Annotated in this window: 93 protein-coding genes, 1 tRNA gene and 3 pseudogenes (2 of these 97 running past the window's edge); 52 read left to right on the forward strand and 45 right to left on the reverse strand. The window is 39.7% G+C overall.

Annotated elements, in window-relative coordinates; genetic code table 11:
- Positions 1–293, forward strand: the final stretch of a protein-coding gene (locus AAC852_RS07345; RefSeq protein ID WP_340620471.1) for a YciC family protein. The gene continues 448 nt to the left of window position 1, outside the view; the window shows 293 of its 741 coding nt (coding positions 449–741); the start codon falls outside the window, past its left edge; its stop codon occupies positions 291–293.
- Between the two features lie 44 nt (positions 294–337).
- Here AAC852_RS07345 and AAC852_RS07350 read toward each other — a convergent pair whose 3' ends face one another.
- Positions 338–2,044, reverse strand: a complete 1,707-nt coding sequence (locus tag AAC852_RS07350) for a SulP family inorganic anion transporter (RefSeq protein ID WP_340620625.1) — start codon at positions 2,042–2,044, stop codon at positions 338–340.
- Between the two features lie 201 nt (positions 2,045–2,245).
- On the opposite strand from AAC852_RS07350, the gene AAC852_RS07355 reads away from it, so the two are divergent.
- Positions 2,246–2,782: a septation protein A gene (locus AAC852_RS07355; protein WP_340620472.1), complete on the forward strand. Its 537-nt coding sequence runs from the start codon at positions 2,246–2,248 to the stop codon at positions 2,780–2,782.
- 75 nt (positions 2,783–2,857) lie between these two features.
- On the forward strand, positions 2,858–3,292 hold the full coding sequence (yciA, locus tag AAC852_RS07360; protein WP_038270132.1) for an acyl-CoA thioester hydrolase YciA: 435 nt from the start codon (positions 2,858–2,860) through the stop codon (positions 3,290–3,292).
- A gap of 175 nt (positions 3,293–3,467) precedes the next feature.
- Here the strand turns inward: yciA and AAC852_RS07365 are convergent, their stop codons facing one another.
- The 3 genes from AAC852_RS07365 to AAC852_RS07375 form a co-directional block, all read right to left on the reverse strand.
- Positions 3,468–4,208, reverse strand: a complete 741-nt coding sequence (locus AAC852_RS07365) for a hypothetical protein (RefSeq protein WP_340620473.1) — start codon at positions 4,206–4,208, stop codon at positions 3,468–3,470.
- 246 nt (positions 4,209–4,454) lie between these two features.
- Positions 4,455–5,147: a TonB system transport protein TonB gene (gene tonB / locus AAC852_RS07370; RefSeq protein WP_422824266.1), complete on the reverse strand. Its 693-nt coding sequence runs from the start codon at positions 5,145–5,147 to the stop codon at positions 4,455–4,457.
- 134 nt (positions 5,148–5,281) lie between these two features.
- Positions 5,282–5,458: a YciY family protein gene (locus AAC852_RS07375; protein ID WP_156115410.1), complete on the reverse strand. Its 177-nt coding sequence runs from the start codon at positions 5,456–5,458 to the stop codon at positions 5,282–5,284.
- A gap of 329 nt (positions 5,459–5,787) precedes the next feature.
- Between AAC852_RS07375 and cls the strand changes: the two genes are divergently transcribed.
- Together cls and AAC852_RS07385 are read left to right on the forward strand one after the other, a co-directional pair.
- Positions 5,788–7,248: a cardiolipin synthase gene (cls, locus tag AAC852_RS07380; RefSeq protein WP_340620475.1), complete on the forward strand. Its 1,461-nt coding sequence runs from the start codon at positions 5,788–5,790 to the stop codon at positions 7,246–7,248.
- 188 nt (positions 7,249–7,436) lie between these two features.
- Positions 7,437–7,766: an HI1450 family dsDNA-mimic protein gene (locus AAC852_RS07385; protein WP_340620626.1), complete on the forward strand. Its 330-nt coding sequence runs from the start codon at positions 7,437–7,439 to the stop codon at positions 7,764–7,766.
- Positions 7,767–7,985: 219 nt separating this feature from the next.
- On the opposite strand, the gene AAC852_RS07390 is transcribed toward AAC852_RS07385, so the two are convergent.
- From AAC852_RS07390 to AAC852_RS07480, 19 genes and pseudogenes are all read right to left on the reverse strand, one after another.
- Positions 7,986–8,291 (reverse strand): hypothetical protein, encoded by a 306-nt coding sequence (locus AAC852_RS07390; protein ID WP_340620476.1) that lies wholly within the window; start codon positions 8,289–8,291, stop codon positions 7,986–7,988.
- Positions 8,291–9,601 (reverse strand): sulfatase-like hydrolase/transferase, encoded by a 1,311-nt coding sequence (locus tag AAC852_RS07395; protein WP_340620477.1) that lies wholly within the window; start codon positions 9,599–9,601, stop codon positions 8,291–8,293. Before AAC852_RS07395 ends, AAC852_RS07390 begins: the two co-directional genes overlap by 1 nt.
- A 689-nt stretch (positions 9,602–10,290) precedes the next feature.
- On the reverse strand, positions 10,291–10,686 hold the full coding sequence (locus tag AAC852_RS07400; protein WP_340620478.1) for a glycosyltransferase: 396 nt from the start codon (positions 10,684–10,686) through the stop codon (positions 10,291–10,293).
- Positions 10,687–10,721: 35 nt separating this feature from the next.
- Positions 10,722–11,021: a glycosyltransferase family protein gene (locus AAC852_RS07405; RefSeq protein WP_340620479.1), complete on the reverse strand. Its 300-nt coding sequence runs from the start codon at positions 11,019–11,021 to the stop codon at positions 10,722–10,724.
- Between the two features lie 7 nt (positions 11,022–11,028).
- Positions 11,029–11,721 (reverse strand): EpsG family protein, encoded by a 693-nt coding sequence (locus tag AAC852_RS07410; protein WP_340620480.1) that lies wholly within the window; start codon positions 11,719–11,721, stop codon positions 11,029–11,031.
- A 546-nt stretch (positions 11,722–12,267) separates the two neighbouring features.
- Entirely contained in the window at positions 12,268–13,395 is a 1,128-nt protein-coding gene (locus tag AAC852_RS07415) for a glycosyltransferase (RefSeq protein ID WP_340620481.1), read from the reverse strand.
- A gap of 10 nt (positions 13,396–13,405) precedes the next feature.
- Positions 13,406–15,169 carry an asparagine synthase (glutamine-hydrolyzing) gene (gene asnB / locus AAC852_RS07420; RefSeq protein WP_340620482.1) on the reverse strand — a complete coding sequence of 588 codons (1,764 nt, stop codon included), beginning with the start codon at positions 15,167–15,169 and terminating at the stop codon, positions 13,406–13,408.
- A gap of 174 nt (positions 15,170–15,343) precedes the next feature.
- Positions 15,344–15,901, reverse strand: a complete 558-nt coding sequence (locus tag AAC852_RS07425; RefSeq protein WP_340620483.1) for a hypothetical protein — start codon at positions 15,899–15,901, stop codon at positions 15,344–15,346.
- Positions 15,902–15,974: 73 nt separating this feature from the next.
- Entirely contained in the window at positions 15,975–16,211 is a 237-nt protein-coding gene (locus AAC852_RS07430) for a glycosyltransferase (RefSeq protein WP_340620484.1), read from the reverse strand.
- A 239-nt stretch (positions 16,212–16,450) separates the two neighbouring features.
- Positions 16,451–17,541: pseudogene (gene vioA, locus AAC852_RS07435) on the reverse strand (dTDP-4-amino-4,6-dideoxy-D-glucose aminotransferase VioA).
- Positions 17,538–17,969: a glycosyltransferase gene (locus tag AAC852_RS07440; protein ID WP_340620485.1), complete on the reverse strand. Its 432-nt coding sequence runs from the start codon at positions 17,967–17,969 to the stop codon at positions 17,538–17,540. The pseudogene vioA and the gene AAC852_RS07440 overlap by 4 nt, the downstream one beginning before the upstream one ends.
- A gap of 1 nt (position 17,970) precedes the next feature.
- On the reverse strand, positions 17,971–18,666 hold the full coding sequence (locus AAC852_RS07445) for a glycosyltransferase (RefSeq protein WP_340620486.1): 696 nt from the start codon (positions 18,664–18,666) through the stop codon (positions 17,971–17,973).
- A gap of 288 nt (positions 18,667–18,954) precedes the next feature.
- A complete protein-coding gene (locus AAC852_RS07450; protein ID WP_340620487.1) occupies positions 18,955–19,788 on the reverse strand; it encodes an oligosaccharide flippase family protein in 834 nt (277 codons plus the stop codon).
- A 764-nt stretch (positions 19,789–20,552) separates the two neighbouring features.
- Positions 20,553–21,569 carry a murein tripeptide/oligopeptide ABC transporter ATP binding protein OppF gene (gene oppF / locus AAC852_RS07455; RefSeq protein ID WP_340620488.1) on the reverse strand — a complete coding sequence of 339 codons (1,017 nt, stop codon included), beginning with the start codon at positions 21,567–21,569 and terminating at the stop codon, positions 20,553–20,555.
- Positions 21,566–22,573, reverse strand: a complete 1,008-nt coding sequence (oppD, locus tag AAC852_RS07460) for an ABC transporter ATP-binding protein (RefSeq protein WP_340620489.1) — start codon at positions 22,571–22,573, stop codon at positions 21,566–21,568. Before oppD ends, oppF begins: the two co-directional genes overlap by 4 nt.
- Positions 22,574–22,582: 9 nt before the next feature.
- Positions 22,583–23,491: an oligopeptide ABC transporter permease OppC gene (gene oppC, locus AAC852_RS07465; protein WP_047684711.1), complete on the reverse strand. Its 909-nt coding sequence runs from the start codon at positions 23,489–23,491 to the stop codon at positions 22,583–22,585.
- 14 nt (positions 23,492–23,505) lie between these two features.
- A complete protein-coding gene (gene oppB, locus AAC852_RS07470) occupies positions 23,506–24,426 on the reverse strand; it encodes an oligopeptide ABC transporter permease OppB (RefSeq protein ID WP_340620490.1) in 921 nt (306 codons plus the stop codon).
- Positions 24,427–24,509: 83 nt separating this feature from the next.
- Positions 24,510–26,150 carry an oligopeptide ABC transporter substrate-binding protein OppA gene (gene oppA, locus AAC852_RS07475; protein ID WP_340620491.1) on the reverse strand — a complete coding sequence of 547 codons (1,641 nt, stop codon included), beginning with the start codon at positions 26,148–26,150 and terminating at the stop codon, positions 24,510–24,512.
- Positions 26,151–26,279: 129 nt separating this feature from the next.
- Positions 26,280–27,920, reverse strand: a complete 1,641-nt coding sequence (locus tag AAC852_RS07480) for an ABC transporter substrate-binding protein (protein ID WP_340620492.1) — start codon at positions 27,918–27,920, stop codon at positions 26,280–26,282.
- A 1,089-nt stretch (positions 27,921–29,009) separates the two neighbouring features.
- On the opposite strand from AAC852_RS07480, the pseudogene AAC852_RS07485 reads away from it, so the two are divergent.
- Positions 29,010–29,949 (forward strand): annotated as a pseudogene (locus AAC852_RS07485) (iron-containing alcohol dehydrogenase); the annotation flags it as partial.
- Positions 29,950–30,063: 114 nt separating this feature from the next.
- Here AAC852_RS07485 and AAC852_RS07490 read toward each other — a convergent pair.
- A complete protein-coding gene (locus AAC852_RS07490; protein ID WP_340620493.1) occupies positions 30,064–30,669 on the reverse strand; it encodes a thymidine kinase in 606 nt (201 codons plus the stop codon).
- Between the two features lie 646 nt (positions 30,670–31,315).
- On the opposite strand from AAC852_RS07490, the gene hns reads away from it, so the two are divergent.
- Positions 31,316–31,717: a histone-like nucleoid-structuring protein H-NS gene (gene hns, locus AAC852_RS07495; RefSeq protein ID WP_340620494.1), complete on the forward strand. Its 402-nt coding sequence runs from the start codon at positions 31,316–31,318 to the stop codon at positions 31,715–31,717.
- 253 nt (positions 31,718–31,970) lie between these two features.
- Here the strand turns inward: hns and AAC852_RS07500 are convergent, their stop codons facing one another.
- From AAC852_RS07500 to galU, 3 genes are read right to left on the reverse strand one after another with little or no spacing between them, the layout of a single operon-like run.
- The gene (locus AAC852_RS07500) at positions 31,971–32,981 is read right to left on the reverse strand and encodes an NAD-dependent epimerase (RefSeq protein WP_340620495.1); all 1,011 of its coding nucleotides are present in this window, start codon (positions 32,979–32,981) and stop codon (positions 31,971–31,973) included.
- Positions 32,982–32,989: 8 nt separating this feature from the next.
- On the reverse strand, positions 32,990–34,333 hold the full coding sequence (locus AAC852_RS07505; RefSeq protein WP_340620496.1) for a UDP-glucose dehydrogenase family protein: 1,344 nt from the start codon (positions 34,331–34,333) through the stop codon (positions 32,990–32,992).
- A 24-nt stretch (positions 34,334–34,357) separates the two neighbouring features.
- Complete coding sequence (gene galU / locus AAC852_RS07510; protein ID WP_340620497.1) at positions 34,358–35,275, reverse strand: UTP--glucose-1-phosphate uridylyltransferase GalU; 918 nt, start codon at positions 35,273–35,275, stop codon at positions 34,358–34,360.
- 472 nt (positions 35,276–35,747) lie between these two features.
- Here galU and AAC852_RS07515 point away from each other — a divergent pair, with 472 nt between their 5' ends.
- The 3 genes from AAC852_RS07515 to AAC852_RS07525 all read left to right on the forward strand — a co-directional run bounded on the left by AAC852_RS07515 (position 35,748) and on the right by AAC852_RS07525 (position 37,405).
- On the forward strand, positions 35,748–36,209 hold the full coding sequence (locus tag AAC852_RS07515) for a YchJ family protein (RefSeq protein ID WP_340620498.1): 462 nt from the start codon (positions 35,748–35,750) through the stop codon (positions 36,207–36,209).
- A 69-nt stretch (positions 36,210–36,278) separates the two neighbouring features.
- Positions 36,279–37,127 (forward strand): formyltetrahydrofolate deformylase, encoded by an 849-nt coding sequence (purU, locus tag AAC852_RS07520; protein ID WP_038270172.1) that lies wholly within the window; start codon positions 36,279–36,281, stop codon positions 37,125–37,127.
- 193 nt (positions 37,128–37,320) lie between these two features.
- Positions 37,321–37,405: transfer RNA gene (locus AAC852_RS07525), tRNA-Tyr, on the forward strand.
- Positions 37,406–37,768: 363 nt separating this feature from the next.
- Here the strand turns inward: AAC852_RS07525 and AAC852_RS07530 are convergent.
- Positions 37,769–38,632: a helix-turn-helix domain-containing protein gene (locus AAC852_RS07530; protein WP_038270174.1), complete on the reverse strand. Its 864-nt coding sequence runs from the start codon at positions 38,630–38,632 to the stop codon at positions 37,769–37,771.
- 649 nt (positions 38,633–39,281) lie between these two features.
- Here AAC852_RS07530 and xthA point away from each other — a divergent pair.
- A complete protein-coding gene (gene xthA / locus AAC852_RS07535; RefSeq protein ID WP_340620499.1) occupies positions 39,282–40,088 on the forward strand; it encodes an exodeoxyribonuclease III in 807 nt (268 codons plus the stop codon).
- Between the two features lie 85 nt (positions 40,089–40,173).
- On the opposite strand, the gene AAC852_RS07540 is transcribed toward xthA, so the two are convergent.
- Positions 40,174–42,093, reverse strand: a complete 1,920-nt coding sequence (locus AAC852_RS07540) for a DNA topoisomerase III (RefSeq protein ID WP_340620500.1) — start codon at positions 42,091–42,093, stop codon at positions 40,174–40,176.
- A 153-nt stretch (positions 42,094–42,246) separates the two neighbouring features.
- The gene (locus AAC852_RS07545) at positions 42,247–42,798 is read right to left on the reverse strand and encodes an NAD(P)H nitroreductase (protein ID WP_340620501.1); all 552 of its coding nucleotides are present in this window, start codon (positions 42,796–42,798) and stop codon (positions 42,247–42,249) included.
- Between the two features lie 169 nt (positions 42,799–42,967).
- On the opposite strand from AAC852_RS07545, the gene sppA reads away from it, so the two are divergent.
- The 3 genes from sppA to pncA all read left to right on the forward strand — a co-directional run bounded on the left by sppA (position 42,968) and on the right by pncA (position 46,671).
- Positions 42,968–44,863 (forward strand): signal peptide peptidase SppA, encoded by a 1,896-nt coding sequence (gene sppA, locus AAC852_RS07550; protein ID WP_340620502.1) that lies wholly within the window; start codon positions 42,968–42,970, stop codon positions 44,861–44,863.
- Positions 44,864–44,994: 131 nt separating this feature from the next.
- The gene (ansA, locus tag AAC852_RS07555) at positions 44,995–46,014 is read left to right on the forward strand and encodes an asparaginase (protein WP_340620503.1); all 1,020 of its coding nucleotides are present in this window, start codon (positions 44,995–44,997) and stop codon (positions 46,012–46,014) included.
- Between the two features lie 21 nt (positions 46,015–46,035).
- Positions 46,036–46,671 carry a bifunctional nicotinamidase/pyrazinamidase gene (gene pncA, locus AAC852_RS07560; protein WP_340620504.1) on the forward strand — a complete coding sequence of 212 codons (636 nt, stop codon included), beginning with the start codon at positions 46,036–46,038 and terminating at the stop codon, positions 46,669–46,671.
- A gap of 90 nt (positions 46,672–46,761) precedes the next feature.
- Here the strand turns inward: pncA and AAC852_RS07565 are convergent, their stop codons facing one another.
- Complete coding sequence (locus tag AAC852_RS07565; protein WP_340620505.1) at positions 46,762–47,046, reverse strand: YeaC family protein; 285 nt, start codon at positions 47,044–47,046, stop codon at positions 46,762–46,764.
- A 100-nt stretch (positions 47,047–47,146) separates the two neighbouring features.
- A complete protein-coding gene (gene msrB / locus AAC852_RS07570) occupies positions 47,147–47,554 on the reverse strand; it encodes a peptide-methionine (R)-S-oxide reductase MsrB (RefSeq protein WP_340620506.1) in 408 nt (135 codons plus the stop codon).
- Positions 47,555–47,896: 342 nt separating this feature from the next.
- Between msrB and gapA the strand changes: the two genes are divergently transcribed.
- Together gapA and AAC852_RS07580 are read left to right on the forward strand one after the other, a co-directional pair.
- Positions 47,897–48,892, forward strand: coding sequence for a glyceraldehyde-3-phosphate dehydrogenase (gapA, locus tag AAC852_RS07575; protein ID WP_340620507.1), 996 nt, complete (start codon positions 47,897–47,899; stop codon positions 48,890–48,892).
- A 123-nt stretch (positions 48,893–49,015) separates the two neighbouring features.
- Positions 49,016–49,900 carry a D-hexose-6-phosphate mutarotase gene (locus tag AAC852_RS07580; RefSeq protein ID WP_340620508.1) on the forward strand — a complete coding sequence of 295 codons (885 nt, stop codon included), beginning with the start codon at positions 49,016–49,018 and terminating at the stop codon, positions 49,898–49,900.
- A gap of 98 nt (positions 49,901–49,998) precedes the next feature.
- Here AAC852_RS07580 and alr read toward each other — a convergent pair whose 3' ends face one another.
- From alr to fadR, 3 genes are all read right to left on the reverse strand, one after another.
- On the reverse strand, positions 49,999–51,066 hold the full coding sequence (gene alr, locus AAC852_RS07585; RefSeq protein WP_340620509.1) for an alanine racemase: 1,068 nt from the start codon (positions 51,064–51,066) through the stop codon (positions 49,999–50,001).
- Between the two features lie 21 nt (positions 51,067–51,087).
- Positions 51,088–52,389: a D-amino acid dehydrogenase gene (locus AAC852_RS07590; RefSeq protein ID WP_340620510.1), complete on the reverse strand. Its 1,302-nt coding sequence runs from the start codon at positions 52,387–52,389 to the stop codon at positions 51,088–51,090.
- A 528-nt stretch (positions 52,390–52,917) separates the two neighbouring features.
- Positions 52,918–53,640: a fatty acid metabolism transcriptional regulator FadR gene (gene fadR, locus AAC852_RS07595; protein ID WP_340620511.1), complete on the reverse strand. Its 723-nt coding sequence runs from the start codon at positions 53,638–53,640 to the stop codon at positions 52,918–52,920.
- 236 nt (positions 53,641–53,876) lie between these two features.
- Here fadR and nhaB point away from each other — a divergent pair, with 236 nt between their 5' ends.
- The 3 genes from nhaB (at position 53,877) to ttcA (ending at position 57,159) form a co-directional block, all read left to right on the forward strand.
- A complete protein-coding gene (gene nhaB / locus AAC852_RS07600; protein ID WP_340620512.1) occupies positions 53,877–55,430 on the forward strand; it encodes a sodium/proton antiporter NhaB in 1,554 nt (517 codons plus the stop codon).
- Positions 55,431–55,543: 113 nt separating this feature from the next.
- Positions 55,544–56,068, forward strand: a complete 525-nt coding sequence (dsbB, locus tag AAC852_RS07605) for a disulfide bond formation protein DsbB (RefSeq protein WP_340620513.1) — start codon at positions 55,544–55,546, stop codon at positions 56,066–56,068.
- A 176-nt stretch (positions 56,069–56,244) separates the two neighbouring features.
- The gene (ttcA, locus tag AAC852_RS07610) at positions 56,245–57,159 is read left to right on the forward strand and encodes a tRNA 2-thiocytidine(32) synthetase TtcA (protein ID WP_340620514.1); all 915 of its coding nucleotides are present in this window, start codon (positions 56,245–56,247) and stop codon (positions 57,157–57,159) included.
- A gap of 254 nt (positions 57,160–57,413) precedes the next feature.
- Here ttcA and zntB read toward each other — a convergent pair whose 3' ends face one another.
- The 3 genes from zntB to AAC852_RS07625 all read right to left on the reverse strand — a co-directional run bounded on the left by zntB (position 57,414) and on the right by AAC852_RS07625 (position 60,548).
- Complete coding sequence (gene zntB / locus AAC852_RS07615) at positions 57,414–58,397, reverse strand: zinc transporter ZntB (RefSeq protein ID WP_340620515.1); 984 nt, start codon at positions 58,395–58,397, stop codon at positions 57,414–57,416.
- 196 nt (positions 58,398–58,593) lie between these two features.
- Positions 58,594–58,716 (reverse strand): hypothetical protein, encoded by a 123-nt coding sequence (locus AAC852_RS07620; RefSeq protein ID WP_340620516.1) that lies wholly within the window; start codon positions 58,714–58,716, stop codon positions 58,594–58,596.
- Between the two features lie 209 nt (positions 58,717–58,925).
- The gene (locus tag AAC852_RS07625) at positions 58,926–60,548 is read right to left on the reverse strand and encodes a peptide ABC transporter substrate-binding protein (RefSeq protein WP_422824267.1); all 1,623 of its coding nucleotides are present in this window, start codon (positions 60,546–60,548) and stop codon (positions 58,926–58,928) included.
- A gap of 159 nt (positions 60,549–60,707) precedes the next feature.
- Between AAC852_RS07625 and tpx the strand changes: the two genes are divergently transcribed.
- The 21 genes from tpx to AAC852_RS07730 all read left to right on the forward strand — a co-directional run bounded on the left by tpx (position 60,708) and on the right by AAC852_RS07730 (position 90,977).
- Positions 60,708–61,211, forward strand: a complete 504-nt coding sequence (gene tpx, locus AAC852_RS07630; RefSeq protein WP_340620517.1) for a thiol peroxidase — start codon at positions 60,708–60,710, stop codon at positions 61,209–61,211.
- Positions 61,212–61,667: 456 nt separating this feature from the next.
- On the forward strand, positions 61,668–63,635 hold the full coding sequence (locus AAC852_RS07635) for a type VI secretion system Vgr family protein (RefSeq protein ID WP_340620518.1): 1,968 nt from the start codon (positions 61,668–61,670) through the stop codon (positions 63,633–63,635).
- 347 nt (positions 63,636–63,982) lie between these two features.
- Positions 63,983–66,148 (forward strand): type VI secretion system Vgr family protein, encoded by a 2,166-nt coding sequence (locus tag AAC852_RS07640; RefSeq protein ID WP_340620519.1) that lies wholly within the window; start codon positions 63,983–63,985, stop codon positions 66,146–66,148.
- Positions 66,149–66,170: 22 nt separating this feature from the next.
- Complete coding sequence (locus tag AAC852_RS07645) at positions 66,171–68,747, forward strand: DUF2169 family type VI secretion system accessory protein (protein WP_340620520.1); 2,577 nt, start codon at positions 66,171–66,173, stop codon at positions 68,745–68,747.
- Complete coding sequence (locus AAC852_RS07650; protein WP_340620521.1) at positions 68,744–69,808, forward strand: pentapeptide repeat-containing protein; 1,065 nt, start codon at positions 68,744–68,746, stop codon at positions 69,806–69,808. Before AAC852_RS07645 ends, AAC852_RS07650 begins: the two co-directional genes overlap by 4 nt.
- Before the next feature lie 14 nt (positions 69,809–69,822).
- Positions 69,823–70,443, forward strand: coding sequence for a DUF3540 domain-containing protein (locus AAC852_RS07655; RefSeq protein WP_340620522.1), 621 nt, complete (start codon positions 69,823–69,825; stop codon positions 70,441–70,443).
- 70 nt (positions 70,444–70,513) lie between these two features.
- Positions 70,514–70,777, forward strand: coding sequence for a DUF4150 domain-containing protein (locus AAC852_RS07660; RefSeq protein ID WP_340620628.1), 264 nt, complete (start codon positions 70,514–70,516; stop codon positions 70,775–70,777).
- Between the two features lie 91 nt (positions 70,778–70,868).
- Positions 70,869–71,423, forward strand: coding sequence for a type VI secretion system lipoprotein TssJ (gene tssJ, locus AAC852_RS07665; RefSeq protein WP_340620523.1), 555 nt, complete (start codon positions 70,869–70,871; stop codon positions 71,421–71,423).
- 7 nt (positions 71,424–71,430) lie between these two features.
- On the forward strand, positions 71,431–72,771 hold the full coding sequence (gene tssK, locus AAC852_RS07670) for a type VI secretion system baseplate subunit TssK (protein ID WP_340620524.1): 1,341 nt from the start codon (positions 71,431–71,433) through the stop codon (positions 72,769–72,771).
- Positions 72,772–72,785: 14 nt separating this feature from the next.
- Complete coding sequence (locus AAC852_RS07675) at positions 72,786–74,000, forward strand: DotU family type VI secretion system protein (RefSeq protein WP_340620525.1); 1,215 nt, start codon at positions 72,786–72,788, stop codon at positions 73,998–74,000.
- A 10-nt stretch (positions 74,001–74,010) separates the two neighbouring features.
- Entirely contained in the window at positions 74,011–77,721 is a 3,711-nt protein-coding gene (tssM, locus tag AAC852_RS07680) for a type VI secretion system membrane subunit TssM (RefSeq protein ID WP_340620526.1), read from the forward strand.
- Positions 77,718–78,824 carry a type VI secretion system protein TssA gene (gene tssA, locus AAC852_RS07685; protein ID WP_340620527.1) on the forward strand — a complete coding sequence of 369 codons (1,107 nt, stop codon included), beginning with the start codon at positions 77,718–77,720 and terminating at the stop codon, positions 78,822–78,824. Before tssM ends, tssA begins: the two co-directional genes overlap by 4 nt.
- A 108-nt stretch (positions 78,825–78,932) precedes the next feature.
- The gene (tssB, locus tag AAC852_RS07690; protein ID WP_340620528.1) at positions 78,933–79,469 is read left to right on the forward strand and encodes a type VI secretion system contractile sheath small subunit; all 537 of its coding nucleotides are present in this window, start codon (positions 78,933–78,935) and stop codon (positions 79,467–79,469) included.
- 3 nt (positions 79,470–79,472) lie between these two features.
- Positions 79,473–80,975, forward strand: a complete 1,503-nt coding sequence (gene tssC, locus AAC852_RS07695) for a type VI secretion system contractile sheath large subunit (protein WP_340620529.1) — start codon at positions 79,473–79,475, stop codon at positions 80,973–80,975.
- A gap of 154 nt (positions 80,976–81,129) precedes the next feature.
- Positions 81,130–81,609, forward strand: a complete 480-nt coding sequence (locus tag AAC852_RS07700; protein ID WP_340620530.1) for an Hcp family type VI secretion system effector — start codon at positions 81,130–81,132, stop codon at positions 81,607–81,609.
- 89 nt (positions 81,610–81,698) lie between these two features.
- Positions 81,699–83,537 carry a type VI secretion system-associated FHA domain protein gene (locus AAC852_RS07705; protein ID WP_340620531.1) on the forward strand — a complete coding sequence of 613 codons (1,839 nt, stop codon included), beginning with the start codon at positions 81,699–81,701 and terminating at the stop codon, positions 83,535–83,537.
- Positions 83,538–83,613: 76 nt separating this feature from the next.
- Positions 83,614–84,168: a type VI secretion system baseplate subunit TssE gene (tssE, locus tag AAC852_RS07710; RefSeq protein ID WP_340620532.1), complete on the forward strand. Its 555-nt coding sequence runs from the start codon at positions 83,614–83,616 to the stop codon at positions 84,166–84,168.
- A 26-nt stretch (positions 84,169–84,194) separates the two neighbouring features.
- Positions 84,195–86,069, forward strand: coding sequence for a type VI secretion system baseplate subunit TssF (gene tssF, locus AAC852_RS07715; RefSeq protein WP_340620533.1), 1,875 nt, complete (start codon positions 84,195–84,197; stop codon positions 86,067–86,069).
- Between the two features lie 25 nt (positions 86,070–86,094).
- A complete protein-coding gene (tssG, locus tag AAC852_RS07720; protein WP_340620534.1) occupies positions 86,095–87,126 on the forward strand; it encodes a type VI secretion system baseplate subunit TssG in 1,032 nt (343 codons plus the stop codon).
- A gap of 131 nt (positions 87,127–87,257) precedes the next feature.
- Positions 87,258–89,900 (forward strand): type VI secretion system ATPase TssH, encoded by a 2,643-nt coding sequence (gene tssH, locus AAC852_RS07725; protein ID WP_340620535.1) that lies wholly within the window; start codon positions 87,258–87,260, stop codon positions 89,898–89,900.
- Positions 89,901–90,008: 108 nt separating this feature from the next.
- Entirely contained in the window at positions 90,009–90,977 is a 969-nt protein-coding gene (locus AAC852_RS07730; protein WP_340620536.1) for a serine/threonine protein kinase, read from the forward strand.
- 103 nt (positions 90,978–91,080) lie between these two features.
- On the opposite strand, the pseudogene tyrR reads toward AAC852_RS07730, so the two are convergent.
- From tyrR to pspA, 6 genes and pseudogenes are all read right to left on the reverse strand, one after another.
- A pseudogene (gene tyrR / locus AAC852_RS07735) lies at positions 91,081–92,627 on the reverse strand (transcriptional regulator TyrR).
- A gap of 155 nt (positions 92,628–92,782) precedes the next feature.
- On the reverse strand, positions 92,783–93,886 hold the full coding sequence (locus tag AAC852_RS07740; RefSeq protein ID WP_340620537.1) for a YcjF family protein: 1,104 nt from the start codon (positions 93,884–93,886) through the stop codon (positions 92,783–92,785).
- Entirely contained in the window at positions 93,883–95,280 is a 1,398-nt protein-coding gene (locus AAC852_RS07745) for a YcjX family GTP-binding protein (protein ID WP_340620538.1), read from the reverse strand. The genes AAC852_RS07740 and AAC852_RS07745 overlap by 4 nt, the downstream gene beginning before the upstream one ends.
- Positions 95,281–95,525: 245 nt before the next feature.
- Entirely contained in the window at positions 95,526–95,885 is a 360-nt protein-coding gene (gene pspC / locus AAC852_RS07750; RefSeq protein WP_340620539.1) for an envelope stress response membrane protein PspC, read from the reverse strand.
- The gene (gene pspB / locus AAC852_RS07755; protein WP_038270282.1) at positions 95,885–96,106 is read right to left on the reverse strand and encodes an envelope stress response membrane protein PspB; all 222 of its coding nucleotides are present in this window, start codon (positions 96,104–96,106) and stop codon (positions 95,885–95,887) included. Before pspB ends, pspC begins: the two co-directional genes overlap by 1 nt.
- Positions 96,107–96,150: 44 nt before the next feature.
- Positions 96,151–96,822: a phage shock protein PspA gene (pspA, locus tag AAC852_RS07760; protein ID WP_340620540.1), complete on the reverse strand. Its 672-nt coding sequence runs from the start codon at positions 96,820–96,822 to the stop codon at positions 96,151–96,153.
- 224 nt (positions 96,823–97,046) lie between these two features.
- Between pspA and pspF the strand changes: the two genes are divergently transcribed.
- The 7 genes from pspF (at position 97,047) to fabI (ending at position 104,753) form a co-directional block, all read left to right on the forward strand.
- Entirely contained in the window at positions 97,047–98,075 is a 1,029-nt protein-coding gene (gene pspF, locus AAC852_RS07765) for a phage shock protein operon transcriptional activator (protein WP_340620541.1), read from the forward strand.
- Positions 98,076–98,401: 326 nt separating this feature from the next.
- Positions 98,402–100,147, forward strand: coding sequence for an ABC transporter substrate-binding protein SapA (sapA, locus tag AAC852_RS07770; protein ID WP_340620542.1), 1,746 nt, complete (start codon positions 98,402–98,404; stop codon positions 100,145–100,147).
- The gene (gene sapB / locus AAC852_RS07775; RefSeq protein ID WP_340620543.1) at positions 100,144–101,109 is read left to right on the forward strand and encodes a putrescine export ABC transporter permease SapB; all 966 of its coding nucleotides are present in this window, start codon (positions 100,144–100,146) and stop codon (positions 101,107–101,109) included. Before sapA ends, sapB begins: the two co-directional genes overlap by 4 nt.
- Positions 101,096–101,983, forward strand: a complete 888-nt coding sequence (gene sapC / locus AAC852_RS07780; RefSeq protein WP_340620544.1) for a putrescine export ABC transporter permease SapC — start codon at positions 101,096–101,098, stop codon at positions 101,981–101,983. The genes sapB and sapC overlap by 14 nt, the downstream gene beginning before the upstream one ends.
- Positions 101,983–102,975: a putrescine export ABC transporter ATP-binding protein SapD gene (gene sapD, locus AAC852_RS07785; RefSeq protein WP_340620545.1), complete on the forward strand. Its 993-nt coding sequence runs from the start codon at positions 101,983–101,985 to the stop codon at positions 102,973–102,975. Before sapC ends, sapD begins: the two co-directional genes overlap by 1 nt.
- Positions 102,976–103,785 (forward strand): putrescine export ABC transporter ATP-binding protein SapF, encoded by an 810-nt coding sequence (gene sapF / locus AAC852_RS07790; RefSeq protein ID WP_340620546.1) that lies wholly within the window; start codon positions 102,976–102,978, stop codon positions 103,783–103,785.
- A gap of 179 nt (positions 103,786–103,964) precedes the next feature.
- On the forward strand, positions 103,965–104,753 hold the full coding sequence (fabI, locus tag AAC852_RS07795; protein WP_340620547.1) for an enoyl-ACP reductase FabI: 789 nt from the start codon (positions 103,965–103,967) through the stop codon (positions 104,751–104,753).
- Positions 104,754–105,104: 351 nt separating this feature from the next.
- On the opposite strand, the gene AAC852_RS07800 is transcribed toward fabI, so the two are convergent.
- Positions 105,105–106,085, reverse strand: a complete 981-nt coding sequence (locus tag AAC852_RS07800) for a helix-turn-helix transcriptional regulator (RefSeq protein WP_340620548.1) — start codon at positions 106,083–106,085, stop codon at positions 105,105–105,107.
- A 296-nt stretch (positions 106,086–106,381) separates the two neighbouring features.
- Here AAC852_RS07800 and AAC852_RS07805 point away from each other — a divergent pair, with 296 nt between their 5' ends.
- The 5 genes from AAC852_RS07805 to AAC852_RS07825 all read left to right on the forward strand — a co-directional run.
- Complete coding sequence (locus AAC852_RS07805) at positions 106,382–108,379, forward strand: TonB-dependent receptor (RefSeq protein ID WP_340620549.1); 1,998 nt, start codon at positions 106,382–106,384, stop codon at positions 108,377–108,379.
- Positions 108,376–109,623, forward strand: coding sequence for an MFS transporter (locus tag AAC852_RS07810; protein ID WP_340620550.1), 1,248 nt, complete (start codon positions 108,376–108,378; stop codon positions 109,621–109,623). Before AAC852_RS07805 ends, AAC852_RS07810 begins: the two co-directional genes overlap by 4 nt.
- Positions 109,613–111,427 (forward strand): ABC transporter ATP-binding protein, encoded by a 1,815-nt coding sequence (locus tag AAC852_RS07815; protein WP_340620551.1) that lies wholly within the window; start codon positions 109,613–109,615, stop codon positions 111,425–111,427. The genes AAC852_RS07810 and AAC852_RS07815 overlap by 11 nt, the downstream gene beginning before the upstream one ends.
- A complete protein-coding gene (locus AAC852_RS07820; RefSeq protein ID WP_340620552.1) occupies positions 111,414–113,195 on the forward strand; it encodes an ABC transporter ATP-binding protein in 1,782 nt (593 codons plus the stop codon). The genes AAC852_RS07815 and AAC852_RS07820 overlap by 14 nt, the downstream gene beginning before the upstream one ends.
- A gap of 74 nt (positions 113,196–113,269) precedes the next feature.
- Positions 113,270–115,343: the 5' end (the start) of an amino acid adenylation domain-containing protein gene (locus AAC852_RS07825; protein ID WP_340620553.1), read on the forward strand. 4,112 nt of this gene lie beyond the right edge of the window; only the first 2,074 of its 6,186 coding nucleotides appear in the window; its start codon is at positions 113,270–113,272; its stop codon lies beyond the right edge, outside the window.

Here is a 115,343-nt window from a genome sequence, read left to right on the forward strand (position 1 = left end):
TGTACATCCCAGGGGTTCTGTTTTCAATCACATTCGCATTTGCCCCGATTTTTTTGCTTGATAAAGGTAAAGGGATCTTTGCTTCCATGCAAGAAAGTTGGAGATTAGCGTTCAATCATTTTCGCCTGTTAGTTCCTGCTGTATTACTATGGCTCGCAATAAAACTGATTTTAGTACTGGGCTTGTCTAAGCTGCCTGATATCGCACTATCATCACTGAATAATCTGCTGTCTTCTATGCTGCTGATTTATCTATTCCGTTTGTATATGCTGGCCAAACCACGAAATCAGTGAACTACAAGTTAGTTACATATAAGAAAACAATTGCCTCGCTCTACTCAGCGAGGCTCTCTCTCTTCAACTTGTTTCTTACTCTGAATCAAACGAATAGCAAAATAGAGATCAGGAACAACAATTAAATCCTCATCACTACGCTTGAGTTTGTTTTGTTTAATCCAGTTCTTCAATTCAGTTCTGCGGCCTGCAAGGATTAACGTTATCCTTTTTCGTTTTAGCTCCGTAATGAGTTCATCCAACGCAGCAAACACACTTACATCATCATAGGTAAAACTGACCGTTGCATCCACAACTAACCATTCAGGACGTTTTGGGATGCTATTTACATGCTGTGAAATCCGTCTTTTAAAATACCCAACATTAAAGTAAGTTAAAGGTGAATTAAAACGATACATCATCACGCTATCTACCGCTTCAATATCATTACCTTGATTGATTGAGCGGATCATACCTTGCTCATTCACACCCAACAGCTGATCAGAAGGACGAAAAATAATACGTAAAAATTGCAATAAACCCAGTAATACCGCAAAACCAATACCATCAATCACACCGACTAATAAGACTGCAATCAATGTGAAAATGGACAATATAAAAGCCTGACGATTACGTTTCCGATATGCCCAGATATTTTTTAATCCAAGTAGTGACCATGTAGAAAATATCAGGACAATGCCTAATGATGATAGTGGGATATATGACAGAAATTCAGTCATAAAAAATAATACTAATAATATGGCTATTGCAGAGATAACCGATACCATCTGCGTTTTCCCACCAAGAGCATCATTGACTGCGGTACGGCTGCTGGCAGCGCTGACTGCAAATCCCTGTGATAACGATGACGCAATATTGGCAATGCCCAACGCCCGTAATTCTAAATCTGCATCCACCTGATAACCATTTTTACTGGCAAAACTGCGTGCTGTCACCATGAAACTGACAAAACTGATCACTGCAAGGTTGATGGAAGGAACAACCAAATCACGTATGCTGCCGAATTCAAATTCAGGCATTGGGACAATCGGTAAACCGTGTTCCATATGACCAACAATCTGAATACCATATTGATTCAATTCAAATTGCCAACTCATATAAGTAGAAATGATCATCGCCAGCAACGGTGCGGGCCAACCTGGTCGCAGAAAACGTACACTCAGCAGAACGAATAACGTCATTGCGGACATCCCGACAGTCGGCCAATGAGATGCCAGCAACTTATGCGATAACGCAACCAATCGTTCAATCAATTCTGGTGGTAAACCGGAAAGCCCAAACACTTTGGCGATCTGATCCGCCATAATAGTAATCGCAACCCCATTAATAAAACCTTTTAAGATGGGTCTGGAGATAAAATCAGCAAATGCTCCCAGACGAAAATGACTTGCCAGTATGCACCAAAATCCCGTCATCAACGTCATCACGATGGCGAGCTGCCAGCGAACATCTTCATTCCCTAACGCCAGCGGCGTTACCGCAGCCGCAATAACAGCACATGTCGCAGCATCCGGCCCGACTATCAACTGACGAGATGTTCCAAACAAGGCATAAGCAATCATAGGTAAAATACAGGCATACAGGCCAATGATAGCGCTTATCCCCATTAATTCAGCATAAGCAATCGCAACAGGCAGAGCGACAGCAGCAACAGACAAACCGGCTCGTATATCATGACCGAAATACTCTTTACGATAGTGACAAAGACTCTCCAATCCCGGCATCCAGCGATATAACCTTTTCCACAACATTCTCATCCACAACATCCTCATCCACAACATAGCCTTACAGTCCTTTCGCGAAATGAAACACATTATAATGCGGTGTTAAATCAAAACTCACAATCCTACTCCGCTCCCTGCCTTTTTCTTTAAACCATTTCATTGAGATCTGATACACTCTGACATAAATTCAGGAATGTGCCATCATCGGTATTAAAGTGAGCCCAATTTATGAAACAACTTTTAGACTTTTTGCCATTAGTCGTTTTTTTCGTCGTCTACAAGATGTATGACATTTTCTATGCTTCAGGAGCGTTGATAGCAGCGACAGGTCTGGCCGTTGTCATCACCTATTTGATGTATCGCAAAGTTGAAAAATCCTCCTTAATTACATTTGTCATGGTTGCCATCTTTGGCACGTTAACATTGGCTTTTCACAGCGATTTGTTCATTAAATGGAAGGTAACTGCCGTTTATACTATTTTTGCCTTAGTTCTGCTTATTAGCCAATGGGTTATGAAAAAGCCACTAATCCAACGGATGTTAGGTAAAGAATTAAAATTACCTGATACTATCTGGAACAAGCTGAACATGGCTTGGGCAATCTTCTTTATCGCCTGCGCGTTGGCAAATATTTATGTTGCTTTCTGGCTACCTCAAAATATTTGGGTAAACTTTAAAGTGTTCGGGTTAACAGCATTAACACTGGTCTTTACCGTGTTGAGTGTGATATATATCTATCGCCATCTGCCTCGCGAACAAGAATAATAATAACTTTCATATGGATACCTGCTGAATTACTGGCAGGTATTGTTGTAATCACCAAATAAAGCAAGTTTTCTAATGACACAACAACAATGCTTACCAAACGGAGAACTGGTTCTCCGTACACTGGCCATGCCTGCTGACACTAACGCCAATGGGGATATCTTCGGTGGCTGGCTGATGTCTCAAATGGATATTGGCGGCGCAATTTTGGCAAAAGAAATTGCTCTGGGACGCGTAGTTACTGTTAGCGTAAATGGGATCAGTTTCCTAAAACCAGTTGCGGTAGGTGACGTCGTTTGCTGTTATGCCCGTTGTCTGAAAACGGGAAATTCATCCATCACCATTCATATTGAAGTTTGGGTGAAGAAAGTGGCCTCTGAACCTGTTGGGCAACGTTACCGGGCAACAGAAGCTGTTTTCACATACGTGGCCGTTAATGAAAATAATACTTCCCGTCCTTTACCGGAAGGGAAAAGAAACTTCAAACTGGAAAGCAGTGATTCAGAGTAACGATTCATTAGAAAAGTAACTCACAAATTAAAGGAGCACATTGAATGAGCTCCTTTTTTATTACCCATTTTTTCTGCTGATAAGTAACGACAAATTAAAAAATATAAAGTTTAACGCTTATAATGCTTTTGTGGTCATTTTACTGGCAAGAGGTATTATTTCGTATTTAAATAGCTCAATTAAAGGTTTCTACTTGACCATCTCGATATATCGCAGACAGACGATAAACCTGCTTATCACTACACTCAACCGTTAGATATGTATATTTTTTTAAAGGAGAGAAACTTTCCGCGGAAGGTGATGAGGAACCTGGTGATTTTAATAACAGACACATTCCCTGATGATTCCATTCCATCATCTTATGTTTCCATCTATCATTATAGTCTTCTGCTAAGCAAACAATATCTGCCCATGGATCACAAACCCATGAGCCTTCCGGCAATTCGTGATATATAGTCCCAATCTTTGGCCTACGAACTAGCGAGTCAGGATGATCCAGCAGTAAAAATACATGATCGTATACACCCAATGTGTAAATCTGCTGAATGTAAATAGGACAAGTTAACTGAGGGTATTCGTAATTCCAACTTGCGTTATATAACTCCCAGATATCTTTTGCACGTTCTTTAATTAAATAAATGTATGTTGCTAAACAAAGTTCAGGGCAGTTCCCAACCAGGTTGTTATGTTCATTACTTAATAAATACTGATGTTTTTGATTAATATCTTTTAAATTATAGAGTTCAAGACGGATTTTATTATGTCTATCCATCCTGCTGACAATCACATTTCTTTGATATATTGATCGTTCAGATTCTGGTAATACACTGAGATCAGGATAAAATTTATTAGTCGTTCTGTTACCAAAGAATCTTTTGGCATACTTAATTGCATCTTGTAAAATATCTTCAATCATAAATTAATCTGCTTTATTGAAATAGAAAAGAACTCAGTTAACTTGCAGCAATATTCCAATTTGACTTAGATATCCCTTATGATTATTGCATCTTAAAATTTTTTTAAGATTATCATGAAAGAGTGTTTATTCCTCTTCCCTTGAATTCAGTAAAACAAAGTTAAATATAAAAATCCAGAATTTTATGTGAGAGCAGGAGACGTTACATATCTCCTGCTATTGATGTGGAATATTACGGATAAGACGTTATGATAGTGAAATGCCTGACAATCTAAATTCAATAGTCGTCACATATCCTGTTGCTGGTTTCTTTTCATACCGCCATTTTCTCATGGCTTTTTTCACCTCACGTTCGAAAACATTTTTAGGATTTGCAGAAATAATTTCGATGTTCTTAACCCGACCATTTTCATCAATATCATATTTTACCCGCACAGTGCCTTCTGTACCCAACTGCTGTGCTCTGGATGGATAAACAGGATCCATCCTGCTTAACACCTTCGGCCCATTTTGTGCTTTAAAGGTGGCTCTAATAGCAGAATCAGTTGATTTCTGGTCATTCAAATTCTTTGTTAACAGCGGTTCCTGGTCCGTAATCGGTTTCACAGGCTCTTTTGACGTTTTTTCTGTCTTTATCTCTTTTGGCTTAGACTCTTTTTTAACAATTTTCTTCTCTTCTGGTTTCTTTTCAGGCTTAGGTTTAGGTAGCGCTATTTTTGCAATAGGTTCCGGTTCAGGCTCTGGTGCCGGAGGTTCAGGCTCTGGTTCAGAAATAGCAGGCTCTTCAACAGAAGACTCTTCCGCCGCCAACTGGATCATGGCTACAGACATCGGAGGAGCTTCCGGCGGTTCTCCAGATTTAATGGAGCCCAAAAGCGCCACAGCAATGGAAATATGTAAACAAACAGAAAGTAGTACTGGCCAATGTATCCAACGCATAAGAAAATTCTTGATTAGCAGCATGATAGTCAATTTTAGGATAGCCATTAGTTTAAATGCAAATGACTATCATATTCAATAAAGATCCAAAAACATCTGCATCATGCCACATACACATATCATATTTGAAACAGCTACAGCTCTGCGTTTTGTATGAACAAAATTGACCTGCGATGTTTATAATTATCTATCTTACGCAATGTATAGATGCGTGAATTTCGGCGTGACTGAACTTCTAACCAACGACGGCGGCGGCGGATATTTTGACGAAGGAGACGCCATCTTCCTACTTCATTCCTGCTTTTTTTCATAAAATACCCTGATTGTTTAAACTTTCTCTCAGTATAAGTGAGTAACCGTATTATTCTTAAATGTCATAATCAAGAATGTCAACTAATCACAGGATTGTCTCAATATTCATATTGAATATGTTTCATCATAATTTAATAAAACAAATAAATAACATCTGATTGAGCCGAATCCAATCATATAATATATAAGACTGTATTTGATTGTATATTGACAATATTTTGGTTATTTTCTGCCAATTTGGCTGTATACCCTTGATAGTTTTTCTAAATTTCCAGAAACTTGCACTAACAACAGTATTAAAATACCTAAACAGGATTGATTGCCACCTATGACAACCATTTATTCTGTACTGAGCTGGCTGGCGTTTTTCTTATACTGGCTGATTATTGCTGGTATCACCATTCGAGTCCTGATGAAACGTCGGCCAGTGACATCAGCGATGACTTGGGTGCTTATCATTTACATTCTTCCTTTAGTCGGGGTTGTCGCTTATCTGTCATTTGGCGAACTGCATCTGGGTAAACGCAGAGTTGAGCAAGCAAAACAGATGCGCTGGTCTGTGGCGAATTGGCTCTCTGAGCTAAGGAAATCGAAGCATATCTTTGCCTATGAAAACAGTGAAGTGGCTGCGCCACTGTTCCGGTTATGTGAACGCCGCCAAAAGATAAGAGGAGTCAGAGGCAACCAAATGCAACTCATAACTTCTTATGAAGAGTCTCTGAAATCCATCATCAATGACATAGAAAACGCCGATCAAAGCATCGAAATGGTGTTTTATATATGGCAGGCTGGCGGGTTAGTTGATCAGGTTACTGACGCTTTAATGCGTGCAGCTAAGCGTGGTGTCAAATGCCGTATAATGGTGGATTCAGCAGGAAGCTGGCAATTTTGCCGCAGCCCCTATTCTGACATTATGCGTAAGAGCGGCATTGAATTTGTAGAGTCACTAAAAGTTAATATTTTTCGTCTGTTTTTACGTCGCATGGATTTGCGGCAACATAGAAAAATTATTCTTATCGATAACTATATTTCATATACCGGAAGTATGAATATGGTAGATCCCCGTTTTTTCAAACAGGATGCAGGAGTTGGTCAATGGATCGATATCATGGTAAGAATGGAAGGCCCTGTCACCGCAACGTTGGGAATTATCTATGCTTTCGACTGGGAAATGGAAACGGGTCAACGCCATCTGCCACCGCCACCTGACAGTAATATCATGCCTTTTGAACAGGCATCCGGGCATACCGCTCAGGTCATTGCTTCCGGCCCAGGTTTTCCCGATGAATTGATTCAACAATCTCTGATGACGGCTATTTTTGCTGCCAGAGAGCAACTCATTCTTACTACGCCCTACTTTGTGCCCAGTGACGATTTAATGCACGCAATCTGTACTGCGGCCATGCGCGGGGTTGATGTCAGCATTATCATGCCAAGCCAGAACAATTCATTTCTTGTACGTTGGGCAAGCCGGGCGTTTTTTACAGAATTGCTGGAAGCAGGCGTGAAAATTTATCAATTCGAGGATGGGTTATTACATACCAAAAGCGTTTTAGTGGATGGACAACTCAGCATGGTTGGCTCTGTCAATTTGGATATGCGTAGCTTGTGGCTGAACTTTGAAATCACAGTTATTATTGATGATGAGCTGTTTGGCAGTGACTTGATGCTTGTCCAGCAGGATTATATTACCCGTTCTACACTACTTGATAGTGAGGAATGGCTAAAGCGCCCCGTCCGGCATCGCGTCCTTGAACGTCTTTGTTATTTTTTCAGTCCACTTTTGTGAGTTGCAGCGCAAAAAGCGCTGCTAAATACGGATAAATGGGTATTCATCATAGCCCCATCAATACTGATGGGGCTATGATTTTAGGTTAACAGTATCTAATCACTGCTGTTCATGTTTTAATTTCTCTCAGTTATTTATTAAGTTCAGGCAATACCACTATGAAAAATCGATCAACACATCCACATTCTCTGCAATTAGACCTCAATAACCGAATAACCGAAGATGAAGCACTGGAAAAAGCCTACGACCTATTTCTGGAACAAGCAGCCGCTAATCTCGATCCTGCGGATAGTTTACTGTTTAGTTTACAGTTTGAAGAACGTGGTGGTGCAGAGTTATCAGAACCGTCAAAAGTATGGCTGGAACATGTGGATTTTGAGTTAGATCCTGATTTCTTTTCGGAGGTGATTATTGGGCTGGCAGAATGTGACGACGCAGAAATTGATGATATATTTGCGCGTGTACTGATTTGCCGGGAAAAAGCGCATCCAAATTGGTGGATATTGTGGAGAAAATAAAAATATTAAACCAATTAATTTAGAGTATATTGATATTTCTTGCATTCACATAAGTAACCACATAGTGGAAAATGCCAGTGCCAATACACTGGCGAAACATCAGATGAATTTATTATATTTTATTGTTATTCAATATAAACATTTAATTTCGACAATCACATTTTCTATCACATGTTGATAACAATATAAAGTTATTTAGATTAAGTTGAATTTATATAACTAATAGGTAATATTCCATCGTACATTTTCTAAATTCTGATAATCATCAGTATTTACTGACATTGTTTTAATAGGACTATTAAAGTAACCGAATGCACTACCATATAAAAACTCTTGAAAAGATAAATTATCGGTTCGCAATAATCCTATTGATTTATTTTCCACATAACCATAACCTAAAAAATCTATAACTGTTTTTATCATATCAAAATGAGACATACGATTATAATTATTCTGAACTCCCTCATTCATTTCAGGAATATCGAAGTTTGCCAATACCAGCAAAGGCACAATACCTTCATCCACTAGTGGCCTACTCGATGAGCTCGTTCAGGCAATTTTACCTTAGATAGTTGTTCAAAGAACTGACCAGTCTGATAATCTATAGCATTAACATATTGTTGACGTTTTTTATTATTACGTATATATGGATGTTCCATTATTGACAAATCAGACTGAAAATCTGCGGGGTATCTATTCTCATAAGGGAAATGAGAGCCTATTTTTATGATATAGGTGAAACTCGGTTTATCAGTAGGTAATGTACTTAATTCATTAACAAGATTAATATCATGTTCTGTTCTTATATCCGGTTTATAATCAATCATTGATAATTCTTTTGCATCAAAATAATTATGTCCTTTCCCATTGTGCTGAGCATCTAATAACCATGTTGTAAATCCTGCATTATGTGCTAAATTCCAGATTAATGGATGATTATACACATCATGAGTAATTGTATTTTTTTCCACAAATTTACGTAACATAATATTGCTCTCTGCACTACAATTTGCCATAGCGGTTGTAATACCAAAATCATAAACATACCAACCCTTCATAGACAACCGAGAAAGTACTATTTGTTTGAAAAAGTCATATCGAATACTTTCATCGACAATTAAGATGATATGATCAGCTCGCCGAGTCTTGTTAGGTTGAATATTTGTGGTATAGATATACTCCGAAGATTGATTATCAAGAGCACTGGAAATCATCATACCATATAAACTGGTTGCGGATGGTAATAGATTAGTTGCTCCTGCTTGCTTAACTATATTTACAGTAATAAAAACAGCAACAGAAAGTAAAAATAAACTTGTAACCCAAGGAAATAAGCTTCGGTGTGTCTCAGGGATGAGAGCAAAACCTAAAACTAACGGTATCAAACGTAATGATGCTTCGAAAAAATCAACCAAATATTCATAAAAAGCATCATTAATATTAGCTTTTGCTCGCCACAATGTTAACCAGTCTGGATAACCCATAGTATGGCCTGTTACTTGATAAAATACTGCACTAGTCATAAGAGAGAGCGAAAGCAATAAAAATATCCACCATCGTAAGCTATGTGTGGTAAACGCAGCTAGCAAAACTACCGCAAGAGATAAACTAAAAATACCAACAATAACGACTATTTTTAGTATAGTTGAGGTTGAAAGAGTGTAACTGGTTAAAATGAAATGCATAACAGATAATATAGTTGGCGGCCAATAGAAAAAAGTCAACACAATCAATAAAACACCTATTATGACACGAAAATATACAATGATTTTTGAGCCAAACTTCATAACACAATAGTTAAAAATTATTAATATGCATTGACGTTTTGTATTCATAGCTTATTTTCCATAAATTTATATAATTAAGTACAACTCTTATGAAGAAGAAAAGTGGACGAATAAAATGACTGTTATATTTCTATATCTTCAAAGAGAGTTTTCGAATGTATTCTTTTATTTTTCTATAATACATTATTTTTCATACATCTTATTAATAAAACTGCCAAATCGCTGCGTATTTTAATATAACTATTCCCTTAAATCTAAATATAATTTTACAGAGCCATCAGCTTGCAATATTCGATCGTTATTTTTTCATTAAAAATGATTTTTTCATCGAGCTCATACCCTAACAACTCAGCCAAAATATATTTATTCATTAATCCACTTAATTTATTACTTTCATTTATATACTTATGAACTAAGTTACATATTTTCTTGGATTGGTTTGGTGAATAAGAAATGAAAGGCACTTCATACTGCTTGATTCCCGTCAAAAAACCATAGAGTAAGTGACGTTATTGATATTAATAACCATATTAATATTTTTTTATTACATTTCAATTTATTGGAGTTAAAAAATTCCATGAAAGAATCACAAACACAGGAAAAAATATAAATGTATAAGTATATTTATATTGCTCAAACATTTTTCTAGATTCTATCGAATTAGTCTCAATTGCAGAACTAAGTATGAACATAGATATCTTTTCTCCAAAGAGAATCCTATAAATTGATATCAAAACTCAAATGTATTCTGTTTTTTTATACAGCCTTAGCCATTGAATTGATAAATTTTCTATAGAGAAATTATTTTCGATATGTTTTCTTGCATCTAATCCTAATTGATGTTTTTTATCCCTATCTATTTCTATACTCTTTTCCATAGCATCTGCTAATTTTTTCGAATTTCCTATTGGCACTAATGAACCATAATTATTAAGAACATATTTCACTCCACCACTATCAGTTGCTACTATGTATCGTTGGCAAGCCATAGCTTCAGCAATAACTAATGGTTGCCCTTCATATTTAGAGGATAAAACAAATGTATCGCACGAACTCATTAAAGCTGGAATATCATTTCTAGCTCCTAAGAATCGTATTTTATTCATTATATTAAGACTATTTGCTAATTCCATTAGTTTATCAATTAGAGGACCATTACCTACAATAATTAGGTATGATAATGGTTTTTTTTCAAAAGAATTGAGAATGCATATAGTAAATTCGGATAGTCTTTTGAATCATGCAATCGGCCGACAGATAAAAACAATTTTATATTATCATAAATATCTAATTCTCTATGAATTTTCTCTCTCAACTCATCTGAATAAATAAATTTATTAGTATCAATACCATTAGAGATACTGATGATCTGATTTTCTTTCATTGCTTTTTTTTTAATAAAAGAATTTACGGCATCTTGACCGACATTTGTATTTATATCTGAGAGCCAATTAGTTATACGATACATAAACATTCTAAATGCTTACAGTGCTTCCTGAAGAATGAATTGCTCCAGATAGATATATATTATTCTGAAGTAATATCAAATAAAAAAAGAAAAGTAAAATTACTGTTAAAATTATATAATATGCTAGAAAAAATAACTTTAAATTTAATTCTCTCGAATAAATAAAAGGTAATAACATTAATAGCATAGCTGCTGATTTATGGAAAAGTATACCTAATAATATAAATAATAAAAAATATATTTTTTTATTATTAAACAAAGAATTAAATGCAAATACTACAAATGCAATAGCAACAGATTGTCTAGTATACCCCATTGATACTGCAAGTATTGTATACGGATATAATATTGTAACTGGAAACCAGATATTTTTAAAGTTTTTTGAGAAAAAATAAATTGATGAACAGAAGATAAATGCACATATAAAATTTACAAAATAAATCCCTCCTAATCCAAATTTTCCAGACATCCAATTTAGTATACCATATAGAGGATCTGTCACAAATACGGCTTCTTTAAATGGTAATTGCTCAATTTTATTATATATATTTAAGTAACTAAACCAATCTCCACCAACTTCTTGTCGTAGTCCTATAAAAAAAACAAGAAATAGAGAAAAGACAAATAAGCCTATTTTGTTTTCAGAAAGAAAGAAATTTTTAATTACTATTAACAGCCATATGAATGAATAAATTGCCATATATTACCTTGTTTTTATTAATATGGTATATACGCATTAAACTTCAAGTTGCAATTTAACTATATGAAACCTGATTTCTCCCCGCTTCGCGGGGAGAAATCAAACGCATCTTGAAGTTAGATTGGTATATAAACATCTATTATTTTATTACACAGCAGAACAATAGAGGCTACGTATTAGATAGTTAAATTGATCACTAAAATAGTATTTACGTTCAATGAAAATCTATATGACTTTATTATACATGCCTTAATATTTGGAATAATATATTGTTCTTTTTTCGATTTGGTTTTTTATTTGAATACTATTGGGTCCTTTCTATACGTTGGGTAAACTCTTTCCAATAAAATAAACTTTTTCAGAAAAATTATCATAATATCTAGCTATTTAATACATGATATAAGATTAAATTATCAGTAAGAGGTGATTTTTTCATGATATTGGTAACATCCCCAATACATTAAGATTAAGATTATAATAAAATTCCAATTATGAGTAATCGGTTTTTAAGGAAGGTTATCAATGTGACATTCATTTTGCATAAAATTATATATGGATATCAAAATAAACATTATCATTTTTCATCTTCCAAACTTGTATATACTTATTAACCATTGTTTCTATACTAAATCTCTCTTTTATTGAATTAGAACAGTTATCACATCTGAGCAACCATTTTTCTTTATATAATGAGAATTCATCATATGCATTTTCTAAAACACTTTCTAATTGGGAACCATTAGAATCAATTATCCAACAATTATTATTAATAATAATTGATGTATCTCCAATATTTGTTGCAATGCATGGAGTTCTTGCTATCATTGCTTCTGCAATAACATTTGGAAATCCTTCACCAAAAGAGCTTGACAAAATATGCAGATCAATCATATTCATGAAATTAGGTATATCGTTTCTCTCCCCTAATAGCAAAACTTTATCTTTGATATCTAATTCATAAATTAGATCACACAATTCACTGTTTTTATTATCTATGTTTTTACCAACTAATAATAATTTTGATTTTTCACATTTAAATTTCGTAAATTTCTTGAAGGAAGTTAGTAATAACTTATGATTTTTTTGAGGATCGTATCTTGCTACCATTCCGACTAAAAAATCATCATGATTTAATGCTAACTCATATTTCAATTTATTTTTATCCTGCTCTGTGTAGTTGGAAGAATTTAAATCATAACCATTTTGGATTACTATGAGTTTGTCATCAGAATACCCTAATTTTTTATGAGCATCTAATGATGAATATGCACAACAAATGATCTTTTTAGGAATTTTATCACTTAAAAATGCACATAGCTTTGCAATAAGTAAAGTTGATTTTTTTGAATGTTTTGGATGTAAATCTGTATGTCTTATATTCCAAAAAATATTTTTTATGCCAGCCAATTTAGCTGTTATACCTCCTATTAAATCAGCATGATACATCCAAGTTTGCATTAATGAATAAAATGATTTTATATTTTTCTTGATATTTAATGTATACACTATTATTTCTTTATCTTCTAAAAGTGCTCCGTATTTTCCTATAGAAGTCAATGAAATAACTATATGTGTATTTGTACTATCATATTTGCAAAGCCTATATAATACACCTTCAGCACCGCCGTTATCTAAACCTGATATTATATGAATTATTTTATCTTTTTTTCTCATAATAATGATTTCATTCTTTTGCGTATATTTTTTTATTTTTCTCAACCCAGGCTTGAAACATTAAAACACTCCATAAACGAAATGAATGGTCTTTAACTCCCCTTATATGTTGCCTCCAAGCATTATTAATTATAGCGGAATTTAGGAAACCTTCATTATCTATCCTTTTGCTATCTAATAAAGTATCAGCCCATTCTTTTAGCGGTCCTTTTAACCATTTCCCTATAGGTATAGAAAAACCTTTTTTTGGTCTTTCTATTAAATGCTTAGGAACATGTCTATACAATACTTCTCTTAAAACCCATTTCCCTTTATTTTTTCTTATTTTCATAGATAGAGGTAACTGCCAAGAAAATTTAATTATATTAGGATCCAACAATGGCATTCGGGTTTCTAAACTATTAGCCATAGCTGCGCGATCTACTTTTACTAATATGTTATCAATCATATATTGTTTTGTATCAATGGCCATCATCCAATGTTCAAAGGAGTCAGTCACAGGCCAGTTATTTCTATTTGTAATGAAGGTTGGTAGAATTGATGAACCTATAACCAAATTTTCAGAAAACTGCCAATGACTCATTAAAATAGAATAAAGCTGTTCTTGACTGTTAGAAGGAAGTATACGTAGCAATTTGTGAAATTTATCAGATAAAGGAATATTTGATAGTATAAAAAAAATCAATTTTCTTAAAAAGATAGGAAGTTTACTGATTTTATTCCAAATATCAGGAGCAAATTGGTATGGCGTGTAACCGCCAAAAAGCTCATCACCAGCATCGCCACTTAGTGCAACTGTTACATGTTGTTTAGCAAGTTGACTGGCCAGATATGTTGGGATTTGGGAACTATCAGCAAATGGCTCACAATAAATTTTAGGTAAATCAGGAATTATTGATAATGCATCTTGAGCATTTACATAAAGTTCCGTGTGATCTGTATCTAAGTAATTTGCGATTTCTCTAGCATATATTGCTTCGTTATATTTTTTTTCATAAAACCCTATAGAAAAAGTTTTTACCGGATTGTGGCTATATTTTTTCATCATAGATACGATAATACTACTATCTACTCCTCCACTTAAAAATGCTCCAATAGGAACATCTGAAAGCATTTGTGAAGTAATACTATCTCTAAGTAAAGAGTCTAAATGATCAATTGCTTCATTATCTGAACCTTGGTACGGATTAGAGATACCATATTCAACTATTTCATTAAAATTCCAATAAGATTTGATAACAACATCTTTAGATTTTCTATTTTGATTTATAATAGCATAATGGCCAGCTTGCAATTTATTAATATCTTTATAAATACTATATGGTGCTGGTATATAGTTATGATGAAAGTAAAGAGATAAAGCATTTCTATCGATTTCTGCATTAAATGCAGGATGTTGTTTTAATGCTTTAAGTTCTGAACCAAAAAATAATGTGTCATTACACCATCCCCAATATAATGGTTTCTCACCCATTCTATCTCTTGCTAAAATTAGAGTCCTTTCATAAGTATCCCATAGTGCGATGGCAAACATTCCCACTATGGATTCTAGCGTTTTTTCTATTCCCCAAAAATAGAAACATTCTAATAAAGTTTCCGTATCTGAATACCCTTTCCATGATATGCCAGAATATTCATCTTCTAATTGTTGGCGAATATTCAAATGGTTATATATTTCACCATTAAAAATAATAACATAACGTCCAGATATTAGTTCAGAAATATTTTTTGTTGGTTTATAGATTGGTGACAAGACACCAGCGATTCCACACATGGAGACTCCTATATTTGATAATAAATATTGTATCTATTTTTTTGGTCATGTATTAAATGGTTAGTTATTCCGAAGACATGTACGATAAAGTGATGGAAATTTTTATTAAACGTGAACACTATTTTTAATATTTAATCTAATCATTTAATATAATCATTTAATATATGACCATTTTCATGATTTAACTTTTAATGAAATTATAAATCTTATATTTCTTAAAAAATTAAGAAAAGATTTTATATGAAAAGTTTCAAGCCACATTTTTAAAAAAAGCCATTTTGTTGACCTATTGTTTTTGAAATCCATTATAACATAAGTTAATATAGCAGTATTTATTTTTAGTCTATATTGGGGGTATTTTTTAAAAAAATACATAAAATTTTCAGCCAAAATATTTCTTATATATAATTCAGAAGATGAAATTCCTATTCCTACTCTGTAAACACCTAGAGGTTTATGTCCTGTGAAGCACGCGAAACCATCTTTAACTTGCTCTACATTAATATAGTAATCAATAATAAGGCTAATATCATGGATAAAAAAATCTCTTAAGTCACACCTGTACATTTTAGAGCTATTTGTTCCTATAGCTAGGAATTGAATTATATCTGATCTAACATATGATTTTTCATATAATTTCTTATTTTTTTTTGAATTATCAACTATATTTCCATTGGGTAATTCATATAAAGCTGGATGCCAAAGAATATTACATTTTGGGTTTTTATCCAAGAAATCTTTTTGTGTTTGTAACTTATCCGGAAAGTAATAATCATCTCCATCTACATGAGCAATGTATTTCCCTTCATTTTACTATGTATAAATAAATAATTTTTAAAAGCACCAATATTTTTTTCTTGAAAATAAACCTTAAAGAGAAAAGGATATTTCTCTTCAAATCTACTGATGCATCATCAGAAACAATGATTTCATATTTGAAATCACAAATTTGTTCCACTAAGCTTTTTAAGCATTTCTCTATGTATTTTTCTTGATTATAAGTTATAACGCAAACGGATACTTTAATTTCCTCTGAATTCATTTTAGTTTCTCTTTATTTAAAAGAATAATACCTTACTTTATTATAAGAAGAAGCAGTAATGAAAAATATGATCATATATTAAAGAATAGTAAGGCTGACCACTTAGCCTCTTCTGACTTCTGACAATAACATTTAATAAACGTCAATCTTAGTCATGTTTTACCACTAAAAATCTGGGAATATATTCAACAGCTAACCATTTAATATATAACCTAAGAGAGCGTTTTTTCTATATATATTTATCTGAGATATAGTCTTATTTTTTTCTGATTAATTTCTTCTAAATCAGAATAAATCGGCAAGCATAATACTTTATTGGAAATACTTCTAGCATTTGGCAAATCTTTTGACAGAGTTAATCCTCTGTACATCGGCATATCACTTATTAGAGGATAAAAGTACTTTCTAGATAAGATCTTGTTTTCTTTTAATTTAGAATACAATTCATCTCTTGATATAGGATAATCTTCTCCTATTAATATAGGGAAATATGAAAAGTTTTTTGTTGAATGTTCAGATAATCTTGGGATAATAATTCCTCTAACTTTTTTTAATTCTCTCCTATAATGAGCATCAATTTTTTGTCTTTTAATTATTCTTTCTTTAACATATTTTAATTGTAATAACCCCAATACAGCATTTACTTCGCTCATTTTTCCGTTAATACCTAAAGTTGCAACAGTGGCTTCATCTAAAAAACCGAAATTTTTTAGATAGTCAATACGTTTTTTGTGTTAAAATCAGAACAAATTATTGCTCCACCTTCAAATGTATTGAATATTTTTGTGGCATGAAAACTTAGGATTGATAAATCACCGTAGTTTAATAAACTTTCACCTTTATAATCAATATTGAATGCATGTGCTGCGTCATATATGATTTTTATCCCATATATATCTGCTATTTCTTGTATTTCTTCGACATTACAAGGATTTCCATAACAATGAACGGGCATTATAGCTGTTGTTCGTGAGGTTATAGCTTGTGCAATTTTTTTAGGATCTAAATTGAATGTTTCTGGGTCTATATCTACAAATACAGGTGTTAAATTATTCCAAATAATAGAATGTGCAGTTGCAACAAAAGAATATGGAGTTGTAATAACTTCTCCGCTAATCTTAAGAGTTTGTAGGGCTATAACGAGTGCTATAGTAGCATTAGTGAATAATGATATATATTTGACACCAAGATATTCACATAGTTTTTTCTCTAACTGTTGGTGAAATGGTCCATTATTTGTTAACCATTTATTTTCCCATATTTTTTCAAGATATGGAATAAGTTCCTCAAGCGGTGGTAAATCGGGTTGAGTTACAGGTATTTTTTTCATTTTATTCCTAATATATTCATTAAACTAACGTTAATTTTATGGCAATCATATTTTTTTCTAGCAATAGAATAACTTTCCAAACCCATTTTCTCTATTTGATCAGGGTTTTCTATGAAAAAAATCATTTTTTCAGCTAAGGCTTCTGCAGACCATGGGGGAATTAAAAAACCATTTTTCCCTTCATAAACAGTTTCTTTACATCCAGGAACATTAGTAGTAATTATAGGGCGACCAGTGGCCATGGCCTCCTGAGTACTTCTTGGTAAGCCTTCTCTATAAGATGGTAATACAAAAATATCACTGTTACTCAGCCATTCATTCACATTTGTTACAAATCCACGGTAATTTATTATTTCTGTTTTCTTTAACTCCTCTAACTGTTCGGGTTTTATTCCACCTGGATTTTCTGGATCTATTGCTCCTAACACATTAAAAATGATTTGAGGATGTTTTCTTTTTTACTATTTTTGCTGCTGAAATATATTCGAAAATACCTTTCTCTTTCAAAAGTCGAGCAATAAAAATAAAAGATATGCCTTTGTTTTTTCTAGGAGGAGTATAAGGATACTCATTTAAATCCAGACCTATTCCACCCAAGATAAAAGTCTTAACACTGATATTATTACTTTTTATTAAATCTATTTCATCATCTTTGTTTAAGAGAATTAATCCATTTATCTTAGGAAAAATTATCTTAAATAGATATATTTGTATTTTTCTTAAAAAGAATTTTTTCCATTCCTTCCCCTCTTTTTGTGAAGTAAAGCAATATCCTAACCCTTCTAGCATAGCAAATATTTTAGGTGTTTTAGCTAACTTGGCAGCCCATGAACCATATATAGATGGCTTTGAAAAATAAGATAACACTATATCTGGTTTAATATCCTTAATTATTCTTAATAACTTTATAGTATTATTTATATCCGAAAAAGGGTTTAATCCCGAACGACTTAATTTATAATCAATAGGTATAGCACCTAGTTTTCTGATCTCACCTTTCTGTTTTTTATTATAGTCTATAGAAAAACAAAATACTTCATGATTAGATTCTGACATTTTTTTTATTAGTGTCCCCCTGAAATTAATCATTGATTCTGCTGTTGTTCCTATAAGCATTATTTTCATTTGATACCTTATTCAATCTTGTTTTTAGGATGAGATTTGAGTAAAAGCATAAATGCTCTATGTGCTCTGCTCAGGAATTTCATAGCATGTTTACCTGAACGCTAACGATTCTTTTTGATCCCAGTTATAATTGAACATTATATGAGGAAAATAGCATGGATCACTGAAGCTAATTTGGGGATATATCCATTTCACTATGACTAAATATAGACTTATTCATTTTTTTAAAAATAAGGATATTCATTATTAAACACTAAATGCCTAAAAGTGAAATTGATAAAAAAAACACTAATCTATAAAAATCATTACAATTGACGCAGATAAAACACCCATAGAATAATAACCAAAATCTTCTAACTGTAAGATATGACTTAATATAAATTTGTCCGATTGAGTCATTAACACCCACACACCCGATATAAAAGCGATTCCTATAGAAAATTTAAATACAGGTATTGAATTATATAAAAATTTCTTATCTAATCTTATATTTGTTTTATTGTAAGGAGTATAGTATCTAGAAAATAGATAAAATAACATATATTCAATAATTGCAACTATTATTTGATAGATAAAATAAACTATTAATAAATTATTGAAATATGATAATATTAATATGGAGATTGGGAATTTCAGAGTAATTACAAATACATTAATAATATTAAAAGGTATTTGTTTTTCTAAACCTACTAATGTACTTTTCCATGGCCCGCATAGCCAACGTAACGATATAATACAAAAAATTGATATTAAAGACACGTTTAGTGTATCGTAGGATAGGTTGGATATTAGCCAGTTATGAATTATATAGTTAGAACTAAAATATCCTGAGAGAAATACTACAATCGAAATAACAAAAAAAATGTAGAAACAAACTCTTTGTATTTGCCGAAAAAATATTGCATGATTACTGCTGTTCTTTGATATAGCAGCTTCTCTTGATATAGTTGTCGATATTCCCATATCGAGCAATTGCATCCAACTTTGCAACATTGTAAAGAATGCAATAAGTCCATAACCTTCAGAACCTAGTCTGCTGAGATAAAATGGAACTATAATAATTCCAGATATTGCTAAATAAAATTGACCAATATAATTTGCGATGACATTTTTCTTTATCATTTATTAATTACCATATTATATAGTTTTCCTATTGTTAAATACATTTTTATATGTCATCAGAACTCATTTTTTCTATATACAGAAGATTCAAGCAACCAAGCAACTTAAATTACATATTATTAAATTTACCCAAAGCTACCGCACCAGGTTGTAGTTCCCAGGCTGCCTAATAAATTTCATACATTGATCAATTAGATTAATACAAATAATGATTTTGATATGATCGATTAATAAGTGTAGACAGCATTCTGTACTTAACCTGCTGATTTTAAGAAAATGTGATCTTTAACATGTTTTGAACATTTTTTGTTCTGATGGGATTGGCAGCAATATCCAACTTTAACTAATTAATTTTGTTTAATAAAAATTAAGATATTCAGCGCCGAGTCTATATTTAAATGTTTTGTTACACTAACGTGACTCATCACAATAGAGATACTATTCTCACTGCAATACCAAGTAGATTGCATGATGAAAATATTTTTCAATCAGAAATTAAACTGGAATCTGCAAAACTGTTTCTTGATATTGCTGATTAATCTGCTAACTCGATGAGTTTTGTTAAAGAGGCTATGAAAGCAGCCTATGATCTGGCGAATATCACCAATCAAAATGCTGCATCAGGGCACGGATGTCCAAGTGATCTCTTTTCATACACAACCACTTTTTTCATCCATAAAGAAGCCCTCACAATGAGGGCCTTGAATAAATATTAGTGACAGCATCATATAATCGATTCACTTATCACAATGCCTATTTTCTTGCTATAACGGATCAACCTTAAGACAAGAAACCGCATGTTTAAAGCTACCTTCCAGTAATGGGCGCGTTCTGGCACATTCTGCATCAGCCATCGGGCAACGGGTGCGGAATACACATCCAGATGGAGGGTTAATCGGTGAAGGGAGTTCCCCTTCCAATAATTCAATGTGTTTGTTACGTTCTTTATCTGGATCAGGAATAGGTACTGCTGACATCAATGCGCGGGTATATGGATGCAGAGGATTGTGATAAACCTCGTCGTAAGTCCCCAGTTCCACTGCGTTTCCCAAATACATGACCAATACTCGATCTGAGATATGTTTTACTATTGAGAGATCATGAGCGATAAAGATCAAGGAAAGCCCCATCTCCCGTTGTATTTCCTGCAATAAGTTTACAACCTGCGCCTGAATGGAAACATCCAATGCGGAAACGGGTTCATCACAGATGATCAGTTTAGGCTCCAGAATCAGGGCACGGGCAATGCCGATACGCTGACATTGACCACCTGAAAATTCGTGGGGATAGCGGTTAATCAGGTTAGGCAATAAACCAACCTTCATCATCATCTTTTTAACCTTTTCTTTTACCTCCGCATCTTTCATTTTGGGGTAATAAGTTTTTAATGGTTCGGCGATGATGTCACCAATCGTCATACGTGGGTTAAGGGATGCCAGCGGATCCTGAAAAATCATCTGGATGTCATGACGAATATCCCTCCACTGTTTTTCATTGATATCAAAAAGGTTTTGGCCAAGCCAAGTCACCGAACCACCAGAAGCTTTGACTAAGCCAATAACCGCTCTGGCAAGGGTTGATTTACCGCAGCCTGATTCACCTACAACTCCCAACGTTTCTCCTTCGTATAGTCTCAAGGTAACGCCATCTACGGCTTTCAATGTTTTCGCAGATTGCCAGAACCACTGCTTGCCATCTTTGATATCAAAATAAACTTTTAGATCGTCAACTTCCAGGAGAACTCTTTTTTCAGTTATTGTGTTTGTACTAACTGTATTCATGCTAATTCCTCCTGACGTCTGAAGCAGGCACGTAAGCGCCCAAGGTCAAACTGTTCCAATGGCGGTTCTTCGCTCACACAATGTTCAGTAGCAAACTGACAACGTGGCTGGAATGGACAACCTTTTGGCAAACGCAGTAAGTTTGGCGGATTGCCCTGAATTGTTGTCAGAGATTCTTCATCACCATCCAGTCGGGGAACGGCATTAAGCAATCCAATCGAATAAGGATGTGTCGGACGATAAAATACGTCGCGGGCAGTCCCATATTCCATAGTTCTGCCCGCATACATAACCAACACTTTGTCACAAATACCGGCAACGACGCCCAAGTCATGGGTGATTATAATGATAGCGGTGTTAAATTCTTTTTTCAGTTCGTTAAGTAAAGTCATAATCTGCGCCTGAACGGTGACGTCCAGCGCAGTAGTAGGTTCATCCGCAATCAGTAACTTAGGCTGACACAATAGCGCCATTGCTATCATGACACGCTGACGCATTCCACCAGAAAATTCATGCGGGAACATTTTCATGCGCTTACGCGCTTCTGGCATTTTAACGGCATCCAACATTCGAATAGATTCTTCGACAGCTTCACTCTTGCTCATATTTTTATGCAGCATTAGCACTTCGGTCAGTTGATCACCGACCCGCATATAAGGATTGAGAGATGTCATAGGATCCTGGAAGATCATTGAGATTTCTTCCGCTCTCATCTTATTCAACTCTTTTTCTTGCAGGTTAAGAATTTCGCGCCCGTTAAAAACCGCGGATCCACTGACAGCACCATTACTGGCCAGCAATCCCATTAAGGCAAATGCTGTCTGAGATTTACCGGAACCTGATTCCCCCACAATGCCCAGAGTTTCTCCTGCCTGCAGATCAAAATTCAGTTTATTCACTGCTGTTACGTTGCCATCAGGCGTACTGAATACCACGTTTAAATCATTCACCGTTAATAGTGGTTCAGCGCTTTTAGCATGTTTTATCGTTTTTACGCTATTCATAGGCTCTCCTTAACGGTCTTTCGGGTCGAGGGCATCTCGCAGGCCGTCGCCAATAAAGTTAAAACAAAACAGGGTCATTACCAGAAAGCCCGCAGGAAATAAGAGTAACCACGGAGCCACTTCCATTGAGTTAGCACCATCACTTAATAAGGCTCCCCAACTACTTAGGGGTTCTTGCGTTCCCAATCCAAGGAAACTCAGGAAAGATTCAAACAGGATCATACTTGGCACCAGCAATGAAGCATAAACTACCACCACACCCAGTACGTTTGGCACAATATGGCGTAAAACGATGTGACGGGTAGATACACCACAGACTAATGCAGCTTCAATGAATTCCTTACGCTTAAGGCTCAATGTCTGCCCCCTGACGATACGTGCCATGTCCAACCATGACACCATACCTATCGCAACAAAAATCAGCAGGATATTTTGCCCAAAGAAAGTCACTAACAGGATGACGAAGAACATAAATGGGAAGGAGTTGAGAATTTCCAGTAAACGCATCATGACCATATCGACTTTGCCACCAAGATAACCTGACATTGCGCCATATAATGTGCCGAATATCACAGCAATCAAAGCAGCCGCGATACCGACCATTAATGAAATGCGTCCGCCGATGGCAACACGAACTAATAGATCACGACCGGATGAATCTGTACCAAAATAGTGGTGCGATTCGAAATCAGGTGGCATGGTCATCATGTTCCAGTCAGTATCGTCATAGGCATACTGAGATAGCATGGGTGCCAGAATGACAAACAAAGTAATTAAAAATAGGATACATAAACTTGTAATTGCTGCTTTATTGTGCATAAAACGGCGGCGTGCATCCTGCCACAAACTGCGGCCTTCAATTTCCAGTTGCTCAGAGAAATTTTCCAGAGCTTCGCTATTTTTCTTGTTTAGTAACATTGCGTGCTCCAGTGTTAGTAACGGATTTTCGGATCGATGACGGCATACAACACATCAACGATAGCATTGAACATAATGGTCAACCCACCCACCAAAATCGTCAGGCTCAATACTAATGAGTAGTCACGGTTTAAAGCACCATTAACGAATAATTGCCCCAGACCGGGTAAACCAAAGATAGTTTCAATAACCATTGAACCAGTAATAATGCCCACAAAAGCTGGTCCCATATAAGAAATCACTGGCAATAAGGCGGGTTTCAACGCATGGCGGAAAATAATTGTTCGTAATGGCAGCCCCTTGGCTCTTGCTGTTCGGATAAAGTTGGAATGCAAAACTTCAATCATAGAACCACGAGTAATACGGGAAATACTGGCAATATAAGAAAGAGATAACGCAACCATCGGCAACAGCATATATTTGGGTGCTCCACCATTCCAACCGCCTCCCGGCAGCCACTTTAATGTAATGGCAAATATCAGAACCAATAAAGGGGCCACTACGAAACTCGGGATAACAACCCCTGTCATAGCAAACCCCATTACCGTATAATCCCATTTAGTATTCTGATTCAGCGCAGCAATAACCCCCGCACTGACACCAAATATAACGGCCATAATAAAAGCAGCGGCACCTAACTTAGCAGAAACGGGCAACGCTTCTGCCACCAAATCATTTACGCTGTAGTCCTTATACTTGAATGAAGGGCCAAAGTCCCCTTTGGAGAGTTGGATTAAGTAATTAACATATTGTTTATAGATAGGATCATTCAAATGGTATTTTGCTTCGATATTCGCCATCACCTCAGGTGGAAGTTTTCTTTCCCCGGTAAATGGGCTACCCGGAGCAAGCCGCATCATGAAGAACGAAATCGTGATGAGAATGAAAAGTGTCGGGATCGCCTCTAAGCAGCGGCGTAAAATAAATTTAAGCATTGCCCATTCCTATTAGCTGACCAAACCTTGGTCTTAATTATCTGATACACAGGCAGCTCATTACTTAAGCTACCTGCGGATTCCTAATGTTTTATGATGTACATGTCCTTGGTATGGAAGTTATCCAGCGGATCTTTGCCGGTGTAACCACCTACATAAGGTTTTAATAAACGGGTATTTGTATAGTAAAAGAGAGGAACCACTGCAGAATCTTTATCCAATTGCGCATTAGCCTTAGCATAGATTTCGGCTCGCTCTTCATCCGTTTTAGCTTGCAATGACTGCTTCATTAAGGCATCAAATTCTTTGCTCTTATAATGAGAAGTATTGTTACTACTATTGGATAACATAGGGTTCAAGAAGGTAGAGGCTTCGTTATAGTCAGCACACCATCCGGCTCTGGCGACGTCATAATTGCCCTGATGACGGGAATCAAGGAAGGTTTTCCATTCCTGGTTTTCAAGAGAAACTTCAACACCGATATTCTTTTTCCAAACAGATGCGGCTGCAATGGCTAATTTTTTATGTAGATCGGAAGTGTTATACAATAATTTAATTTTCAGTGGGTTATCTTTGGTAAATCCAGCTTCTGCTAGTAGCTTCTTCGCTTCTTCGTTACGCTGCTGTTGATTTAGCTTAGTGTACCAATCTGGTTTTTCATCTTTAAAATTAGCGATATAAGGTGGCGTATAACCATAAGCGGGTATATCACCCTGATTTTTCACCTTATTGGTCATAAGATCGCGATCCATACCTAATTTTAGCGCGGTACGAACTCGAGGATCATTAAATGGCGGCTTCTCATTATTAATCTCGTAGTAGTAGGTGCACAATTTTGGGTTAGCACGCAATTGTTCAGGGATCTCTTTTTTCAGTTTTTGGAATAACTCAACGGGTAAATTGTCATAACTCATCTCAATTTCGCCAGCACGATAACGATTGACATCAGTGACTTCAGAAGAGATAGGTAAAACGGTGACTTGATCAATGATTGTATTTTTATTATCCCAATACATTGGATTACGTTCTAAAACAAGGCGCTCATTAATCACCCAACTTTTCACTTTATAAGCACCGTTACCAACAAAATGCTGTGGCTGTGTCCATCTTTCACCGTATTTTTCAACAGTCGCACGATGCACTGGTGATGTTGATGTGTGAACCATTAATCGGACTAAATAAGGTACAGGCTCGCTGAGTGTTAATTGTAATGTATGGTCATCTATTGCTTTAACACCCAATGTTTCCGGTTTTTTCTTACCCTTGATGATATCATCAACATTCAGAAGATGAGCATATTGCATGTAACTTGCATAAGGGGATGCCGTGTTTGGATCAGTCGCTCGACGCCAACTGTAAACAAAATCTTGCGCCGTGAAAGGATCACCATTTGACCATTTCGCATCTTTACGCAGGTGGAATGTCCAGACTGTGAAATCCGGGTTATGTTCCCAGCTCTCAGCAACACCCGGAATAATTTTGCCATCAGGCTCATTAATCACCAGTGTTTCAAATAAATCACGAGCAATATTTGATTCTGGTACACCTTCGATTTTATGGGGATCCAATGATTGTGGTTCAGTGCCATTATTGCGTACCAGAGTTTGTTTTTCTGCCAGTTGTACACCCGCAGGAACTTTTGCAGCAAATGCCTGTACCCCGATCATCATGCTTAATGCTACTGTAATGCCAGCAGCAATCTTATTTTTTGTTATGTTTATCATATTCTTATTACTCCTATTGATTCATCAGGCTCTTATAAAAGCCACCCTATTTTCAGGGCTCATTATTTTCTCATTTCAAAAGAAACCGTTTTATTTACATTTACAGTAATGGAATTCCTGTAATAACAATCAGTTATCTATTTTCTTGATATATAAGTTCTTAAGATCAACGTAATCTAAAGGATCTTTTCCTGTCATTCCTCCGACCGTTGGGCGAATCAGGCGTATAGAAACCCTGTAATAGACAGGAATCAAGCCCGAATCAGCATCAAGCTGAGCTTCTGCCAACTGGTAAAATTCCTTGCGTGTTTTTTCGTCTTTAGCTGTCAGGGCCTGCTTAAGATAATTATCAAAGGCCTCATTCTGGTAAAACGCCGTATTATTACTGCTGTCCGACAATAGGTAATTTAAGAAGGATGAAGGCTCGTTGTAATCGCCACACCATGTAGCTCTCGCCACATCATAATTTCCCTGGTGGCGATTTTGCAGTGAAGTTTTCCATTCCTGATTTTGCAATGTGACTTTTGCACCAATGTTTTTCTGCCACATGGACGCCGCGGCAATAGCTTGTTGTTTGTTCTGCTCTGAGGTGTTATAGAGCAAGGTAAATTTGAGTGGATTACTGGCATCAAAGCCGGCTTCTTTTAATAACTCTTTTGCCCGTTGATTACGTTGTTCTTGTGTCCAATTCGCCCAATCTGGATTAATCGTAAGACCGCTACCAATAAAAGTAGGTGTAAAACCGTATGCCGGAATTTGCCCCTGTCCCATAATCCTTTGAGTGATAATATCTCTGTCAAGACTCAGCTTAATGGCTTCACGTACTCGTTTATCTTTAAATAATGGTTTTTGGTTATTAATTTCGTAATAAAACGTACATAGATAAGGTGAAATTTGCACTTGCTCAGGAATATCCCGTTTCATTTTTTGATACAGTTCTGGTGGAATAGCATTGTTGGTAATATCTACTTCCCCACTACGGTAACGGTTAACATCACTGATACCAGAGACGATAGGTAAGAAAGTGCCTTTTTCGATAATGGACTCTTTATCATTCCAATATTGTGAATTACGCGTTAAAACAATACGTTCATTAATGACCCAATCTTTTAATGTGTAAGCCCCATTACCGATAAAATTCTCTGGTAACGTCCACTTAATACCAAATTTTTCCACAATATCTTGCCGGATGGGTTTCAGTGGTGTATGGCTCAACATATTAATAAGGTAAGGAACAGGACGGCTTAATGTCACTTGAAAACGGCGCTCATCAAGCGCTTTAACACCCAGTTGATCAGGCGATTTTTTTCCTTTTAAGATCTCATCTGCGTTCAATACATAGGTATATTGCAAGTAACTGGTATAAGGCGATCCTACTTTTGGATCAGAAAGACGACGCCAGCTATAAACAAAATCCTGTGCCATAACTGGTTTACCATCACTCCACTTGGCATTGTCACGTAAATAAAATGTCCACACCTGATAATCATCAGTTTCCCATTTTTCTGCGACTCCCGGCACAATTTCACTGTTTGGCCCGGTACTTACTAATCCTTCAAGTAAATTACGAATAATGTTGGTTTCCGGGACACCTTCAACTTTATGAGGATCTAGTGATGTAACCTCAACACCATTATTAACCGTGATTTCTTGCTTCTCTGCCAACACTACCCCTGCGGGAACCTGCGCAGCAATACCTTGCGTCATAGGAAACGATAATAAAACGATAGAGGAAATCAACTGACTCAACTTTGACAGTGTTTTTTTCATTATTCTTCTCCAAGTGATAAACAGTGAATTACCCATTTTTTAATCTAGCAACCCCGACAATTCTTTTATTAAATAAGAACAATTTATATGTTTGGCATTCAATCTATACAAGGTTTGTTATGATATTTTTTATAATATGTTTATTAAGCCGTTAAAGTAATTATTTATTCTTACATAGAACACGTCCATTGAAATAACAATAACATACTGATAAAAAAGATTTTTTATTTATCTTTATCTATCAGATCACTAAAGTATCCAATAAAAAAGAAAATAAACATTATTTTAACAAAATGCAATCATCTCAGATTAAAAGCCCATCTTCATCACAAAATGGTGAAACAAGACACCAATAATGGCCTGCTATAGCAAGCAATATGGTGTGGAAAAAAACAGTATTTTTCAGGGAGGAAAGGCAAATTATCAAATAAGATATAAAAAATAAGTTCTTAACCAGATACGAAAATGCTTTTATCGACTAGCTATACTCTTTATTGGTTGTCCATTAATTATTTTTCACTTATTTCTTCTAAAAAAATATTATCAAAAATTATTTAACAAAATATTCCATAAAAATTAAATAAATATTTAAAAACAATCCTAATAATTTTTTGATATCGAATAATAAAACCTATCTGTTGAATGGTGTCAGCTTGCTGCTTTCATGATCTAAATCACTATTTAAAAACCAGTCAATGATAAGCTGTACTTAAATAGAAACTCTCAGAAAAAATACAGACTTAACTCTCATTCATATGAATTTATACAGTTTTTTTAAGGTGATTAGCGGTATTCATAACAGCGTTTTTACTGATAAAGCTCACCAACATAAATTTGACTTTTGACCACATATTCCGTGTTGCTGCTGATGCCCGCATTCTTTTGGCAAAATTAGCTGTATCTGAATCAGGAATGGGAATAATCGAAGACAAAGTGATCAAAAATCACTTCGCTTCTGAGTATATTTATAATGCCTATAAGGATGATAAAACCTGTGGGGTTTTATCCGAAGATGACACCTTTGGAACAATCACTATAGCTGAACCTATTGGGCTTATTTGCGGCATCATCCCGACAACTAATCCGATTGAAGATCTGGCATTACGTTTTATGGATATCCGTAAGCACATTTATAAGTTCCCGAAAATGGGGAGTAAAGCAAAAATGGTAGCCATCACAACGAGTTCTGGGACAGGCTCAGAAGTCACACCTTTTGCCGTTGTGACTGATGACATCACAGGACAAAAATATCCATTAGCAGACTATGCACTAACTCCCGATATGGCTATCGTTGATGCAAATCTTGTCATGGATATGCCAAAATCACTATGTGCTTTTGGTGGATTAGACGCCGTAACTCATGCGTTGGAAGCCTATGTTTCTGTTCTAGCCAATGAGTACTCGGATGGTCAGGGCACTACAAGCCCTGAAGCTGCTCAAAGATTTTCTGCCAGCCAGCTATCAACAGGGAGCACAAAATCCAGTTGCTCGCGAACGAGTTCATAATGCAGCAACTATTGCAGGGATCGCTTTTGCCAATGCTTTTTTAGGTGTTTGCCACTCTATGGCTCATAAGCTTGGCGCCGAATTCCATATTCCACATGGACTCGCGAATGCTCTGCTTATCTGTAACGTTATTCGCTATAACGCCAATAATAACCCAACCAAACAAACGGCGTTCAGCCAATATGATCGTCCCCAGGCAAGACGTCGTTATGCCGAAATTGCAGAACATCTGGGACTAAGTAGTGCTGGTGATCGCACTGCAACCAAAATTGAAAAGCTCCTTACATGGTTAGAAGAATTAAAATCTCAGCTAAATATTCCAACCTCAATTCGTGAAGCCGGAGTTCAGGAAAGCGAATTCTTGGCAAAAACAGATAAACTGGCGGAGGATGCCTTTGACGATCAATGTACCGGTGCCAATCCTCGTTATCCGTTAATTACTGAATTGAAGCAATTAATGTTGGATTCCTTTTATGGCCGTAACTTTATAGAGCCTGCCTTATCTAAGGAGGAAGAAAAATAATAAGAAATAATAATAAATGATAAATCAATGTGATTTAAAAGGCATCAGGTATAACCGATGCCTTTTTATTAATTCATTTGTTCTAACTTGATCATAATACTCATATAAAAGGCATTATGTCCGTTCAGCTTTTTTAGCCTTAGCATCACAAATGACATCAGAATAGTGCCTGCGACACACTGAGACATATTTTTCATTGCCTCCAATATCAACCTGCACACCATCATAAACAACATTGCCATCGCTGCCAAAACGCAGTACATGGCTGGCTTTTCTTCCACAATGACAAATCGTTTTCAGTTCAACTAATTTATCCGACCACGCGAGAAGATATTGGCTACCGCTAAATAATTCTCCCTGAAAATCTGTTCTTAAACCATAACAAAGAACAGGGATATCATCGTAATCAACAATTTCACAAAGCTGTTTGACGTGTTCTTTTGTTAAAAATTGGCATTCATCAATCAAAACACAATGAATCTTTTCTACTTTGTTTTCACGTCTGATAAGTTCAGCGATATTAGTTACCGGTGAAAACAACAAAGCATCTGCGGATAAACCAATACGGGAACTCACCTTCCCTTTTTCAAATCGGGTATCGATTTCTGCTGTAAAAATCAACGTCCTCATTCCTCTTTCGTTATAGTTATAAGAAGACTGTAATAAGGAAGTTGATTTTCCTGCATTCATAGCAGAATAATAAAAATAAAGCTGAGCCATTGGCCCGTCCATCCTCTTGTCAAATTTAACCAAGCAATATATCACCGCAAGTTTACCACAATCTCAACTTAAGGTTATCCTTTGTTATTGACCAAATGAGGTACAGGATAAAAAATCAGAACAAATATGAAATGAATAATTTCATGATAATCGTCACATTTGCGCATATAAAATCAGCACCACAAGTACTTATTGCATGACAAATGAACAAATTTAACATTAGAAAGAAATAGCTATTTTTTATTCCATTCTTTGCATATTAATAATCAAAGTGGTTTACTTTTGTGCAATTTACTCCACTATAATCATAACCAATAGATTACCCATAAAAAAAATTTCATTACTCCTTTGAACATCAACTTATTTTGGGATGAACAGTTAACATCTCTTACGGATTGACTATAAATTAGTTTTATATGTTCGAGTTTATCCCCACTCTGCTTTGAGTAATCTACGTCTAACCGTTATCGAGAAATGATAAATCCAATAGTAGAATTAAAACACAATATATCGATTATCAAAAAAATTGCATTTTAAAATGGGATGTTTTAGCCTGAGAAAGTAAATTCACTATTGCAGAAAATAAAATAGCACTCTATTATTATCCATACATCAGCCATCATCATTATAATTTGAGACCAGGACAATGAGCGAAAATTTAAAATCCTTAAATAACATCCGCACCTTGCGCGCACAAGCAAGAGAATGTGAACTTAGCACTTTAGAAGAAATGCTGGAAAAACTCACGATTGTTGTTGAAGAACGTCGTGACGAAGAAAGCCAAGCTCGTGCTCAAATAGAAGAACGTACACGTAAGCTTCAAGAATACCGTGAAATGTTAGAAAAAGACGGTATTGAATTAAGCGATTTAGTAGATGCTTTAAGTGGTAAAACTACGGGTAAATCTAAACGGGCTGCACGTCCAGCTAAATATTCATACGTTGACAATGGTGAAACTAAAACCTGGACTGGACAAGGCCGTACTCCAGCAGTAATCAAGAAAGCAATAGAAGAAGAAGGCAAGTCACTGGAAGATTTTCTGATCTAATCAGTTATTCTGCAAACTAATAACAAAAATACCCTTGATAGGGTATTTTTGTTTTATGGTTAATATATCTAACTAAGTTAATTACTGGCTGATGTACGAGCACCACGGGTTATATTAACGGTTTAAACTCCATTATTATTCCCCAACGTGAAAAAAAAACAATTTAACATCAACTTAGTTTTTTATTAACACAGAGTTAAAAAAGGAGCTATTAGCTCCTTTTTTTATTACTATTCTAATACTAAGTCTAATCTTAAGGCCGCTGGTAAAAATCCAAATACCAATCAACAAACTGTTTTACACCTTCTTTCACTGGTGTGTTGGGTGAGAAACCTATCTTCTCATAGAGCGCTCTAGAATCAGCACAAGTGGACAGTACATCACCATCCTGAATATCCATAAAGTTTTTCTTTGCCTTTATACCTAATGACGATTCAATCGCTTCAATAAAATCACCCAATTTTATCGGATGACCATTGCCAATATTGTAAATACGATATGGTGCAGAGCTGGCAGATATCTGCCCTTCTTCAACTGACCAATCTTTATCAGAGGCGGGAATAATGGCTTGTAATCTGATTATAGACTCGACAATATCATCAATATATGTGAAATCCCTCACCATATTACCATGATTATAAACATCGATACACTTACCCTCTAACATAGCTTTAGTAAACTTAAATAAGGCCATATCAGGACGCCCCCACGGGCCATATACTGTAAAAAACCGTAAACCTGTGGTCGGTAATTGATAAAGATGTGAGTAGCTGTGAGACATTAATTCATCAGCTTTTTTGGTAGCAGCATATAAAGAAACAGGATGATCAACCGAATCATCAGTAGAGAATGGCTGTTTTTTATTTAATCCATATACTGAACTTGAAGATGCATATAATAAATGTTCAACACGATTATGGCGACATCCTTCAAGAATATTGATATGACCAACGATATTGGCATCAATATATGCCATTGGGTTCTGTATTGAATAACGAACACCTGGCTGGGCCCCCAAATGGATAACACGTTGAAATTGGTGTTTAGAAAACAACTCCGAAATTGCAACTCTATCAGCCAGATCTAATTTTTCAAATTTAAACCCCGGATTAGGGAGTAATAAATTTAATCTTGCCTGCTTCAAATTAACATCATAATAATTATTGATGTTATCGATGCCGACAACTTCATACCCCATACTTAATAACCGCTGGCTAACATGAAAACCAATAAAACCAGCGGAACCTGTGACTAAAAATTTCATATCACAACTCAAATGACTGGATTAATAGAGGCACCACGACCAATGCCATAGTATGTAAATCCTCTGGATTGCAGACGTTCAGGATCATAAAGATTACGTCCATCAAAAATAACCGGAGTTTTAAGTGAATTTTTTATGACATCAAAATCAGGTGCCCTAAAATTTTGCCATTCTGTGCAGATAATCAAAGCATCTGCACCTTTTAATGCAGCTTCTTTTGTACCCATCAAGGCAAGATCATCCCGCTGTCCATAAATACGCTGAGCTTCCTGCATAGCTTCTGGATCATAAGCTTGTATTTTGGCACCACCTTCCCACAATTCTTCCATCAATACACGGCTTGATGCTTCTCGCATATCATCTGTATTAGGCTTAAATGATAAGCCCCATATCGCAAATGTCTTGCCAGATAGATCATCACCAAAGTGACACTTAACAAAAACAGGTAATTTTCTTTTTTGTTTTTCGTTAACCTGCTCTACCGCCTGTAAAATCTTAGGCGTATATCCGATTTGTTCAGAAGTGCGAATCAATGCCTGCACATCTTTGGGGAAACATGAACCGCCATATCCACATCCCGGATAAATAAAGTGATACCCAATACGTGAATCAGAACCAATGCCTTGACGCACATGTTCAATATCTGCCCCCAACATTTCTGCCAGGTTAGCAATTTCATTCATAAAACTAATTTTGGTTGCTAACATGCAATTAGCGGCATATTTTGTCAGCTCCGCACTGCGGATATCCATAACAATCATACGATCATGATTACGATTAAACGGTTCATACAGTTCTCTCATCACATCAATCACGCTATCGTTATCACAGCCAATGATAATGCGTTCAGGACGCATACAATCAGCAACTGCGGCTCCTTCTTTCAAAAACTCAGGATTGGAAACAACGTCATATGGAATATTAGCTCCACGTTCAGCCAAAGCTACTTGCATGACAGCTTTGACTTTATCCGCAGTTCCCACAGGAACCGTTGATTTATCAACCACCACTTTGTAGTTATCCATATTCTCTGCAATAGTCCGGGCTACAGCAGTGACATATTGTAAATCGGCAGAGCCATCTTCATCAGGAGGTGTTCCTACGGCGATAAACTGTAATTTGCCATGTGCGACGCCAGCCTTAGCATCCGTTGTAAAGCTCAGACGCCCTTCCGCATAATTTTTTTTAACCAAGGATTCCAGTCCTGGCTCAAAAATAGGGATCTGGCCATTTTTCAAGTTTTCAACTTTTCTTGTATCAACATCAACACAAAGTACATCATGCCCGACTTCGGCAAACACGGTTGCCTGGACTAAGCCAACGTAGCCAATACCAAATACAGTAACTTTCATTTCACATCCTAAATTACTAATAGATTATTTTTCAATCTGATGTTGCAAAGTCATAATCCAGTCTTTGAATGCTTCTCCCAACTGCTTATGCTTCATACCATATTCAACAAACGCCTGCATATAACCCAATTTGTTCCCACAATCATGACTGCGGCCTTTTAAGTGATACGCCTCAACTGGCTCTTTTTCCATCAGCATGGCAATGGCATCGGTAAGCTGAATTTCATCCCCGGCCCCTGGTGCTGTTTTTGCCAGTAATGGCCAGATTTTCTCAGATAATACATAGCGACCGACAATAGAAAGGTTTGAAGGGGCTTCTTCTGGTTTGGGCTTTTCAACAACACGGGCAATTGGTTTACTGTCACCTGGTTGCAGGTTTTCTCCAAAGCAATCAACGATTCCATAATCAGAGACATTCTCAACAGGAACCGGTTCAACCAGTATTTGACTTGTTCCACTATCGTTAAAACGTGATAACATCTCGCTCAAATTGTATTTCGATAAATCTGTACTGTACTCATCCAAAATGACATCCGGCAGAATAACAGCAAATGGTTCGTTCCCAATAAGTGGCTTAGCACATAGCACCGCATGTCCCAATCCTTTAGCGATCCCCTGACGGGTCTGCATGATCGTCACATGATTAGGACAAATCGACTGGATTTCGTCCAAGAGCTGACGCTTTACTCTTTTCTCAAGAATTGCCTCTAGCTCAAAGCTAGTATCAAAATGGTTTTCTATAGAGTTTTTGGATGAATGTGTAACCAGAATAATTTCATTAATGCCGGCTTTAATGCATTCATTGACAACGTATTGAATAAGTGGCTTATCAACCAGAGGCAGCATTTCTTTAGGAATAGCTTTAGTGGCTGGTAACATCCTGGTTCCCAAACCAGCAACAGGGATGACGGCTTTTTTTACTTTTTTGTTTATTACTGACATTACATAGTCTCCTGCGGCTATGTTATAACTGAAAAACTCCTTTTGCAGCTTAAACAATAGCACCAACTCTCTAAAAAATCGTATGTGTGAAAAATCGTATATGTGAAAAAAGTCACATACCTAAAAAAACATACCTAAAAAAATAGTGCGCCAGAGTATACCAGCTAACACAGCCAGATATACAGTGAATAAAAATTTAATTATGTTTTCCATACAACGGTATTTACATAACTGATATATACACTCTGAATGCACCGTTATATCAAATAGCTGTTAAATGAATTTTCTGAAACATAAAAAGCATTGATAATAGAGTACTCTCACTAAACATTGCAGCTACAGCCTGTATTCAGGTATTATTGATGGTAATATAATCAATCATAACTATTTATATGATTATATATTTTACGCTTACATACCTTTACAGTATCAGTCATATTAACAGCAACCTTTTTAATCAACCGGAGTTATTTTGACAAGAATATGTCACTGTGGCAGCGGCTCACCTTTCGCACATTGCTGCGGCCCTTATATTGATAATCACTACCCTGCTCCAGATGCCGAATGTCTAATGCGTTCCAGATATAGCGCTTATGTGACGAAGAATGTCGATTATCTGATTGCAACCTGGCATCCCGATTGTAAAGCAGAAACCTGGCGTTCAGAAATAGAACAAAGCTTTGTTGGTGTACAATGGCTAGGGTTGAATGTAATCAACACAAATAAAGGACAACATAATAACGAGGCCTACGTTGAATTTTCAGCTTGCTTTATTGAGCAGGAAAAGCAAGATAGGCAATTGATACATGAGCGTTCTCGTTTTTTGCGTATTGACCAACATTGGTTCTATATAGATGGTGTTCGCCCTGAAACAAGACGCTATGATCCTTGCCCATGTGGTTCGGGCAAAAAATATAAAAAATGCTGTAGTTAAATCAATATTTAAATATTTTAAACACAACCATTCACACACAGTGAAAAACATTTGAGGATCACGTTATCCATGCAAAACGCAATTATACAAAAAAAAATCTTGCGTACAATTTGTCCTGATTCCAAAGGATTAATCGCGAAGATCACAAATATTTGTTACAAGCATCAATTGAATATTGTACAAAATAGTGAGTTTGTCGATCATCTCACTGGCCGCTTTTTCATGCGTACAGAACTGGAAGGTATTTTTAATGATGAAATATTTCTGACCGATCTGGATGATGCTCTTCCGGTTGGCTCAAGTCGTGAATTGAATACAGCAGGTCGTCGTCGTATTGTCATCATGGTAACAAAAGAAGCCCACTGTATCGGTGATATATTAGTAAAAAGTGCTTATGAAGGATTGGATGTGGAAATAGCCGCTGTTATTGGCAACTATACCACCCTGCAACCATTGGTCGAGCAGTTTGATATTCCTTTCCATCATATCAGCCATGAAGGTTTAAGCCGGGAACAGCACGATGAAGCGTTAATGGCGCAGATAGATCAATATAACCCCGACTATGTTGTACTCGCCAAGTACATGCGTGTCTTAACACCAGCATTCGTTCAGCATTACCCAAATCAAATTATTAATATTCACCACTCATTCTTACCAGCATTTATAGGAGCCCGCCCTTATCACCAGGCTTATGAGCGTGGGGTCAAAATCATTGGAGCCACTGCACATTATGTCAATGATAACTTAGATGAAGGCCCTATTATCACTCAGGATGTAATTAACGTGGATCATAGTTATACTGCTGAAGAGATGATGCGAGCAGGACGAGATGTTGAGAAAAATGTGCTAAGTAAAGCATTGCACTCGGTTTTTTCTCAACGTGTGTTTGTGTATGGTAATCGCACTATTATTCTGTGATGGGCTAAGGGTATTTTTGTTAGATAATAGAGTGATTATTCTTGATAACAAAATACCCTTAATGGAATGATTTTTAGACGCAAAGTTTAAAAAAACACCGCTAGACATTTAATTTTCAAATAACTACTTTACAGCGGCGGCTGATTTGGTATTATGCCGTCCGCTGGCAACGACAGCGTACAATTCAAAATCTGGTGGGGTTCCCGAGCGGCCAAAGGGAGCAGACTGTAAATCTGCCGTCACAGACTTCGAAGGTTCGAATCCTTCCCCCACCACCATCTAGTTATCTCACACCTTAGCTTATCCCTGAACAAAAATTATTTATACTTGCTCAAAGCAAGGGCAAAGTCCTTCGACCAAAATTTGGACTGAGAATTGAACATAGCGAAGTGATATTACGCACAGCACGTTAGCTGGAAGGTGAAAAACGAGAAATGGTGCATCATCCTTCCCCCACCATATCTTAAGGTATATTCCATTATTTGCATTTACTGTTAAAGCTAACAGATATACTGCTTGGGGGAAGAACAATCTAGTTTACTCAATGAGCAAATGAATATCGTAAAATTAACTTAACGTGTTCACCGGACACCAATAGCGGAGCTCTGGAGGATCTGCAATTTGCTCCGCTTATGCATCAGTTACTCCATATCACTAACGGAGTCGATAAAACGATTTAACACGCTTGAATGGGATTTAGATTTATAAACGTAACACTGATTAACTGCATCAGCTCGTGATATTGGAATAAAGCCTAGGCTTTTTCCTTCCTCCAATGCACCAGAACGGGCATCTGTAATAAAAATATAATCTTTGGATTGAATGAAATTAAGACAGCACTCCATATTGTCCATTTGCCTTATATTAACTTTCTCTCCGTTCTTTATCATATCCTCTTCCAAATTCTTTATAAAATCGCTTTTATAGAGAACTGGATCACACAACCACGTTTTCTTTTTCAATAATTGAGTTAAATCACCATTGGCTTCATCAATTAACTCTTGACGGCAGCAAATACCTAAATTCTGCCCTTCAATTTTACGAACCAAACTGAATCTATCACTGAGTATTTTTTCTGAGCTTAAAATTATCGTATTGCCCTCATAGTCAACTATTTCATCAATGTTATCATAACTAAAGCGTAATATGTTAACTTGAGCATTATTTCTGTCTGCTGCTTTATAAAGTGAAATCAGATGTCTGTCTTTCCCCCAATCGTAGTAGATATTGACGCTGTTACAAATAGTTCCGCTAAAGTGTTTCTTTGTAATTTCCTTTTCTTTCAAATAAAGTTCTTTTAAGTCATTATATAGTTCCACTCCGTCTTTAGTCAGTATCATCCCAAACTTCTCCCTTTTAAATAAGCGCTTTCCTAACGTCGCCTCAAAGTCTTTAATTGATTTAGCGACTGGGGGAGTCGTACGGTTCATCACTCTTGCCGCTTTGCTTAAAGAACCCATTTCCACCACCGCCATGAATGCTTCTAATTTACGAGAAAAAAACATAATTCACCGTTCCTATGTAACTTGTGGCTAAAATAATTTCCTTGAAATGGCCTTCTCATCAGGTAACCGCTAAATCAAACTTGATATTGTGAAGGTATAATTTTGTACAATAAAAATAGCTATTTTTCAAATGGCATTTATATGTAATGCCAGCCCCTGATGCAAAAATGCGGTTCAGATGAACTATATTATTCACCTGTATCATGATGAATATTCCATCGTGAATGTAAGCCATTAATAAATATAAACATGGTCTACAAGTTCAATTTTCTATCAGAGATTGATTAACTCTTCTACTTTTTCATTAATTATTTTTTGTAATGCGTGACACAGAATAAATTTCAGGAATAAAAACACTTCCCCAAAAACATAGTATCAAGTGTTGAATATAACAAAGAATGATTAATCAAATAAGTATTTACCCATTAATTCATTATTTACTCATTACGTGTTTTTTATTATTTATCGAGATTACATACTCTAAATTTGAGTAATAAGCGCATTATACTCAATATAACATTACATATAAGAGTAAAATAGTGAAATATCAAGATAACTTACTTTAAATTATTATTTAATAAATGGTTACATCCTTTTTTATCTCTGTTAAGATTAAAAATATAAATATTCTATAGGTGATTATAACAGTATGAAATTTGTATCATTCAATATTAATGGCCTGCGGGCACGCCCTCATCAACTTACCGCGATTGTTGAACAACATCAGCCTGACGTGATTGGATTACAAGAAACAAAAGTTCATGATGAAATATTCCCTTTGGAAGAAGTTAGCAAACTTGGTTACCATGTCTTCTATCACGGCCAAAAATCCCATTACGGTGTAGCCCTGCTGACACGCCAGAAGCCAATTGAAGTTCAGAAAGGTTTTCCTACGGATGAGGATGATGCGCAACGTCGTATTATCATGGCAGATATTGAAACACCTCTAGGCTCATTAACTGTAATTAATGGTTACTTTCCACAAGGTGAAAACCGTGAACATCCGGTCAAATTTCCTGCAAAAGCAAAATTCTACCAAGATTTACAAACCTATTTGGAAAGAAAACAGTCCCCAGAATCCAATATTCTTATTATGGGAGATATGAATATCAGTCCAACTGATCTTGATATTGGGATCGGTGAAAATAACCAAAAACGCTGGTTGAAAACTGGAAAATGCTCTTTCTTACCAGAAGAAAGAGAGTGGATGGAACGCCTTAAAAGTTGGGGACTCGTCGATACGTTTCGGGTACATCATCCTGAGATCAATGATCAATTCTCCTGGTTTGATTATCGCTCGAAAGGGTTTGATGATAACCGGGGGCTTCGTATTGACTTGTTGCTTGCCAGCCGTCCATTAGCGGAAAAATGCCTTTCTGCTGGTATAGATTATGGTATCCGTAGCATGGAAAAACCATCTGACCACGCTCCTGTTTGGGCTGAATTTAAAATTTGATCCTCAAAATAATAAAATCCAGCACCGCCAATTTCGGTGCTGGATTTTTCTTACGGTGTTTTTAATTGTATCGTTTTAATCTTATCTATCCGGCTTTATCAGTCTTTGTTTTCTTCTTTTTACTCTTTTTTCCTTTCACAGGAACAGGAGGTAACTCCCTAAAAGCCTTCAAATTTCGATACTGTTTTGCCTGCCAAATCAACTGCTGCAACGTTTCGTGAAGAGGCAACATAAAATCCTGATAGCGGACTTGTTTTTCACTGATTTGTGTTAGTTTTGACTCCCAATGCGCTGTCATATCGGGCAACACAGCCATATCAGGTAATACATGGATAAGCGCCCGCCCTGCAGGGGTTGCATGGATATAGCGCCCTTTTTTGTACAGAAATTCCCGTTTAAACAGTAATTCAATAATACCTGCTCTCGTTGCTTCTGTGCCCAAACCATCTGTTGCTCGTAACACTTTTTTTAGTGCCTTATCTTGTACAAATCGGGCAATGCCTGTCATTGCAGACAATAAAGTCGCATCAGTAAAAGGACGCGGTGGTTGAGTCTGTCTCTCCACCACTTCTCCTTTTTCACATAAGAGTTCATCACCTTTGGCAACAACAGGCAGCGGGGTGCCTTCATTTTCCTCATCTCGCTCTTTATTACCCAATAAGGTTCTCCAGCCAGCCTCTGCCAGAAAACGAGCTTTTGCTATGAATTTTCCACCGGCAATATCAAGCTCGATCGTACACTTGCGAAATACCGCATCCGGGAAAAACTGCATCAAGTACTGTCTGGCAATCAATCCATAAATATGCTGTTCATTTTCTGTCAAATTGATCTGGCTGCTTCGGGCTGTGGGAATAATCGCATGATGAGCATCAACTTTTTTATCATCCCAACAGCGGTTCTTTTTCTCCGTGTCCAACGCTTCCTGTGGTAATAAATGCGTGGTATGAACTGAAATAGCATTTAAGACAGCCTGACGCCCCGCAAAATGTTCTTCCGGCAAGTAACGACAATCAGAACGTGGATAAGTGATCAATTTATGCGTTTCATAAAGTCGCTGACAAATATCCAATACATCCTGAGCACTTAAACCAAAGCGTTTGGCTGCTTCAATCTGTAATGAAGAGAGAGAAAACGGTAATGGTGCCGTTTCTGATTCCCGTTTATCCTGATATGCAGTAACATAAGCAGGTTGCCCTGTAATACGCGCTACAACATGCCCTGCCAAAGGCCGATGGATAATCCGACCTTCTTCATCCTGAAAATCAACACAAGATTCACTGGGTTGCCATACAGCCGTAAACCGTTCTTCTTTCGGAGTAACAATATAAGCTTTAACCTCAAAGAAATCTTTCGGCACAAAATGCTCTATTTCCTCATCACGACGAACAACCAAGCCCAGAACCGGGGTCTGAACGCGTCCAACAGATAGCACCCCTTGATAGCCGGCATTCTGCCCTAACAATGTATAAGCACGAGTCATATTAATGCCATAGAGCCAGTCCGCTCTAGCTCTGGCGAGTGCTGAAACACATAGAGGAATAAATTCCCGGTTACTCCTTAAACGCTCAACTGCTTTAAGTACCGCCTGTGGATTTAAATCATTGATCAGGCAACGTTGGACATTTTGCTTTTTATTATTATCCAAATGCAAAAAATCCAATACTTCATCCACCAGTAATTGACCTTCACGATCAGGGTCTCCGGCATGGATAATTTCATCAGCCCTTTCCAGAAGAGATTTAATCGTATTAAGTTGTTTGGCAACCGCTGCTCGTGGTTTCAACTGCCATTTCTCAGGGATGATCGGTAAATCAGCCAATACCCAGCGTGCATAACGGCTATCGTAAGCATCCGGCTCAGATTGCTCTAACAAATGGCCTACACACCAGGTAACAAATTGGTTATTACCACACTCAATAAACCCATCTCCCCGACGATGAGGTTTAGGTAAAACATCGGCAATGGCTCGTGCCAGACTAGGTTTTTCTGCAATAAAAAGACGCATGGAATTATTCAAAACTTCAATCAATACCTTGTTCGAGCGTGGTTAAGTCAGTTCATCTACGGTAATTAAACTATAAAGAAGTGGACTGATGTGGCGACTTTCATCTTCCCCACCACATCTGACCCACAGCATCTGGCAATATCATCAGTCACTTTAGAAGTAACTAACAAAACCCGTTAAATCTGGTGTTGAAACTTTCATTGGAGCTTTAAGTTCCGGTGTGCCCAAATAGAGGAATCCAACAATTTTATCCTTTTCTTCACATCCCAAACCCGCTTTGACTGTTGGATCTTCAGTCCAGGAGCCAGAACGCCATATTCCACCAAACCCCTGAGCCACAGCAGCCATTTGCATGGCATGAACTGAACAACCTGCCGCCACAACTTGTTCCCAGGCTGGCACTTTTGCATGTTCAACAACTTTAGCAATGACAGTAATAATCATAGGTGCACGATAAGGTGCATTTTTTGCTTTTTCCACCACATCTTCACCCATATCGCCTTCAGTTGCTGCTTTTTCAAGCAACTTGCTGAATTTATCAATCCCTTCCCCCTGCATTACAATAAAATGCCAGGGACGTAGTGCCCCATGATCTGGTGCTCGCATTCCTGCCGCAAGAATATGTTGCAATGCCTCTCCTTGCGGAGCTGGAGCGGTTAAACGTGAAACAGAACGACGATTCAATAAAAGTTCCAAAGCATTCATAATTTCCTCCTGAATAAGATAACCTATCACGACTCGACATTCTCTGTTTATTCGTTACTGAATGAAAGAGTAGATGTTATTATTTTTTCAATCATTCTCGTGAATTCCAGCTGACATTTATCAGCTAGCTGATTAGGATAATCCTATTTGACCCCATGATGGAGACGATATGCGTACTTTATGGAAGTTTATAGCAGCAATATTTAAATGGAGTTGGAAACTGCTAAATTTCGTTCGCCAATTTATTTCCAACCTGATTTTTATCCTATTGGTTGTATTAGTCGCCACTGGCGTTCTCATATACAAAGAGCAGTTCCGCTTAAACAATGATTATAACGGGGCATTATATGTCAACTTATCCGGTATCGTTGTTGATCAAGTGTCTGCTCTCAACCCACTGGATCAACTCGGACGGGATCTGGTTGACCCCTCCAGCAACCGTTCACAGGAAACCTCTGTGTTCGATATTGTTGATAGTATCCGACGGGCGAAAAGTGACCCTAAAATTACCGGTATGGTATTGAAGTTAGATGACTTTATTGGTGCCGATCAGTCTTCTATGAGATATATAGGCAAAGTTATCAATGAATTTAAGGCTTCAGGTAAACCAGTTATTGCCATCGGAAATAACTATAGCCAGGCACAATATTATTTAGCCAGTTACGCAAACAAAATATTCCTTGCTCCACAGGGCAGTGTGTCCCTTCATGGCTTCTCAAACAACCGTCTGTTCTATAAATCATTATTAGAAAATTTGAAAGTTTCCACTCACATTTTCCGTGTTGGGACATACAAATCAGCAGTAGAACCAATGATGCGGAATGATATGTCAGATGATGCCCGTAAAGCAGATACGCTCTGGCTTAATGAACTTTGGAACAATTACCGGCAAGTTATTGCCACCAACAGGAAAATACCGCTTGATCAAGTACTTCCTGACCCTTCAACGTTTATTGAAAAATTCCATAAGGCGGGAGGAAATAGTGCACTCTATGCGTTTCAAAACGGTTTAGTAGATAAAATTGCGCCTTTGAATGTCATTGAGAAGAAATTGATACATCAATTTGGTTGGGATAAACAAAATCAGCATTTCAACTACGTCAGTATTAATGACTATATTGCTAAACAGCCAGTCCAAAATAGCCACCAAAACAATGGCAACATTGCGGTGATCATAGTTGAAGGTGCAATCATGGATGGTAAACAATCTAATGGCATAGCTGGTGGTGATACAATCGCAGCACAACTGCGAGAAGCACGTATGAATCCCGAAATCAAAGCCATTATATTACGTGTAAACAGCCCTGGCGGCAGTATCGGTGCCTCTGAGCTGATCCGCAGTGAACTCATGGCAATTCGGGAAGGTACTGATGAGAATGGTAAAAAGGTCAATCAGAAACCCATCGTTGTTTCAATGGGGGGTCTTGCGGCATCAGGGGGATATTGGGTATCCACACCAGCTAACTACATTATTGCATCGCCAAATACTTTAACTGGCTCCATTGGTGTTTTCGGTGTCTTCAATACCTTTGAAAAGAGCCTGGATCATCTTGGTGTGAATACAGATGGTGTTTCAACACATCCACTGGCTGATATTTCATTAACAAAAGGTATAAACCCTCTGTTTTCTGACGTTATGCAATTGTCGATTGAAAACGGCTACAACCAATTTATCGGGCTGGTAGCAAATTCCCGGCATAAGTCAGTAAATGAGATTAAGAAAATCGCCGAAGGTCGTGTCTGGAGTGGTAGTGATGCGAAAAAGAATGGCTTGGTCGATCAATTAGGCGATTTCGATGATGCAGTGAAGAAAGCTGTTGAATTAGCCGGCCTCAAAACGGCAACATTAGACTGGATGCAACCAGAGCTTTCCCTCACTGAAAAACTCATGCTGGAGTTTTCTTCATCTGCTCAGGCAATTATGCCAAATATTCTGCAATCAATGCTGCCGGCACCATTTGCTCAGGTTGCACAAGATATGAAACAGCAAGCAGTATTTTATAATCGCATGAATGATCCACAGCATGTTTATGCGTTTTGCCTGAATTGCGAGAATATCCGTTAGAAAGTTATTACTAAAATGTGATAACAGCTATACCCAAAAGCCTGATCTTTATATATCAGGCTTTTTTTATTCCATATACCCCCTATAATCGGCTAAACATTTTTATCAGGTACTGTTATTGGGGTACTTCCATGCAGAAGAAATCTATCTATGTTGTTTATACAGGTGGCACAATTGGGATGCAGCATTCTCCCAATGGTTACATTCCTGTCTCTGGTCATTTACAACGGCAACTTGCACAGATGCCAGAATTCCACCGCCCAGAAATGCCAACGTTCACGATCCGTGAACATCATCCTCTTATCGATTCTTCTGACATGAGTCCGGATGATTGGGGAATTATCGCCAACGATATTGACCAGAATTACCACAATTACGATGGTTTTTTGATCCTGCATGGTACAGATACCATGGCTTTCACTACTTCAGCACTCTCTTTTATGTTTGAAAATCTAAGCAAACCCGTTATCGTGACAGGGTCGCAAATACCTTTAGAAGCACTGCGCTCAGATGGTCAGACAAATTTGCTCAATGCACTGTACCTGGCAGCCAATTATCCCGTTAACGAAGTTAGCTTATTTTTTAATAATAAATTGTTTCGAGGGAACAGAACGGTTAAAGCCCACGCCGATGGTTTTAACGCTTTTTCATCTCCCAATTGTCCTCCACTCATTGAAGCGGGGATCAATATCCGTACATTTAATACTGCTCCCATACCAACCAGCCATGGTGACTTTATCGTACATCAAATCAAATCACAGCCAATCGGCGTTGTAACTATCTATCCGGGATTATCTTGTCAGGTGGTTGAAAATATCCTGATGCAACCTGTCAAGGCACTGATTTTGCGCTCTTATGGCGTTGGTAATGCCCCACAACGTTCCGATTTGTTAAAAATCTTAAGAGAAGCGACTGAACGAGGCATTATTGTGGTCAATTTAACACAATGTATCTCTGGAAGAGTTAATATGGAAGGTTATGCCAATGGCCATGCGCTATCTACATCAGGCGTTATCAGCGGCTATGATATGACTTTTGAAGCCGCACTGACCAAACTGCATTACTTGTTGAGTCAGCACTACGAAACTGAAGAAATCCGCTCGCTAATGCAGCAGAATTTACGCGGAGAATTGAGCTACTCCGACAAGTAAAAAAATACGTCGAGGAATATAATGAAAACCGCATTATTACTTATCGATCTACAAAATGACTTCTGTACAGGCGGGACGCTGGCGGTCAAGGAAAGCGAAGAAGTTATCAAAATGGCAAATAAAGCGATTGAATTGTGTCAGCAACACAACATCACTATTATCGCAACTCAAGATTGGCATCCATCCGATCACATGAGTTTTGCCGTCAATTCTGGTCAACCTGTTGGTGAGTTGGGGGAACTGAATGGTATCCCTCAGATATGGTGGCCTGTGCATTGTGTACAGGGACAATTAGGTGCAGACTTCCATCCAACGTTGAATCAGTCTGCTATTCAGGAAATTTTTCGTAAAGGCGAAAATTCACAGATAGATAGCTATAGCGCATTCTTTGATAACGATCGTAAAAACGCTACCAAACTGCATAGTTGGCTATCAGAACAACATATCAATCGCCTGTTGATTTTGGGAATTGCCACTGATTACTGCGTAAAATTTACGGTCTTGGATGCTTTAGAACATGGATATGAAACTTACGTGATCGCTGAAGGCTGCCGTGGAGTCAATATTCAAGCAGATGACAGCCAACGAGCCATTGAAGAAATGACAGCCAAAGGTGCCAGGTTGATTTCATTAAGTGAAATAACAACGCTTTTTTAAGTTATTTTTTCTGAACATACCCAAAATTAACCTCGTCCTTTTATTGCAAACTTATTACAAAGGACGAGGTTATTATTTTAACCTGCTGGTTCATTCTTCTTCTGACAGCGGTTTTAACTTGGCAACCATTTCTGATTGGAACATAGCCTTCAGTGCTTGCTTGCTTTTTATCGTAATTTGGCCATCCGTGCCAATTGTCATATGTTCAGGATCATGATTATGCCTGGCTTGCCAAAGCATCACCATTTGCAAACTATTTTCTTTCTGCTCTGGTGTTAATGGAACGCCATCTTGCCATTTGCCCAACTCAACAGCCTGAACCAATCGTTGATAAATTTCAGGCGTCATGGCAGAGAGTAAATCATCCAACTTCATCGATATTTCCTTACGGCTACACATTTTGGCTGAATCGATTCTATTTTAGTGACCAATTCATATTGCTTATCTTTATTTAAAAACACCCGCAGTCATAATATTAACCTGCCGTTTCTTCACCTGTTTCCTTATCAACAAACCATAAGGCAGCCGAATTAATGCAAAAGCGCTCTCCGGTAGGTTTAGGTCCATCAGGGAAAACATGCCCTAAATGTGCCTGACAATGACTGCAACGCACCTCTATTCGATGCATATTATGGGAGTAATCATCAATATATTTAATGGAATTGTCATTGATTGGCTGGTAAAAACTTGGCCATCCACATCCAGAATCAAACTTAGTATCAGAAACAAATAATGGCTGATGACAACACAAACAATGATAAATGCCACTTTTTTTGTTGTGCAACAGTTTTCCTGAAAATGGCGGCTCAGTACCTGCTTCCTGCGTGACATAACGCTGCATTTCACTAAGCTGCTCCAAAGAAACGGAGATATTTTTAGCCATGGAAACCACCTTTTGAGGCCAATATTTTCAATTAAAAAACACCGAAAACAACAAAAAGCAAATACTAGAATGTTAAAAGGCATTCTAACGCATTCAACATAATGATTTACTTTACTAATTGTGATAAATCTCACATCTCTAACCAATGGTAACTTTAAATATCGCTTTATACCCCGATAATGATGGGCGTAGAGCTTGTTACAGTTGAATAGCGAGCATTCAGACAGTGATTTCTAAATTGATCTTTTTCAATTGTTGACACGATTCCGCTTGACGACTGACAAGATTTTGGTAACTTTAGAAACAACTTTTAATTCACTAAAAAATAGCTGGTGGAATACTATGACTATCAAAGTAGGTATTAACGGTTTTGGTCGTATTGGCCGTATTGTTTTCCGTGCTGCACAAGAACGTTCTGACATTGAAATCGTTGCAATCAATGACCTGTTAGATGCAGATTACATGGCTTACATGCTGAAATACGATTCAACCCACGGCCGCTTCAACGGTACTGTTGAAGTTAAAGACGGTCATCTGGTTGTTAACGGCAAAACCATCCGCGTTACATCTGAGAGAGATCCAGCTAACCTGAAGTGGGACGAAGTAGGTGTTGATGTTGTTGCTGAAGCAACTGGCATTTTCCTGACTGACGAAACTGCACGTAAACACATCACTGCTGGCGCGAAAAAAGTTGTTCTGACTGGCCCATCTAAAGACAACACTCCAATGTTTGTTATGGGTGTCAATCACAAGGCCTATGCAGGCCAGGACATCGTTTCTAACGCTTCCTGCACAACCAACTGCCTTGCTCCGCTAGCTAAAGTTATCAATGATAAATTTGGTATCGTTGAAGGTTTGATGACAACTGTTCACGCAACAACTGCAACTCAGAAAACAGTTGACGGCCCTTCTGCTAAGGACTGGCGTGGTGGCCGTGGTGCGGCACAAAACATCATTCCATCTTCTACCGGTGCTGCAAAAGCAGTAGGTAAAGTTATTCCAGAACTGAACGGCAAATTGACCGGTATGTCTTTCCGTGTACCGACTCCTAACGTTTCTGTTGTTGACCTGACTGCACGTCTCGAAAAACCAGCGACTTATGAAGAAATTTGTCAAGCAATCAAAGAAGCGGCTGAAGGCGAACTGAAAGGCATTCTGGGCTACACTGAAGATGACGTTGTTTCTACTGATTTCAATGGCGAGAAACTCACTTCTGTATTCGATGCCAAAGCGGGTATCGCGTTGAACGACAACTTCGTAAAACTGGTTTCTTGGTATGACAACGAAACGGGTTACTCTAACAAAGTTCTGGATCTGATTGCTCATATCTATAACTAATTGAAATTTAATCTATTATTCAATAAGCCACCTTTGCAGGTGGCTTTATTTTCCCTCTCTACCACAATAAGCTATCCTTGCCTTTACCAATTATCCAATTCAGGTTTATATAAGGTTATGTAGATGCTTGATAGAATTTTCTCATTATCGGTTGTAAAACAAATATCTCCTTATATCAGTCAAAGGAATATTGATGGATTTCCGCTGATTGTGATTTCCCACCCCAAAATCCGTGGTGCAATCAGTATCCAGGGCGCACATCTTATGGCATGGCAACCCTGTGGTGAAAAACCTGTATTATGGTTAAGCGATAATACAAAACTCCGTGAGGGTACAGCCATTCGTGGTGGTATTCCTATCTGTTGGCCTTGGTTTGGCTCTCTGTGCACACCCAGTCATGGGTTTGCCCGGATATTACCGTGGGAATTCAAGGCCCATCATGAAAATGAGAATGGTGTGATTTTGATGTTCACACTACAAGATAGCGCATACACAAAACAGTTGTGGCCACATGAATTTACACTTATTGCCCGCTTTAAATTGGGAGAGACTTGCGAAATAGAGCTGGAATCCCATGGAGATTATCAGGTCACTTGTGCCCTACACTCTTACTTCAATGTGAGTCACATCAATCAAATCCGTATCAGCGGGCTAGGTCATCACTTTATTGATACTGTTATAGACAGAGAGCAATACACTGATGAGGACCTCATTTTTCAAGGAAGAACGGATCGCATTTATACAGAGCCAGAAAATTTCAGTCTGATTAGAGATGAGTTATGGAATCGTACCATTGAAATTCATCATTATCATCATAGTGATGTGGTCTGCTGGAATCCCGGCGCTGAACTAGCGAGTAGCATGCAAGATATCAGTAAAGAAGGTTATAAGAACATGGCTTGCGTTGAAACCGCACGTATCAATACCCCTCTATATTCTAAAAGTGGAACTCCTGGCAGGCTTGCTACCGTTATTCGCTGTCGCCAAAATAAAAGTCATAAAAGTTGAGGCGGGTGATGTGTGGGGTCTGAACAGTCATTTATTTCGTACAGCGCTTCCGTACAGAACGCTGTACGAAAAAATGCCAGAAAAGACAGAAAACAGCGTCATTCCACAACGACTGGAACACGTTTGGCCAAAGCACACAGTAGCTCATAACCAATTGTCCCGGCTGCCTCCGCGACTTCATCCACCGGTAATTTTTCTCCCCATAATTCGACTGAACTGCCAATTGTTGCCAATGGGCATGGAGTCAAATCAACCGACATCATGTCCATTGATATAGCACCCAACAAGCGAGTACGAATACCATCGACAATAACCGGCGTTCCTGTTGATGCATGTCGTGGATAACCATCAGCATAACCACATGCCACTGTTCCTACACGAGTCACATATTGGGTAGTATAGCGGCTGCCATAACCAATTTTCTCTCCTTTGGAAAGATCATGAACCGCAATGATTTCACTTTTTAAACTCATCGCTGGTTTTAAGCCTACGTCAGCAATATCACGCCATTTTCCACTGGGAGAAGCACCATACAGAATAATTCCAGGCCTGACCCAATCCCCGTGTGTTTGCGGATGCCATAAGACTGCCCCAGAATTAGCCAGACAGTGAGGGAGTGAGTTCATATTCAGCCGGTTAACAACGGTAAATTGCCCATCAACACCAATTTCATTATCGGAATTAGCGAAATGCGTCATTAAAGTGACTGAATGAATATTTTTCATCCCATTTGCCATTGAAACTATCTGTGGATATTCGTCTGGGGTAAATCCCAGACGATTCATGCCACTATTCAGTTTCAAATAAATATCAATGGGCTTATCTAATTCCGCGTCTTTTATCACCTTGAGTTGCCAATGACTATGCACTGTGGTTGTCAGGTCATATTGATTAATTATCTGCAAATCTTCAACATTGAAGAAACCTTCCAACAACAGGATTGGCCCCTGCCACCCCTGCTCTCTCAAATAAGTAGCTTCATTCATATCAAGCAGTGCAAATCCATCCGACTGCTTGAGTGATTGCCATATTCTATCCAACCCATGCCCATATGCATTCGCTTTCACTACCGACCAGATTTTACTATTACCGACTTTTTGGCGGATAACCGCCAAATTATGACGAAGTGCGTTGAGATGGATGGTTGCCAAAATAGGACGTGGCATGATGGCCTCTTTTAATTTACTTTACGCAGTATGTAAACGATGCTTCATCCGAAGCACTTTTGTATTAAATCCATTGATATATCTGAATACAGAGAGATCATCTGCTGCAATTTCAGGCTTTTTACCAGAGAGTAAGTCAGATAATAACTTTCCTGAACCACAGGCCATCGTCCAGCCTAATGTTCCATGCCCGGTATTTAAATAAAGATTAGGATATTTGGTTGGGCCAACAATGGGAGTACCATCCGGCGTCATTGGCCGTAATCCGGCCCAGAATGAGGCTTCAACAATATTGCCACCATTAGGGTAAAGATCCTCTACTACCATTTTGAGTGTTTCACAACGGTTTTTCAGCACATTCAGGTTAAAACCAACGACTTCTGCCATTCCTCCTACGCGAATTCGATTATCAAAACGGGTAATGGCTATTTTGTAAGTTTCATCCAATACTGTTGAAACAGGTGAGCGTGTTTCATTCATTATCGGCATGGTTAACGAATAACCTTTCATTGGATAAACCGGAATTGTGACAAGATTTTTCAATAAGTCAGTAGAATAGGCGCCCATTGCTATAACATACTGATCCGCTGCCATGATGCCATTATCACACTGAATACCTGTTATCTTATCGCCGTCCACCAAAATGTGTTTAACCTGCCGGTTAAACACAAATCTGACCCCTGCGTTTTCTGCCATTTTTGCCAGTTCTTTGGTAAAAATTTGGCAATCACCGGTTTCATCATTAGGAAGCTGTAATCCTCCCGCCAATTTATGAGAAACATGGGCAAGTGCAGGTTCCGCTGATGCTAATTGTTCTGAGGTTAGTAACCGATAAGGAACGCCTTCTTGCTCTAACACTGCAATATCATTAACCGCATTATCAAACTGCTTGTTAGTTCTGAATAGTTGTAGCGTACCACTTTGACGCCCTTCATATTGGATGCCTGTATCCGCTCTCAATTGTTTAATGCAGTCACGACTATATTCGGCCAGACGCACCATTCTGCTTTTGTTCATAGCATAATGGTCTGCATCACAATTACGCAGCATTTGCCACATCCAGCGTAATTGAAATAGTGAACCATCAGGGCGAATAGCTAATGGAGCATGTCGTTGAAACATCCACTTTATCGCTTTTAATGGGATCCCCGGTGCTCCCCACGGTGTCGCATATCCGGGTGAGATCTGCCCGGCATTACTTGCGCTCGTTTCTTCAGCCGCGCTCCGCTGGCGATCGACAATAATAACTTCATGGCCTTCCTGAGCCAGATACCAGGCACTGGTGACGCCGATAACGCCGCTACCTAAAATAAGGACCTTCATTCTGCCCCCTATTGATGAGTAATATATGCAAGCATAATATGCTAAACATAAAAATCCAATACAGAATAATAGACTATAAATCGATTAGTTGAATTTTAGGATTCAAATCACAATTTAATTACAAAATAATGACAAGCCTTATCTTTCAAATTATGAGAAAAATACATAAATTAGTTTAAATACAGCATATTAAAAAAGAATTAAATGCTATTAATTTCTTATATTAGTATCTTAAAAAGTGTTTTTTGCGGCAAAAAAGAAACATTTCATTCACATTTTATGAATTTATTTAAATCCTTATTTTTATTTTATTTCAGAATAAAAATCCAAATAAATACAAAGTAAGCAGAATAATAATTTAAAAATTTGAATTTTACAGTTTGGCTGGGTTTTCAATGCTGATTACAAGGCAAAAATACCATGATATAGGTATGATGATAAAATGGACTAAAAAGAAGCGAACTGCATAAAAGCAGCCCGCCTTTAAAGAATAGCTTAGACAATGAACTAGATTGACAATGGATGTGATCAGCCCTGACGGGCTTCAGTTAACTCATTGAACATGATACCCTGCATTCCATGCCAGATAATCCCACTCTCTTTACCATAATTGCGTACACATTCCATAATCTTGTCATAGGTCTGTTCCTGACACAGTACACTCAATTGCTGATAGAAATTTAAAGCGAGCTTACGGGCATCAGGATTCGAGAAATAATAACGGCCGACGCGAGTATAAAGCCCTTTAAATCCGTTAATAATCAAACCATAAATCGGGTTCCCTGACGCAAACGCCAATCCACGGAAAATATCATAATCCACGGAACTGAAAGATTCGGCAGTATCCTCTACGTTGTTCTTTTCCGCCAATACTTCCAATGATTTTTCCGGATTGTGTCTGAACGCAGTACGAATAAAAATGGCTGCAATATTAGTACGGGCTGACAATAAATTATCGACTAACTGAGGCACACGATCATGATCCAGGCGCGCCAGAGTTTCCAGAATATTAAGGCCGGATGTTTCCCAGAAGTTATTGACCTTTGTTGGTTTTCCATGCTGAATAGTCAACCAGCCATCACGTGCAAGACGTTGTAACACTTCACGTAAAGTCGTTCGGGTGACACCGATTAATTCAGATAACTCACGCTCTGCTGGCAGTATGGAGCCTGGTGGAAAGCGATTATTCCATATACTTTCAATGAGATACTCTTCCGCAAAACTCGCAGGACTCTGAGCCTTAATTACCATATTTTAACTATTCCAAAGCAGTTTTCTTAGCTAATAATAGTCACTGATCATACCAGAATGCATCTGCCCGACATAGTTACATAGTAAATAAACCACGAAAGAGTGAAAGAGGTCATAAAAAAATATAATTATTATCTGATTAATTATGAAATTAACCCCTTAAATTAGTGCTGCTTAGAGCGTACTATGATCTTTTAGAATCGTCCATGTATCCATGAAGAGGAATATTAATAATAATGGAAATCAGTATCCGACGCGCAGTGGTGAAAAACTTTCTCGGCAATTCCCCAGACTGGTATAAGCTGGCCATCATTGTTTTTCTTATTATCAATCCACTGATCTTTTTCTTTGTCAGTCCTTTTATTGCAGGCTGGATGCTCGTTGTTGAATTTATTTTCACGCTGGCGATGGCGTTAAAATGTTATCCCCTGAAACCGGGAGGATTACTCGCTATTGAAGCCGTTATCATCGGTATGACTTCACCAAAACAAGTAGGGCATGAGATAGCCAACAATTTAGAAGTGATCTTGCTACTGATTTTCATGGTTGCCGGTATTTACTTCATGAAACAGCTCTTATTATTTGTTTTCACTAAGCTGCTATTAAGTATTCGTTCCAAAAAAATGCTGGCGCTGGCATTCTGTCTGGCAAGTGCATTCTTATCCGCTTTCCTTGATGCCCTGACGGTTATTGCCGTTGTTATCAGTGTATCTGTCGGTTTTTACTCCATCTATCACCGCTATCTTTCCAGCGCCAGCCAAAACGACAATACAGATCTCAGCGATGACAAATTCATTGATAATGAAGATAAAAAGCAGACGCTGGAGCAATTCCGGGCATTTTTGCGCAGTCTGATGATGCATGCCGGAGTCGGTACAGCATTAGGTGGTGTAATGACCATGGTCGGTGAACCGCAAAACCTGATCATTGCCAAACACGTTGGCTGGGACTTCATGACATTCTTTATCCATATGTCGCCTGTGACTGTCCCTGTCTTTATTTGTGGTCTGTTGATCTGCCTGCTGGTTGAACATTTCAAACTGTTCGGTTATGGCGCTGAGTTACCTGAGCGCGTCCGTTCCGTTTTGGAAGACTATGCCCAGAAGGCGAGTAAAAAACGTACATACCAAGAAAAAACTCAGCTTGTGGTTCAGGCTTTAATTGGTATCTGGCTGATTGTGGCTCTGGCTTTCCATTTAGCAGAAGTGGGACTAATTGGCTTATCAGTCATCATCCTGACCACCGCATTTTGTGGTATCACTGAGGAACATGCTTTAGGCAAAGCCTTCGAAGAAGCTTTACCATTTACTGCGTTATTAACTGTTTTCTTTTCTGTGGTTGCCGTCATTATTGATCAACAACTGTTTGCGCCGTTTATTCAATTTGTGCTGCAATCTTCACCTGCTTCACAGCTCTCACTCTTCTATCTGTTTAATGGCCTGCTCTCAGCGGTATCTGACAACGTATTTGTAGGTACGGTTTATATTAATGAAGCCTTAAACGCTCTCAAAAATGGTCTCATTTCACAGCAGCAATATGAATTTCTGGCTGTAGCTATTAATACAGGAACTAACTTACCCTCAGTGGCAACACCGAATGGACAGGCAGCTTTCCTGTTTCTGCTGACATCAGCCCTGTCGCCATTAATTCGCTTATCTTATGGTCGTATGGTTATCATGGCATTACCTTACACCGTTGTGATGACATTAGTGGGATTATTGTGTGTCGAATTTTTGCTACTTCCGGTGACTGAATATCTCGTCAAAATCGGTTGGGTTATCCCACTATAATTACTGAAATCTATTAATTACTGAAATCTATTAATTACTGAAATTTATTTTTTTGTGATTTGAGAAACGGAATATAAGTAACTAATTATATTCAATATATGGGGAAAAGAAGCATGTTTCATTTTTTAAAGCGAAGTTCCCAAGGGCAAAGTGCTTGGTTATTGATGGCGCTAACCGCTTTTATATTAGAAGCTATTGCGCTCTATTTTCAGCATGTTATGCAACTACAACCTTGTGTGATGTGCATTTATGAGCGCGTTGCTCTATTTGGTATTTTGGGGGCAGCACTATTGGGCGCTATTGCCCCCAAAACTCCGTTACGTTGGTTAGCCATTTTACTGTGGCTTTATAGTGCATGGCGCGGATTACAACTAGCATGGGATCACACTATGATGCAGTTAGACCCTAGCCCTTTTAACACTTGTGAATTTTTTGCCAGATTCCCATCTTGGTTACCACTGAATGAATGGTTACCTTCGGTATTTCAGGCTTTTGGTGATTGTTCAATGAAACAGTGGTCATTTCTGACATTAGACATGCCACAATGGTTAATTGGTATTTTTGCCGCTTATTTACTGGTAGGTATTTTAGTTCTAATCAGCCAGTTCTTTTCGGTTCAGAATAAAGACGAAGGGTAAAAATGACTTTCTCCCCCATGTGGGGGAGATATAAAGCATTTTTCACTAACTCTGATTGATAATCCCTTTTCATCCGCTATCATTGTTCCCTTTTCATGTTCTCCGCCATAAAATCATCATCATTTTTTAAAAGCATTTAGCCGAACAGCTATCAGAAACAGTAAGAACAATCAGAGATGAACACTCAAAAAGAACAATATAATTTCAATAAATTACAAAAACGTCTGCGTCGTGATGTGGGCCAAGCTATCGCAGATTTCAATATGATCGAAGAAGGTGATCGCATCATGGTCTGCCTTTCTGGTGGCAAAGACAGCTACACTCTGCTGTCCATTTTGCAGAATCTGCAAAAAAGTGCCCCCGTTAATTTTTCCCTTGTAGCCGTTAATTTGGATCAAAAACAACCCGGTTTTCCTGAACATATACTCCCGGCTTATCTGGATGAACTGGGAATTGAGTATAAAATTGTTGAAGAAAATACCTATGGTATTGTTAAAGAAAAAATCCCTGAAGGAAAAACAACCTGCTCTCTGTGCTCTCGTTTACGCCGGGGTATTTTGTACCGCACGGCGACTGAGTTGGGTGCCACCAAAATTGCATTGGGGCATCATCGCGATGATATCTTACAAACTGTCTTTTTGAATATGTTTTATGGCGGCAAGTTAAAAGGTATGCCACCAAAATTGATCAGTGATGATGGTAAGCACATTGTGATCCGCCCACTTGCTTACTGTCGGGAAAAAGACATCGAACGCTACGCTGAAGCTAAAGCATTTCCAATCATTCCTTGTAACTTGTGTGGCTCACAACCTAACCTACAACGTCAAGTCATTAAAGATATGCTGCGTGACTGGGACAAACGCTATCCGGGCCGTATTGAAACCATGTTCCGTGCCATGCAAAATGTGGTTCCATCACATCTTAGTGACTTTAATCTGTTCGATTTCAAAAGCATTAATCATGGTAGTGAAATTATTGATGGTGGAGATTTGGCTTTTGATCGGGAAGAACTGCCGATACAGCCTGCTATTAGCTCCGATGAACAGATTGATTTTCAGGCAGAACGATTGGATATCATCGAAATCAGATAATGATAAAAAATGGCCGATGCTAAAATTAACATCGGCACAACACATCAATTAATCTGTATAACCTCAATATGAGAAACACTACAATTATGGATATGGAGCACAACGTTCATCGCTCAACGTTGTATTCACCTGCCCAGTTATAATGCCTTAACTGTAGATTCAGATTATTGATATATCTCAAACTGAATGAGATTAACCGTTTGATTTAGGGAAAGTGATTTTGAAACACCGCTTTCCTTATACCTCATAGCACTCTATAACCATTTGCTACGCCTTAACCACCAGGTGAATGCGGCGATCAATAACGACAATAACAGGCTGAATAAACCAAACCCGAACTTATATTCATTCCCTGGGATCCCACCAAGGTTAACGCCAAACAACCCGGTTAAAAAGGTACTGGGTAAGAATATCATTGTTAACAAAGACATCATGTAGATACGGCGGTTCATCGCATCTGCCATAATAGAAGTGATCTCATCCGCAAGAACAGCCGTCCTTGCAATACAGCCATCCAGATCATCTAACCCACGCCCTAAGCGATCAGCAATTTCCTGCATCAGATGACGCTCTTCATCACTCATCCAGGGCAATTTTTCACTGGCTAAACGCATAAAGACATCGCGCTGTGGTGCCATATAACGACGCAGAACAATCAATTGCTTACGCAATAATACTAACTCACCCCGTCCAGGAATTTTCTGTTCCAGAATGCCATCCTCAAATTCAATCAAGTTATCATGCAATGCTTCAATAAAATCGTTCACTTCATCGGTAATAGAGTCCGCTATTTCAACCAACCAATGTCCCGTATTTTTTGCGCCTATGCCATTGTGCAAATTATCTAAGACCTGATCTATCGAATAGACTTTCCGATGACGACTGGAAATAATCATTCTGTCATTAATATAGATGCGGAATGAAACCAAATGATCAGGACGAGCATTATCATTACGGTTAATTGTCCGCAATGTCATCATCGCACCTTCTCCAGTGCGAATGAGCTTAGGCCGGACACTTTCACCTGCCAGCCCTTCTTTTACCGGAGCAGGTAACAAATTTGTATTCATAATCCATCGATAACTGACCTGATTTTTATAATCAAAATGCTGCCAGAAAGGTTGCTCTGCCGTTGCAAGTGCATTTTCCCCAAAGCCTGTGATACCGCCCTTACCATTCAATTGGCAAGCATACACAGCATTTGAATTTTTAAATGCTGAGCCATATATCGTTTCCACACCCACTCCTGTTTAACACTTGATGTTTAATTGCATAAAATAAATACAATACATATCCAACGTCATTGAAGATACTTTGTGTTTGGATCAGTATAGTTATCACTTTAGGAAAATTTTACTGTAACCAATATAGAAGAAGGCCGAACCGAAGCTCAGCCTTGAATTCAGAGTGCAGATTAAGTGATTTATTTCCAGTTCAAACACAAGCGAAAGTCTCTGCGGGGACAGTTATATTGTCTTTGCCAATCTGGTATTGTTCTGGTTTGAATGGGCAGTTGAGATCAGCTTTTTTATCTTCTGGCTTATTAATTTCAGACATAAATTCCTCACTTATTATTTGTTAAAATTCAAGGTAATTTCATCTTACTGCCAAATAGCCAGTAAATATTACTTAAGTCAGATTTTTATCTCAATCGAGAACCGTAAAGCAGTAATAGTTTAATAACTGGTCAAACGCAGAAATACGAATTGACCAGTTTACGATGAGTTAGCTAATTCTGAAAAAACACCGTTACCAGCCTATGCAGGCTAATGCTTAATGATATACATAGTATGACTATAAGCCACATCTTCAGGATTGGTGATCGGGTATCCTTTTAACCACTTTTTGATTAACCGGCCGTTGGTATATTGATAAATCGGTACAATTGGCGCTTGCTCTTCAATCATTTTTTCTGCCTGATTGTAATCCTTGTTTCTGGCTGTGCTATCTGTTTCCTGGCTGGCTGCTTTTAACAAGGCGTCATAGGCTGGATTATAGAATTTAGCCAGGTTCCCGCTATGTGTTGATGTTAAAAGAGACAGGAAACTTGATGGTTCATTATAATCGCCAGTCCAGGACGCCCTGACAACATCAAAATTACCGGTATTACGGTTGTCAACATAAGTTTTCCATTCCTGATTAACTAACTTCACTTCAACGCCCAGTTTTTTCTTCCATTCCGAGCTTACTGCAATAGCAATACGTTGGTTATTTTCCAGATTGTTATAGAGCAAAGAAAGTTTTAATGGATTTTCAGGGCCATAACCCGCTTCTTTTAAAAGAGTTTTAGCTCTCTTATCCCTTTCCTGCTGCGTCAGCCTCTCTTGTTGACTCTTTTCTGGCTGGAACCCGGCTGTAACATCAGGAGTGAAATGCCATGCAGGTTTTTCTCCCGTTCCCAGAATTTTTTCCGCAATCAGATTTTTATCAATCGTCATAGCAAGAGCTTGCCTGACCCGAATATCATTGGTCGGTGCCCGTTGAGTGTTAAATGCGTAATAATAAGTACCCAATTGATCGGGAGTAAAAACTTCTGCCGGGATATCACGCAGTAACTTGCGGTACATATTTTTAGGAAAAGATTCTGTAATATCCAGATCTCCGGCCAAATAACGCTTAACCGCGTGGGATTCCTGACTGATAGGTACAAAAATGACTTTTTTCAACACCGTATTTTTGTGATCCCAATAATAAGGGTTAGGCGTCAAAACAATTTTTTCATTGACCACCCGCCCTGTAAGCATAAATGCGCCATTACCAACTAAATGACCGACCCTGGTCCAGTCATTACCGTATCTTTCAACACTCTGTTTATTGACTGGGTAAAGACTAAAATTAGTTGTCATACTGGGAAAATAAGGTACAGGGCGATCCAGTGTGACTTTCAGGGTATAAGCATCAAGAGCTTCAACGCCTAATTTTTCGGCTGGCAGTTTACCATCAATAATAGCCTGAGCATTCTGAATACCTGATAAAGCCGCAAACCAGGCAAATGAGGAAGCATTTTTAGGATTAACCAGTCTCTGCCAGCTATAAACAAAATCAGAAGCTGTCACTTTGTCACCATTAGACCAATGGGCATTCTGTCGCAGTGTAAATATCCATGTTTTGTTGTCTGTCGTTTGCCAGTCAATAGCAACACCGGGAATAGGTTTGCCATAAGCATCCTGATTGACGAGACCTTCCAGCAAATCACGTAATACCTGTGCTTCCGTTAAGCCAAAAGATTTAATCGGATCAAGTGAGGCAGGTTCATCTTTCAAATGTCGAACCAACTCCTGATGAGGATCTAATTGAGTCCCCACCGGGATCTCAGCAGCATAAACAGAAAGAGGCAAAGAAAGTCCGGTCATCAGTAATACAGAAGGGAATAAGGGTAAATTATGCATAAATTCTACTGGTCTAATAATCACCCTAAAATAAATTATAAGACACTGTTAATTAAACAATAGGTGAGTATTTCTAAATATTACATCTATTTTTGTGGGCAAGATCGCACTATTCCTTTACACTGGCACCGCAGTTTACTTATATAGAGGGATAAAATTATGACACAAACCGTCAAGTTCCAAGGCAGCGATATCACCGTGAGCGGAAGTTTTCCACAAGTAGGTGAAACAGTAAAAGAATTTACGCTGGTAGCCAAAGATCTCACTGATGTGACACTGAGCCAATACGCAGGAAAACGTAAGGTACTCAATATATTTCCAAGTATTGATACCGGTGTTTGTGCAACTTCTGTTCGTAAATTCAATCAACATGCCAGCGAACTGAACAATACCGTCGTACTTTGCATTTCAGCAGACTTACCTTTTGCACAATCTCGTTTCTGCGGCTCTGAAGGCCTTTCAAATGTCGTCACTCTGTCAACACTGCGCAGCGGCGAGTTTCAGGAAAATTACGGTGTCGCAATAAGCGCAGGCCCATTAAGTGGATTGACTGCGCGCGCTGTTATTGTTCTGGATGAAAATAATCAAGTCATTTATAGCCAACTCGTGGATGAAATTACCAACGAACCTGACTATGACAACGCACTATTAATGTTAAAATAAACAGCATTAAAATAAATTCTTTATTGGAAACAATGTGTTTTCTTGCTTCCGGGCACTGTTGATGCATTGTTTTATCAATAAAGCCAATCTCTGGCGGTAATTGTTATTTGGATAATTGTTGTATAATTGCCGCCAACTTTTTTATCCTCCCTGCTCCCTTTCCTCATTTTCTTAAGCACTTCTACTTCTTATGTAAAGATAATTTTTTATCTAAATCAAAAGGATAAATACCATTCTTTATGAAAAGAGACAAACTTGTAATTTTAAATTTTTTTTTGTAAAAAAATATAAACATAGTGATAATAACATTGAGATATAGTTTCTTTTGTGAAATATTGTATTTATGAATTAAATTAATAACAAGTAACGGTCAGTAATAACACAGGGTTTAATTTCTTATCTGGTCCTTTATTGATAGGTTCATGCGGTAGCTTTTAATTTAAAAAGGTACTCTCAATGAAAAGAAATATTATTGCGCATACTTCACTGGGTGAAGATAGTTTACTTTTTAGTTCATTAAAAGGTGAAGAAAAACTATCAACTATTTATAGCTTTGATATTGAATTAATAAGTGAAAAAAAAGATATTGATATCAAATCACTACGAGGAAAATCAATTACTATTGAAATAAATAACCCGGCTAACCCGTCAGCAAACGCACGTTATCTGAATGGCATAGTCCATGATGGTATAATATGTGATTTTTATGACTCTTACTTCTATAAATATAAATTCATTCTTCAACCAAAATTATCAATTCTGCAAAAAAGTAAGGGATGTCAAATATGGCAAAAGAAAACTGCCCCTGAAATTATCAAAGATATACTGAATAAACACAGCATCAAGTTTGAAAGTAAATTAAATTCTAAATATCAACAACTTGAATATTGTACACAATATCGTGAGACTGACTTCAATTTTATCAGTCGATTAATGGAACATGAGGGAATTTATTATTATTTTCAACATACTATCAGTGATCATACTCTTATATTAGCTGATTCCCCCCAATCTCATTCTGCCTTAGCAGGATATTCCTCTATAGAATATTATCCAAATCATTCGCCCCCAAGAAATAAAGAGAAGCTCTATTTATATGATTGGAATGTAAGTTATTCAATAGCACCAAAGATCTATGCAATGAATGATTACAATTTCCTCAAACCACGGGCTCAGTTACTGGAAACACAACAAAACCCGGATTCTTCGGTTCCCGACACAAAAATATATGAATGGCCGGGAAATTATACTGAAGCTTCACAAGGAAAATCTTATGTTCTGGTTTTACAACAATCCTATACCGCTCATTGTCATTATATTAAAGCCAAGAGTCTTGAAATTGGTATAGCTCCGGGGCATACCTTTACGCTTTCTAAAGCATTCAGAGACGGGGATAATGGTAATTATCTGATTGTCAGTGCTACATATGAATTTTCTGAATCCAGTGATTATTCTGGTCATATTGATATCAGTGATGATAACACAATCAAAATTGAAACCAGTTTCACTGCGATTCCGGCGAAAGTAAACTGGCGAGCTCCCTGTTTAACATCATGGCCGGTCGCTAGCATAGAAACAGCGCAAGTCGTGGGTGCGAGTGGTAAAGACATTTGGACAAATGAATATGCTCAGGTCAAAGTACAATTTCATTGGGATCAAGAAGGTGCCAAAGATGATACAAGTTCTTGTTGGATACGTTGGTCTAGCACCTGGGCCAGCACTAAATTCGGTGCAGTCCAGATCCCCAGAGTTGGAGATGAAGTTTTTGTCAGCTTTATCAACGGCAACCCTGATCGGCCACTAATAATAGGCAGTACTTTTAATAAAGAGAATATGCCACCGTGGGAATTGCCAAAAGAAGCCACAAAAATAGGTTTTATGTCACGGAGCATAAAAGGTGGAAATAATAACGCCAGTTATTTATTCATTGACGATGCGCAAGATAAAGAATCTTTTGATATACACGCAGAAAAAGATATGAATATTTCTGTAGAAAATGATCAAAAGATAGCTATTGATGGCTCCCGTACGACAGAAATAAAGAAAAAACAAACGGATACCGTAGAAGAAGATGCAAGTTTTACCTATAAGGCAAAACGTGATACAACCGTTGAACAAGAAGAAACGGCAGTTTTCAAAAATAAACAGAAAACAACGGTGACTAATGGTAAAGAAGTTGAAGTCACTAGTGGTGGCATTAAATATAATATAACTGGTGATTATCAAGCAAATATCAGTGGCAATAAAAAAGAATCAATCACCGGAAACGAAGAAGGCAGTATTACAGGGAATTGGAAAAAATCTGTCACCGGATCAGCCGAACTGAAAGCTATTTCGACTCTCACTTTAAGTGCAACAGTAAATACTGAGGTTAAAGGTACTGCATGCGTTACTCTCTCTGGTTCATTAATCAAGATTGGGTGATTTTCCATTTACTGTTACCCAGTAAACGATATTAATAAATATTTATTAAAATGCGATCGGTTAAATTAACACCTTTTCTCATAAAAAATGAATTTTATAATCTCAAAATACTTTATATAAAAAAAATAAACACATACAAAAGGGAGAAATAACAAAAAACAAAAAAATAAAAATTAATTACATATTACATCAACGAAATGACATTCACTGATTACAAATGGTAACCATTATGCTTAACTCAATATTAGAAAACCAGCACTATATATTCCTCTAACTACCCTATATTCCCGAATCTACCTGGAGTATGCGGTAGCTTTAAACAAAAGCGAGTAAATCTTATGGAGAGAATGTTTATCGCACACTCCTCATCCGATGAAACTTTATATTTTAAGTCACTGAATGGAATAGAAAGATTATCGGAAGCTTACAAATTTGAGGTTGAATTACTGAGCGAAAAGAGATTATCTGACCCAATATCTCTGCATAATACTGCCCTGACTGTAGAAATAAAAACCCCGTCAAAACAGACAAGATATCTAAGTGGTTATATAGAACAGATATCTTATGATCCCTTTTATAAATACGATGACAGGCTTTATTTATATACGGCTACAGTCAGACCTAAGCTATGGGAATTGAAAAAAAAACTGGGATACAGCATTTGGCAAGAAAAGACCGTACCTGAGATTATTGCGACTGTATTGATGGATGCTGGTATCTTTTTTGAGGATCGGCTCCTTGAAAAATATCGCACATGGGAATATTGCGTTAAATATAATGAAACTGATTTTGATTTCATCCATCGGCTAATGGCGCACGAAGGGATTTATTACTATTTTAAACACGACATGGGAAGTCATACTATGGTTTTAGTCGATATGCCACAAATGCTTGGTCCCATGCCTGGATATGATACGATCAATTATTTCAATGTCGGTAAATCGTCCAGAAAACCAAGTAAAGAATATATTTATAATTGGAATATTCGCAGTACCACGATACCAAACAATTTTTGTCTTGATGACTACGATTTCCGCAAACCACGGGCTAAGTTACAGGCGGCCATTCAGACTTCACTCAGTTCGGTTAATAATACAGAAATATTCATGTGGCCCGGACGCTATGTAAAAAATGGACAGGGGCAATTTTATGCTCGAGTGCTTCAACAAGCCGCAGAAGCACAAAGTGAACTGATTAATGGTAAAGGTAATGTATTGGGTATAGCTCCGGGACATACTTTCACCCTATCACTACCTAATGATATTAAAGGTGATGATTATAATGACTACTTAATTACCGGTGCTCAATATACTTTTTATGAATCATGTTACGGTTTCGCTCTTAATTGCGAATATGACGATTATGATTGTGACGATAATAAGCCCAATAAAGATAAAAATGTTGTCCAATTTGATGCTATCCCTGCCAATGTCCATTGGAAACCACCCGCAGTAACCCCCTGGCCAAAAGCAACAGGTCTTGAAACCGCGGTTGTAACAGGCCCTAAAGATAAACCGATATGGACTGATAAGTACGGCCGGATAAAAGTGAAATTTCGGTGGGATAAAAGTGATAAAAAAGATGATACCAGTTCTTGCTGGATACGCGTGGCAACTCGTTGGGCTGGCTGGCGGTACGGCAGTATTTATGTACCCAGAGTGGGTGAAGAAGTTGTTATTAGTTTTGTCAATGGTGATCCGGATAAGCCTTTTGTTATTGGCAGCGCCTATAACAATGAAAATATGCCTCCCTGGGAGCTTCCCAAGCATGAAACCCGTAGTGGTGTGATGTCAAATACAAAGGAAGGTAAGCATGAACAAGCAAATTACCTCTTTATGGATGACGCTCCGGATAAAGAGTTATTTGATCTGCATGCAGAGCGTGACATGAATATCTCCGTGGAAAAGGATAAAAAAGTCACTATTGATGGGAACCGCACGACTGAAATAAAAAAACAGCAAACGGATACAGTAACAGGTAAAGCAAGTTTCACTTACGAAGATGATCGTGACACGACGGTTAAAGGCAAAGACACATTATCTGTTGAAAACAGCCAGCAAAGAACCATTCAGAAAGGAAGAAAAACAGAGATTAGTGATGGGGATACTTATAAACTCAAAGGAGATTTAAGTGCTAAAATTGACGGAAACTGGACACAGAATATTACCGGAACGACGCTAATATCTAGTCCTAATCTCATTACAATAAAGAGCAACACTCATGTCTCAATAGATTGCCCACAGTCTTTTTATAAATCCGATATATTTAGTGTTTCTTCGGTAAAAATAAGCATAAGTTCGGTTTCAATGTCATTTTCCCACACAAAACTTAGTATAAGTTCAACCAATACAAGTATCTCATCCACGATGTTATCTGTCAGCGTAACTGATACATCCTTTAGTAAAACGGGAACAGATCTTTCGCAATCTAATACGAAGTTAGCTAAAGCAATTACTTCGATCATACAGACAAGCGCTAACATTTTAAACAGCAGCTTACATATCATCAGTTGACTAATATATCTGGTAGATTGTAATGAAAATTATCAAACCCCTGCGATTAAGTGTGCTTTATCGGCCTTATCGCTGGATGCAAAAAAACCATCTCGGTATCTCTATCATGGCACTCGCTGATATGAGTTCTACTCCACGCTTGCGTCCAGAACCAGAACTTTGGCAACTTGCAGAAAAAGAACTGAAAACCTGTAATGGTATTGTTGATCTCGCGATGCCTAAATCCTGTGCTGAATTTCTGGCTACAGGCTATGCCTATACGCATCACCAAGCCGATAAAACAGCTTGTACAGTACGTATTCAGGTGGATCAATTGGAAAAAACATTGGTTGCTTTCGGTGATCGTTATTGGATTGGTGATACTCCCTCAAAATCTGAGGCATTTGAACAAATGCGATTGGACTGGAGCCGGGCTTTTGGTGGTGAAGGCTATGAAGAGAATCCACACGGTATCGGTTTCAGCCCGAAGTTGATGGAAAATGGTGTAAAAATCCATCATCTTCCCAATATCGAAACTTTGCACAAGCAGTTGTTATCACCAGAAGATATCCCCATTCCTGCCAGTTTTTGTCCACTGGATTTTACATGTCCGCGTCGTTTTACCCGTATTGGTAAAAAATATGACAAGGAGTGGCTGGAAAATGAATTTCCGGGGTTTGCCCATGATATTGACTGGCGACTATTTAATGCAGCCCCAAGGGATCAATGGCTGGATCAAATAACTGCCCTGCCAGTTCAGGCTGCATGGCGTATTGAGAATATGCATCCTGAAAAACCGGTACAAGAAGGCGTCTTGCCTGCGTGGCGTGCGCGTTGCTTTATCAAGCGATTACGTCTTGATGAGGAGATTTTTGAAGAAATAGGTATGCGCCAGACGACAGTATGGTTCTTTCCCCATTTGGAGCAAATGATCCTGATATGGCATGGATATTCCCAGATTAATGAAGATGATGCAGCGGATGTATTACAAATGGTATCGGCTCTGGAATTAAATGATAACCCCTTGACGGAAAATCATTATTTGCAAGTGCTCAATCAACGTATGGATAAAGAAAAAGGCGTTTTATATAGCTTCCGGGAAAAAGATCTCATCCCTGAAGAAATCATTGGCCCGTGGATAGACACAGAACAGCCTGAAAACAATCCAATACAGGAAAATGTGCTTAATCGTGAAAAACGTCTCCGTGAACAACAAAAAGAACGTTTAGCTGAATATGGTTACGATATCGCTACTATCATTCCTGCTCCCGCCACAACATCTGCACCACCTGCCACCCCCAGATTAGATGAACTGCCAGAATTTGTGGAAAAAATAGAGCAAGATGCGACCCAAAAGCGTACCGAAGCCGAGCTAAATCGAGAGGATATAGCAGCCAAAGCGAAACAACTGGGTATTGATATTGATCAATCAGTGACAGAAAACCAAGCCAGAGGGCCGGAAAATCTCTATAAGATGCGGGATATATTGCAAAAGCAACAACAGCAAATAGCGTTTGATGACCCCAAATTAGCACAAATTGAACAATTACTACGTGATACGTATTTTTTTTCAGTGCAATCACAAAGTCCGGCCTTACGCTTGACAGGAAGCTTGTCGCAAATCATTCGTAAACGGGTGCAAAAGATCATGGAGCAAGGTGGTAATTTCAGTGGCATGGATTTTACCGGGGCAGATTTGTCAAATATGGATCTGCGCGGAGCCAATTTTTCCCGGGCATTATTGGAAAGTGCCTGTTTCAATAACAGCCAACTGGATGAAGCCGATTTCAGTGAGGCTATGCTGGCCAGAACGGAAATCTGCAACGCTTCCCTGTATGGGGTTAAATTGGATAATGCCAACTTAATACTGGCTAAATGTGAACAGAGCGATTTTTCTGTCACCCGCTTCAAAGAAACACAATTACAGGAAGCATTGTTTGATCGCTGCCAGTTCAACCGTGCAACATTCACGGATCTGTTTCTGAAACAGGTTTTTATTACCCATTGTAATTTTCAACATTCCCAGTGGAAAGATTGTACCTTTGCAGAGCTCGAATTACCTGCACTCAAATTCAATCACGCAAATCTGAATAAGGTGTCTTTTCTCAAGTGTAAACTGGTACAAGCCATTTTTGACCATGCACACCTCGAAAACTGTGCCTGGGTAGAAACTGAAGCAAACAAGATCCGATTTCGTTCCGCTAATCTGTTGACTTGTGCTTTTGCGATGAACAGTGAACTTAACCAGGCTGATTTCAGACAGGCTACTTTAACGGAATGCAATCTACGCAAAATGCCCTTGGTTCAGTCAATATTTCACTCTGCGACTTTGAACAACTGTGACCTGAGTGAAGCTAACTGTCAGTCAGCCGATATGCAGCATTTAAATACGATAAAAAGTATATTTATCAGAACAGATTTTCAGGGGGCTTTATTGAACAATGCCAACCTGATGAATGCCCTGATGCAAAAATGCAGCTTTAACGGTACGGATTTACGGGAAACCAATCTATTCCGCGCCGATATGTCCCAGTCCATCGTTGATGGTTCAACTTTATTTAAAGGTGTCTACTCACAGCAAACGAAAACCTTACCCAAACGAGATAAGGAAGTGATATGAATTCGCTGTCAACAGGTGAACTGATAACAAAAATCAAACAAGGGGAAATAATTGAGAAAGTCAGCTTGCAGAATATGTCGTTCACCCGACAGGATTTATCTGGTGGGATTTTCAGAGAAGTCGATTTTTCTGGTGCGGATTTCTCTCACGCTCAACTGAAAGAAACTGTCTTTACTGAATGCCAACTTAAAGAAGCCGTTTTTGATTCAGCCGTGTTCGAACAGAGTACTTTTGAACAATGCAATATGATCCACACTGTATTTGATAAAAGTGAAATAACAAACTGCGTATTTAATCACTGTATTTTGCAGAAAGCCTGTTTTACAGAAAATAAGCAAAATGAAACTCAGTTTATATCCAGTTCACTGCAAGGTGTGGAATTTAACAATAGTGACCTTGAGCGGGTAACATTTATTGATTCAACATTTAATCAAGCAAAATTAACAAATAGCTGTCTGTTTCTGGTCACTTTTTTTCGGCTGGATTTACGGGAAACAAGCTTTTCTGCCAATGAATACACTAAAGCTGTTTTTTTTGAATGTGATCTCCGTGGTCAGGACTATCAGAAACAACAACTCAAAGAGTGCTTGTTCACAGACTGTCAACTTGAAGCAGCAAACTTCAATCAAGCAAGATTAACTAACTGTAATTTCAAAGGTGCCACTTTACAAGGTGCAATGTTATCGAATGTCAATGCAACCCAGGCTTTATTCATTGAAGCAGATTTAACCCAGGCATGTTGCAGCAATAGTCTGTTTGAACAGGCGATTTTCGTCGGTGCCTGTCTTGAATCCGCTGATTTCAGGCAAAGCAAATTAATCCAGGCCATCATGCACAAAGCACATGCAGTGAATGTACGATTTACCGGCTGTGACATGTCTTATGCCGATCTTTCCTATGCCAATGTCAACAATAGTGACTTTCGCACAGCACACTTTATGAGAACACTTTTTCACCGTGCCCAACAGGCTGAAGCACTGTTTTCTGACCGTCGTGGCATACTGGAAAATGATCCTGAACTGTTTGCCGCCGAAGAGTGGAGTATGCAACGCAAGATTTAACCGGGAGAATCAAAATGTCAAAACCTTCTTATGCGCTTTCTTCACACCCTCTTACTACCGAACAACCCTTACACCAAATTGCAGGTCAGGTTGTTAATCACCTTCAGGATGGTAGTTTAATAGTGGAAAGTAACAACCGGGGATGGCACTGCCGACGAGCTGCCAGTTGCCTGCTGACCCCCGAACCGGGAGATACTGTTTTAGTGATGACAGTCGATAGTCAACTCTGGGTTTTGGCCGTATTAGAGCGAGCAGAACAGCATCATCCGGCAGAAATCAGCGTGCCTGGTGATCTGGCTATCTCTTCTCAGGGAGATTTAAGTTTAAACAGCAACGGACTGAATATTGCTGCCAGCACTGGAAACTGCCATATCAGCAAAATGCAATACAGTGGTGAATCACTGTCTGCATGGGTATCCATCACCCAACTGGTTGGCAATAAATTTGAGTCTGTTTGGCAGACAGTAACACAGCTTAGTAACCGACTGTTTCGTCATACCACGCAGACAGAACAGGTTCAGGCAGGCCAATTAGATATGCAGGCTGAAAGCTATATCCGATTGCATGCCCAAAACACCATGATGTCTGCAAAAGCGGTCACCAAAATAGATGCCGAACAAATTCATATTGGTTAAGGAGATATCATGTTTGCCAATACTCAAGGGGGTGGAATGGATACAAGGGCCTACCGGCATCACTAATGCCATGAATATCTTATTTGCAGGCTCTCCTGTACATAACATAGCGACAAACTTTCCCATGACAACAGGAGATAACGCTGGAGTTAATATGGGAGTGGCTTCAGGAACAGTAATGGGACCAGCCAGACATACATTAGGGGCCAACTCTGTCTTAATCAAAGGCTCACCAGTAACACGGCTGACAAGTCTCACTATGCAGAATTCAACGAACGCCGTAGGTGCCCGCATTACTCCCAGTCAGACAAAAGTGCTTATTTCAGCGGCCTGATACACTTGACTTTTTATTTTATTCAATGCTGGCTATGCCTGAATAATTAATGAACTTTATGATATTGCGTTTTTCACTGAGAAAAACAATCTTGATCAAAACATTATATTCAATTAATTATTGGATTAAGAGGATATTTCTACCGTCGTTTTTATTAATATCACTTCTCTTAATAATGACAGGCTGTTCATCGCAACCGGAAAAGTTGCCCCCTTATAAATTAATTTTCAGTATTGCATCTAATGTAAATGATTCAGCTCCACTGAAAATACATGTTTTTTTATTGCAATCGAATGAAGAATTTATGTCGGCAGACTTTTTTTCACTACAAGACAAAGCGAAAGATACACTGGGCGATAAATTGGTCAATGAAGATCGATTTTTTATACTTCCTTTCGAACGTACACATTATTTATTGGAGAAAAATCAGCCAGAAATTAGCTATATAGGAATTATTGCAGAGTATAAACAATTAGATGGCAAGAAATGGCGTATTTCGTTTTCAGTCCCCGTACCAGAAAAGCTCCCTTTTTATGAATTCTGGCGTTCTGCCCCCGATGAACTACAAGTGTGCGTTAAGGTTACTGGTAAAGGCTTAAGCTCCAGCTCAATAAGTTCCACTTCAAATTGTGCCGCAGGAAACTGAAAAAATCATGAATAGATCAGAAAAAGTCATTTGGACAGAAGGCATGTTTCTGCGCCCTCATCATTTCCAACAGGCTGAAAACTATCTGGAAGCTTATGTCCGCGACTGGGGAAAATCCCAAATGTCCTATTACTGGGGTTTTCTGACACTCGAACTGGATCAGGAACTCCTCAATCAGGGTAAAGTCATGCTTTCCTCAGCGAGTGGTATTTTTCCGGATGGAACTCCATTCAGTTTTGACGGTGCACATGCCCCCGATCCTTTACAACTCACTGAAAATCAGACAGATGTTAATGTAGTACTCGCTGTTCCTCTTTTTCGGCGGGGCAGAGAAGAAGTCATTTTCAGTGAAAAAAAAGACTCTTTGGCACGTTTTGTCAGCTTTGAAGCCGAAGTGAATGATTTTAATGCCATGTCAGTCGGGAGTGCCGCTGTACAATTTGGCAAAATGCGCTTGCGCCTGATGCTGGAGTCTGATCTGACACCAGAATGGACTTCATTGAGCATTGTACATGTCATAAATAGAACCATCGATAACAAAATCTATCTTGATCAACAATTTATTCCTCCCCTGCTTAACTGTTACGCCAGCCCACAAGTGGTAGGATTTATCACCGACATCCAGGGGTTATTAGAGCAACGCCGCCAGCAGATAAGTCAACGTTTGTTACAATTGGGACGCCACAATGATTCCGAAATCATGGACTTCCTGCTGCTGTCCCTGGTTAATCGCTATAGTGGTCAGGTCAACCACATACGGAATATATCGTTGCTGCATCCGGAGAGGCTATTTAGTGAGTGGCTGCAATTTGCCACTGAATTGGCAACGTTTTCCCAAAACCGAGTGCCGGAAGAAATTTTTCCACTCTATGATCACAACAATTTGACACTGTGTTTCAATCAACTCATGTTTCAGTTGCGTCAAGGGTTGTCAATCATTTTGGAAGAACATGCCATCCAGCTCCCATTGACAGAATATTCTCATGGTTTGAACATCGCCACATTACCCAACGCCAGTATGGTCAATACATTCAGCTTTATTCTGGCTGTCTGCGCTGATATCGCCAATGACACATTAATGAGTCATTTCCCGGCCCAAATGAAAATTGCCCCCGTCGGTCGTATACGAGAACTGGTTCAGTTGCAATTACCCGGTATTTCAATACGAGCTCTGCCATCCGTGCCGAGACAAATCCCTTGGCACTCAGGATATATCTATTTTGAACTGGAAAAAGACGGGGATTTATGGAAACAAATGGATAAATCGGGTGGCTTTGCATTGCATTTGGCTGGTGAGTTCCCCGGTTTAAATATGGAATTTTGGGCTGTCCGTGATCAGCCTAAATAGAGGTAATGACGCCTATGATAAGACAAGAAATGCAGAAGATTGAGCATTCATGGTTTTCTGGTAAAGCCAATGATAATCCTCTGGTTGCTGCTGCAAATCCTCTGCTGAATACGCTTCCCCAAATCCGGCATACAACTGTTCATCCTGATCCAGCGGGCTTACGTCAAAAATTGATTGATGAAATCCGACGTTTTGAAGTCGCATGTCAGCATGCCAAACAACCCTATGAAGTCATTATTGGCGCACGCTACTGTCTATGTACCGCACTGGACGAAGCCGCCGCACTGACACCTTGGGGAAGTCGCAGTGTTTGGTCAGGTAGTGGATTACTGGTCACTTTTCATAATGAAACCTGGGGAGGTGAAAAATTCTTCCAATTGTTGGCTAAATTATCACAAAATCCCAAAGAAAATTTATTTCTATTGGAGCTGATTAATTTTTGTCTCCAACTTGGATTTGAAGGACGTTATCGCATCATGGACAACGGACGTTCTCAGTTAGAAACGCTAAAACAACGCCTGTTTCAGTTAATTCGCTCAATCCGCGGCAATCATCCTGCCGAATTATCTCCCAATGTACAAGTCATCATAAAACCCAACAAACTCTGGAGACCTTTTTTGCCTATGTGGATTTGTATAGCATTATTGTGTTTTCTGAGCTGTATCTTGTATATCGGCCTGAATTGGCGATTAAGTGATATATCTACCCCGGTTTTATCATCTCTCTATCAGACCAATCTGCCAAATGTAACCATTGATGATCGGATATCCCCACCTGTTCCTCCGACGCTGAATCTACAAAGCAGATTACGGGATGAAATCTCAGCCGGGCTATTAACTGTAACCGATCTGGCTGATAGAAGCATCATCACCTTGAAAGGAGACGGTTTATTCAAATCAGCTTCAACACAAATCAGAAGCAGTTATCTGGATGTTATCAGGCATATTGCGGAAGCGATGAATCATTATAAAGGTGAAATTTTAGTCGTCGGATATACCGATAATATCCCTATCTATTCTCGTTTCGTCTCTAACTACTCTTTATCGCTGGCCAGAGCGAAATCTGTCCAGAGAGAACTTCAGCATTATCTGAATCAGCCTGAGCGAGTTAAAACTGAGGGAAGAGGCGCAAGTGATCCTCTTGTCCCTAATGATACTCCCAGTAACCGGGCTAAAAACAGACGAGTAGAAATCACACTGTTAGTTTCTCCAGCCGATCAAATAAAGTAAGGAAACTAAGATGTTGAATGTACTCCTTTCTATCCTTACCAGCAGATTAATGTGGAGTTTTCTCAGTATAACGGCAATTTCTGTCATTATCTGGTTCATAGGGCCCATTATTTCTGTCGGTAACGCAGTTCCTTTTGAATCAAAATTCGTACGAATCTTTACCATTATTTCACTTTTCTTAGCCTGGCTCTTAAGTCAGTTAATTCCCCTGCTATATCAGACATGGCTTAACAAAAAATTAGCTAACCAATTGAATATCATTAAGGACGATGAAAAAGAACAGAAACAGGACAAAAAACACAATGAACAATATCTCACGTTGTCAGAACGCTTTTCTGACGCCGTAAAATTATTGAGAAAAGCTTATTTTTCCGGCTATTTTTCCGGTTTAAACGGCAAACCTAAACCTGGCTGGAGGGGGCTGCTAAGCCGTCAATATTTATACCAATTACCCTGGTATCTCGTTATTGGTGCCCCACATTCAGGTAAAACAACAGCGCTGGCAAATTCCGGGCTGAATTTCCCACTATTAGACTATTTCGGGAAATCTGCTCTATACAGCATGGGAGATATGAATAGCTGTAACTGGTGGTTTACGAATAAAGCCGTCCTGCTTGATACCACAGGTCGCTATACCAGTCATGATAATAATCTACACGCAGCAAACAACAGAGAATGGCAAACTTTTATCAGGTTGTTAAAAAAATACCGTACACGGCAACCAATCAATGGGATCATCCTTACTATCAGTGTGGAAGACTTACTGAATCCATCAACAGAAGCCCGTGATCAACACGCTTATATGTTACGCAGACGCCTGTCTGAATTACGTGAAAAACTTAAGATCCAATTTCCTATTTACATTTTCATTACTAAGACTGATTTACTAAAAGGATTTAACGCCTATTTTACCCATTTTGATAAAGCATCACGTGAACAAATTTGGGGGTTAACATTCCCACAAGACAAAAAAACTGACTGGAATATTAATTCGATATTTGAGGAACAATACAACCAGTTACAACTGCGACTGGATGCAGAATTACCCTATATTCTCTTAAACGAGTCTAATCCGCGGCAATGTGCCGAGAGTTATCTGTTTCCACAAGAATTTGCTGCTTTACGTCCACGCATTGCGCAATATCTTGAAATTGTATTCGCAAGATCAGGATTTGAAGTCCCCAGTTATCCACGAGGACTCTATTTCACCAGTGGAACACAGGAAGGGAAACCATTTGATGGTGTCATGGATAAATTTAACCACAATTTCCAATTGCCAACAGACAATGACAGTATTTCAATGTCATGGGGAAATAATGATGATAAAGGAATTTTATATCAACCCCAGACTCGCCAGACTTATTTCCTGAAAAATTTACTGGACAGTATTTTTCAGGAGGCAGGGCTCGCCAGCTACAATCGTTGGTGGGTATACCAAAATCGCCTGCTTAATTGGTTAGGCAACATGGCATTAATAGCAATTCTGGTCTTAGTCACCACTTTATTTTTGACCAGTTACAACAATAATAAAAATTATCTGATGGAAGTTCAGGCTAAAATTCCGACCATTTTGCGTCAGGGCACTGAATTAAATAAAAATCATGATGACACCGACGAGATAAATAACACCTATAATCTATTGCCGATTTTGAACAGTCTGGCCAACCTCGCTAAAAGCCAGAACTTTTCGCTGGATGATCCCCCAATATCTTACCGCATGGGATTATATAGTGGTGAACAAGTCAGTAATGCAAGTCATACTCTGTATATGAAAGCACTGCAAACACTACTATTGCCACAAATAACAAAGTTAATCACCAGCCAACTACACAATGCTAACGACAATAATACAGAGGAAACTTACAATACGTTAAAAGCGTATCAGATGTTATATCAGCCCAAACACTATGACGGTGAGTTTCTGCGTAATTGGGTGATGCAATATCTGAAAGCACACTTAGATCCAGAAACAACTCAGGCACAACTGCAACAACTTAACGGGCATCTCAGCCAATTACTGGATAATCAGGTTGTTACATCGCCGTATATTCGTAATGACTATCTGGTTGAACAGAAACAAGCATTAATTGGCAGCATTCCCCCTGCACAACGTGCCTACAATATCCTGAAACACAATGTGTTACTTGACCCCAATTTAACATCAGTAAATTTAGTCACACTTGCTGGTCCTCAAGCTGAATTAGCTTTCTCACGCATTAGTGGAGCACCAATAACCAGTGGCATACCGGGCATGTTCACCCCTGCGGGTTATAAAAGAAGTATCGGGAAAGATCTCATGACTTTTCTTGTCACTTTGAATTCACAGGATAATTGGGTACTGGGTTCTTATGTGAGAAAACAGTCAGTTAAAGATCTCGAATTATCTGTCCGACAGTTTTATATCAATGACTATATTTATCAATGGGACAAATATCTGACTGATATTCGTTTGAACAATATTAATGAATTAAATCAACGTGCCAGCACAGCACGTTTGCTCTCTTCTTCGGCTTCACCGATGCGTACCTTGCTAATCAATATCAGCAAAAATGTCGCACTGACTAATAGTCAACTCAACAGCCTTATGAAGAAGGCTACAGGTAAAGTCAGTAGTCAATTAACAAACAATAATTTAATAAACAATAAGTTAACAAATTTAGCTCCGAAACAAATCTTGCCGGATAATGGCCAACCGTCACCAGAGCAAGTGTTAGCAGAACATTTTGCACAAATTACCGCGCTGGCAAAAAGCCCTGATGGAAAAAATAAAAAAATACCTTTTGACGATATACTGAAAAAAATCGGTGACTTATATCAATATCTGGCTTCAGTGCAAAATGCCGTCAATACAGGTATGCCTTTTCCTCCCAACAATATTATTACCCAGCTACAAACGGCATCTGAACGCCTGCCAATACCATTCAGAGATATGATTTCTGCCCTGGCAATTGGAGCCAGTAGTGATACACAAATCAGCGATATGAAAAATGTCGGCAAACATCTTGGGGCAGAAATAGGGGGTTTTTGCCAACAGGCTATTGCCAATCGTTATCCGTTGATGCCTAAAGCGTACAAAGATATCAAACCTGATGACATGACACGGATGTTTGCTCCCGGAAAAGGTTTAATGGACAGTTTCTTCCAAAAAAATTTAGTGGGTAAGGTTGATACAACTCAGCCAGGATGGCGATTTATGCCGGGGGTAGATGGTAAGCCTATACCCGGTGGAGAAAAATTACTCAAACCTTTCCAGCAGGCACAGGTTATTCGCGATACTCTCTTTTCCAGTGGAGCTCTCACACCGTCATTTCATATCATGGTTCGCCCAATCAGTATGGATAATGAAATATTGAGTATGGTACTGGATGTTGATGGACAACGACTGCAATATAGTCACGGCCCTCAATTTTCGCAGCTCATTAGCTGGCCGGGCTCTGCGGGAACCAATCAGGCTCGCATTCAATTAAATTTAGAAAATGGCACAACGGCGAACTTATCGACTTCTGGCCCCTGGGCACTGAACCGATTGCTGGATCAAGCGAAGCGTATTTGGCAAAACAGAACTGGAAATTCAACTCAAAGTGATGATGCTGGCTTACAGGCAATGTTTAATATCAAAGGGCATACAGTTTTACTGGAGTTCACACCAAATAGTATTTTCAGTCCATTTAAACTGCCTGATTTCTCCTGCCCGAACCTGAAGAGTATGAAAACACCATGAATATTGAAGCTTTACTTGCGCCAATCAGTGAAGAGTCTCCCTGTGGGGAAAACCTCGAATACGATGATGTATTTCTGTTACTAGAACAAAGCATTATCGGAAAAGCAGAGCAACAGTTTGGTGATTTTGTTATCCCTGCGGAACCACCCGATTGGTTAGAAGTGGAAAAACAAGCTACAACGCTACTGCTGTCCCGCACCAAAGATCTGCGTATTATCATCGCTCTCATGCATGCATGGGTAGAAACTCAGGGAATATGTGGCTATGCCGCTGGTCTGACGCTACTCCGGCAAACACTGGAGCACTATTGGGAAGAGGTATGGCCAAGACTGGAATTTGATGGTGAATACGATCCCTTATTTCGCCTCAATGCACTGGCAGATATTGAAGATGGTGCCCCTCTCTCAATAAAAGTGCAATATTCCATTCTGCTGAAAAGTATTTCGCAAGAATTGTCATTCCGGGAAGTTTGCTCACTGCTTGATGGTTCGATAACAGAAATTAGTGGTTACACCGGAGGGCGAACCCGCCTGCAAGATGAGTTAAAACAGCAAACTGACAGCCCGGAAATATCAGCATTAGCCATCATTCGCGATCAGGTTACTGCTCTGCTTGATATTATTCGCCAGCACTTATCCGCCGGCCATATGCCTGAACTATCGCGATTCCTAAGAAACCTGAATACTGTTATTGAATTTAGCGCATTAAGTGGGCCCGCAACTGCCACTTCGATAACGCCCGATAATAAAGGAGAACCCAAATCTGCATCAGTGATAAAGCAGGCAACAACGCGATCATCAATAGACCCATCGTCTATAGAGCAATCATCAACAGATACAGCAGTTCCGGCTGGTTTGTCCTCATTGAATTGGTACGGAGTGGAAATCAATAATCGTGATGAAGCACGCATGCTATTGGAAAAAGCGAAAACCTATTTTCTGACACACGAACCAAGCCACCCTGCTCCGATGATGATTGACCGTATTCAACGCCTGATTGATCGTGATTTTATCGATATTATCTATGACCTTGCGCCAGAAGGATTAAATCAGCTCGCCATCATATTTGGCCATACTGATAATTCTGACACTGATACAAATTAGTTATCTCTTGTATTTATCCAACCAGCAAAGAAGCAACTTGCAAGACGAAGGGTATATCGCCCGTTTATCTCTTAACTTACCTATTTAGCCAGTAATGGAGAAATTGTCATGAAATCCAGTGGACAAAAGTTTATCGCCCGAAATCGTGCTCCTCGAGTTCAGATTGAATACGATGTGGAGCTTTATGGCTCAGAAAAAGTTGTCCAATTACCATTTGTCATGGGCGTTATGGCTGATTTGGCAGGAAAACCTACAGAAGCCCTACCAGACGTTAGCGATCGAAAATTTCTGGAAATTGACATTGATAACTTTGACGAACGCATGAAGTCAATAAAGCCACGAGCCGCTTTTCAGGTTGATAACACCTTAACAGATGATGGCAAACTAAATGTCGAGTTAGTTTTTGAAAAAATGGAAGACTTTCAACCTGATGCTATCGCTAAAAAGGTAGAACCTTTAGCTCAACTGTTGGAAGCTCGTACCCAACTGGCAAACTTACTGTCTTATATGGATGGTAAAAGTGGTGCAGAACAACTGATTGCGGAAATACTGCAAAATCCTGCTCTGTTGAAATCACTGGCGGAAGCGCCAAAACCTGAAGATAGCACTTCAGCTTCAGATGAAGGTGCTGAAAATAAGGAGTAATTGATGAGTACAACTGAACAAGAAAACCTGGCTCAACAAGAGCAGACACCGAAAGAATATACGGTTGATGAATTAAGTGTATTGCTCGGTAAGGAATTCCGTCCGCAAAGTGATCAAACACGTGATGCCGTTGAAAATGCGGTAAAAACCCTGGCACAGCAGGCACTGGAAAATACTGTCACCATCTCTGGCGATACTTACCGCACTATCCAGTCATTGATTGCTGAAATTGATACCAAAATATCACAACAGATGAATCATATTCTGCATCATGATGAATTCCAGACACTGGAAGGCGCATGGCGTGGTCTGCATTATCTGGTTAATAACACAGAAACCGATGAAATGCTGAAAATCCGTGTGATGTGCCTTTCCAAAAAAGAACTAAGCAACACGCTAAAACGTTTCAAAGGCGTCAGTTGGGACCAAAGCCCACTCTTTAAGAAGATCTATGAAGCAGAATACGGTCAGTTTGGTGGTGAACCTTTCGGCTGTTTGGTAGGCGATTACTATTTTGACCACACCGCGCCAGATGTTGAACTTTTGCGTCAGCTAGCACAAATCAGCGCCGCAGCACACTGTCCATTTATTTCAGGAGCTGCCCCAAGTGTTATGCAAATGAAATCCTGGCAGGAGTTAGCTAACCCTCGTGATCTCACTAAGATTTTCCAAAATACGGAGTACGCCCCCTGGCGTAGTTTACGCGAATCAGAAGACGTACGTTACATCGGATTAGCATTGCCCCGTTTTCTGTCCCGTTTACCTTATGGTGCTCTCACTAATCCCATTGATAATTTCAATTTTGAGGAAAATACCGAAGGCCCCACTCATGAAAATTATACCTGGGCAAATGCCGCTTATGCTATGGCGGTCAATATCAACCGTTCCTTTAAACTGTACGGCTGGTGCACCTCTATTCGCGGTGTGGAATCTGGTGGTATTGTAGAAAATTTGCCTTGCTATACTTTTCCCTCTGATGATGGCGGTGTGGATATGAAATGCCCTACCGAGATTGCCATCAGCGATCGTCGTGAGGCTGAATTAGCTAAAAATGGTTTTATTCCACTTTTACACCGTAAGAATACCGATATGGCCGCCTTTATCGGTGCCCAATCGCTGCAAAAACCATCAGAATATTATGATCCTGACGCTACAGCAAATGCCAACCTCTCCGCTCGTCTGCCTTATTTATTTGCCTGTTGTCGTTTTGCTCATTACCTGAAATGTATTGTACGCGACAAAATTGGGACTTTTCAGGAGCGTAGTGATATGGAACGTTGGTTAAATGAATGGATCACTCATTATGTTGACGGTGACCCGGTCAATTCATCACAGCTTACTAAGGCGAAGAAGCCACTGGCAGCCGCAGAGGTTCAGGTAGAAGAAATAGAGAGCAACCCAGGATATTATCAAGCTAAGTTTTTTCTGCGTCCTCATTATCAATTGGAAGGACTAACCGTTTCTCTACGTCTGGTTTCAAAATTACCCTCACTAAAAGGAGCATGATACTAAAAAGTCATTTTCTCTAAGCAAAATCAGAAATCATCCCACACAGAGGGCTTCCAGTAACAATACACATGTATTTCTAGACGTATATACATACTCCAATATACATCCATTGGATTCAATCATCCCATTCAACTCTATTAAGGCAAAGATTATGTCTAACAACGCATATATTACTTTTACTGACATTAAAGGTGAATCAGGTGACGATGCCCATAAAAATTGGACTGCCGTCCATGTTTTTGAACTGACAATGACTAATTCTGTTTCCACTAATACTCAGTCGAGCGGATTGAGTTCAGGTATAGTTGAAATTCCTGGTATTACTGTAGGACTCTTCTTTGATAAATCATGTATCACTTTGTCTAATTATCTGACGATAGGTAAACATATCAATGAAGTTAAAATTGAAGTCATGCGGCAAGGAGGTGAAAATGTACTTTGGCATACTATCGTCATGACGAATGTTATGGTAGCAAGCACATCGCTTGGATTCTCATTTGATCAATATATTTCTACTGTTAGGTTGGTCTTCCAGAAACATAAAGAAAGCTATTATCCTCTGGACTTCACAGGCAAAAAAGGCGCTGAAGTCACTTATGGATGGGATTCTTTCACTAATAAGCCACTCTAATTACACAATTGACCACCCCGATAACCTCCCTGAAATAGGGAGGTTATTTCTACTAACTTATCCTTATCAAAAAATAGGGATCTACGCTTATGCGATTCACCATTGTTAAGAACACCGGTACAAATCAACCCGCACAATTGAGTTATGACTTTTCGCCTCCGGGGGGAACTATCGGTCGCAGCAAAGACAATAACTGGATTTTGCCCGATGAAGAGCAGGCTATTGCCCGGCTTCAAGCCATCGTGTCTATTTCTGCTGATGGTGAGTGTCGGATTACCAATCGTGGCTCTGCATCTGAGCTGTTACTAAACACAATACCATTGGCTCCGGATCGTCAGGTTGAAATCCGCGATGGTGATGTATTGAATATCGGCGATTATCAGATTCAGGCAGTTGATATCAATAAAAGCGCGCCTTCGCAAGCAACCACTCGGGTTATCAATACGGAATCCCAATCGGCTACCAACTGCTCAGGTATTCCCAATGAAATCTGGGACGGTCTGGAACAGATTTTCACTGCATCCGATACTTCATCCTCCCCCAACAGACATCAGACAACATCAGAGGGAAATGACAATAACCCACTACTCAACCCCCAACAGCAGGAAAACGATGAACGTAACCCAATTAATCCATTAGCCCAAATTGAAAACACAACCGATCTAGAGACACTACAATTACGGGCGACAGATCCTGTGACTATGTTCCACTCAGATGCCCTCTTCCAACAGGAAGATATTCTGAATAACAATACACCCACAACATTATTCCAGTACGATGACCAGAGAATTGAACATAGTGACGACAAAGAAAAAGAAATTGATCCACTGGCATTATTTTCTGACAATTCGATAAGACAGCAGAAACGCGTCAAAAATGATGACCCGCTAAACTTGATGTTAGATAATGCCGTCCCACTAACATCACCTGATAACCCCACAATTTCCGATTCTCAGTTTGCGCCTATATCACAGCCCATATCTGCTCAGGATAAACAATCCATTGCTCAGCCACCTTCTTTACCTCCACTCTTCACAACAGAAGAGATATCTAAGGAACTCAGTAAAGATTTAGCTAAAAGTCAAACAGATATAGAAGAAGCCAGAACAAAAGAAAATATTTTTCTTCCTTTTCCCCTTGCTCCTTCAAATGAATATCCTGATTATCCGGCCAGCGCCAATCACCAGCCCTCTGTTAAGCACCAAGTGAGTAACGCTAATAATTCCCTGCATATCACACATGATAATCATGCTTATGAACGGCTTGGTATTGATCCAATAAGCTATAGTTCCAATACCCATCAAACAGACGGGATCAAACTTGAGGGGAAATTACTGGCGTCACTATTAGAGGGAATGGGACTCAAAAGTCTTCACCACCCACAATTTGATGAACACCGTATGTATCAATTAGGCCTGTTTATCAGCCAGTTATCCCAAGGGATTGTCGCACTCAATGCTTCACGCACAATGCTGAAACGAGAAGCTGATGCGGATATGACTCAAATGCTACTGGATGCCAATAATCCATTTAAGCTATTACCTTCTGGTCAATCTGTTTTAGTGCAGATGTTTGGTGATCATATGCCTGGATTTATGCCTATTGAGCAGGCGACCCGCGATATTTTAATTGAATTACAAGCACACCAATTAGGAATGATTGCGGGAGTACGTGCCATTACGAGAGATATCCTGCAACTCTTCCATCCCGGTATTCTTGAGCAGAAAGCACGGGATGAAGGCGGTATGCCACGTTTGTCTTTATCGTCAACTTACAAAACATCACTGTGGGAATTTCTCACCAAATACTATCAAAAAACAGCCAATGAATTTGAGCAAAATTCAGCTCTGTTTGGTGAAAACTTCCTGCAAGCCTATGAAAAAGAGGTCAATAAATATAAAAGTTCTCAAAGCAAGCTAAAAAAATAGACAAATTAAAAATAGGTTCTTTGCCTCAGCAATCTTTCCCTTATTGCCCATTATCACCACGATTAATAGGTACTCCATGAATGACAATATAACTTTAATACATGGTGGTTATCATAGTCGGAGTAATGCCAAGCGTATCACTGCCAGAGACAGAATGCAGCCTTCCTTGCTGGATAGGCTCACTGATAACGACCCCGATAAGAAAAAAGAGGCAATCAGTAACTATCTGATATCACACAGTACATTACGACAAAATGTTCTGCGGGATTTACAGTGGTTGCTCAATAGCATCAACTGTGAATCCGAGCAAGATCTTACCCTGTATCCAGAAATACGCCGTTCTGTTTATAACTTTGGGCTAGAACCCCTGGCGGGTAAACGCATGTCTGAAATAGAGTGGGAAGATATCCAACACAAAATCATTAAGGCTATACATGTGTTTGAACCACGCATTATTGCTGATGAACTTGAAGTGCGTTGTGTTTCCGATACTAATTCCCTGAATCTATACAATACATTATCCATTGAAATTAAAGGTTTTTTGTGGTGTGTTCCCTGGCCACTCGAATTCCTGTTCCGTAGTGATATTGACCTGGAAAACGGTTATTTCACTATCAAAGAAGCAGGATAAAAACAGATACGAGAGGATACGGATACATGGATAACAAACTACTTGAATATTACAATCGTGAACTAGTCTATTTACGTGAGATGGGCAAAGAATTTGCCGAACGTTATCCAAAAGTCGCCAACCGACTGGGTATGCATGGTATTGATGTTGCTGACCCTTATGTTGAACGACTTATGGAAGGTTTTGCTTTTCTGACTTCCCGTATTCAGCTAAAAATGGATGCTGAATTTCCGAATTTTTCCCAACAATTACTGGAGATGCTCTACCCTAATTATCTGGCCCCTACTCCATCAATGACAATCGTCGAACTCCAGCCTGATACCAGCAAAGGGGATATCAGCCATGGGTTTTTAGTGCCACGTGGGACGCTCATGCACTGTCAGACATTGAAAAAAGATGGCATCACATTCCAGTACAGCACAGCACAAGACGTTATTTTGCAACCATTAAATTTGCAGAAAGTTGAACTGGGTAAGCTCCCTGCCAACATTCCTCTAGCAACTTTAAATCTTCACCAATCCGGTGCTGTCAGTGCACTGCGCATTCATCTCTCCTGCAAAGGAAAATTTTTCCTCAACGAACTGGCTCTCAACAAACTGGTCTTCTTTCTTTCAGGGCCGGATATTCAATCCCAACAATTGTTAGAATTACTCATGGAGCATTGCGTCGGCATGGTATGTCAGACCCTTGGTGATACTCCCCAATATCAGGTTTTACCTGATATTTCTCCACATCATGAAGGGTTTGATGATGATCAGTCATTATTACCTAATGATCCACGTACTTTCAGTGGCTATCGTCAGATCCAGGAATATTTTGCTTTTCCAGCACGTTTCCAGTTTTTCAGTATTAGTGGCATGCAATCTCTGTTAGAAAAAACGCAAAAAGAGAGTGAGTTTGAACTGATCCTACTTTTGGACAAAATAGACACGGATTTGGAGCATCTGGTTGATGCCTCTTATTTAGCCCTCAATAGTACACCTGTCATTAATTTATTCCCTAAGTTGACTGAACGTGCCTCGGTAAAAGAAAGTACTAATGAGTACCATTTAGTTGTCGATAATGTCCGGCCTCTGGATTATGAAATCTTTTCTGTAAAACATCTGTATGGTGCAGATATTAAACACAGAGAAACACAGATTTTCAGACCCTTCTGGTCTACTTTCAGTGATGATAAAAACAATTATGGTGCCTATTTTTCTGTGCGCCGTGATCCCCGCATTTTATCTGAACATGCCCATCATTACGGCACCCGAACCAGTTATGTTGGTACAGAATCCTTTGTTTCTATTGTTGATGAACAACATTCCCCTTGGTCGAACGAACTCAAGTTCCTGACTGCCGATGTTATGTGCACCAACCGCGATTTATCTGCAATGTTGCGTCAACAAGATCTTGATAACTTCGTTATGCTGGATTCTATCCCCATCAACCAGATTGTGTTTCTTAAAAGACCAACCATACCACGCCCTGCCTTAGCACAAGGCTCAATATCCTGGAAATTAATCAGTCATCTTCATCTCAATTATCTGAATTTTATGGATAAAGATGATGAACAAGGGACTCAGGCATTACGGCAATTACTCAGTCTGTATGCCAATCTTTCAGAGCCAGCTATCACCCGTCAAATTAATGGTATTCGCCATTGTTCATTAAAAACGATTTATCGGAGGGTTCCTGAACCCGGCCCAATCGTTTTTGCCCGCGGAGTCAGCATTGAACTGGAAGTGGATGAACAGGAATTTGCCGGAAACAGCCCCTGGTTACTGGGAAGTGTTCTGGAAAAACTATTCTCGCGTCTGGTCACCATGAACTCTTTTACTGAAATGACTCTCTATAGCCAGCAACGTGGCAAAATCGGTTTTTGGCCGGCCCGGATGGGAAAAAAGAAACTGATATAGCCGGTAATTACAGACAAAAATGAATATGAGCGAAACAAGTGCCATTTCCATACATCGCATATGTCACCTGCCGGATAATTTTTGGCAACAACTCACCCAGACACCGTGGCAATTCGATCTATTTCAAACCCTCCGCCGAATAGACGCCCAGTCCGGGGAGTACTATATGCTAGGTTCAGCCCCATTACCACGATATGACCTGCTACGGCTAGGTCAAAAAGCATCAATGATATTTGCCCCATCGACCATTGCTGAAGCCCAAAAACGCGAAAACTCAAAACTGTATGACATACTGATTTACAGTTTTGGCTTGTTCGGCCCAAATGGGCCATTGCCGCTCCATATCACTGAATATACTTATGCGCGACAATATAACTATCAAGATCCAACACTGAACGCATTTGCTAATTTATTTCACCATCGGCTAATACTACTGTTCTATCGCGCTTGGGCGAATTCCCAATCAACAGTATCGCTTGATCGTCAGGATAACCAACGCTTCTGTCATTATCTTGCTTGTCTGATTGGTATGGGGTTACCTGCTCAACAACAATCAGATTCAATTAGCGAACACGCCCGCTATTTGTTATCAGGCCACTTATCCCGGCAGGGACATGGCGCGGAAGGGTTGGCAAAAATATTATTCAGTTACTTCAATATTCCGTTAAGAGTTATACAAAATATTCCCCAATGGTTGAAAATTGAAGCTCAGGATCAGGCACGGTTAAAAGCCGGACGCAATATGCCTCGTTTAGGTGAATCGGCCTTTTTGGGAACAGCATTATATGATGTTCAATATAAATTCCGCCTTGAACTCGGCCCGTTAACCCTGGCTGAGTATGAAGCATTTTTACCAAACCAACCAAAGTCACTACAGCTACGTGATTGGGTATATCAATATTTCGGGATCGAATACGCATGGGATATTCGCCTGATACTTGATCGAGCCGATATAAAAGGTATTCACCTGTCAGAGCCCGTAAAATTAGGATTAAGTAGCTGGCTTGGCAACATTGAACAGAAATCCCATTGTGGTGACTTAATTTATAATCCATAATTTCACTGATTAACAACTCCACTAAATAATATTTCTTTAAATAACATTCCACCAAGCAACAATTCCACTAAGCAACAATGTAATCACTCTCTACAAGACACTATCAACGATAACACCACGGATTACACGTTATGTCAGAAATCAGCCGCTCCGTACTATTTGGTAAGCTTAACCGCACATTATTCACATCGTTAGAAGGTGCCACTGCTTTTTGCAAGTTGCGGGGGAATCCTTACGTTGAGTTAGTGCATTGGCTACATCAAATCATGCAGCAACAAAACTGTGATTTACAGAAACTTCTCCACCACTTCGATCTGGATGAATCTGCGTTGACCAAAGACATTGTTACAGCGCTGGATCGCCTGCCACGTGGTGCCAGCGCTATCTCTGACCTCTCAGAACATATTGACAGTGCCGTTGAGCGGGCTTGGGTTTATGGTTCACTGAAATTCGGTGTTAATCAAATTCGCAGTGCCCATTTACTGATAGGCATATTGAAAACTTTCAATCTACGCAATGCACTGAAAGCCATTTCTCCCCTGTTTGATCGCATTAATACAGATGTCCTGATCGATAATTTTCACGCAATATTTGACGGCAGTGATGAAGCCCAGGAGATCACAACATCATCAACAGGTACACAAGGAGCAACAACACAAACTGCAACAGGCTCAGCGCTACAGCAATATGGTCAGGAATTAACGGCGCGGGCCCGTAATGGTGAGATTGACCCGGTGTCTGGACGTGATGAAGAAATCCGCCAGATCATTGATATCCTGATGCGCCGCCGTCAAAATAACCCATTACTGACAGGTGAAGCGGGTGTCGGTAAGACTGCGGTAATTGAAGGGTTAGCACTGAGGATTGTCGCAGACGAAGTTCCTCCTCCTTTACGGAATGTTCAGCTTTGGTTGTTAGATATTGGCATGTTACAAGCAGGGGCGGGTGTTAAAGGAGAATTCGAATCCCGTCTGCGAAAAGTGATTGAAGAAGTGCAATCCAGTCCAACCCCCATCATTTTGTTTATTGATGAAATCCATACTTTGATTGGTGCCGGTGGACAACAAGGAACAGGTGATGCCGCCAACTTATTAAAACCTGCCTTAGCGAGAGGTCAATTACGTACACTGGGTGCTACAACCTGGTCAGAATATAAAAAATATATCGAAAAAGATCCTGCCTTGACTCGTCGTTTTCAGGTTGTTCAGGTTCATGAACCTGACGAAACCAAAGCTCTGATAATGCTACGTAGTCTGGTCAATACACTGGAAAAACACCACCGTATTCTTTTATTAGATGAGGCAATCGAAGCAGCAGTGCATCTCTCCCACCGCTACATCCCTGCCCGTCAGTTACCAGACAAAGCCATCGCATTACTGGACACAGCTTGTGCCAGAGTTGCTGTCAGCCAACATGCAGAACCTCCTCAGCTAGAAAACTGCCGTCATCAGATAGATGCCCTGAATGTTGAACTGGAAATTGTGGAGCGAGAAGCAAAAGTAGGTATAGGTGACTCTCAGCGAACAGAAAATATCTTCAATCAACTCGCCACTCTGGCAGAACAAAAAGCACAGCTAGAAGCACGCTGGCAACAAGAACTTTCCCTGACAGATAAAATTATCCAATTACGCATCCAATTGAATCAAGACCAGAATGATGATACCGCGACTCTCCATACCGAATTAACTGATCTGCAACAACAATTGAAAACTTTACAGGGGGAAGAGCCTCTCATTTTTGCGGCAGTAGACAGTAACGTTGTTTCCGCTGTTGTGTCAGATTGGACCGGTATTCCTCTAAGCCGCATGATGAAAGATGAAATTGAAGCCGTATTGCAGTTGGCTGATACACTCAGTCAGCGGGTGATTGGTCAATACCACGCATTGGAAATAATCGCAAAACGGGTACGTACTTCACGAGCGAAATTAGATGATCCCAATAAACCGGTTGGCGTTTTTCTATTATGTGGTCCTTCTGGTGTGGGTAAAACGGAAACAGCACTCGCTCTGGCTGAAACACTATATGGTGGGGAGCAAAATCTCATTACCATCAATATGAGCGAATTTCAGGAAGCACACACCGTATCAACATTGAAAGGAGCCCCTCCCGGCTATGTTGGCTATGGTGAAGGAGGTGTATTAACCGAAGCTGTTCGCCGTCGTCCTTACAGTGTTGTATTGCTGGATGAAATCGAAAAAGCACATCCTGATGTTCATGAGATTTTCTTTCAGGTATTCGACAAAGGCTGGATGGAAGATGGTGAAGGCCGACACATTGATTTTCGTAATACCATTATTATCCTGACATCCAATGTGGGAGCCGATTTAGTCAGTTCATTATGCCGCCAGCATACCCAACAAGATAATAGCGTACCAGAGCCGGAACAGCTCAGTTCTGCATTACGTAAACCATTATTAGACACATTCCCTGCGGCTTTATTGGGGCGTTTGTTAGTGATTCCCTACTATTCCTTGAATGATGAAGTGATGACTAATATTGTCCATTTACAATTAGGACGAATTCAAAAACGTTTACTGGAGAACCATGGCATTGTTGCAACATTTGATGACGCTATGATTGAAAATATTGTCAGTCGTTGTACTGAGGTTGAATCAGGTGGTCGTACGGTGGATGCTATCTTGACTAACACCATATTGCCACAAATCAGCCAACGGCTGCTCTCTGCCAGCGCCCAGGATGAACAATATAACCGGTTACAAGTATCACTCGAACAAGGGGAACTTGAATTCCAGTTCTCGAATGATAACCAATAGATCCTGCGTCATATCGTGTGTATGCCCTATGGATTTCAAGATGCAGCTAACAAAGAAGTAACTTGAAAAGTAAAGAGGACAAAACAAAGGTTCAAGAGGTCATCTCCGATGCAGAATTCCTACTATAACTACTTTAATAACAGGCACTCATTATTGCAGGCATTACCTATTGGGTACTGCTTCAAGGAATTTGAAATTGAGAAAATTGTGGGTAAAGGTGGATTTGGCATCGTATATAAGGCCTGGGATCACCGTAAAAAATGTGCTGTTGCCATTAAAGAATATCTACCATCAGCAGTTGTGATCCGTCGCAATGATTTGAAATTAAATCTGCGTTGCTCAAGTCTGCAAAAGAAATTCAAAATCGGTCTTCATAGTTTTATGCGCGAAGCCCATATAATGTCTTGCTTTAATCATCCGTGTTTGCCCCGTTTCTTGCGTTTTTGGCAACAGAATAGTACGGCTTACATTGCCACTCCGTTTTACAGGGGCATAACACTAAAACTGTTGCAGCTAAAACACCCAAAGATCATTACGCAGAACTGGCTATGTCGTATTTTGTTTCCTTTGTTTGATGCCCTCAATACGCTTCATCAGGCAGGTTATCTGCACTGCGATATTTCTCTCGATAATATTTTAATTCAAAACAATCAGTTACCAATACTGCTTGATTTGGGATCGGCCCGAAAAACAACAGAACATTTGTCTGATGATGAAGAAATCACTGTCAGGCCTGGTTTCACGCCTTGCGAACAATACACCATCAATGAAGAAGGACAGCAAGGCCCCTGGACTGATATCTATGCATTAGGGGCTGTATTACATACTTTGATTGTCGGGAAACCACCACCCGTCAGCATTGTGCGCAATATTGCAGATCATTATCAACCTTTAACCAAACAATGCCCTACAGGTTATTCCTTATCATTTCTACATGTCATTGATTGTATGCTGGCAATAAAAGTGTCAGACCGCCCGTCTTCCATTTCAAAATTAGCTGCGATGATAAAACCCTCTCTCATACAAGCCTGTAAAACTCCCGCATCGCATCTCCCATTCCTTTATCAGATCTCCTGACATGCCTGCCTTCAGGAGATCTGAGCCAGGAATAACAACCGAAAATTCATCTCCTGAAAAACATTACTCCCTGGGAAAACTCTGTTGTTTGTATAAGCAGATATTATTCATCATTCGAATCCAATCCAACTGTCTGTTTTTTCCCACTCAATCCATATTCACGCAGTTTATTGGCAATAGCAGTATGAGAAACACCAAGTCGTTTTGCCAACTTGCGGGTACTGGGATAGTGGCGATAAAGACGGGTCAAAACAGAACGTTCAAAACGCTTACTGATTTCATCTAAAGAACCAACCAGAATGTCTTCATTGATAAAGGCAGTTTCTGTTTCTAATTCCGGTAACTGAATATCTTGTGGGCTTAATTGGTTACCTTCAAGCTGCGTTAATGCCCGGTAGATAGCATTACGCAACTGCCTCACATTTCCGGGCCAATGATAGCTACACAAGAATTGTTCCAGATCAGGTGAGAATTTGGGTTTTTCTACACCTTGCTCTCTAGCAAAACCTGACGCTCCCGTAAAGGCGGCAAAGTAATTGTTAATACATTGAGCCGATAATAGAGATCTTCCCTGAATTCCCCTTTTTGCACCAACTCAACCAAATTCTTCTGAGTAGCACAGATGATCCTGACATTCACTTTAACTTCGTTATCCTCTCCAACACGACGAAATGTTCCATCATTGAGAAAACGGAGTAATTTGATCTGCATTTGTGGTGACATTTCACCAATTTCATCTAACAGAACCGTGCCGCCATTCGCCTGTTCAAAAAAGCCTTTTTTACCTTCCAGTGCATTCGGATATGCACCTGCTGCATAACCAAACAGTTCACTTTCTACTACATCATCCGGCATAGAGGCACAATTTAGTCCAAGAAAAGGTTGTTTTCCTCTTGAACTTTTCAGATGACACGCTTTGGCAAATTCATCTTTCCCTGTTCCTGTATCACCAATAAGCAACAAAGGCAGATCCAACATAGCCATTTTACGGGCCTGCTCAACAACATGAACCATCTTCGGACTGACAGCAATAATATTCTTAAAGGCCTGATCGTCATTCACTGTCAGTTTTTTCTGCGCAGGTTCTGCATAAACGGATACACGTAGCATAATCACTGCTCCCACACATTTAACCTTCTGATTTTCATCAGTCAGTTGCATGGGTGTAATATCCATCAAATAAGATTTTCCTTTGATAGTTAATGTTGCTGAATGAGGCTGATGATGATCGCTTTCCAACCAACGAAGGAAATTGTAATTACTGATAAGTTGGCTGATATTTTTTGGGCTGATTTTTTCTTTGCTAATGCCAAACAATGTCTGGGATGCCAGATTAGCCAAATCGATATTTCCTTTCATATCAATGGACAAGATAGGCTCAGGCACAGACTCCAGTAATGTCCACATCGCTCTGTGCTCTTTTTCTGACGGCATAAAAGCCACTGTCCTGACATCTATCACGCCATTAATACGGCGAATTTCTGCCATCAGCAAGCGAAAGGTATTGAAATCAATTTGAGTAAAACTAAGGTAAATACGACGTTCAGGAGAGATCTCAATTCCTTTCAGGTCAATATTTCTTAAAACCAATAAATCAAGTAACTCGCGAGTCAGCCCAATTCGATCCTGACAAGTAACTTCCAATCGCATTTATTCCGACCTTATTTACACGATGTTCATAACCGCCTGAAATATTACTCGTTACGGTGCAATAGATGAAGCCCCTTGTCAGCTAAAGTTGACAATAAAGCAAAGTGTCAAATTAAAGTGACAGTCGCTTCTAATTGATGATGGTTTCTAATTGGTTACAGTCCTGTCTTTTTAGCTTCACTCTTGGACTTAGTCGCCAACGTACTTTTAAGCTGGTTAATTAACTGATAACGGAAATCCCCCAACTTGGGTTTATCGTCATCAATCCAGGGTAAAGGACGGCATAGCTCCATTGCCTTAATTCCCAGACGAGCCGTAAGTAACCCCGCGCCAATACCCTGCGCAGCACGGGCTGAAAGCCGGGCAGCAATATCCTGCGATAACCAATCCATTCCCACTTCTCTAACCAAATCTGACGCACCTGCAAAGGCAATATTCAGCAATACCAGCCGAAATAAACGAATACGGCTGAAATATCCCAATTCAATTCCATATATTGCCGCAATCCGGTTAATAAGACGAATATTGCGCCATGCAATGAAGGCCATATCCACCACAGCAAGTGGACTGACAGCGATCATCAGTGCAGATTCTGCTGCTGAACGGCGGATCTCTTTTTTGGCCTGTTCGTCCAGAACAGGTTGAACCAGCTTGCTGTATAACATGACTATCTCACGATCATTGTGAGTTTCATGCACAGCCGCCTGCCAACGTTGTAAAACAGGATGTTGTTGCCCGATACCTGCCTGTTCTGCCAGTTTTTCACAAAATTGCCGTCCCTTGCTAATGCCATGACTTTGTAACAATGTTTTGGCGATATCACGTTCTTCTGTCCGCTGGCGTAAACGGTAAAGACGACGCCATTCACTGATTACTCCCCCTATTCCCGCAAAGATAATCAAACTCCCTGCGGCAGCTACACCCAATGCAATCCAATTCTGTTGTTGCCATGACTGATATATCCATTGAATAAACTGAGCGATAACACTGACACCCAATAACAGTACTGCGCCAGAAAAAATTTTTCTCCACAAGCTGCGCTTAGGCTTCAAAGCGGCATTCACTGCTCCTTCAAATTCACTTTCCTGCGCTTCAGCATTCAATTCAGGCATAACCGGATAGAATTCGTTCTCCTGCTCATTGAATTTTTTTTGGGATTTCAAAGTAATTTCTGGTGATGTTGATAAAAGATCATCAAAATCCACTCTTGGTTTTAAGGAGCCAGTTCCCTTTGCTTCCGTCTTCAAAAAGTCCGTCATGTCAGTTTGTCTCCTAATAAAAACTCCATCGCACTGTCCATGCGGATATGAGGCAACGGCTCATCAATATTAACTTGTCTTGGCCGAAATGATTCAAAATTGAAACCCTGCTTTTGCCAAAAAACATTGTCAGGCAAACGTTGTGGCACTTCTCCCGGAAAAAATGTCAATAACTTATCATCTGACAAACGGTTTCCCTTGATAGCCGGGATCTTTTCTCCCTCATGTACCACAATACCACTTTCAGTTGCCTGAACAGACGCAAGGCCGACACAGTCCATACTGATCCCTTCAAATGCAGCATTCTGCCATGCTTCTTGTACAAGTTGCTGGAGGAGGGAAACAAGATTGGCATGTTGATCCGCGGTGACATGATCCGCTTTGCTCGCTGCAAACATTAACTTGTCAATGCAAGGCGAAAATAAACGACGAAATAGCGTCCGCTTGCCATAATGAAAACTCTGCATAAGTTGTGTCAGCGCCAGACGCATGTCGTTAAAAGCGTGGGGGCCACTGTTTAATGGCTGCAAACAGTCAACCAGAACAATTTGCCTATCAAAACGAAGAAAGTGTTCTTTATAAAAATCTTTTACGATGTGATTGCAGTAATACGTAAATCGTTCACGCAGCATACCAATATTGGTATTTTTATCCGCTCTAAGTAGTTGAGGTTCTCCGATTCGATCAATATCTGGCCAGGGAAAAAATTGCAGTGCAGGTGCTCCCGTCAAATCTCCCGGTAAGATAAAACGCCCCGGCTGAATGAAATGTAGCCCCTGTGTTTTACACTGGTGCAAATAATCCGTATAAGCCTGCGCAATTCTGGCCAACAGATTTTCATCGGCAGGTGCCAGTGGGTCACACTGTTTACATAATGCCAACCACGGTTCAGCCCAGTTTAACCTTTCACCTTTCAACAATCCGTTCATCTGCCGTGACCATGCCAGATAACCCTGTTCCAGCATAGGTAAATCCAATAACCACTCTCCCGGATAATCGACAATTTCCAGATAGAGGGTAGAGGTTTCTTTGAGATAACGAAATAAAGAACCTTCTGAACGATAACGCAGGGCAAGGCGGATTTCACTCACTCCGCGCGTCGGAATTGGCCAATAAGGCGGTGTATTATGCAATGCAGCAATGTTTTCATCATAAGTGAAACGGGAAACACCAAAATCCCGCTGCGGTACTCGTTTTACACCTAATAAACGGCCATCACGCACAGTTGAAAACAGCGGTAATCTGGCACCACTGTGAACATGCAGAAGCTGATTGACCAAAGAAGTAATAAATGCTGTTTTCCCACTACGGCTTAATCCAGTTACTGCCAGCCGTAAATGGCGATCAATTCCACGATTAACAAGTGCCGTCAGTTCATTTTGCAATCGTTTCATGTTTCTCCTGAATTGGACACCATGACATTATTTATGATTTATGCCTGCTATATTTCAATAAAGGTATTTCCAATATCGTCCATTTTTATCATAACTTGTTTATTATGACTTGGATTTTTCGAACAGGTAAATTCCCTCACCCAACCAATGGGTGAGAGTAATGGACGAGGGATTGCAACCGTAGCAACTTTATAAGCTCCTGCCAATAATTCAAGTTGCCTCACTGAAAATCTATCCAGCATCGCTTAAAGCTGACGAAATCGGCTGCGCACATTATAGGTATCAGAAGTAACATAACGTTCCATTTGGCGCAAACGTTCTTCCCCTGCCCGCAATTGGTAGTCAACTTCATCCAGCATTTTTTGGGTTGATGGTGCTCTGTTTTCCTCTGCCTGATATCCCGCAGGTGCGGGATCTAATACAAAGGTCAGGATAATGTAAGCCAATACTATTATGCCAAATAATCCAAAGAATAGTGACAATATTGTTATGGTACGGATAAGCGCAACCGGGACACCAAAATAATGCGCTAACCCAGCACATACACCTTTAATCACTCCCTGTTCTGGCAAACGGTAAAGTTTTCCACGGTAAGAGTTGGACATTATGATTGTCTCCAGTTTGGATGTTCTGCATCAAGAATATCTTCCAGCGTTTTGATCCGCTCCTGCATACGCCGGGCGTTTTCTGCCAGTTGCTCCAAACGTTGAATTTCATTGTTCTCTAATTTACCGCGATTCTGGTGACTGTAATGCAACCATAACCAGATCGGTAACACAAAGAGCACAAACAGGATCAGTGGGATCCCCAGAAATATATAGGCCATTACCTTTCCTTAGTTATCAATGAAAGTGCGAATAACATTTGCTATCACTGTGAATCTTTAGCACTCATTTTAGCCTTGAGTGCAGCAAGTTGTGCACTGATTTCATCATCCGCTTTCAATTCTGCAAACTGCTGTTCCAGCGATTGCTTTTTCCCCAAACCAACAGCTTCCGCTTCTGCTTCCATATGGTCAATTCTGCGCTCAAACTGCTCGAAACGTGCCATAGCTTCATCAATTTTACCGCTGTCTAACTGACGACGTACTTCACGGGAAGAAGCCGCCGCCTGATGACGTAAAGTCAAAGACTGCTGTCTTGCCCTCGCTTCTGTCAATTTGTTTTCCAGTTCAGCAATTTCTCCTTTGATGCGATCAAACGTTTCATCCAGAATAGACAGTTCATTTTTCAGCGTTTCAACCAATTGGCTGACTTTTTGTTTTTCAATCAAGGCAGCACGGGCCAGATCTTCTTTGTCTTTACTCAATGCCAGTACAGCTTTTTCCTGCCAACCTTCAATTTGACTTTCTCCGGTGCTGATACGGCGCAAAAGCTGCTTTTTCTCAGCCAAAGTACGCGCAGATGTTGAACGTATCTCCACCAGCGTATCTTCCATCTCCTGAATCATCAAGCGGATCATTTTTTGTGGATCTTCTGCTTTATCCAACAGGGAAGAGATATTAGCGTTAACGATATCAGCAAAACGAGAAAAAATACCCATAGTCATAAACCTCTTTCATTAGAATGTATGTTATGCCTGTGTACTGTTAAGTAAGATACAGAGTAAGGCATTCAGTTAAATACAAGATATGTGCCAACTTTTATTTTTAAATTATCTCATTGAAATATATCATTTAATTTTCATTTGATTTTTTCTTACAATATTTTATTGTAGTTAAATCAACCAGTAATTGGCGAAAAACACCATCTATTAGTGGGAAAATTATGAATCAGTTCACTGATAACCTATTAGGGGAAGCAAATAATTTTATTGAGATCTTGGAGCAAGTCTCTGAATTAGCAAAATTAAATAAACCCGTTTTGGTTTTGGGAGAACGGGGAACAGGTAAGGAGCTGATTGCCCGCCGTCTGCACTATCTTTCTCCCAGGTGGCAAGGTCCTTTTATTTCACTGAACTGTGCAGCCCTCAACGAGAATTTGTTGGATTCAGAGCTTTTTGGTCACGAAGCGGGTGCGTTTACCAGTGCACGTTCAAAGCATCTGGGGCGTTTTGAACGAGCCGATGGCGGAACACTGTTTCTTGACGAACTCGCTACTGCGCCAATGCAAGTACAAGAAAAGCTATTAAGGGTGATTGAATATGGATATTTTGAACGCGTGGGGGGCAGTCAGGCTTTACAAGTTGATGTCCGGCTGATTTGCGCCACCAATGAAGATTTACCTGCTATGGCAGATCATGGAAAATTCAGAGCTGACCTACTCGATAGGCTGGCATTTGATGTTATCAACATCCCTCCATTGCGCCAAAGACAACAAGATATTATGTTACTGGCACAACACTTTGCCATTCAAATGTGTCAGGAATTAAACCTTCCTTTCTTTCCAGGATTTACTGAGCAAGCCAAACAGCAGTTACTCGATTATCATTGGCCCGGCAATGTTCGTGAATTGAAAAATGTCATAGAGCGCTCTATCTACCGTCATGGAGATAACCAAAATGAATTAGCTACTGTTATTATCAATCCTTTTTCAACATCACCAATATTTTTATCTGCGGTACAAACGGCGTCAGAGAAAACCTCTGGCCATAACACAACCAGTGACTATTTTCTTCCCGATTTACCTCTCGATTTAAGACAATGGCAAAACGACTGTGAAAAGCGGCTGATTATACAAGCAATAACAGAAAGCCAATACAGCCAGAAAAAAGCGGCTGAGAAACTCAACCTGACATACCATCAATTACGTGGATTAATCAAAAAACATCACATCAATATTCATGTTATGGCTTAAAAATGATGGGTTGTTGATGGGTGAGTTATGGGCTAAAAAAAGAAAAAAATGCTGAAAGTTACACAGATAAAAAAATAGCCAGCACCCGAGCTGGCTAATAAAAAAATACTGGAAGCAATGTGAGCAATGTCATGCATATTGAGACAACAGACTGGGGTCACGAAACACATCTCAACAGCACGATGCGAATGATAATGCTTATCAATAATGATTGTAAAGTGTTTTATTGAGAATTTTTCTCACTATAGTGATCTACCCGTTGTTTTTGAGCAAGAAGGGTTAGTTAAGTTACAATAGCCAGACTTTTTCCATAACTGATGTTTTATATGCGCTATTTGATTTACTGGATCATATTATTGATTTCAGCGTCCACTCTGGCTGCTGAGACAGCTATTCCAGAAACGACTAAAGCTACTGCCAAAGTGACTCATGGACATATATCAGAAGGTATATCCTATGTTCCGGCAGCCCTGCGGCAGAATGGCTTTATTTATTGCGTTAACGGTAACCTGAACACCTTTAACCCTCAAATGGCTATTAGCGGTCTGACTGTAGATACTCTGGCCGCCCAGATTTATGATCGTCTACTGGAAGTAGACCCTCTAACTTATCGTTTAATGCCAGAATTAGCTTCTCGCTGGGAAGTAAAGGATAATGGAGCTACATACCGTTTTTACTTGCGTCATAACGTCGCTTTTCAATCAACTGCCTGGTTTACTCCGACCCGTACGATGAACGCTGATGATGTTATCTTCAGCTTCCGCCGTTTATTCGACAAAACACACTATTATCATTATGTCAATGGCGGGCATTACCCCTATTTTGATAGCTTACAGTTTGGTGATTCCGTTCAGGATATCCGCAAAATCGATAAATATACTGTCGAGTTCCGCCTGAATGCTCCTGATGCTTCTTTTCTCTGGCATTTAGCCACTCATTATTCTCCTATATTATCTGCCGAATACGGGCAGAAACTGCATCACATAAACAGGGAGGAACAAATTGACTGGCAGCCCGTCGGAACAGGGCCATTCATGCTAGAAGATTATCAGATGGGGCAATATATCCGTCTTGTCCGGCATGATAACTATTGGAAAGGTAAGCCATTGATGGAACAATTCGTTGTAGATACCGGAGCGGGTGGTACAGGCAGGATATCCAAATTACTCACTGGTGAATGTGACGTATTGGCCTATCCAACGGCTAACCAATGGAGCTTACTGCATAGTGATCAGAACCTACGCCTGACTTTACGTTCAGGGATGAATATTGCCTATCTTGCATTCAATACCAGTAAACCGCCATTAGATAAACTGGAAGTGCGTCATGCCATTGCGTATGCCATCAATAACCAAAGGTTGATGCAAGCTATCTATTATGGCACGGCTGAAACTGCGGCATCTATTTTACCAAGAGCATCATGGGCTTATGATAATCGGGCTGAAATCACCGAATATAATCCGGCAAAAGCCCGCAAGATACTCCATAAATTGGGTTTAAATGGGCTGGAATTGACATTGTGGGTGCCAACCACTTCACAATCCTATAATCCAAGTCCTTTGAAAATGGCAGAGTTGATTCAGGCAGATCTGGCGCATGTTGGTATTAACATGTCTATCCGCTCTGTTGAAGGCCGTTTTCAGGAAAACCAATTAATGGACAAAACCCATGATATGACGTTAGCGGGTTGGTCTACTGACAGTAACGATCCTGATAGTTTTTTCCGCCCGCTTTTCAGTTGTGCAGCTATCGCATCTCAAACAAATTTAAGCCGCTGGTGTGATCCGACTTTTGATAATGCAATCCACCAGGCACTTTTAGATCAACAACTCGCGTCACGTATCAAAAGTTATCATATTGCACAACAAATCCTTGCCCAACAATTACCTGTATTACCACTAGCTTATCCAATGAGATCACAGATATTTCGCTATGACATTAAAGGATTAGTTCTGAGTCCTTTTGGCAATAGCTCTTTTGCCGGTGTTTACCGAGAGCAGGAACATTATATATCTACTGAACATATATCCACTGAACTTACGCCGGCTAAAAACGAAAAGGGAAGCAAATGATTATTTATATTCTGCGTCGTTTGCTATTGCTGGTTGTGACGTTATTTTTTCTCTCATTAATCAGCTTTAGTCTGATGTATTTTACTCCTCACGGACCTTTAAGCGGTGCATCACTGATTGATGCTTATCTGTTCTATTTTCACGGCCTGCTACAGTGGGATTTTGGTATTTCCAGCATTAATGGTGAGAGAATTGTTGAACAACTGTACGATGTATTTCCGGCAACCCTTGAACTTTGCCTGCTTTCGTTCACTCTGGCACTATTAATCGGTATCCCTTTAGGGATTATTGCTGGTGTATGGCGAAATAAAAAAGCAGATAAAATTATCAGCACGCTTGCACTGTTTGGTTTTTCTATTCCCGTGTTCTGGCTGGCTTTGCTATTTACTCTCTTATTTTCACTGCATTTAGGTTGGTTACCAGTATCAGGCAGGATTGATTTACTGTACCGAATGGAACCCGTAACAGGTTCCGCACTGATTGATGCCTGGTTATCAGAAAGCCCTCATCGTAATGAAATGATCATGAATGTCATCCTGCATATGATCTTACCTGTTATCACGCTGTCAGTTGCTCCGATGACTGATGTTATTCGCCTGATGCGTAATAGTGCGGAAGAGGTTTCCGCATCCAACTATATAAGATCTGCTTCCATTCGTGGCTTATCGAAACTGACGATTATCCGTCGTCATTTACTGCATAATGCCCTGCCTCCCATTATCCCCAAGCTAGGATTACAATTTTCAACCATGCTCACATTAGCTATGGTTACAGAACAAGTCTTCAATTGGCCGGGATTGGGGCGTTGGCTTATCAGCGCCATTCGTCAGCAGGACTATTCGACTATCTCTGCGGGTGTGATGGTGATAGGCACTTTAGTTATTTCAGTTAACGTGCTGACAAATATTATTGGCGCGATGGCTAATCCCTTAAAACATAAGGAATGGTATGCCCTTAGATAATTTTTACCGTGAAAAGAAAACGCCTTCGCCCCTAAAAGTTATCTGGCGTTTTTTCTATGCTGACGCGCTGGCAATGACGGGTTTTTATGGCGTACTGATTTTGATTGTCTTAAGTCTTTTCGGTAGCCATATTGCTCCATATCAGCTTGATCAGCAATTTATCGACCAGTTGATGCCCCCTTCATGGTCACATTACGGTAATGTTGCCTTTTTTCTTGGCACAGATGATCTTGGGCGGGATATTTTTAGCCGGTTATTGATTGGCACTTCTTCTACTTTTGGTGCGGCGTTGATTGTGACTACAGCAGCGGCCATTGTTGGATTATTTATCGGCAGCCTTGCTGGCATAACACATGGGTTGAAATCTGCAATTCTAAACCACATTCTTGACACCTTACTTTCTATTCCCTCACTGTTATTGGCTATCATTGTGGTTGCTTTTGCGGGAGCCAGTCTACAACATGCGATGATTGCTATCTGGCTGGCCTTATTACCAAGGATCGTACGGACCATTTATACCGCTGTACACGACGAGTTGGATAAAGAATATATTATTTCTGCCCGTTTGGATGGCGCTTCAAATTATCATATTCTACGTTATGCCATTTTTCCGAATATTACTGCTGTAATAGTCAGTGAATTAACGCGTACTTTCTCTATTGCCATCCTTGATATTGCAGCCTTAGGTTTTCTCAATCTTGGTGCACAATTGCCATCACCTGAATGGGGAGCTATGCTCGGTGGATCACTGGAATTAATCTACACTGCCCCTTGGACAGTGATGTTGCCCGGTACAGCGATTATGCTCAGCGTCCTGCTGGTTAACTTACTTGGTGATGGCCTGCACCGCGCTATTAATGCAGGAGTCGAATAATGCCGTTACTCGATATCCGTAATCTTACAATTGAATTCATAACGGCAGAAGGCCCTGTCAAAGCCGTTGACAGGATGAGTATTTCGTTAACCGAAGGTGAAATACTTGGACTGGCTGGTGAATCAGGTTCTGGTAAGAGCCTAATCGCCAAGGCTATCTGTGGTGTCACAAAAGATAATCTTACAGTTACCGCAGATCGTTTCCGCTTTAATGATATTGACTTATTGCGCCTGACACCAAAACAGCGCCGTAAAGTTATTGGTCACAATATTTCAATGATATTTCAAGAACCCCAATCATGCCTCGATCCATCGGAAAGTATTGGTAAACAACTTATTCAATCTATTCCCGGCTGGACATTTAAAGGTCGTTGGTGGCAACGATTTAACTGGAAAAAACGCCGTGCTATTGAATTGCTTCATCGGGTAGGTATCAAAGATCACCATGACATTATGAACTCTTATCCTTATGAGTTAACAGATGGAGAGTGTCAAAAAGTGATGATTGCCATTGCACTTGCCAATCAGCCAAGATTGCTGATTGCGGATGAACCAACCAATGCAATGGAACCAACAACGCAGGCCCAAATATTCCGTTTACTATCTATCCTGAATCAAAACAACAACATGACGATTTTGTTGATTAGCCATGATCTGCAAATGATGAGTAAATTGGTAAAGCGAATCAACGTATTATATTGTGGTCAAACGGTGGAAAGTGCTACACCTGATGAGTTGCTAGTCACTCCTCGCCACCCTTATACACAGGCATTGATCCGCTCGATTCCTGACTTCGGTAGCCCACTACCCCATAAAAGTCGCCTGAACACCCTACCCGGTGTGATTCCATCATTGGAACATTTACCGATTGGATGCCGTCTTGGGCCTCGTTGTCCTTATGCCCAAAAGACCTGCATTGAAACGCCACGATTGCGGGGAGTCAAAAGTCATACTTTTGCCTGTCATTTCCCCTTGAACATGGAGGAACAATAAATGGTCGAGACATTATTGGAAGTTAAAAACCTGACGAAAACATTCCGCTATCGTACCGGATTTTTCCGCCGCCATTATCTTGATGCCGTGAAGCCCGTAAGTTTTACTTTGCAGCCCAGAAAAACGCTGGCGATTATCGGAGAGAATGGCTCAGGCAAATCTACGCTGGCCAGAATGCTGTCAGGGGTTATCGAACCTACATCAGGTGAAATCTTAATCAAAAACCATAAACTGGCTTATGGGGACTATAGTTACCGCAGCCAGCTCATCCGTATGATTTTTCAAGATCCCAGTACGTCATTAAATCCCCGTCAACGGATTGGTCAGATTCTGGATATGCCTTTGATCCTGAATACAAAACTTTCTCCTTCTGAACGGGAAAAACGTATCAATCAGACATTACGCCAAGTCGGACTGCTGCCCGATCATGCCAATTATTACCCACATATGCTGGCTTCAGGTCAGAAGCAGCGTGTAGCACTGGCACGAGCACTAATATTACAACCTCAAATTATTGTTGCTGATGAAGCATTGGCTTCTCTTGATATGTCTATGCGTTCTCAGATTATTAATCTGATGCTGGAATTACAGGAGAAACATGGTATTGCCTATATATACGTTACCCAGCACCTCGGTATGATGAAACATATCAGTGATCAGGTGTTGGTCATGCATCAGGGGGAAGTCGTAGAGCGCGGTAATACAGCCGAAGTGCTGGCCTCTCCATTACATGATATTACGCGCAAGTTGATAGCCAGCCATTTTGGCGAACCGCTGTCCGCCGAAGCATGGAGACAGGATATCACTTGATTTTATTGGGTAAATTTTATCACTGATCGGAACAGCAGTGGAAACTCACCACATTTTTTTCCAGCGTGGTAGAATCATACCCGTTTATTAACAATGAATACCCTAGTTATAGTAGGTATATTATTACTCTATGATATTAACTTTGGTATTTTGAACATTAAGAACAATAAGGAACTGCTATGGGTTTCATGACCGGCAAGCGCATTCTAATCACTGGCGTCGCCAGTAAACTGTCTATTGCCTATGGAATTGCTAAGGCAATGCACGATCAAGGTGCTGAACTGGCTTTTACCTACCAAAATGACAAATTGAAACCTCGTGTCGAAGAATTCGCTGCATCATTGAATTCGAACATCGTTCTGCCATGCGACGTGGCTAAAGATGAAAGTATCGACGCATTGTTCGCTGAACTGGGTAAGGTATGGCCTAAATTCGACGGTTTTGTTCACTCTATCGGCTACGCACCTGCTGAACAACTTGACGGGGATTATGTCAATGCCGTCAATCGCGAAGGCTTCAAAATTGCACATGATATCAGTGCATACAGCTTTGTTGCGTTGGCAAAAGCCTGTCGCAGCATGCTGAACCCTGACTCAGCCCTGCTTACCTTAAGCTATTTAGGTGCAGAGCGTGCAATCCCTAACTACAACGTTATGGGATTAGCAAAAGCGTCTCTGGAAGCAAACGTACGTTACATGGCAAATGCTATGGGTGCCGAAGGTGTTCGTGTTAATGGTATTTCCGCAGGCCCAATCCGCACTTTGGCCGCGTCTGGTATCAAAGAATTCCGTAAAATGCTGGCACACTGTGAATCTGTCACGCCTATCCGTCGTACCGTTACCACAGAAGATGTAGGTAATGCTGCTGCATTCCTGTGTTCTAATCTGGCTGGTGGTATTACTGGTGAGATCCTGCATGTTGATGGCGGGTTCAGCATCGCTGCCATGAATGAACTGGAATTGAAATAATTTCGGTAACTTGTTGATATAGCGATATAAGTTCAGAGGTAGTATTATCTCTGAACTTATCTCTTCTTTCCTATTACTACAGCCGCAGGAAAAATACATTATTTTTGCATATCAGGCTGCCATACCAGCACTTTCAACCAGATGCCGGAGCCAACAGAGTTCACGATCATAATCTTTGGCTATCTTACAATTTTCTTTCCGACTGGAGCTCTGAACTTGCATGCTTTGCTTTTTATTACTAGTTACTGGCCTTTAAAGGAGAATTTGTTTTATTAAACTTAAACAGTTTCCGTATGAGAGTACTATAATATCAATCAACAAATTGTTGTCATGATCAAACCTTCTATTCTTCTATTGACTTCCTACTGCAATATATTCTGTCATTATTGTATGATTCACAGCATATTTCGCCTGCCATGCTTTCGGATTGATCAAATAATGTTGCCGAAAACGTTTAGAAAAATGGCTTGGACTGGAGTAACCTACCGCTGTAGCAACTTCAATAACACTCATCCCTTTTTTCAATAAATCTTCTGCTGTGGTCATACGAACATTTTCCAGATATTGATGGAAGGTACGAAAAACAACCGCTCGGAACCCCTCTTTTAATTTCCGTTCATTCAAACCTACTGCTCTTGATAATGATTTTATTGTCCAAGGGTAATGATAGTCGCTATTAATTATTTTTATTGCATTGTAAACAGCACGACGCTGTAAGCTGTTAATCGCATTATATTGGCAATCATAAACTTGAGCCGTCACACACGCGAGAATTTCTAACGCTTTTGCCTTTAAATAAACCTTGCGGACGTTACCATTTAATTGACATTCTTTTATTTGATTGACTATCTGCATAAATGGCGGATGGATAGGACTAGCCATCATTAATACGTTACTGTAACTAACATTTTTTTCAAAACTAGTCGCTAATTTGGTAAAAGATGGCAATTCCTGAGCTTCAATTTCGTTCAGAGAAAAACGAATATCGAGAATATGCCATTTTCCACTACCAAAGAAATTCATACCTCGTGTTTTTTTAGGTGAATAGAAAAATATCATTGTTCCCGGATTAATATCTAAAATATCCCCCTTTTCAATCGCCATTTTTCCTTTACCACTTAGAACAAAAGCAATTGATACCGTTGGCGGCCCTTCACAATATTCTGTTAAATCTTTGTTAAGATCGAGACAAATACGGTTTATATGAATTCCGTCAGATACTTCCTCCGTGAGTAACGGAGGAATTATATTATTTTCTATCACCTGTGGACGTGTATAATTACAATGGTCAGCAGTGAAAATGCACAATTTCTCGCTATAAATCGTCTTCATGAGATCCCCTGTAAAATTAGCATCAGATTCCATTTCAAAAGCTATTTACACAATAAAAACAGTATATTGTGCGTGCTAAATTCATTATATTTTTATTTTATATATACACATAATGTAAATATCACGCAATTTATCATTAATGATAATCATTATCAATAGTACGTATCGCGCTACTTTTGTCCCTATCCCGTTAGCCCTATTTTTCTACTCCCGTTAGTCTCCCTGATAAATTTTTTTCGTTTTACCATACCTGATTTTTGTAAAACATGATTTGAAAGGGCATAACGAGTACTTATATGAAAAAAAAATATGCTAAAGCGTCTGTCTTATGTTGCTTAATTACACCCGTAGCCTGGGCGGAACATACATCTGAAGCGAAAAAAGACGTTTTGATCGTGACGGCTAACAAACAGGAAGAAGCATTAAATAAAATTAATGGCAGCATTTTGGTTAAAACTGGCGAAGAACTTGAGCAAGCAGGGATTACCCAAGTGCAGGATCTTGAGCGTGCCTTCCCTGGTTTACAAATTCGCTCTCGCGGTAACCGGACCTATTCAGCAACAACAATTCGGGGTATCAGTTCACCTGATTATTATTCACCTTCTGTTCGAATTTATGTTGATGGTGTGCATCAGGATCATCAATTCCTAACTCAAGAATTAATTAATGTAGAACGCGTAGAATTATTACGTGGCCCTCAAGGCACTTTATACGGAGGAAATGCCCAAGCGGGAGTTATCAATATTGTTACCCGTTCCCCTAAAGAAGGCCCTTGGCTTAACTTATCTGGTAATTATTCTAAATTGAAGCAAGGCGGTTCATTCAGCGGATCAACACCTCTTATCGAAGGCATTCTTTATGGCAGTACGAATCTACGCTGGGTAAAAGAACCAGGGCAAATTGATGCATCAAATCGTAAAAACATTGACTCCAGTAAAACTTGGTTAGGTAAAGGCCAACTGACATTCGCACCGGATGATTCACCTTTCAGTGCTGAACTTAGCTTTGCTCACGAAGATCTCAATTCACATGAAGAGCTCTATTTAACCGACGAGCAATTCCGTCGGAAAGAGTACGATGGCCCTATTCCTGATTTAAAACGGCGAGTCAACAGTTATGCACTGAAGGCTGAATATGATTTCGGCAACAATACATTAACCAGTGTCACTTCCTATCAGGATCGCGATATTTTCCGTAATTTCATCGGAGGTAAATGGAAAGAGAAACACCATGCCACCACCCAAGAATTGCGTTTAAATTCCAACTATTCAAATGGAATAACCAGTGTTCTTGGTGGTTGGTTCTCAGATGAAAGTAGTAAACACCTGGTTGGTGCTTATCCTGGTTACTATAGCGATTCCCTGAACACCATTAAGACAAAATCACTGGCGCTATTTAGTGAGGTTAAATTCCCGCTTACTTCTCAATGGGATCTAACTCTTGGCGGGCGTTTATCACATGAGAAATCGCAGATAACCTATGCAGGTCGTTCTGGCACGATGGCAATCGACGCTTTTGATAATCAAGTTTCCAACAATGAATTTACACCTAAAGCGACTTTAGGCTGGCAATTCACACCTGATACCCGTTTCTATATTTCTGCCACGAAAGGTTATAAACCCGGCGGCTTCAATAACATTATTTCCTCTGCAGAGGATAGAAAACCTTACGATACCGAACTTTCAGATAATTATGAATTCGGCTGGAATAGCGCATTCTTTGATGATGCCGTGACATTAAACAGCGCGATTTATTATATCTATTCAAAAGACAAACAGATCTATGTTGGGCCTATTGGCATGCAATCTATTCGCAATGCCGGAAAAGCAGAAAGTAAAGGTATTGAGCTGAGTAGCCAAATCAAGCCAATGCAGGGGCTCAGATTTTCTCTTGGTGGTAGCGTTGGTAAATCAAATTTCACTCATGCAACCGATATAATAACTGGCGTAAGTTACAACGGCAAACGTCTGCCTTATGCTCCAGATATCATGCTTAATGCAGGTATCGACTATCTGATTCAACAGACATTTTTGCCAGGAAATCTCTATGCCAATGCTGGTGCCCGTCACTATTCAAAAAGCTACTTTGATGAAGCGAATACCCTTGAACAAGGTGCATATACTCTCTATGACGCCTCATTAAGTTTAGAGATGGCTCATGGTGTCAATATTAAGCTTTATGGCGAAAACTTGGGCAATAAAAAGTACCGTGTTTCGAGTTTCTCGAAAGGCCATACGCTCAGTATGATGAGTAAGGGCTTGAATATTGGGCTGGATGTGAGCATTGCATTATGACGCACAATATTTCAAGCTCCCGTCATGTCTCGTTACTGCTTCTGACTTTGGCTGGTGTTTACACCATCCAAAGCACTATTGGTATGTTAACGTTACAAAGCATGCCTGCGTTTCTGCGCAGCCACGGTGTAACACCGGATAAAATAGGGTTACTTTATCTGCTAATGTTACCTTGGGCATGCAAATTCCTTTGGGCACCAATTGTAGAGCGTTATCGTAAATCAGGTTCAGGGGATACCAATCCCCGCCGCGTCATACTCTGCGGTAACATTTTGATTTTTCTCCTTTTATGCTTAATGTCATTGGCAAAACCTGCCGAACATATGCCGTTAATTATCGCGATACTGTTTCTGATAACACTTTGCCTGACTGTCGTAGATACCACGACAGATGGTCAAGCCATTGATCGATTATCACCACAGCATCGCCCCTGGTGCAATGTTATGCAGGTTGGCGGTGGTTACCTGGGAGCTATTATCGGTAGTGGCCTGTTCTTATATCTGACCTCACTGTATGGATGGCACATTGGTGCAGGCGTATTAGCCATAGTGATTCTCTTGATGTCCTTGCCCATTTTGTTCATCCGAAAAACGCAGGGAAAAAGAGAATCGTATGTTTCAAAGGCTACCGTCCCGCCATCCCTCAAGAGTGCATTTCGCCGTACTCCGGTTAAACAGGCATTAGTTTTAATCCTGTTATGTATGATTGGTACACGCTTGTCACTCAGTATGCTCTCCCCATTTTTGTTCGATCGCGGAGTCGATTTAACTCAACTAGGCATTATTGCCGCCAGCGGCGGTGCATTAGCCGGATTATCTGGTGTCCTGTTTGGCGGTATTCTAGTACGTAAGTTAGGCGCCATGCAAACACTGCTGAGCTTTATGCTACTTGAATGCATGGTGCTAGTGGGGATTTTCTGGCTTGCCCAACAACCAGAATCCTCCGTATCTTTGCTTTCAGCCGCATACATCTTCATCACGTTAATCACTGCGGCCAAATTTGTTGCCTTATACACTCAGATGATGTCTCTGGCAGCAAGTACTCAATCTGGTGTGGATTTTGCTTTGATGCAATCGGCAGATATGGGCATTGCAATCATCTGTTCAATGGTCGGTGGATTGATTGTTACCAAAGCGGGCTATTCTTCCCTTTTCGCTCTCGCATCACTCTTCACCCTCGCTGGCCTATTCTGGACACTACGCAAATGCCACAATTTACCAAAGGAAAACACCTATGCTCAGTAACGACTCATCTGTCCAGCATTCGCCAGAGCAACGTGCCGCTGATGCCGGTGTTCTTAAGGCATTGTGGAATATGATGCGCCCATACCGTGCTCTGAGTTATGTAGCTATTGCACTTGCCATTGTTTCCGCTGGCCTGCAAATTTTGCCGGCGGCGGTTGCCGGGTTAATTACTCAATCCATCTATGACGGGCAATATGACTCACTCCTGAGTTACGGCGTCGTATTATTAAGCTCTGCTTTTGCCGCAATGCTGACTTTTAGCGCTTCAACGTTTGTTTCTCATTTAATAGCCGCCGACGTTCAGGCTGATGTTCGGCGTAATATCAGTAATAAATTAAAGTCCGTTCCTCTGGGCTTCTTTATGCTAACTGACAGTACTGAAATCAAAAAGATGATGTTAGATGATGTCGAACAACTCGAGGATGGGATTGCTCACATTATTCCAGAAATGTCAGCAACCTTGTTCGGCCCGCTGCTCGCGTTGAGCGTCATGTTGGCTATCGATTGGCGACTGGCATTGGCTGCATTCGCTCCAACCCTAGGCGCTTGTTTACTGTTCATCTATATTCAGATGAAAGTTCAAACCACAACTCAGCGCTTTTATGCAGCCCAAAATCGCATTGCTTCGACGATGGGAGAGGTTATCAATGCAATCCCCGTGGTAAAAACTTATTCAAGCGGCAATATTGCACTACAGCGTGCCGAAGGAGCATTTACCGCTCTGACACGCATTATCGATGTTTGGGTCGAAAAAGTGCAGGTCAAATCCAGCCGATTTTTTGTTCTATCCAGCGCCAATTTACTGTTTGTACTCCCTTTGGCAGTCTGGTTATTTAACCAACAAGAAATTTCGATATTTGAATTTACCTTCTTTATTCTAGCTGCCATGGCGTTCGGTAATATTGCTTCCTCCATGTTCGCCGTAATGACCCGCTTGCAACAACAAGAGGCATTAATCACACGTTATCACTGGCTAATGAACCAACCTGAACTAGCACCATGTACTCAGAGCCACACACCTGTTGATAACAATGTGACTTTGCATAATGTCAGTTTCTCCTATCAAAATGGACAGGGTAACACTTTAAATAACATCTCCTTTTCCGTACCGGCTGGAAGATCAATGGCTCTGGTAGGAGCCAGTGGTTCTGGTAAATCCACAGTAGCTAGTTTGATTGCTCGTCTTTGGGACCCGCAGCAAGGCAAAATTACTGTTGGTGGTGTTGATGTTCGCAATATGGATGAACTCACCCTGCGCAATAACATCTCTTTTGTTTTCCAGCGGGTATTTCTGTTCAACGATACGGTAGCTAATAACATACGTTTGGCCTGTCCTAATGCTTCCCAAGCTGAGGTTGAAGCCGCAGCTATCGCAGCTCAAGCACACCAATTTATCCAAAAGTTACCACAGGGTTACAACACAGTACTGAACAGCGGTATCAGCTTGTCTGTGGGAGAAAAGCAGCGTATCGCCGTTGCCGCCGCTATCCTGAAAAATGCGCCAATTCTTGTCTTGGATGAAGCGACCGCCTATGCCGATCCAGAGTGTGAAAAAGAGATGCAACAAGCACTCAATGCACTATGTCATACCCAAACAGGACAGGATAAGACAGTGATTGTTATTGCCCATCGCCTGCCGACCATTCGCCATCTTGATCAAATAGTGGTTTTGGATAAAGGACAAATCATTGAACAAGGCACCCATGATGAATTAATCACACAGCAAGGTGCCTATGCCAAACAGTGGGCTGCTTGGCGGGGAGAATATACCGGAACAGGAGTAAATTATCGTGGGGTTATTTAATCGTCTCCAGCAACATCTGTCCCCGAAACTGCAACGGGTTTGGTTCATTGGCTTGTTATATAAGCAGCTTGATACCATTGCAATTATTGCTCAACTTGCCATCGCAGCTTGGGCTATCACACATCTGGAGGATCGTTATCTGAAAGAAAGTGGCACTGATATGCTGCCGCTTATCACTCTGGTGTTATTGATTATTTTACTGTTGTTGCGGTTCGCGTTTATGTCCCGCGCACTGCGTAAACTCACCATTGCCGCTTATGGATTGGGTATCGAGATCCGGCGCGCTCTGTTACAACGGCTTGTGAATATGTCGGTCGCGACAATTCGGCGTTTAAGTGCTGGAAAAATAGCGCTGACATTATCCGAGGATGTGCAATGGCAGGAAAATCAGTCAGCTTATACTACTCCACAAATCACCTGTCAGATTGTGATGCTGGGGCTCATTTATCTGGCTTTATTTGGGTTCGATTGGATTGTAGCTGGCAGTGCGCTGTTAGTATTGATGGTTGGATTACTTATTCTGGTCGCGATCCGTCAAAAACTTAATGAAATCTTGCGTCGACGGTCTGCTATGATGGCTGGCGTCTCCGAAGCGATTGTAGAATATGCACAAGGTATGGCCTTTATCCGTGCAGCGGCGGTGACCACAACGGTAGAACAACGTTTTAACCAAGAAATTGAACAACTGCGTATTGCATTCCGCCGAGGAGTATTCAAAAGCATACCACTATTGAGTCTGTTCTACATCGTCATTGATACCAGTGTGGTTGTAGGGATACTGGCTGGTGCCCTGCGCTTCCATGCGCCGGAAACGCTCACACTTTCTGAAATGCTCATCACAATCCTACTGCTGTTTGCCACGATGACCCCTTTGCGCGGGATTATTCCCTTGCTCAATGTCACCGCATTAACACAAGTGGGCGAAACACATATTGCCGAGATCGAAGCGGTTGAAACGCAAGTCTCTGGGCTATTAGCCGCTCCTGCTCAATATGATGTTGAAGTTAACAACATCTCATTTAGTTATCCGGGTACTAATCAACCCGCTATCCAAAACGTTTCATTTCATGCACCACAAGGCAGTATGACCGCCATTGTGGGACCTAGCGGCAGCGGTAAATCTACGCTGGCTTATTTATTGCTTTCTTTCTATCAGCTAGACAAAGGTGAAATTCGTCTGGGTGGAAATCACATCCATCATTACCAAACTCAAGCACTGTATGACACTGTCACAATGGTATTTCAGGAAACCGCACTATTTCAGGATACTGTCGCAAATAATCTCCGTTTGGGCGATCCAAATGCCACTCAGTTGGAATTAGAACAAGCTGCTCGTCTTGCCAATATTCACGACACAATTATGACTCTGCCACAAGGATATGACACCCTTTTAGGTGTAGATGGCGGTACATTATCCGGTGGTGAACGCCAACGTCTTGCCATCGCTCGCGCAATCTTAAAACAGTCTCCTGTTTTATTCCTGGATGAAGCAACCGCTTCACTAGATCCTGAAAATGAGCGATTGATACAAAAAGCATTTTCTTCTCTTACCGAGAATAAAACTGTCTTTGTTATTGCTCATCGGCTAAGCACGATAACTCGTGCTGATCAAATATTGGTAATGGATCATGGAACCCTTTGTGATAGTGGGACCCATGACGAATTACTACAACGTTGTCCACTTTATCAATCTCTCTGGAAAAATCATCTTGGTTCAGAAGAGCATTGGCATTTACAACCAAAACATTTATCCGAGACATCCATCTAGAAATATTCATTCCAATAAATTGAAACTACGTTTATTGATTTATTAGGTAACTGCCATTTTTATAGGATTTCTTCATGCACATGGACCTTCCCTCCCCAGATTCACTGCGCCAGCTTATTTCTGGTCTATTTAACCAAAAAAATATTTTGGTGGGTGATAACGACGATTTAATTCGCAATGGACTAGATTCAATGCAAATAATGGCATTGCTAAACCAATTCAGACGTCAAGGATATCGTGTCACTCTGCGTGAGCTTTACCAAAATCCAACACTGCATACCTGGAGCCAGCTTCTGCGACGCCATGCACCAGTCTCTCAAACCGTCTCTCAAGATACAATGCCACTGCCACAAATTGCAGATGCACATCCATTCTCATTAACGGCAGTACAACACGCTTATTTTGTTGGGCGTTCACCAGAACAAACATTAGGGGGAGTTGGTTGCCATTTGTACCACGAATTTGATGGTATTGGGCTGAAACCTGAACAATTGGAGGCAGCTATTCATGCTCTGATCCAGCGGCATCCAATGTTGCGTGTACAGTTTTTGCCCGATGGCCGCCAACAAGGAGTGGCTAATGCTTACTGGCAAAAATTAACAGTTCACGATCTGCGTAACCTAACAACCAATGAACAGCAACAAGCTCTGACTAACATACGTGAACAACTAAGCCATCGAGTATTACAAGTTGAAAAAGGAGAAACTTTTGATATTCAACTTAGCCTGTTCGGTGATAATCAGCATCGTCTACATGCGAATATCGATTTGCTGATAATGGATGCCGCTAGTTTCAGCCTGTTCTTTACTGAACTGGCAGCATTAATTGCCAAACGTAATTTGCCAGCTATACCCTCTGACTATGATTTTTGCAGTTATCTAACGCAATATCAGGCTCAATTTAAGCAAGCCAGACAAGAAGCCGAAGCATTCTGGCGTAGCCGATTAGATACCTTACCACTTGCGCCTCAGCTTCCTCTGGCCAAAAATCCTGACCTAATAAAAAATGTTCGGGTCCAGCGTAGGCATTTCTGTTTAGCGCCTGAGCATTGGGAACATTTTAAATATCTCGCGCAGCAAAATGGAGTGACACCAACCATGGCATTGGCAACCGCATTTGCTGCTTTATTGTGTCGCTGGAGCAATACGATACAGAACAGCACAACACAGGATAAGGCAACACAAGATAGCACCACACACTTATTATTTAACCTAACGCTATTTGACAGAGCTCCTCTGCATCCTGCAGTTGATAACATTTTGGCAGATTTTACCAACATTCTACTTTTGGATATTCCCGGTGATAATTTACCGTTCTACCAACTAGCTCAGAATGCACAAGCAACATTTGCTGAAGCATACGAACATCGTCATTGGTCTGGTGTAGAAGTGCTGCGTGAACTTAAAAAACGCGGCAACCATCCACACGGTGCACCAATTGTGTTTACCAGCAATTTAGGCCGACCTTTATATGGTGAGAATACCCGCAATATCCTGGGAAAACCAAGTTGGGGAATCTCACAAACACCTCAGGTATGGTTAGATTTTGTTGCTTTTGAACATGAAAGCACACTGAACATTCAGTGGGACAGTAATGATGAACTCTTTCCTGACGGTTTAATGGATATTTTATTCACTGTCTACCAAGGGCTTATTAAGAACCTGACGGAAAACGCCGTGCAGTGGAACGAGAAACTCCCGGATTTGATGCCTGAGTCGCAATATCAGCTACGACGTCAAATCAACAATACGGTTGAACTGTTACCAAACGCCTTGTTGCATGAAGGTGTGTTTACCCAAGCAGAGCACACTCCCGATGCTGTTGCGTTGGTGACCCATTATAATGAAAAAATCAGTTATGGCGAACTCAGTCTGGCAGCCCGCCGATTAGCGGCTGTACTGCAAAAAATGTCGGTAATGCCAGGAGATCGGATTGCTATTAGCATGGAAAAAGGCATCGGGCAAATCGTTGCTGTATTAGCCATCCTTTATGTTGGAGGTGTTTATGTTCCAATTCCGGTGGATCAACCATTAAACCGACGTCGTACTATCTGCGACAATACCGGTATCACTATTGTTGTCATTGATCCTAAACAACAACATCTAGATTGGTCACAAAATATATGCTGTATTTCCTGGCACCAAAATG

It is taken from the genome of Xenorhabdus siamensis (genome assembly GCF_037996745.1).
GTDB lineage: Bacteria > Pseudomonadota > Gammaproteobacteria > Enterobacterales > Enterobacteriaceae > Xenorhabdus > Xenorhabdus indica.

What these genes read in the sequence shown, in the direction of transcription:
- AAC852_RS07350 (WP_340620625.1), bottom strand. Translation starts at nt 2,044, where the DNA reads ATGTTGTGGAAAAGGTTATATCGCTGGATGCCGGGATTGGAGAGTCTT.
- AAC852_RS07355 (WP_340620472.1), top strand. Translation starts at nt 2,246, where the DNA reads ATGAAACAACTTTTAGACTTTTTGCCATTAGTCGTTTTTTTCGTCGTC.
- yciA (WP_038270132.1), top strand. Translation starts at nt 2,858, where the DNA reads ATGACACAACAACAATGCTTACCAAACGGAGAACTGGTTCTCCGTACA.
- AAC852_RS07365 (WP_340620473.1), bottom strand. Translation starts at nt 4,208, where the DNA reads ATGATTGAAGATATTTTACAAGATGCAATTAAGTATGCCAAAAGATTC.
- tonB (WP_422824266.1), bottom strand. Translation starts at nt 5,147, where the DNA reads ATGCGTTGGATACATTGGCCAGTACTACTTTCTGTTTGTTTACATATT.
- AAC852_RS07375 (WP_156115410.1), bottom strand. Translation starts at nt 5,458, where the DNA reads ATGAAAAAAAGCAGGAATGAAGTAGGAAGATGGCGTCTCCTTCGTCAA.
- cls (WP_340620475.1), top strand. Translation starts at nt 5,788, where the DNA reads ATGACAACCATTTATTCTGTACTGAGCTGGCTGGCGTTTTTCTTATAC.
- AAC852_RS07395 (WP_340620477.1), bottom strand. Translation starts at nt 9,601, where the DNA reads ATGAATACAAAACGTCAATGCATATTAATAATTTTTAACTATTGTGTT.
- AAC852_RS07400 (WP_340620478.1), bottom strand. Translation starts at nt 10,686, where the DNA reads ATGGAATTAGCAAATAGTCTTAATATAATGAATAAAATACGATTCTTA.
- AAC852_RS07405 (WP_340620479.1), bottom strand. Translation starts at nt 11,021, where the DNA reads ATGTATCGTATAACTAATTGGCTCTCAGATATAAATACAAATGTCGGT.
- AAC852_RS07410 (WP_340620480.1), bottom strand. Translation starts at nt 11,721, where the DNA reads ATGGCAATTTATTCATTCATATGGCTGTTAATAGTAATTAAAAATTTC.
- AAC852_RS07415 (WP_340620481.1), bottom strand. Translation starts at nt 13,395, where the DNA reads ATGAGAAAAAAAGATAAAATAATTCATATAATATCAGGTTTAGATAAC.
- asnB (WP_340620482.1), bottom strand. Translation starts at nt 15,169, where the DNA reads ATGTGTGGAATCGCTGGTGTCTTGTCACCAATCTATAAACCAACAAAA.
- AAC852_RS07430 (WP_340620484.1), bottom strand. Translation starts at nt 16,211, where the DNA reads ATGAATTCAGAGGAAATTAAAGTATCCGTTTGCGTTATAACTTATAAT.
- AAC852_RS07445 (WP_340620486.1), bottom strand. Translation starts at nt 18,666, where the DNA reads ATGAAAATAATGCTTATAGGAACAACAGCAGAATCAATGATTAATTTC.
- AAC852_RS07450 (WP_340620487.1), bottom strand. Translation starts at nt 19,788, where the DNA reads ATGATAAAGAAAAATGTCATCGCAAATTATATTGGTCAATTTTATTTA.
- oppF (WP_340620488.1), bottom strand. Translation starts at nt 21,569, where the DNA reads ATGAATACAGTTAGTACAAACACAATAACTGAAAAAAGAGTTCTCCTG.
- oppD (WP_340620489.1), bottom strand. Translation starts at nt 22,573, where the DNA reads ATGAATAGCGTAAAAACGATAAAACATGCTAAAAGCGCTGAACCACTA.
- oppC (WP_047684711.1), bottom strand. Translation starts at nt 23,491, where the DNA reads ATGTTACTAAACAAGAAAAATAGCGAAGCTCTGGAAAATTTCTCTGAG.
- oppB (WP_340620490.1), bottom strand. Translation starts at nt 24,426, where the DNA reads ATGCTTAAATTTATTTTACGCCGCTGCTTAGAGGCGATCCCGACACTT.
- oppA (WP_340620491.1), bottom strand. Translation starts at nt 26,150, where the DNA reads ATGATAAACATAACAAAAAATAAGATTGCTGCTGGCATTACAGTAGCA.
- AAC852_RS07480 (WP_340620492.1), bottom strand. Translation starts at nt 27,920, where the DNA reads ATGAAAAAAACACTGTCAAAGTTGAGTCAGTTGATTTCCTCTATCGTT.
- AAC852_RS07490 (WP_340620493.1), bottom strand. Translation starts at nt 30,669, where the DNA reads ATGGCTCAGCTTTATTTTTATTATTCTGCTATGAATGCAGGAAAATCA.
- hns (WP_340620494.1), top strand. Translation starts at nt 31,316, where the DNA reads ATGAGCGAAAATTTAAAATCCTTAAATAACATCCGCACCTTGCGCGCA.
- AAC852_RS07500 (WP_340620495.1), bottom strand. Translation starts at nt 32,981, where the DNA reads ATGAAATTTTTAGTCACAGGTTCCGCTGGTTTTATTGGTTTTCATGTT.
- AAC852_RS07505 (WP_340620496.1), bottom strand. Translation starts at nt 34,333, where the DNA reads ATGAAAGTTACTGTATTTGGTATTGGCTACGTTGGCTTAGTCCAGGCA.
- galU (WP_340620497.1), bottom strand. Translation starts at nt 35,275, where the DNA reads ATGTCAGTAATAAACAAAAAAGTAAAAAAAGCCGTCATCCCTGTTGCT.
- purU (WP_038270172.1), top strand. Translation starts at nt 36,279, where the DNA reads ATGCAAAACGCAATTATACAAAAAAAAATCTTGCGTACAATTTGTCCT.
- AAC852_RS07530 (WP_038270174.1), bottom strand. Translation starts at nt 38,632, where the DNA reads ATGTTTTTTTCTCGTAAATTAGAAGCATTCATGGCGGTGGTGGAAATG.
- xthA (WP_340620499.1), top strand. Translation starts at nt 39,282, where the DNA reads ATGAAATTTGTATCATTCAATATTAATGGCCTGCGGGCACGCCCTCAT.
- AAC852_RS07540 (WP_340620500.1), bottom strand. Translation starts at nt 42,093, where the DNA reads ATGCGTCTTTTTATTGCAGAAAAACCTAGTCTGGCACGAGCCATTGCC.
- AAC852_RS07545 (WP_340620501.1), bottom strand. Translation starts at nt 42,798, where the DNA reads ATGAATGCTTTGGAACTTTTATTGAATCGTCGTTCTGTTTCACGTTTA.
- sppA (WP_340620502.1), top strand. Translation starts at nt 42,968, where the DNA reads ATGCGTACTTTATGGAAGTTTATAGCAGCAATATTTAAATGGAGTTGG.
- ansA (WP_340620503.1), top strand. Translation starts at nt 44,995, where the DNA reads ATGCAGAAGAAATCTATCTATGTTGTTTATACAGGTGGCACAATTGGG.
- pncA (WP_340620504.1), top strand. Translation starts at nt 46,036, where the DNA reads ATGAAAACCGCATTATTACTTATCGATCTACAAAATGACTTCTGTACA.
- AAC852_RS07565 (WP_340620505.1), bottom strand. Translation starts at nt 47,046, where the DNA reads ATGAAGTTGGATGATTTACTCTCTGCCATGACGCCTGAAATTTATCAA.
- msrB (WP_340620506.1), bottom strand. Translation starts at nt 47,554, where the DNA reads ATGGCTAAAAATATCTCCGTTTCTTTGGAGCAGCTTAGTGAAATGCAG.
- gapA (WP_340620507.1), top strand. Translation starts at nt 47,897, where the DNA reads ATGACTATCAAAGTAGGTATTAACGGTTTTGGTCGTATTGGCCGTATT.
- AAC852_RS07580 (WP_340620508.1), top strand. Translation starts at nt 49,016, where the DNA reads ATGCTTGATAGAATTTTCTCATTATCGGTTGTAAAACAAATATCTCCT.
- alr (WP_340620509.1), bottom strand. Translation starts at nt 51,066, where the DNA reads ATGCCACGTCCTATTTTGGCAACCATCCATCTCAACGCACTTCGTCAT.
- AAC852_RS07590 (WP_340620510.1), bottom strand. Translation starts at nt 52,389, where the DNA reads ATGAAGGTCCTTATTTTAGGTAGCGGCGTTATCGGCGTCACCAGTGCC.
- fadR (WP_340620511.1), bottom strand. Translation starts at nt 53,640, where the DNA reads ATGGTAATTAAGGCTCAGAGTCCTGCGAGTTTTGCGGAAGAGTATCTC.
- nhaB (WP_340620512.1), top strand. Translation starts at nt 53,877, where the DNA reads ATGGAAATCAGTATCCGACGCGCAGTGGTGAAAAACTTTCTCGGCAAT.
- dsbB (WP_340620513.1), top strand. Translation starts at nt 55,544, where the DNA reads ATGTTTCATTTTTTAAAGCGAAGTTCCCAAGGGCAAAGTGCTTGGTTA.
- ttcA (WP_340620514.1), top strand. Translation starts at nt 56,245, where the DNA reads ATGAACACTCAAAAAGAACAATATAATTTCAATAAATTACAAAAACGT.
- AAC852_RS07620 (WP_340620516.1), bottom strand. Translation starts at nt 58,716, where the DNA reads ATGTCTGAAATTAATAAGCCAGAAGATAAAAAAGCTGATCTCAACTGC.
- AAC852_RS07625 (WP_422824267.1), bottom strand. Translation starts at nt 60,548, where the DNA reads ATGCATAATTTACCCTTATTCCCTTCTGTATTACTGATGACCGGACTT.
- tpx (WP_340620517.1), top strand. Translation starts at nt 60,708, where the DNA reads ATGACACAAACCGTCAAGTTCCAAGGCAGCGATATCACCGTGAGCGGA.
- AAC852_RS07635 (WP_340620518.1), top strand. Translation starts at nt 61,668, where the DNA reads ATGAAAAGAAATATTATTGCGCATACTTCACTGGGTGAAGATAGTTTA.
- AAC852_RS07640 (WP_340620519.1), top strand. Translation starts at nt 63,983, where the DNA reads ATGTTTATCGCACACTCCTCATCCGATGAAACTTTATATTTTAAGTCA.
- AAC852_RS07645 (WP_340620520.1), top strand. Translation starts at nt 66,171, where the DNA reads ATGAAAATTATCAAACCCCTGCGATTAAGTGTGCTTTATCGGCCTTAT.
- AAC852_RS07650 (WP_340620521.1), top strand. Translation starts at nt 68,744, where the DNA reads ATGAATTCGCTGTCAACAGGTGAACTGATAACAAAAATCAAACAAGGG.
- AAC852_RS07655 (WP_340620522.1), top strand. Translation starts at nt 69,823, where the DNA reads ATGTCAAAACCTTCTTATGCGCTTTCTTCACACCCTCTTACTACCGAA.
- AAC852_RS07660 (WP_340620628.1), top strand. Translation starts at nt 70,514, where the DNA reads ATGAATATCTTATTTGCAGGCTCTCCTGTACATAACATAGCGACAAAC.
- tssK (WP_340620524.1), top strand. Translation starts at nt 71,431, where the DNA reads ATGAATAGATCAGAAAAAGTCATTTGGACAGAAGGCATGTTTCTGCGC.
- AAC852_RS07675 (WP_340620525.1), top strand. Translation starts at nt 72,786, where the DNA reads ATGATAAGACAAGAAATGCAGAAGATTGAGCATTCATGGTTTTCTGGT.
- tssM (WP_340620526.1), top strand. Translation starts at nt 74,011, where the DNA reads ATGTTGAATGTACTCCTTTCTATCCTTACCAGCAGATTAATGTGGAGT.
- tssA (WP_340620527.1), top strand. Translation starts at nt 77,718, where the DNA reads ATGAATATTGAAGCTTTACTTGCGCCAATCAGTGAAGAGTCTCCCTGT.
- tssB (WP_340620528.1), top strand. Translation starts at nt 78,933, where the DNA reads ATGAAATCCAGTGGACAAAAGTTTATCGCCCGAAATCGTGCTCCTCGA.
- tssC (WP_340620529.1), top strand. Translation starts at nt 79,473, where the DNA reads ATGAGTACAACTGAACAAGAAAACCTGGCTCAACAAGAGCAGACACCG.
- AAC852_RS07700 (WP_340620530.1), top strand. Translation starts at nt 81,130, where the DNA reads ATGTCTAACAACGCATATATTACTTTTACTGACATTAAAGGTGAATCA.
- AAC852_RS07705 (WP_340620531.1), top strand. Translation starts at nt 81,699, where the DNA reads ATGCGATTCACCATTGTTAAGAACACCGGTACAAATCAACCCGCACAA.
- tssE (WP_340620532.1), top strand. Translation starts at nt 83,614, where the DNA reads ATGAATGACAATATAACTTTAATACATGGTGGTTATCATAGTCGGAGT.
- tssF (WP_340620533.1), top strand. Translation starts at nt 84,195, where the DNA reads ATGGATAACAAACTACTTGAATATTACAATCGTGAACTAGTCTATTTA.
- tssG (WP_340620534.1), top strand. Translation starts at nt 86,095, where the DNA reads ATGAGCGAAACAAGTGCCATTTCCATACATCGCATATGTCACCTGCCG.
- tssH (WP_340620535.1), top strand. Translation starts at nt 87,258, where the DNA reads ATGTCAGAAATCAGCCGCTCCGTACTATTTGGTAAGCTTAACCGCACA.
- AAC852_RS07730 (WP_340620536.1), top strand. Translation starts at nt 90,009, where the DNA reads ATGCAGAATTCCTACTATAACTACTTTAATAACAGGCACTCATTATTG.
- AAC852_RS07740 (WP_340620537.1), bottom strand. Translation starts at nt 93,886, where the DNA reads ATGACGGACTTTTTGAAGACGGAAGCAAAGGGAACTGGCTCCTTAAAA.
- AAC852_RS07745 (WP_340620538.1), bottom strand. Translation starts at nt 95,280, where the DNA reads ATGAAACGATTGCAAAATGAACTGACGGCACTTGTTAATCGTGGAATT.
- pspC (WP_340620539.1), bottom strand. Translation starts at nt 95,885, where the DNA reads ATGTCCAACTCTTACCGTGGAAAACTTTACCGTTTGCCAGAACAGGGA.
- pspB (WP_038270282.1), bottom strand. Translation starts at nt 96,106, where the DNA reads ATGGCCTATATATTTCTGGGGATCCCACTGATCCTGTTTGTGCTCTTT.
- pspA (WP_340620540.1), bottom strand. Translation starts at nt 96,822, where the DNA reads ATGGGTATTTTTTCTCGTTTTGCTGATATCGTTAACGCTAATATCTCT.
- pspF (WP_340620541.1), top strand. Translation starts at nt 97,047, where the DNA reads ATGAATCAGTTCACTGATAACCTATTAGGGGAAGCAAATAATTTTATT.
- sapA (WP_340620542.1), top strand. Translation starts at nt 98,402, where the DNA reads ATGCGCTATTTGATTTACTGGATCATATTATTGATTTCAGCGTCCACT.
- sapB (WP_340620543.1), top strand. Translation starts at nt 100,144, where the DNA reads ATGATTATTTATATTCTGCGTCGTTTGCTATTGCTGGTTGTGACGTTA.
- sapC (WP_340620544.1), top strand. Translation starts at nt 101,096, where the DNA reads ATGCCCTTAGATAATTTTTACCGTGAAAAGAAAACGCCTTCGCCCCTA.
- sapD (WP_340620545.1), top strand. Translation starts at nt 101,983, where the DNA reads ATGCCGTTACTCGATATCCGTAATCTTACAATTGAATTCATAACGGCA.
- sapF (WP_340620546.1), top strand. Translation starts at nt 102,976, where the DNA reads ATGGTCGAGACATTATTGGAAGTTAAAAACCTGACGAAAACATTCCGC.
- fabI (WP_340620547.1), top strand. Translation starts at nt 103,965, where the DNA reads ATGGGTTTCATGACCGGCAAGCGCATTCTAATCACTGGCGTCGCCAGT.
- AAC852_RS07800 (WP_340620548.1), bottom strand. Translation starts at nt 106,085, where the DNA reads ATGAAGACGATTTATAGCGAGAAATTGTGCATTTTCACTGCTGACCAT.
- AAC852_RS07805 (WP_340620549.1), top strand. Translation starts at nt 106,382, where the DNA reads ATGAAAAAAAAATATGCTAAAGCGTCTGTCTTATGTTGCTTAATTACA.
- AAC852_RS07810 (WP_340620550.1), top strand. Translation starts at nt 108,376, where the DNA reads ATGACGCACAATATTTCAAGCTCCCGTCATGTCTCGTTACTGCTTCTG.
- AAC852_RS07815 (WP_340620551.1), top strand. Translation starts at nt 109,613, where the DNA reads ATGCTCAGTAACGACTCATCTGTCCAGCATTCGCCAGAGCAACGTGCC.